Origin of the sequence: Paenibacillus sp. FSL R7-0163, from assembly GCF_037969975.1 — a bacterium.
GTDB lineage: Bacteria > Bacillota > Bacilli > Paenibacillales > Paenibacillaceae > Paenibacillus_AQ > Paenibacillus_AQ odorifer.
On sequence record NZ_CP150224.1, the window covers coordinates 3,229,602 to 3,344,944 of the forward strand.

112 protein-coding genes and 1 riboswitch (2 of these 113 cut by a window edge) are annotated in these 115,343 nt (G+C 43.7%); of the genes, 30 read left to right on the plus strand and 82 right to left on the minus strand.

The genetic code is table 11. The annotated features are described in order from the left end of the window. From NST45_RS14360 to NST45_RS14370, 3 genes are all read right to left on the minus strand, one after another. Positions 1-80: the start of an aminopeptidase gene (locus NST45_RS14360; RefSeq protein WP_036686346.1), read on the minus strand. It extends 1,153 nt beyond the left edge of the window; only the first 80 of its 1,233 coding nucleotides appear in the window; the start codon lies at positions 78-80; the stop codon falls past the left edge of the window. 104 nt (positions 81-184) lie between these two features. Then, positions 185-643: a hypothetical protein gene (locus NST45_RS14365; RefSeq protein WP_339826017.1), complete on the minus strand. Its 459-nt coding sequence runs from the start codon at positions 641-643 to the stop codon at positions 185-187. A gap of 103 nt (positions 644-746) precedes the next feature. Continuing rightward, positions 747-1,094, minus strand: a complete 348-nt coding sequence (locus tag NST45_RS14370; RefSeq protein ID WP_036686343.1) for a hypothetical protein — start codon at positions 1,092-1,094, stop codon at positions 747-749. Between the two features lie 152 nt (positions 1,095-1,246). On the opposite strand from NST45_RS14370, the gene NST45_RS14375 reads away from it, so the two are divergent. Next, positions 1,247-2,383 (plus strand): VanZ family protein, encoded by a 1,137-nt coding sequence (locus NST45_RS14375; protein ID WP_326046609.1) that lies wholly within the window; start codon positions 1,247-1,249, stop codon positions 2,381-2,383. Between the two features lie 87 nt (positions 2,384-2,470). Continuing rightward, complete coding sequence (locus NST45_RS14380) at positions 2,471-3,910, plus strand: serine hydrolase (RefSeq protein ID WP_339826021.1); 1,440 nt, start codon at positions 2,471-2,473, stop codon at positions 3,908-3,910. A 67-nt stretch (positions 3,911-3,977) separates the two neighbouring features. Here the strand turns inward: NST45_RS14380 and NST45_RS14385 are convergent, their stop codons facing one another. After that, positions 3,978-4,742: an exodeoxyribonuclease III gene (locus tag NST45_RS14385; RefSeq protein ID WP_036686601.1), complete on the minus strand. Its 765-nt coding sequence runs from the start codon at positions 4,740-4,742 to the stop codon at positions 3,978-3,980. Between the two features lie 191 nt (positions 4,743-4,933). On the opposite strand from NST45_RS14385, the gene NST45_RS14390 reads away from it, so the two are divergent. After that, positions 4,934-6,079: an MFS transporter gene (locus NST45_RS14390; protein ID WP_076101700.1), complete on the plus strand. Its 1,146-nt coding sequence runs from the start codon at positions 4,934-4,936 to the stop codon at positions 6,077-6,079. A gap of 162 nt (positions 6,080-6,241) precedes the next feature. Next, entirely contained in the window at positions 6,242-6,529 is a 288-nt protein-coding gene (locus tag NST45_RS14395) for a hypothetical protein (protein WP_036686338.1), read from the plus strand. Between the two features lie 60 nt (positions 6,530-6,589). Here the strand turns inward: NST45_RS14395 and NST45_RS14400 are convergent, their stop codons facing one another. Beyond that, positions 6,590-7,450, minus strand: a complete 861-nt coding sequence (locus tag NST45_RS14400; protein ID WP_036686336.1) for a helix-turn-helix transcriptional regulator — start codon at positions 7,448-7,450, stop codon at positions 6,590-6,592. A 127-nt stretch (positions 7,451-7,577) separates the two neighbouring features. Between NST45_RS14400 and fabF the strand changes: the two genes are divergently transcribed. Next, positions 7,578-8,816: a beta-ketoacyl-ACP synthase II gene (gene fabF / locus NST45_RS14405; RefSeq protein WP_076101699.1), complete on the plus strand. Its 1,239-nt coding sequence runs from the start codon at positions 7,578-7,580 to the stop codon at positions 8,814-8,816. Between the two features lie 84 nt (positions 8,817-8,900). On the opposite strand, the gene NST45_RS14410 is transcribed toward fabF, so the two are convergent. The 4 genes from NST45_RS14410 to NST45_RS14425 all read right to left on the minus strand — a co-directional run bounded on the left by NST45_RS14410 (position 8,901) and on the right by NST45_RS14425 (position 13,333). Continuing rightward, on the minus strand, positions 8,901-10,367 hold the full coding sequence (locus tag NST45_RS14410) for a family 43 glycosylhydrolase (protein WP_036686333.1): 1,467 nt from the start codon (positions 10,365-10,367) through the stop codon (positions 8,901-8,903). Between the two features lie 189 nt (positions 10,368-10,556). Further along, positions 10,557-11,624 (minus strand): ABC transporter ATP-binding protein, encoded by a 1,068-nt coding sequence (locus NST45_RS14415; protein WP_036686331.1) that lies wholly within the window; start codon positions 11,622-11,624, stop codon positions 10,557-10,559. 139 nt (positions 11,625-11,763) lie between these two features. After that, a complete protein-coding gene (locus NST45_RS14420) occupies positions 11,764-12,303 on the minus strand; it encodes an HXXEE domain-containing protein (RefSeq protein ID WP_076101698.1) in 540 nt (179 codons plus the stop codon). Between the two features lie 67 nt (positions 12,304-12,370). After that, on the minus strand, positions 12,371-13,333 hold the full coding sequence (locus NST45_RS14425; protein ID WP_052096993.1) for an aminoglycoside phosphotransferase family protein: 963 nt from the start codon (positions 13,331-13,333) through the stop codon (positions 12,371-12,373). A gap of 178 nt (positions 13,334-13,511) precedes the next feature. On the opposite strand from NST45_RS14425, the gene fabV reads away from it, so the two are divergent. Further along, positions 13,512-14,702: an enoyl-ACP reductase FabV gene (fabV, locus tag NST45_RS14430; RefSeq protein WP_076213036.1), complete on the plus strand. Its 1,191-nt coding sequence runs from the start codon at positions 13,512-13,514 to the stop codon at positions 14,700-14,702. A 19-nt stretch (positions 14,703-14,721) separates the two neighbouring features. Here fabV and NST45_RS14435 read toward each other — a convergent pair whose 3' ends face one another. The 6 genes from NST45_RS14435 to NST45_RS14460 form a co-directional block, all read right to left on the minus strand. Next, the gene (locus NST45_RS14435; protein ID WP_076101696.1) at positions 14,722-14,979 is read right to left on the minus strand and encodes a DUF2164 domain-containing protein; all 258 of its coding nucleotides are present in this window, start codon (positions 14,977-14,979) and stop codon (positions 14,722-14,724) included. Positions 14,980-15,051: 72 nt separating this feature from the next. Then, complete coding sequence (locus tag NST45_RS14440) at positions 15,052-16,041, minus strand: aminoglycoside phosphotransferase family protein (RefSeq protein ID WP_249267716.1); 990 nt, start codon at positions 16,039-16,041, stop codon at positions 15,052-15,054. Further along, entirely contained in the window at positions 16,029-16,997 is a 969-nt protein-coding gene (locus NST45_RS14445) for a sugar phosphate isomerase/epimerase (protein ID WP_076101695.1), read from the minus strand. The genes NST45_RS14440 and NST45_RS14445 overlap by 13 nt, the downstream gene beginning before the upstream one ends. A 34-nt stretch (positions 16,998-17,031) precedes the next feature. Beyond that, positions 17,032-18,102, minus strand: a complete 1,071-nt coding sequence (locus NST45_RS14450; RefSeq protein ID WP_038570443.1) for a Gfo/Idh/MocA family oxidoreductase — start codon at positions 18,100-18,102, stop codon at positions 17,032-17,034. Between the two features lie 22 nt (positions 18,103-18,124). Continuing rightward, on the minus strand, positions 18,125-19,222 hold the full coding sequence (locus tag NST45_RS14455) for a Gfo/Idh/MocA family oxidoreductase (protein ID WP_036686323.1): 1,098 nt from the start codon (positions 19,220-19,222) through the stop codon (positions 18,125-18,127). After that, on the minus strand, positions 19,215-19,982 hold the full coding sequence (locus tag NST45_RS14460; RefSeq protein ID WP_036686321.1) for a sugar phosphate isomerase/epimerase: 768 nt from the start codon (positions 19,980-19,982) through the stop codon (positions 19,215-19,217). Before NST45_RS14460 ends, NST45_RS14455 begins: the two co-directional genes overlap by 8 nt. Positions 19,983-20,259: 277 nt before the next feature. Here NST45_RS14460 and NST45_RS14465 point away from each other — a divergent pair, with 277 nt between their 5' ends. Then, a complete protein-coding gene (locus tag NST45_RS14465) occupies positions 20,260-21,078 on the plus strand; it encodes an AraC family transcriptional regulator (protein ID WP_036686319.1) in 819 nt (272 codons plus the stop codon). A 22-nt stretch (positions 21,079-21,100) separates the two neighbouring features. Here the strand turns inward: NST45_RS14465 and NST45_RS14470 are convergent, their stop codons facing one another. After that, positions 21,101-21,832 carry a class I SAM-dependent methyltransferase gene (locus NST45_RS14470; protein WP_339826167.1) on the minus strand — a complete coding sequence of 244 codons (732 nt, stop codon included), beginning with the start codon at positions 21,830-21,832 and terminating at the stop codon, positions 21,101-21,103. Between the two features lie 61 nt (positions 21,833-21,893). Continuing rightward, entirely contained in the window at positions 21,894-22,100 is a 207-nt protein-coding gene (locus NST45_RS14475; protein WP_036686317.1) for a hypothetical protein, read from the minus strand. Between the two features lie 162 nt (positions 22,101-22,262). Here NST45_RS14475 and NST45_RS14480 point away from each other — a divergent pair, with 162 nt between their 5' ends. Continuing rightward, on the plus strand, positions 22,263-22,943 hold the full coding sequence (locus tag NST45_RS14480) for a TIGR00266 family protein (protein WP_036686316.1): 681 nt from the start codon (positions 22,263-22,265) through the stop codon (positions 22,941-22,943). A 69-nt stretch (positions 22,944-23,012) separates the two neighbouring features. Here the strand turns inward: NST45_RS14480 and NST45_RS14485 are convergent, their stop codons facing one another. Further along, the gene (locus NST45_RS14485) at positions 23,013-23,492 is read right to left on the minus strand and encodes a transcriptional repressor (protein WP_036686314.1); all 480 of its coding nucleotides are present in this window, start codon (positions 23,490-23,492) and stop codon (positions 23,013-23,015) included. A gap of 318 nt (positions 23,493-23,810) precedes the next feature. On the opposite strand from NST45_RS14485, the gene NST45_RS14490 reads away from it, so the two are divergent. Continuing rightward, positions 23,811-24,467 (plus strand): S-layer homology domain-containing protein, encoded by a 657-nt coding sequence (locus tag NST45_RS14490; RefSeq protein WP_038570438.1) that lies wholly within the window; start codon positions 23,811-23,813, stop codon positions 24,465-24,467. A 95-nt stretch (positions 24,468-24,562) separates the two neighbouring features. Here the strand turns inward: NST45_RS14490 and NST45_RS14495 are convergent, their stop codons facing one another. Genes NST45_RS14495 through NST45_RS14505 form a run of 3 tightly spaced genes read right to left on the minus strand, consistent with a single transcriptional unit; the run spans position 24,563 to position 26,887 of the window. Then, positions 24,563-25,315, minus strand: coding sequence for an amino acid ABC transporter ATP-binding protein (locus NST45_RS14495; protein ID WP_036686311.1), 753 nt, complete (start codon positions 25,313-25,315; stop codon positions 24,563-24,565). 13 nt (positions 25,316-25,328) lie between these two features. Then, positions 25,329-25,997 carry an amino acid ABC transporter permease gene (locus NST45_RS14500; RefSeq protein ID WP_036686309.1) on the minus strand — a complete coding sequence of 223 codons (669 nt, stop codon included), beginning with the start codon at positions 25,995-25,997 and terminating at the stop codon, positions 25,329-25,331. Positions 25,998-26,050: 53 nt separating this feature from the next. Then, on the minus strand, positions 26,051-26,887 hold the full coding sequence (locus tag NST45_RS14505) for an amino acid ABC transporter substrate-binding protein (RefSeq protein WP_076141501.1): 837 nt from the start codon (positions 26,885-26,887) through the stop codon (positions 26,051-26,053). 222 nt (positions 26,888-27,109) lie between these two features. Continuing rightward, positions 27,110-27,213, plus strand: a riboswitch (TPP riboswitch). Positions 27,214-27,324: 111 nt separating this feature from the next. Between NST45_RS14505 and NST45_RS14510 the strand changes: the two genes are divergently transcribed. From NST45_RS14510 to thiE, 6 genes are read left to right on the plus strand one after another with little or no spacing between them, the layout of a single operon-like run. Further along, on the plus strand, positions 27,325-28,107 hold the full coding sequence (locus NST45_RS14510; protein ID WP_249267717.1) for an ABC transporter ATP-binding protein: 783 nt from the start codon (positions 27,325-27,327) through the stop codon (positions 28,105-28,107). After that, on the plus strand, positions 28,088-28,864 hold the full coding sequence (locus NST45_RS14515; protein WP_081383570.1) for an ABC transporter permease: 777 nt from the start codon (positions 28,088-28,090) through the stop codon (positions 28,862-28,864). Before NST45_RS14510 ends, NST45_RS14515 begins: the two co-directional genes overlap by 20 nt. Further along, positions 28,861-29,898, plus strand: coding sequence for an ABC transporter substrate-binding protein (locus NST45_RS14520; RefSeq protein WP_038570429.1), 1,038 nt, complete (start codon positions 28,861-28,863; stop codon positions 29,896-29,898). The genes NST45_RS14515 and NST45_RS14520 overlap by 4 nt, the downstream gene beginning before the upstream one ends. Positions 29,899-29,939: 41 nt before the next feature. Continuing rightward, entirely contained in the window at positions 29,940-30,734 is a 795-nt protein-coding gene (gene thiM / locus NST45_RS14525; protein WP_038570426.1) for a hydroxyethylthiazole kinase, read from the plus strand. A 23-nt stretch (positions 30,735-30,757) separates the two neighbouring features. Beyond that, complete coding sequence (gene thiD / locus NST45_RS14530; RefSeq protein WP_170914225.1) at positions 30,758-31,588, plus strand: bifunctional hydroxymethylpyrimidine kinase/phosphomethylpyrimidine kinase; 831 nt, start codon at positions 30,758-30,760, stop codon at positions 31,586-31,588. Continuing rightward, entirely contained in the window at positions 31,578-32,234 is a 657-nt protein-coding gene (gene thiE, locus NST45_RS14535) for a thiamine phosphate synthase (protein ID WP_038570424.1), read from the plus strand. Before thiD ends, thiE begins: the two co-directional genes overlap by 11 nt. On the opposite strand, the gene NST45_RS14540 is transcribed toward thiE, so the two are convergent. The 14 genes from NST45_RS14540 to NST45_RS14605 form a co-directional block, all read right to left on the minus strand. Next, on the minus strand, positions 32,215-32,907 hold the full coding sequence (locus NST45_RS14540; protein ID WP_038570422.1) for a pseudouridine synthase: 693 nt from the start codon (positions 32,905-32,907) through the stop codon (positions 32,215-32,217). The two genes, thiE and NST45_RS14540, sit on opposite strands and share 20 nt — an antisense overlap. A 109-nt stretch (positions 32,908-33,016) precedes the next feature. Next, on the minus strand, positions 33,017-33,199 hold the full coding sequence (locus tag NST45_RS14545; protein WP_076141502.1) for a DUF3934 family protein: 183 nt from the start codon (positions 33,197-33,199) through the stop codon (positions 33,017-33,019). Positions 33,200-33,315: 116 nt separating this feature from the next. After that, the gene (locus NST45_RS14550; RefSeq protein ID WP_076141503.1) at positions 33,316-33,705 is read right to left on the minus strand and encodes a hypothetical protein; all 390 of its coding nucleotides are present in this window, start codon (positions 33,703-33,705) and stop codon (positions 33,316-33,318) included. 121 nt (positions 33,706-33,826) lie between these two features. Beyond that, positions 33,827-34,912, minus strand: coding sequence for an aspartate-semialdehyde dehydrogenase (asd, locus tag NST45_RS14555; protein WP_038570412.1), 1,086 nt, complete (start codon positions 34,910-34,912; stop codon positions 33,827-33,829). A 465-nt stretch (positions 34,913-35,377) separates the two neighbouring features. After that, complete coding sequence (locus tag NST45_RS14560) at positions 35,378-35,980, minus strand: response regulator transcription factor (protein WP_036686291.1); 603 nt, start codon at positions 35,978-35,980, stop codon at positions 35,378-35,380. After that, complete coding sequence (locus NST45_RS14565; protein WP_036686290.1) at positions 35,980-37,116, minus strand: sensor histidine kinase; 1,137 nt, start codon at positions 37,114-37,116, stop codon at positions 35,980-35,982. Before NST45_RS14565 ends, NST45_RS14560 begins: the two co-directional genes overlap by 1 nt. Positions 37,117-37,275: 159 nt before the next feature. Continuing rightward, positions 37,276-38,340 (minus strand): fatty acid desaturase, encoded by a 1,065-nt coding sequence (locus NST45_RS14570; RefSeq protein ID WP_036686288.1) that lies wholly within the window; start codon positions 38,338-38,340, stop codon positions 37,276-37,278. Between the two features lie 142 nt (positions 38,341-38,482). Continuing rightward, entirely contained in the window at positions 38,483-39,679 is a 1,197-nt protein-coding gene (locus tag NST45_RS14575; protein ID WP_076213033.1) for a hypothetical protein, read from the minus strand. A gap of 14 nt (positions 39,680-39,693) precedes the next feature. Then, entirely contained in the window at positions 39,694-41,292 is a 1,599-nt protein-coding gene (locus NST45_RS14580; RefSeq protein WP_036686284.1) for a response regulator, read from the minus strand. Between the two features lie 17 nt (positions 41,293-41,309). After that, positions 41,310-42,629, minus strand: a complete 1,320-nt coding sequence (locus NST45_RS14585; RefSeq protein WP_076144067.1) for an extracellular solute-binding protein — start codon at positions 42,627-42,629, stop codon at positions 41,310-41,312. Positions 42,630-42,690: 61 nt separating this feature from the next. Beyond that, complete coding sequence (locus NST45_RS14590) at positions 42,691-44,415, minus strand: sensor histidine kinase (RefSeq protein ID WP_036686283.1); 1,725 nt, start codon at positions 44,413-44,415, stop codon at positions 42,691-42,693. 83 nt (positions 44,416-44,498) lie between these two features. Beyond that, positions 44,499-45,362: a carbohydrate ABC transporter permease gene (locus NST45_RS14595; RefSeq protein WP_038570403.1), complete on the minus strand. Its 864-nt coding sequence runs from the start codon at positions 45,360-45,362 to the stop codon at positions 44,499-44,501. Then, on the minus strand, positions 45,359-46,312 hold the full coding sequence (locus NST45_RS14600) for a sugar ABC transporter permease (protein WP_036686279.1): 954 nt from the start codon (positions 46,310-46,312) through the stop codon (positions 45,359-45,361). The genes NST45_RS14595 and NST45_RS14600 overlap by 4 nt, the downstream gene beginning before the upstream one ends. Before the next feature lie 103 nt (positions 46,313-46,415). Next, on the minus strand, positions 46,416-47,774 hold the full coding sequence (locus tag NST45_RS14605; protein WP_036686277.1) for an extracellular solute-binding protein: 1,359 nt from the start codon (positions 47,772-47,774) through the stop codon (positions 46,416-46,418). A gap of 292 nt (positions 47,775-48,066) precedes the next feature. Between NST45_RS14605 and NST45_RS14610 the strand changes: the two genes are divergently transcribed. Continuing rightward, positions 48,067-48,279 (plus strand): hypothetical protein, encoded by a 213-nt coding sequence (locus NST45_RS14610; RefSeq protein ID WP_036686275.1) that lies wholly within the window; start codon positions 48,067-48,069, stop codon positions 48,277-48,279. A 78-nt stretch (positions 48,280-48,357) separates the two neighbouring features. Here the strand turns inward: NST45_RS14610 and NST45_RS14615 are convergent, their stop codons facing one another. The 4 genes from NST45_RS14615 to NST45_RS14630 all read right to left on the minus strand — a co-directional run bounded on the left by NST45_RS14615 (position 48,358) and on the right by NST45_RS14630 (position 51,941). Continuing rightward, the gene (locus tag NST45_RS14615; RefSeq protein WP_169744764.1) at positions 48,358-48,519 is read right to left on the minus strand and encodes a hypothetical protein; all 162 of its coding nucleotides are present in this window, start codon (positions 48,517-48,519) and stop codon (positions 48,358-48,360) included. A gap of 144 nt (positions 48,520-48,663) precedes the next feature. Continuing rightward, entirely contained in the window at positions 48,664-49,557 is an 894-nt protein-coding gene (locus tag NST45_RS14620) for a polysaccharide deacetylase family protein (RefSeq protein WP_076179015.1), read from the minus strand. A gap of 141 nt (positions 49,558-49,698) precedes the next feature. Further along, positions 49,699-50,292 (minus strand): TIGR00730 family Rossman fold protein, encoded by a 594-nt coding sequence (locus NST45_RS14625; RefSeq protein WP_036686273.1) that lies wholly within the window; start codon positions 50,290-50,292, stop codon positions 49,699-49,701. Between the two features lie 89 nt (positions 50,293-50,381). Then, on the minus strand, positions 50,382-51,941 hold the full coding sequence (locus NST45_RS14630; protein ID WP_076144050.1) for a hypothetical protein: 1,560 nt from the start codon (positions 51,939-51,941) through the stop codon (positions 50,382-50,384). Between the two features lie 194 nt (positions 51,942-52,135). Here NST45_RS14630 and NST45_RS14635 point away from each other — a divergent pair, with 194 nt between their 5' ends. Then, the gene (locus tag NST45_RS14635; RefSeq protein ID WP_076213030.1) at positions 52,136-52,807 is read left to right on the plus strand and encodes a tetratricopeptide repeat protein; all 672 of its coding nucleotides are present in this window, start codon (positions 52,136-52,138) and stop codon (positions 52,805-52,807) included. Between the two features lie 85 nt (positions 52,808-52,892). On the opposite strand, the gene NST45_RS14640 is transcribed toward NST45_RS14635, so the two are convergent. From NST45_RS14640 to rpiA, 5 genes are all read right to left on the minus strand, one after another. Next, a complete protein-coding gene (locus NST45_RS14640) occupies positions 52,893-56,054 on the minus strand; it encodes an MMPL family transporter (protein WP_339826029.1) in 3,162 nt (1,053 codons plus the stop codon). Then, positions 56,051-56,506, minus strand: coding sequence for a MarR family transcriptional regulator (locus NST45_RS14645; RefSeq protein WP_036686266.1), 456 nt, complete (start codon positions 56,504-56,506; stop codon positions 56,051-56,053). Before NST45_RS14645 ends, NST45_RS14640 begins: the two co-directional genes overlap by 4 nt. Before the next feature lie 172 nt (positions 56,507-56,678). Further along, positions 56,679-57,119: a GNAT family N-acetyltransferase gene (locus NST45_RS14650; RefSeq protein WP_038570379.1), complete on the minus strand. Its 441-nt coding sequence runs from the start codon at positions 57,117-57,119 to the stop codon at positions 56,679-56,681. Positions 57,120-57,122: 3 nt separating this feature from the next. Beyond that, the gene (locus tag NST45_RS14655; protein ID WP_051491448.1) at positions 57,123-57,548 is read right to left on the minus strand and encodes a VanZ family protein; all 426 of its coding nucleotides are present in this window, start codon (positions 57,546-57,548) and stop codon (positions 57,123-57,125) included. 47 nt (positions 57,549-57,595) lie between these two features. Continuing rightward, on the minus strand, positions 57,596-58,276 hold the full coding sequence (gene rpiA, locus NST45_RS14660; protein WP_143760539.1) for a ribose-5-phosphate isomerase RpiA: 681 nt from the start codon (positions 58,274-58,276) through the stop codon (positions 57,596-57,598). A gap of 81 nt (positions 58,277-58,357) precedes the next feature. Between rpiA and NST45_RS14665 the strand changes: the two genes are divergently transcribed. Then, on the plus strand, positions 58,358-58,555 hold the full coding sequence (locus NST45_RS14665; RefSeq protein ID WP_036686261.1) for a hypothetical protein: 198 nt from the start codon (positions 58,358-58,360) through the stop codon (positions 58,553-58,555). Positions 58,556-58,709: 154 nt separating this feature from the next. On the opposite strand, the gene NST45_RS14670 is transcribed toward NST45_RS14665, so the two are convergent. Beyond that, complete coding sequence (locus tag NST45_RS14670; protein WP_076101672.1) at positions 58,710-59,165, minus strand: hypothetical protein; 456 nt, start codon at positions 59,163-59,165, stop codon at positions 58,710-58,712. Between the two features lie 231 nt (positions 59,166-59,396). On the opposite strand from NST45_RS14670, the gene fsa reads away from it, so the two are divergent. After that, positions 59,397-60,044 carry a fructose-6-phosphate aldolase gene (gene fsa, locus NST45_RS14675; RefSeq protein WP_036686257.1) on the plus strand — a complete coding sequence of 216 codons (648 nt, stop codon included), beginning with the start codon at positions 59,397-59,399 and terminating at the stop codon, positions 60,042-60,044. Between the two features lie 56 nt (positions 60,045-60,100). On the opposite strand, the gene NST45_RS14680 is transcribed toward fsa, so the two are convergent. From NST45_RS14680 to NST45_RS14690, 3 genes are all read right to left on the minus strand, one after another. Then, complete coding sequence (locus tag NST45_RS14680) at positions 60,101-61,414, minus strand: MFS transporter (protein ID WP_080742475.1); 1,314 nt, start codon at positions 61,412-61,414, stop codon at positions 60,101-60,103. A gap of 132 nt (positions 61,415-61,546) precedes the next feature. Further along, on the minus strand, positions 61,547-63,898 hold the full coding sequence (helD, locus tag NST45_RS14685) for an RNA polymerase recycling motor HelD (RefSeq protein WP_038570373.1): 2,352 nt from the start codon (positions 63,896-63,898) through the stop codon (positions 61,547-61,549). A 220-nt stretch (positions 63,899-64,118) separates the two neighbouring features. Next, positions 64,119-65,162, minus strand: a complete 1,044-nt coding sequence (locus NST45_RS14690; RefSeq protein ID WP_038570371.1) for an aromatic acid exporter family protein — start codon at positions 65,160-65,162, stop codon at positions 64,119-64,121. A gap of 184 nt (positions 65,163-65,346) precedes the next feature. Here NST45_RS14690 and NST45_RS14695 point away from each other — a divergent pair, with 184 nt between their 5' ends. Continuing rightward, on the plus strand, positions 65,347-65,850 hold the full coding sequence (locus NST45_RS14695; RefSeq protein WP_036686251.1) for a hypothetical protein: 504 nt from the start codon (positions 65,347-65,349) through the stop codon (positions 65,848-65,850). Between the two features lie 68 nt (positions 65,851-65,918). Here NST45_RS14695 and NST45_RS14700 read toward each other — a convergent pair whose 3' ends face one another. After that, positions 65,919-66,560 carry a phosphatase PAP2 family protein gene (locus NST45_RS14700; RefSeq protein ID WP_076144055.1) on the minus strand — a complete coding sequence of 214 codons (642 nt, stop codon included), beginning with the start codon at positions 66,558-66,560 and terminating at the stop codon, positions 65,919-65,921. A gap of 110 nt (positions 66,561-66,670) precedes the next feature. Here NST45_RS14700 and hfq point away from each other — a divergent pair, with 110 nt between their 5' ends. Further along, a complete protein-coding gene (gene hfq / locus NST45_RS14705) occupies positions 66,671-66,892 on the plus strand; it encodes an RNA chaperone Hfq (RefSeq protein WP_036686247.1) in 222 nt (73 codons plus the stop codon). Between the two features lie 136 nt (positions 66,893-67,028). On the opposite strand, the gene NST45_RS14710 is transcribed toward hfq, so the two are convergent. Next, entirely contained in the window at positions 67,029-68,135 is a 1,107-nt protein-coding gene (locus tag NST45_RS14710; RefSeq protein WP_038570362.1) for a lactonase family protein, read from the minus strand. Between the two features lie 206 nt (positions 68,136-68,341). On the opposite strand from NST45_RS14710, the gene NST45_RS14715 reads away from it, so the two are divergent. Continuing rightward, a complete protein-coding gene (locus NST45_RS14715; protein ID WP_036686243.1) occupies positions 68,342-68,677 on the plus strand; it encodes a hypothetical protein in 336 nt (111 codons plus the stop codon). A 185-nt stretch (positions 68,678-68,862) separates the two neighbouring features. Next, positions 68,863-70,020, plus strand: coding sequence for a peptidylprolyl isomerase (locus NST45_RS14720; protein ID WP_038570359.1), 1,158 nt, complete (start codon positions 68,863-68,865; stop codon positions 70,018-70,020). Between the two features lie 83 nt (positions 70,021-70,103). Here NST45_RS14720 and NST45_RS14725 read toward each other — a convergent pair whose 3' ends face one another. Then, positions 70,104-70,298 carry a hypothetical protein gene (locus NST45_RS14725; protein ID WP_036686240.1) on the minus strand — a complete coding sequence of 65 codons (195 nt, stop codon included), beginning with the start codon at positions 70,296-70,298 and terminating at the stop codon, positions 70,104-70,106. A 71-nt stretch (positions 70,299-70,369) separates the two neighbouring features. Then, positions 70,370-70,969, minus strand: a complete 600-nt coding sequence (locus tag NST45_RS14730; protein WP_038570356.1) for a nitroreductase family protein — start codon at positions 70,967-70,969, stop codon at positions 70,370-70,372. A gap of 272 nt (positions 70,970-71,241) precedes the next feature. On the opposite strand from NST45_RS14730, the gene NST45_RS14735 reads away from it, so the two are divergent. Beyond that, positions 71,242-72,639: a metallophosphoesterase gene (locus tag NST45_RS14735; protein WP_076144057.1), complete on the plus strand. Its 1,398-nt coding sequence runs from the start codon at positions 71,242-71,244 to the stop codon at positions 72,637-72,639. A gap of 98 nt (positions 72,640-72,737) precedes the next feature. On the opposite strand, the gene NST45_RS14740 is transcribed toward NST45_RS14735, so the two are convergent. Then, the gene (locus NST45_RS14740) at positions 72,738-74,255 is read right to left on the minus strand and encodes a copper amine oxidase N-terminal domain-containing protein (RefSeq protein WP_051491446.1); all 1,518 of its coding nucleotides are present in this window, start codon (positions 74,253-74,255) and stop codon (positions 72,738-72,740) included. A gap of 92 nt (positions 74,256-74,347) precedes the next feature. After that, complete coding sequence (locus NST45_RS14745) at positions 74,348-75,016, minus strand: TraX family protein (protein ID WP_076101665.1); 669 nt, start codon at positions 75,014-75,016, stop codon at positions 74,348-74,350. Between the two features lie 472 nt (positions 75,017-75,488). Between NST45_RS14745 and thrS the strand changes: the two genes are divergently transcribed. Beyond that, complete coding sequence (thrS, locus tag NST45_RS14750; protein ID WP_076213013.1) at positions 75,489-77,402, plus strand: threonine--tRNA ligase; 1,914 nt, start codon at positions 75,489-75,491, stop codon at positions 77,400-77,402. An 80-nt stretch (positions 77,403-77,482) separates the two neighbouring features. Here the strand turns inward: thrS and NST45_RS14755 are convergent, their stop codons facing one another. From NST45_RS14755 to NST45_RS14810, 12 genes are all read right to left on the minus strand, one after another. Next, the gene (locus tag NST45_RS14755; protein ID WP_036686233.1) at positions 77,483-78,472 is read right to left on the minus strand and encodes an aldose 1-epimerase; all 990 of its coding nucleotides are present in this window, start codon (positions 78,470-78,472) and stop codon (positions 77,483-77,485) included. A gap of 84 nt (positions 78,473-78,556) precedes the next feature. Beyond that, the gene (locus tag NST45_RS14760; RefSeq protein ID WP_036686231.1) at positions 78,557-79,273 is read right to left on the minus strand and encodes an MgtC/SapB family protein; all 717 of its coding nucleotides are present in this window, start codon (positions 79,271-79,273) and stop codon (positions 78,557-78,559) included. Between the two features lie 181 nt (positions 79,274-79,454). Further along, the gene (locus NST45_RS14765) at positions 79,455-80,246 is read right to left on the minus strand and encodes an SDR family NAD(P)-dependent oxidoreductase (RefSeq protein WP_036686230.1); all 792 of its coding nucleotides are present in this window, start codon (positions 80,244-80,246) and stop codon (positions 79,455-79,457) included. Positions 80,247-80,358: 112 nt separating this feature from the next. Then, positions 80,359-81,471, minus strand: a complete 1,113-nt coding sequence (locus tag NST45_RS14770; protein WP_038570350.1) for a rhamnogalacturonan acetylesterase — start codon at positions 81,469-81,471, stop codon at positions 80,359-80,361. A gap of 57 nt (positions 81,472-81,528) precedes the next feature. After that, positions 81,529-82,368, minus strand: a complete 840-nt coding sequence (locus tag NST45_RS14775; RefSeq protein WP_038570347.1) for a carbohydrate ABC transporter permease — start codon at positions 82,366-82,368, stop codon at positions 81,529-81,531. A gap of 3 nt (positions 82,369-82,371) precedes the next feature. Continuing rightward, positions 82,372-83,271, minus strand: a complete 900-nt coding sequence (locus NST45_RS14780) for a sugar ABC transporter permease (protein WP_036686586.1) — start codon at positions 83,269-83,271, stop codon at positions 82,372-82,374. Between the two features lie 164 nt (positions 83,272-83,435). After that, the gene (locus tag NST45_RS14785; RefSeq protein WP_036686225.1) at positions 83,436-84,773 is read right to left on the minus strand and encodes an extracellular solute-binding protein; all 1,338 of its coding nucleotides are present in this window, start codon (positions 84,771-84,773) and stop codon (positions 83,436-83,438) included. 121 nt (positions 84,774-84,894) lie between these two features. Further along, positions 84,895-86,463: a response regulator gene (locus NST45_RS14790; RefSeq protein WP_036686223.1), complete on the minus strand. Its 1,569-nt coding sequence runs from the start codon at positions 86,461-86,463 to the stop codon at positions 84,895-84,897. Continuing rightward, positions 86,456-88,222 carry a sensor histidine kinase gene (locus NST45_RS14795; protein WP_036686222.1) on the minus strand — a complete coding sequence of 589 codons (1,767 nt, stop codon included), beginning with the start codon at positions 88,220-88,222 and terminating at the stop codon, positions 86,456-86,458. The genes NST45_RS14790 and NST45_RS14795 overlap by 8 nt, the downstream gene beginning before the upstream one ends. A 223-nt stretch (positions 88,223-88,445) precedes the next feature. After that, positions 88,446-89,240, minus strand: a complete 795-nt coding sequence (locus NST45_RS14800) for an ABC transporter ATP-binding protein (protein ID WP_036686220.1) — start codon at positions 89,238-89,240, stop codon at positions 88,446-88,448. Next, entirely contained in the window at positions 89,233-90,156 is a 924-nt protein-coding gene (locus tag NST45_RS14805) for an ABC transporter permease (protein WP_036686219.1), read from the minus strand. Before NST45_RS14805 ends, NST45_RS14800 begins: the two co-directional genes overlap by 8 nt. A 61-nt stretch (positions 90,157-90,217) precedes the next feature. Next, the gene (locus NST45_RS14810; RefSeq protein WP_036686217.1) at positions 90,218-91,288 is read right to left on the minus strand and encodes an ABC transporter substrate-binding protein; all 1,071 of its coding nucleotides are present in this window, start codon (positions 91,286-91,288) and stop codon (positions 90,218-90,220) included. A 324-nt stretch (positions 91,289-91,612) separates the two neighbouring features. Between NST45_RS14810 and NST45_RS14815 the strand changes: the two genes are divergently transcribed. Then, complete coding sequence (locus tag NST45_RS14815) at positions 91,613-92,548, plus strand: NlpC/P60 family protein (RefSeq protein WP_036686216.1); 936 nt, start codon at positions 91,613-91,615, stop codon at positions 92,546-92,548. Positions 92,549-92,638: 90 nt separating this feature from the next. Here NST45_RS14815 and NST45_RS14820 read toward each other — a convergent pair whose 3' ends face one another. Beyond that, positions 92,639-95,335 (minus strand): calcium-translocating P-type ATPase, SERCA-type, encoded by a 2,697-nt coding sequence (locus NST45_RS14820; protein ID WP_036686585.1) that lies wholly within the window; start codon positions 95,333-95,335, stop codon positions 92,639-92,641. Between the two features lie 125 nt (positions 95,336-95,460). After that, entirely contained in the window at positions 95,461-95,874 is a 414-nt protein-coding gene (locus NST45_RS14825) for a DUF2500 domain-containing protein (protein ID WP_235219531.1), read from the minus strand. Between the two features lie 184 nt (positions 95,875-96,058). Here NST45_RS14825 and NST45_RS14830 point away from each other — a divergent pair, with 184 nt between their 5' ends. The 3 genes from NST45_RS14830 (at position 96,059) to NST45_RS14840 (ending at position 98,117) form a co-directional block, all read left to right on the plus strand. Beyond that, positions 96,059-96,421, plus strand: coding sequence for a hypothetical protein (locus NST45_RS14830; RefSeq protein WP_036686214.1), 363 nt, complete (start codon positions 96,059-96,061; stop codon positions 96,419-96,421). A 113-nt stretch (positions 96,422-96,534) separates the two neighbouring features. After that, complete coding sequence (locus NST45_RS14835; protein WP_143766083.1) at positions 96,535-96,816, plus strand: hypothetical protein; 282 nt, start codon at positions 96,535-96,537, stop codon at positions 96,814-96,816. A 440-nt stretch (positions 96,817-97,256) separates the two neighbouring features. After that, positions 97,257-98,117, plus strand: coding sequence for a YitT family protein (locus tag NST45_RS14840; protein WP_051491444.1), 861 nt, complete (start codon positions 97,257-97,259; stop codon positions 98,115-98,117). 1,072 nt (positions 98,118-99,189) lie between these two features. Here the strand turns inward: NST45_RS14840 and NST45_RS14845 are convergent. The 4 genes from NST45_RS14845 to NST45_RS14860 all read right to left on the minus strand — a co-directional run bounded on the left by NST45_RS14845 (position 99,190) and on the right by NST45_RS14860 (position 104,339). Then, positions 99,190-99,477 carry a stage VI sporulation protein F gene (locus NST45_RS14845; protein ID WP_036686212.1) on the minus strand — a complete coding sequence of 96 codons (288 nt, stop codon included), beginning with the start codon at positions 99,475-99,477 and terminating at the stop codon, positions 99,190-99,192. Between the two features lie 66 nt (positions 99,478-99,543). Next, positions 99,544-101,595 (minus strand): ATP-dependent DNA helicase RecG, encoded by a 2,052-nt coding sequence (gene recG / locus NST45_RS14850; RefSeq protein ID WP_036686210.1) that lies wholly within the window; start codon positions 101,593-101,595, stop codon positions 99,544-99,546. Positions 101,596-101,604: 9 nt separating this feature from the next. After that, entirely contained in the window at positions 101,605-102,468 is an 864-nt protein-coding gene (locus NST45_RS14855) for a DegV family protein (RefSeq protein ID WP_036686209.1), read from the minus strand. An 83-nt stretch (positions 102,469-102,551) separates the two neighbouring features. Next, on the minus strand, positions 102,552-104,339 hold the full coding sequence (locus tag NST45_RS14860; RefSeq protein ID WP_038570325.1) for a DAK2 domain-containing protein: 1,788 nt from the start codon (positions 104,337-104,339) through the stop codon (positions 102,552-102,554). 190 nt (positions 104,340-104,529) lie between these two features. Between NST45_RS14860 and rpmB the strand changes: the two genes are divergently transcribed. Next, positions 104,530-104,718: a 50S ribosomal protein L28 gene (gene rpmB / locus NST45_RS14865; protein ID WP_036686205.1), complete on the plus strand. Its 189-nt coding sequence runs from the start codon at positions 104,530-104,532 to the stop codon at positions 104,716-104,718. A 101-nt stretch (positions 104,719-104,819) separates the two neighbouring features. On the opposite strand, the gene spoVM is transcribed toward rpmB, so the two are convergent. The 10 genes from spoVM to priA form a co-directional block, all read right to left on the minus strand. Next, positions 104,820-104,900 carry a stage V sporulation protein SpoVM gene (spoVM, locus tag NST45_RS14870; RefSeq protein ID WP_020431362.1) on the minus strand — a complete coding sequence of 27 codons (81 nt, stop codon included), beginning with the start codon at positions 104,898-104,900 and terminating at the stop codon, positions 104,820-104,822. Positions 104,901-105,077: 177 nt separating this feature from the next. Then, positions 105,078-105,743 carry a ribulose-phosphate 3-epimerase gene (rpe, locus tag NST45_RS14875; RefSeq protein WP_036686202.1) on the minus strand — a complete coding sequence of 222 codons (666 nt, stop codon included), beginning with the start codon at positions 105,741-105,743 and terminating at the stop codon, positions 105,078-105,080. A gap of 4 nt (positions 105,744-105,747) precedes the next feature. Then, positions 105,748-106,653 carry a ribosome small subunit-dependent GTPase A gene (gene rsgA / locus NST45_RS14880; RefSeq protein WP_036686201.1) on the minus strand — a complete coding sequence of 302 codons (906 nt, stop codon included), beginning with the start codon at positions 106,651-106,653 and terminating at the stop codon, positions 105,748-105,750. 96 nt (positions 106,654-106,749) lie between these two features. After that, positions 106,750-109,011 (minus strand): Stk1 family PASTA domain-containing Ser/Thr kinase, encoded by a 2,262-nt coding sequence (gene pknB / locus NST45_RS14885; RefSeq protein WP_339826042.1) that lies wholly within the window; start codon positions 109,009-109,011, stop codon positions 106,750-106,752. After that, a complete protein-coding gene (locus tag NST45_RS14890; RefSeq protein ID WP_036686197.1) occupies positions 109,011-109,784 on the minus strand; it encodes a Stp1/IreP family PP2C-type Ser/Thr phosphatase in 774 nt (257 codons plus the stop codon). Before NST45_RS14890 ends, pknB begins: the two co-directional genes overlap by 1 nt. Before the next feature lie 6 nt (positions 109,785-109,790). Further along, complete coding sequence (gene rlmN, locus NST45_RS14895) at positions 109,791-110,831, minus strand: 23S rRNA (adenine(2503)-C(2))-methyltransferase RlmN (RefSeq protein ID WP_036686196.1); 1,041 nt, start codon at positions 110,829-110,831, stop codon at positions 109,791-109,793. 151 nt (positions 110,832-110,982) lie between these two features. After that, positions 110,983-112,314 (minus strand): 16S rRNA (cytosine(967)-C(5))-methyltransferase RsmB, encoded by a 1,332-nt coding sequence (rsmB, locus tag NST45_RS14900; RefSeq protein ID WP_256717057.1) that lies wholly within the window; start codon positions 112,312-112,314, stop codon positions 110,983-110,985. 137 nt (positions 112,315-112,451) lie between these two features. Further along, positions 112,452-113,387 carry a methionyl-tRNA formyltransferase gene (gene fmt / locus NST45_RS14905; protein ID WP_076212679.1) on the minus strand — a complete coding sequence of 312 codons (936 nt, stop codon included), beginning with the start codon at positions 113,385-113,387 and terminating at the stop codon, positions 112,452-112,454. Positions 113,388-113,392: 5 nt separating this feature from the next. Then, positions 113,393-113,872, minus strand: a complete 480-nt coding sequence (gene def, locus NST45_RS14910) for a peptide deformylase (RefSeq protein WP_036686193.1) — start codon at positions 113,870-113,872, stop codon at positions 113,393-113,395. An 85-nt stretch (positions 113,873-113,957) separates the two neighbouring features. Continuing rightward, on the minus strand, positions 113,958-115,343 hold the 3' portion of the coding sequence (priA, locus tag NST45_RS14915; RefSeq protein WP_036686191.1) for a primosomal protein N'. Its footprint extends 1,146 nt past the window's final position; the window shows 1,386 of its 2,532 coding nt (coding positions 1,147-2,532); its start codon lies beyond the right edge, outside the window — the gene reads right to left on this strand; its stop codon occupies positions 113,958-113,960.

The window sequence follows — 115,343 nt, forward strand, 5'->3', positions numbered from 1 at the left end:
ACTTGTCCAGGCTGTACATTTACTCCTACTTTTACAACTAGGTTCGCGTATTTCTCCAGCATTACTTCAAAATCTTTCATGAATTCTCTTCCTCCATCTCTAGGGTTGCTATAAGCACTCGGTCAGCTTCACTTCTTATTTTAACGCAAAACGAGGATAGTTGCGATTCGATTTAGATTCTCAGTTACTTCACTTCAGGTATTTCCCCTGTATAGACACCTAGATCATTCTTATGAATCTCTACGTTGGACATTCCGATCTGCTTATCATTATGGTAAGCAATCACTATGATCTTGGTATCCTGAGGCTCATCTATTTGTTTATTATTTCCATCCATTGGACTCCAATAAATTTGATCTCCAGATTTGATTTTCAGCTCAAGACCTTTGTTATGCACCTTGTAGTCAGGGGGGTTCCATAACAATAAATTGCCGGACGTAACCTGTATCTTAATAACATTCGCCCCTTCAGCAGTTATAAGCATAGGTAATCCTGGAGCACTACTATCAGTCACCCTGTATTCCGCTGTTGGGAACAGAACTTCCGGTTTTACCTCAAGTGATTGATTATCATGCCGCAAGATAAACAAGAAAAAAAGTAAAATCGTTAAGCCCATGACGCCTCCGATGATTATTTTTTTCACTATTCAACCTCCCATCCACCCTAATACTGTAACATATTCCCTTAATCTGGACAGTTATCAGCCAAATAAAGCGGCTCCCACAAGGAACCGCTCACTTGAATCACTATTTTTTATCCACCTGCAGCAGTGTTACGGTCTTCAAAGTATAAGTATGCATGATTTTATCCTCTGAAATTACATTCAACTTGGTCAAGCTTGCCACCTTTGCCGGATCTGATTTGGAGAGCAAACGCCACACTTCAGGGTCCGATAAGGTCTCATATAACTTTGCATCATCATATTCTTTGCGGTTTTGCACGACCAGCTTCACTTTATAGCTGCCAATTTCAGTCTCGGTGGTTTCCTGCTCACTACAATAATTTAAAATATCCTGACGAAGCTCGGCCAATTCTTTTTCAATATCTTTTTGCTTTTGCTTGAGCCGATAATACTGCTGAACCTTTTTCTCCATCCACTTCACGCTCCTTCATAGACATATGTATGCCGGAAACGTTCGATAAATTAGTTGAGTTCCCTATCATAAAAACTTATAATGAGCCGGGGATAGCTAATTTCCAAGTAGAGTCAAATTTCTTATAAAAACAATTCCACGGCAGGTGACTTATGTTTCATTCGTACTTTTTTCCAATTTCGTATGCGTTCATGATGTTTCCAATAGCAGCGCTGTTCTTCACACTTCCTTTTCTTATCGTACAATACCGCAGACATGGCTATATACATAAGCTTAGAGCTTTAATCCTATATCTGCTGCTGCTCTATCTGATGAACGCTTATTTTCTAGTCTTGCTTCCTTTTCCATCCTCCCGGCACAATGCTGCACCTTCTGGGAGTATCGTCCAATTCATTCCCCTTCAATTTATTCAGGATATTGTGGATGGATCGACGATCATCCCTGATCAAATCTCTACCTACTGGTCATTACTGCGTGAGCCTGCATTTTTACAGGTCATTTTTAACGTTGCATTGACCGTACCGTTTGGAATGTTTCTGGGCTATTATTTTCGTACACGCTGGGTCGTGTGCATTCTACTATCCTTTGCCTTTTCCCTGTCCTTTGAGATCACGCAGATTACAGGGATTTACGGTTTCTTCGATCATCCTTACCGTCTTTTTGATGTCGATGATCTCATTACCAACACAATCGGAGGAATCTTTGGATTTCGAATTTCCATTTGGATCTCCGGGCTATTGCCACGTATAGAACAACTGGATACAAACATTGACCGCTCTGCCAAAAGAGTCTCCTATACCCGCAGAGGAATAGCTTTTCTAATCGATAGTATGGTGTGGAGCATCGGGTTTGGGGTACTCTTCGGATTCGATATAAAAGCTGCCTTCTGGATTGTAACTGGTATTTACTTCATGCTTGTTCCGGCTCTCACGGGCGGACGGACCTTAGGGAAATGGATGGTGCGGATTCGGGTGAAGAGCAGCGGGAATCATGCTTTTTTCTGGGCTCTGATGCTCAGATATGGCCTGCTATATTGGTTGCTGCTTGGGATTCACTCTCTTTTGCTTGATTCCGCCCTTCTAGGGCATCTTTCCTCCGTATGGAATATGCTTATTCATCTGTTTGTTCTATTGATAGACTTGGCTTTCTTTATTCATTTAGTCATTAGTATATTCAAAAAAGAAACTCAGCTAATATATGAGAAACTAAGTCAAACTTCTCATGTTATTTCTTGGCCAGAGAAACGGCTCCAATCTGATGTATCCAGCAACAGCCCTGTAGAAAGCTAAACTAGTTATTTTTTAAAGGGTATTTTAACATTGGAAATTATTATAGAATTAGGAGGTGAGCATTCTCAAAATTTAGGAGATGAGCGTATGGAAACTACAAGCAGCTTGCGGTTATCTAGAAGTCTTCCAGAAGAACAGGGCATTTCATCAACCGCAATATCCAGCTTTATTAGTGCAGTAGAGGAACAAAATTTAGGCCTGCACAGCTTTATGCTACTTCGACATGGTTATGTGGTCTCTGAAGGCTGGTGGGCCCCTTACAGGTCCGATCTTCCGCATATGTTATTTTCACTTAGCAAAAGTTTCACCTCAACCGCAATCGGGTTTGCTGTTACAGAGAAACTCGTCACCCTCGATGATTCTGTCCTATCCTTTTTCCCTGAAGATGCTCCTGATCCAATCACAGACAATCTAACCAATATGACAATCAGACATCTATTGATGATGGGTACCGGGCATGTCGTGGATACTATGGACACACTTCGCAAAAGTGCAGACGGGAATTGGGTGAAAGCTTTCTTCTCCGTCCCGGTCGAGAAACAACCAGGTACACATTTCCTATATAATACCGGTGCTACTTACATGCTGGCCGCGATCCTTCAACGGGTTACTAGCCAAACACTGCTAGAATATTTAGAACCACGCCTCTTCGTTCCTCTGGGCATTCACGGCGCAACGTGGGAGTCTTGTCCACGCGGAATTAACACAGGGGGATTTGGCTTAAACATTACAACCGAGGATATCGCTAAATTCGGCCAGCTATACTTACAAAAAGGAATCTGGAATAATCAACGGGTTCTGCCTGAAAAGTGGATTAATGAGGCTACTTCCAAACATATTTCCAATGGCGAAGGCGATCATGACTGGGCAATGGGATATGGGTATCAGTTCTGGCAATGCCAGCACGGTGCCTACCGGGCAGATGGCGCCTTCGGTCAACTCTGTGTCGTGCTTCCGGAGCAAGATGCCGTAATTATTACTACTGCTGCATCAGACAGTATACAAGGAATGTTGAATGCTGTGTGGGAACATCTGCTTCCCGCGATGGAGCAAGCACCCTTGCCATTAGAGCCAGCTGCTTCTGCCCACTTGGTTGAACAATTAAAGTATTTATCTATCCAACCGCCACAACTGCAGCCATCTTCATCACAAGAAGAACGAATAAACAGCTTAACCTATAAGCTCGATGACAACCAATTTGCCTTGGACACCTTCTCTATCTCTTTCAATAACAACGAAGCTGCAGTTACTTTACAATTTAAGACTGGAGAGGATTCTGTGATCTGTCTTGGTCGAGGGGAATGGCTCGAAAGCTTCGCACAGATCATTGATGCTTCCTTGAACCGAATCATGTCCAGCTTTACTTGGGTTGCTGATGATCAGCTGCAGCTCACTTTATTGTTTATTGAAATGCCTTTTTGCATAACTCTTGAAATAATCTTACTAGAGAATCAGCTAATTCTTAAACAAAAGTTTAATGTGAATATGGGACCGACTGAATTCCCTGAGATCATTGGCAGACTATAATTCTTAATGAATAAAAAAGGCCGCTTCGTCCTTTAAAGAGACTTAGCGGCCTTTTAAATATTCGATCCTAGTCAGTGAAATCAGCAAGCTTGAGGATGACCGGGCAATGATCGCTCCCCATAATGTGGCAATCAATTTGGGCATCCAGCAGATTAGGTGCAAGTCTAGAAGAAGCTAGGAAATAATCAATCCGCCAGCCTACATTCCGTTCTCTCACCTTCGGCATATAAGACCACCATGAATAAACGCCTTCAAGCTCTGGATGAAAATATCTAAAGGTATCTATGAAGCCGGACTCCAGCAGCGTACTCATTTTTCCTCTTTCTTCATCGGTAAAGCCAGAGTTTCCGCGGTTAGCTTTAGCATTTTTGATATCAATATCCTGATGGGCTACGTTCATATCGCCGCATACAACGACTGGTTTTAGCTTGTCCAGTTCCAGAAGGTAATTGCGGAAGCGGTCCTCCCATTCCATTCTGTAATCCAATCTAGCCAGATCTCGTTTGGCATTTGGTGTATACACATTCACTAGATAAAAATGTTCGAACTCCAGCGTAATAATCCGGCCTTCCGCTTCTTCATCCTCTTCCATTCCGTATCTCGCAGAGATCGGCTTGATTTTGGTGAATATAGCTGTGCCTGAATACCCTTTTTTCACTGCATAATTCCAATATTGATTGTATTCTTCACCCTGTTCCAGAACAATCTGCCCTTCTTGCAGCTTTGTCTCCTGAACACAGAAAATATCTGCTTCTACTTCCTTAAAATATTCATCAAACCCTTTTTTCACACAGGCCCGAAGGCCATTCACATTCCATGATACCAACTTTATCATTAACGTTTCTCCTTGCATTTTGCTTTGATAGTAACCAGTTTATCATATAACGACCAGAAATTTATAGAGGATTAGGGTCATCTTGAGCAATTCCGCGAATAGATTTATATCCTAATCATTTACTATCCATGATACAATAGCAAAATTGACTCTATACAAATTTTCTAACACGTGAGGTAAAAAAACTTATGAATGCACCAAATCTTTTACGAGGGTTTAACTTTTTGTATTTTGCTCTGCTGGCCATGTTTATTCCCTTTCTGCCAGTCTATCTAAGTGAACAAGGTCTAAGCCCATCGCAAATCGGCTTCATTATTGGAACTGGTGGTTTTGTTACCATCATTGCTCAACCTTTATGGGGGATGATTAGTGATAAAACAAAAACCATCCGCAAAGTGCTGTTAGCTCTGCTGTTATGCTCAGCGGTGACCGGATACTTTTTGTTCGATTCCAGCAGTTATGCTGTTCTCATTCTTTTTGCTATGCTGCTGTATTTCTTCTTGATGCCCATTGATCCGCTGACAGAAAGCTTGAATTTCCGAGTCTCTGAGGTGGCTGGAATTAGCTATGGTTCTATCCGTACATATGGTGCGCTTGGTTATGGTGTAATGGCTTTGATTACTGGCTATGTGCTTGGTTTTTTCGGCTCTCATGGTATAGCTCTTCTGTTTGTTGCCATTTGCCTTATAAGCTTTATAGTAAGCTGGAACATGCCAGATGCCCCCGTCACAGGTAAACCGGTCACGCTGAATAGTCTCAAGCACTTTTTTGGCAACAAAAAGACATTGATGTTTCTGGTGCTCATATTTATTAGCTCTGTACCCGCACGAATGAACGATACATTTATTGGAGTTTATATTCGTGAGCTTGGTGGCAGTCCTCAATTGGTAGGCCAATCGTTTTTCCTCGCGGCAATAAGTGAAATCATTGTCTTTGCATTAAGCTTCTGGTGGTTGCGTAAAGGAAAAGAACTGATCATCATATCGATTTCCGGAGGCTTCTATTTCCTTCGTTTCTTTATTTCAGCTTGGATCACTGATCCACACTTATTAGCCTATTTGCAGATTCTGCAAATTCTTACCTTCCCTGTGTTCTACTCGGCTGCTATTCAATACCTGTACAGTATTGTACCCGAGGAATGGCGTGCTACAGGCCAGACCGTACTTGCACTGTTGTTCTTCGGTGTATCAGGTATCCTGGCTTCTTATGCTGGCGGGGCATTATATGATGCCTTTGGGGGTAAAGCTCTTTACTTAACGATCTCCGCGATGTCGTTTGTCGGCATGCTGTTCGGATTGATACTGTATCTGATTTATCGAAAAAAAACGGAATAAGTGTACCAAAATAAACCGGGGTTGTCCCAGCCACTTTCTAAATGGCTATAGGACATCCCCGGTTTTTTCTATCAAAAAGTGCTAATTCACCATGGCATTCGCTCTAGCATTAATAGATTTTCAACATAGAATATCCTATCAAACGAAAAGGAGGTCGTTACTATGGCCATCGTATTACCGATTCAATATTTCAATTTAGCCCCTGTCATTGGTAAATCTTATTATGAAAACCTTGCAGGTGGTATTAACGCTGCTGTTACTGTGAACAATAACTCCAACTTCCCAGTAGATTTAGTAATCACTCGTGTGAATGCTCCAGTTATCACATACACGATTCCAGCGTTCAATAGCCTTACGCTTGCAGTTCATGCCCTTTTGGTAGCTGCACTCTTAAGCACTCCTGCTGGCACCACATTCGGAACTATTGAAATTTCAACATCAGATTTCTAATAGTGTAGTATTAAGCATCTCTAGCTGAAAGTTCAGCTAGGGATGCTTCTCTATGTGAATCTAGCTTAATCCTTCTATTGTATGCTGCTCCATAAGCTGCTTTAGCTTGGTTTCAGTATTCGAATCTCCCGCAGGAGTATAGATGCTGCATCGTAAATCGGCACTGCCATGAACCTGCAAAGAGGTAAGATGAAATAACATTTTCCCCGCCTTGGCATGTCTGAATTCTAGTAACACATCCGGGGCCGAACTAACCCGACTTTGCTCCCACATCTCATTAAAAGCCGGATGCAATTCTTTCAATTCCTCTATAAATTCATCATACCAATGATCCTCTACATACTGTCCGTAATACGCTCTGAAGATAGAAAGATAACCGCTGACGAACTGTTCCCAATTCACCGCTAAGCGTCTGAACTCCTTACGAACAAATAACAATCGGATCATATTCCGCTCTTCGATGGGCAGCTTTGAGAAATCAAGAAAAACATGCGCGGCAGCATCATTCCAACCGACGATCCCGCAACGTCTATCAGAAATTATCGTAGGACAATATTTGAGTTCCTGTAAAATTTTCTGCAGCGAAGGACTAATTACAGAAGATTCATCTTGCGGATAGGGTGTGGTGCCGGTTCCAGTTTCTAAAGCCAGTGCAAAAAGATACTTCCGCTCGTCTTTAGTCAGCCTAAGTGCAGTGGCAATACAGTCCAAAACAGATGACGAGACTTTTATATCTCTGCCTTGTTCAAGCCACGTATACCAGGTGCTGCTTACCCCTGCAAGCTGTGCAACCTCTTCCCTGCGGAGTCCTGGCGTCCTTCTGCGTGTGCCTTCCGGCAAGCCTACAGAGCTTGGTGAAATGGCCGCACGACGTGCTTTCAAAAAATCGGATAATGCTTGTAATCTTGTTTGATTAGCCATAAGCTACCTCCACTTTGGGATTCCTGTTCCTTTAGTATAGTACAAATTATACTAGGATAAACGATAACTTGTAATAGGATAAGTAAAATGAAAAAATACTAGTATACACTAGCTGAGGAGGTTCATTATGGAACGCGTAGTGATTACAGGCATGGGCTTAATCTCACCACTTGGGAATACAATCGGGCAATTTTGGGATCGGCTAATTTCTGGTGAGTCGGGTATATCCCCGATCACTTCATTTGATACAACAGGTTTTAAGACGAGGATTGCTGGCGAAGTACGTGATTTCGATGCAGAGGGCAGATTTGGCCGTAAAGAGGCACGCCGAATGGACAGATTCAGTCAGTTTGCCCTCGCAGCTACTGAAGAGGCTTGGAAACAATCTGGTCTCCAGCTTGATAAGATTGACAAGGAGAGACTTGGCGTTTATGTAGGATCTGGCGTTGGAGGAATTCAGACCTTGATGGATCAAGGTACGGTCCTGAAGGATCGTGGTCCTGATCGAGTTAGCCCTACCTTAATTCCCATGATGATCTCCAATATGGCTGCGGCAATGATCAGCATTAAATTTGGAGCTCTCGGCCCGACCATGTCTCCAGTAACAGCTTGTTCTATTGGCAATACTGCGATTGGCGAGGCTTTCCGTTTAATTCGTTATGGCGGTGCGGACATCGTTATAGCCGGGGGTTCTGAAGCTGCTATTACTGGCATCTCGCTGGCCAGCTTTGGGAATGCCACCTCTTTATCTACACGAAATGAGGAGCCTACGAAAGCGAGTCGTCCTTTCGATGGAGAACGGGATGGCTTTGTAATCGGTGAAGGCGGCGGCATAGTCATTCTAGAGTCACTCTCCCATGCTCAGCGTAGAAACGCCAAGATTCACGGCGAAGTGATCGGGTATGGTGCTAGCTCTGATGCTTATCATATGGTTGCCACTCATCCAGAAGGAATTGGTGCCTATCAAGCTATGAAGTTAGCGCTAAATGAAGCTAATCTCCAACCCCACAATGTAGATGTAATCAGCGCGCACGCGACAAGTACAGTAGTAGGAGACCACTCTGAAACACTAGCGATTAAAAAATTATTTGGCGAGCATGCGTACCACATCCCCGTAACCGCTAATAAGTCCATGACTGGACATGCTTTGGGGGCCGCTGGCGGCTTAGAAGCCATTGCGTTAGTTAAGAGTATCCAAGAAGGAATCATTCCTCCTACCATCAATCAGGACACGCCTGATTCCATCTGTGATTTGGATTACGTACCTAACAATGCACGAAAAGCTAATCTCGAAATAGGCATCTCCAATTCATTTGGCTTCGGCGGCCATAATGCTGTTATTGTGATCCGAAAGTTCGTAGACTAATCTTACATTATAAAAGGGGTTTCAACTTAGCCATTACACATGACTAGTTGAAACCCCTTCTGCTGTTAATCCTTTTAAACTATCTTATTCCGAAGGTGATACATGACTTCCCCAGATAGAGATCCCTTCATTAGAAACCGCGGTGAACGTCATAACATTACTGGCTGTAGCTTCATTCCACTCTTTCAGGAACACACCCTTATAATTAGAACCACCTATCGTTAACTCTGCAGTATGATCGTCGATAAGCTTCCACTTGCCCTTAACCGCGCCTTTGATTTTACCACTCTTCGTCAATTGAATTAGCTCTGATTGCACGATATCAGCCGTAATCTCTTTATTATGATTTACATATTTGTATTCGCCTGCGATTTGCTCTTTCGTATATTTATCAATGGTCTCGCCGCCATAACGGTGTGGTGCGACCACCGGCCAGCCATCAGCGTTCATGAACATTTGATGTACTCTAACCTCATGCTTTTCACCACGATTCGGGAACCGTGTATGGAAGATCAAATAATACTTGCCAGTCTCTTCATCGTAAAATGCGGAGTTATGTCCTGGTGATACATATCCTTCCCCACTTACTGGGAGCTCATCGTCATTATTCAGGAATTCGAAATTCCCCATGAGTTTAACTCCGTAAGGAGCATAAGCAGGATCATCAAACAATACGCCAGCTGTGCCCTGTGAATGGATCATATCCTGGCCCTCAGAATCTTCAAAAGGTCCATCAGGTGTCTTCGAGCGAGCTACACGGATGTTATATCCACCATCTGCAGCCAGACCTCCGTAGGATAAGAACAGATAGTAGTAATCCGTCTCAGGACTGTACAGCATATAGGGAGCTTCTATCCGCGCATGATTTGCGCCTAGAAGCTTTTTGCCATAACCTTGGTCTGGCAGTGGGAATCCTGTGCTTGTATCCAGTTCCATAATAAAAATACCACCAGAATAAGAACCATACACCATCCACAATCTGCCTTCTTTATCAAAGAACACATCCGGATCTACAACATTCGGCTTTTGTGTGGCATCATAAGTTTCTCCGTCATCCCCTGCGCCCACCATACCGGACTTCAGAAAGATCCCTTTGTTCTTATAAGGTCCTTCAATATGGTCTGACACGGCTATACCGAGTGCTGATAATGGGGAATCGCCTTTACAAGCGTTGTAATACATATAATATTTGCCATCCGCCAATTGAATGACATCCGGAGCCCATAAGGTGTCCGTCTTTCCCCAGGTTAAGGCCTCTTTTAATTCCTCTTTGACATTCGGGATGAGTACGTTTCCATCAACAACTCCAGAGGACAATTGAGTCCAGGACATCAGGTCGTCGGATTTAGCAGAAGCCAAATGAGAGCCAAACACATAGTACTTATTATCAGCCAAAATAATGGATGGATCATGTACAGAAACATTTTTAAAGACAGGCTGAACAGGCTCAGGTCCGCTGTTTGTGTTGCCAGAGTTAGCCGTGTCGTTGTTGCATGCGGTTACAGCTAATAATGAAACACTAAGTAAAGTAGTAATAATTATCTTCTTCATCGTTATACCCCCTATGTATGCCTTTTCATTTTGAGATGAAAACGATAAATAGTCAACCCTTTTATTTAATTAAGTTCGTATTAATTCATACTTATTTAAATAATAGTGAACATTTTAGAAAATAAAAAAAACGCTAAGCCAACTAAATGGCCTAACGTTTCCTCTTATTATTTAGTTAAAACAAGTTGCTTACTTAGCGCCTTCTTGCACTAAAACAGGCTCTGGATAAGCGTTCTTAAGCACACGTTGTCTATTCTTAACAACTGTTGGTGGTTCCACCTTAGGAGCCATCGGATGCATTAGCCAAGATTTCACCATATGGGTATCCGAAACCTTATACATTGGAGGCTCTTTCTCCATATCGATTTGCATAGCATAGGTGCTGCGAAGTGCGAAGGCATCACCCTTAGGCGGTTTGATCAAATCTGGAGGTGTACCAGGAATCGCGGTAAGCAAAGAACCTTTGCTCTCAAGACTTGGCATGGATGCAAGTAATCCCCAAGTGTAAGGATGTCTTGGATCGTAGAAGATCTCTTCTGCAGTTCCCATTTCAACAATTTGTCCGGCATACATTACCGCTACACGATCCGCCATTCTTGCTACAACACCAAGATCATGGGTGATAAAAATAATCGCCGTATCAATCTTCTTCTGTAATTCCTTCATCAGGTCAAGAATCTGTGCCTGAATGGTTACGTCGAGCGCTGTAGTTGGCTCATCCGCAATCAGAAGCTTTGGGTTTGCTGCAAGTGCCATTGCGATAACGACACGTTGACGCATACCGCCACTGAACTCATGTGGATATTGATTGAAGCGGCGCTCTGGTGAAGGAATACCTACTAGCGTAAGCAGCTCAATCCCACGTTTATTTGCAGCTTCTTTGGAGATTTTCTCATGTTTGTGCAGTACTTCAGTTATTTGTCTGCCGACCTTCATCATCGGGTTCAAGGAAGTCATCGGATCCTGAAAAATCATACCGATCTCTTTACCACGAATCTTCTGCATTTGCTTTTCAGTCTTACCGATCAAATCTTGTCCATCAAATAAAATTTGTCCACGTTTATATTCTCCTGGCGGCGTTGGAACTAGCTTCATTACCGCTTGTGAAGTTACACTTTTACCGGAACCGGATTCCCCAACAATCGCTAGAGTTTCACCTTTATCTACATGGAAGCTAACACCACGGATCGCTTGTACTTCTCCACCGTGTGTTTTGAATGATATCGCTAGATCTTTTACCTCTAAAAGGCGCTCCATCTTGTCACCCTCTCATTTCCTCGTCAATTATGATAATGATTCTCACCAAGTTGTAAGCAATAAGTATTATTTTATCTAGTTCTAAGGGTTCTAGTCAAGATTTTTCTGAAAAAGATATGGCCAGCAGCAGCCTTATGTACTAGTTCTGATTAATGCGAGCTCTATTCTTCACTAACAACCACAATATTGGCGGAAGCAGCAAAAGAACTAACAGTAGAGACCATCCGATATCTCCAAGGGATACCAAGTTGTCATTCAATAGTCGATAATACGCATAAAGAGAATAGGGAAGAACTACTAGTACTGCTGTAACTACCCCTGGTGCATATACCTTTAAATATATCGTCTGTCCTAGATGAGTAAATACATGTAAGAAAAATACCGCAAGCACTGCCAGGTACAATAAATAATTAGAAAAGAAAACTGCAATACAAGTTACCGTCACTATAAAAATATACACGAATAATACGTCCATTGCAAAATTACGTGTAGTCATTTGTAACATCGAATGATATGTCTTGCGCATAAACGAAGGAATTGCAGCCTCTAACTTGGTTCTATACTTTGCACCCCATGCTTCAATCGTTAATATTTCTTCAAAATCATGAAACATAAATAGGATCGGCAACAGCCACAGCAAACTTACGATATCTATATGTACACTTAGCCACTCAAGCATGTGAATCCTCTCCCTTCTCCTACTCAGCCTCCTTACCTTCTTATGTTGTGATCTTGCTGAAAATGTCCTAACCCATGAAACGGTCCCAACCTTCCAGCAGATTATCATGTGCCCACTGGAAATGGCCTTGGCTATCGTATTTACGCGAATAACACTCAATGAAATAAATTAAATCGATATATAAGTCGTAGAGCTTTTTGCGTGCACATTCATTAGGGCTATCAAAGCTGTCCCCATAACCTCTACAGAAATACTCAGAATTCTCAATATAGCGAAAATAATATTCCATAAGGTGATCGCCCCATAACGCCCGTTCCCAATCGATTAAAGCAACAATGCTTCCCTCTCGTACAAACACATTCCCATCCCATAGATCCCAGTGAACTAAACGTGGCTCAGTCACCACATCCATCACATGTATACGGCTGTTGATCTCCGCCTCAATCGTTTCTAAAGGAATGGGCATCTTTGCATCTAATCGCCGAGCATCATCAAGGAGGTTGCCAATTAAATTTTGAAAGGTTTCCCGCCAAGAAGTCCCCTTTATCTTCGAGGATACATTAAATAATCCAAAATGATCCCCTTGAATTTCATTAATAATCCGGCTATAACGACCTAATTCTTCCTCAATACAACTTCTTTGCTGCGGACTAAGCTCTTCCTTAATTTCATTATAGGGCTGGCCGATTATTTTCTCCATGAAAAAAAAGTCACTCGATATTAAATTTCTGCTGTTATCATAAGCGTATACCTCAGGCACAGGTACCGTTCCTTTAGACTTCATTAGCTGCATTGCCGCAACCTCTGTAGCCATGATATCGTGCTCGTAACTTAGCGTGTCTGTCTCATCAGATGGCGATATCTTAAGAATCGTAGCCCTGCCATCTGACAATAGGAGGTCATAAGCTGCGTTGAAATAACCTCCCGTCAATTCCGTACTTTGAATGATTTTCACATGGCTTCCAAAAGCAGCACCCACCAGGATGTCCTGCTGCTCAACCGTCAATTTTGTTTTAGTCTGACTTTCCAAGACTTCACCACCATACAGAGTTAAGTAAATGCAAAAATCCAACCTTTTAAAAGCCCAGGATTTATTGTATTAGATACAAGAAATATAAACAATCCTTCTCCATTGGAATGAAAATTGTTAAAATTAGAAATAACACGTATCATTAGCTGCTTTTCATGAAAGAGAGGAAACTATTATTATGATCATAAAACCTAGAACACGTGGCTTTATATGTACAACCGCACATCCGCAAGGCTGCGCTCGTCAAGTCGAGCGGCAAATTGAGTATATTAAGGCACAACCCGAGATCAAAGGACCACAGAAGGTGCTAGTCATTGGCGCATCCACAGGCTACGGCCTCGCCTCACGGATTACAGCCGCCTTTGGGGCTGGATCCAGCACAGTAGGCGTATATCGGCCGAGCAGCAGCAATGGAACCCGTACAGCCTCTGCTGGGTGGTACAATTCTGCAGCCTTCGAACAACTTGCGGAGTCTGCTGGCCTGCAATCCTACAGCGTTACCGGAGATGCATACTCCAAAGAGACCAAAGAAAAAACTATCCAGCTGATCCGCAGCGAATTAGGACAAGTCGATTTGGTCATCTACAGTGTTGCTTCTGGGCGCCGTACAGATCCGGAGACAGGTGAAGTATATAACTCTGTTCTCAAACCTATTGGCGACACCTTTACCAACAAAACTGTAAATTTTCACACCGGTGAGGTAAGTCAAATCTCCATTGAACCCGCGACCGATAAGGAAGTTCATGATACCGTACGGGTGATGGGCGGTGATGATTGGCAGCTATGGATAGAAGCACTCCAGCAAGCCGGAGTATTAGCAGATCACGCAACCACTATTGCTTATTCGTATATCGGATCAGAGCTTACTCAAGCGGTATATCGCCAGGGAACCATTGGACTTGCTAAAGACCATCTTGAAGCTACGGCGAGAACACTTAACGAAGCGTTATCTGTTACTCACGGTAGAGCTTATGTAGCGGTCACAAAAGGTCTTGTCACACAGTCCAGCTCGGCGATTCCTGTAGTGCCCCTCTATATTTCCGCCCTTTACAAAGTCATGAAAGAGCACAGTCTTCATGAAGGTTGTATTGAGCAGACCTATCGGTTGTTTGCTGAACATCTCTATGCAGCGAAAGGAACTCCTGTGGATGAAGAAGGTCGTATCCGTATAGATGATTGGGAATTGTCTCCGGCAGTCCAGCAAGAAGTTATCGAAATCTGGGACCAGCTTACTTCAGACAATATCTACGACCTAACGGATCTGCATAGCTATAAACAGGAATTCTTCCAGCTATTTGGCTTCGAGACTGAAGGTGTAGATTACGAAGCTGATACTGATCCAGACGTAACTGTTATAAATCTGCGTTAAAATTTATCGTGTTTTTGGATTATCTTCTGCCTGAGGATAAGGGTTGTTCGAGAGCATACATTTCCTCTTCCAGAGATATCATCTTTTGCTCAATCATTTTTCGTGCATCTGCCAACGCTTGATTGTAAATATAAGGCGAAAGTTCTTTGAGCATAAAATCGAGAAGGTTCTCGCTGGCTAATTGACCAATTTCGTTAGACAGCTCTGTATCAAAATATTCTTGAATACTGGCTGTAATCTGAAGCTTATGTTCTCTCGGTATTTTTAACGGCTGCATGGTAATCCTCCAATCTAATTAGATACAGGAAAATGACGTGCTTTCGCACGTCATTTTTTACACCTATAACCTTCATTCACTGCTGCCTTTGAAACGGTTCCAACCCTCAGTCAAGTTATCGTGCGTCCAACGGACATAACCTTCGTCTGCATATTTGCGTGAATAACATTCAATAGCAAGAATAAGATCAAGATAAAGATCATAAAGCTTCTTCCGCTGAATCTCGTTTGGACTGTCGTAGGTTGTTCCGTACCCCTTATAGAAACTGGCAGAATTCTCAAAATGCCTAAAATAATACTCCATCAGCACATCGCCCCACAGGGCTCTCTCCCAGTCAATCAGCGATACGATGACTCCATCCTTCACAAATACATTCCCATTCCATAAATCCCAATGCACCAGTCGTGGCTCGGTTACAGCATCTAATGCAGGGAGATACTTGGAAACCTCCTGCATAATCTCTTCATAGGACGCAGGGAGCTGTGCATTCAGCCTCTTGGCATCAGCAAGTACACTTTCCATCAGGCATGAAAAGGTCTCTCTCCACGAGGCTCTTGGCTCCTCTGAATCCGTTCCAAAAATGCCAAAACGTTCTCCGCGTATCTCATTGATTATGCAATTGTAACGCCCCAGCTCAGTTTCGATAGCCTCTCTCTCCGGAAGTGAAAGACTCTCCTTCACATCACTGTAGGGCTGGCCCTCCACCTTCTCCATAAAGAAATACGGAATAGGAATGAGCAGCAGACTTTCATCATAATGGTAGACGGCAGGCACGGGCACGACACCCTTATCTGCAACCATTCGGAGAGCTTCCACTTCAGTTCGCATAATGTTCTTCTCGTAACTTAACGTATCTGTCTCTACAGCAGGGGCAACCTTTAGAATGACAGATTTCCCAGTGCTAAGTTCCAAATCATAGGCTGTATTAAAAAAGCCTCCGGTAAGTTCTGAACTAAGGTTAACTGCAGTTTCTGAACCGAAAACCGCTTTCACCAAAATATCCAGCTGTTCATCATTTAATTTAACTTTCGTGAAGCTCTCCATTTCGTTTAAACCCACCACATTTCTGTCAGTGGCTCCTCAATCAATACTTGTTGAAGGTTACTTACAGCTTTGGAGAAACCTTCTTCAATAGACATCAGCCCATCTTCATGCTCGATACTAACCACATAGTCATACCCAACCAAACGAAGTGCACTAATAATGTCAGCCCAAGTCTTAAGATCATGTCCAAAACCGACAGAACGGAACTGCCAAGCACGGTCAAGCATCTTGGTATACGACTGCATATCAGTTAATCCGTGCATGTTGACATTCACAGGATCAATAACGGTATCCTTCGCATGGAAGTGATGGATTGCACCTTGGCGTCCCAAAATATGAATCGCTTGCACAGGATCAATTCCTTGCCACCACATGTGACTCGGATCAAGGTTCGCACCGATCACTTCACCTGCTGCTTCTCTCAGCCGCAGCAAAGTACCTGGTGTGTGTACAGAGAATCCGCCATGCAGCTCAAGACCTACCTTTACATCGTGCTGAGCGGCAAAGGCACCCCATTCTTTCCAATAAGGAATAACCTTGTTCTCCCATTGCCAGTCCAGAATTTCTTGATAATCATTTGGCCATGGAGCTACAGGCCAGTTCGGATATTTAGCACCCTCATGATCTCCAGGACATCCAGAGAAGGTATTCACAACCGGAACCCCTAGCTTCTGCGCCAATTTGACCGAGTTTACGAAATCCTCATGATCCTTTTGAGCAAGTTCTTTTTGCGGGTGCAATGGGTTACCGTGGCAGCTCAAAGCACTGATTGTAAGTCCGCGAGATTCCACAGCATGTTTGAATTCTTGTAAGGCTGTTTCATTCTCCAGCAGCATTTTAGGGTCGCAGTGGCTGTTGCCAGGATTGCCTCCCGTACCGATTTCTACCGCCTTTAGCCCTTTGGATACTACATAATCAAGAGCATCCTCCAGCTTACGACCTCCAAACAAGACCATAAATACTCCAAGTTTCATTGTAGGCCACCTCCTCTTGGAAATAGTTTACTTATTATTTACCGTAGATATCAAAATTCTTCACCACTTGATTACTCTCAGCAGCTTCAAAAATAACTTCAATCAAATTCTGTACCCGCATAACCTCAGCGTTCTTAACGATAGGTTCTGCAGTACCCTCAATGACAGCAGCGAAATTATCATAAAAGCTAGAGCTTAACTCCGACGGCTGAGGTAATTCCTCAGTGATCGTTGCCCCCTCCGATGGAGGTGCCATAGTTTTAGTTAGTCCTACACCTGCACGAATCGGCTTCGGTTCGATTTTTTCACCTGCGTTATTTCTTGTAACCAATCTTCCGGTTAATGACCAGTCTTCAATAATTCCAGTGCCTTCGATACCCTTCACATACCATCTTGGCAATGTAATAAAGTTAGTCGTCCCAACCTCTACGATCGCTTTAATTCCATTCTCAAATTGCAGAATAGCTTCAAAGCCGTCATCGACATCGTTTCCTAAAATAAAGCTTAGACTACTGCTCACACTGGTGATTTTGCTATCAATCATGAATAATAGCTGGTCCAATAAGTGAACGCCCCAATCCAGCAGCATCCCTCCGCCTTGTGCCTTAACATGACGCCAGTCTCCAGGAATTCCGTTCGCTCCATGCACGCGGGATTCGATCTGGAATAGGGATCCAATCGTCTCCTCATCGTACATTTTTTTGATGGTTAAAAAATCTTCATCCCAACGTCTGTTCTGATGCACCATAAACACACGTCCAGCTTCATCAGCGGCTGCCAGTATTTCTTGAAATTCAACCTTCGATAGAGTAACTGGCTTCTCACAAATGACATGTTTGCCAGCTTGTAATGCACGAATCGCAATTTCTTTGTGCACATCGTTCGGTGTGGCAATTAGAATAATTTCGACCGAAGAATCTGCCAATACTTCTTCATAACTTTGGTACGCCTTGTAGCCAGCGTCGTTGGAATTGGTACGACGTGCTTCAAGCACATCGTACGTTCCAACTACGATTAAGGTAGAGGTCTCTTTTATCAATCCTGCGTGATAACTTCCCATTCCTCCAAAACCAACAATGACTACAGAATGTCTGTTTGAACTCATGAACTTCACACCTGCTTCTCGTTTAGTTATCTGATGTTCCGTCAAAATACACAGCACGACCTGTACGGGAAGATTCGTAAATAGCCTCCAAAATTTGGGTAACGACAAGGGCTTGTTCAGGTTTAACTACTGGTTCTTTATCTTCCCTAACTGCCTCAAGCCACAAGCGAGCTTCACGATCGGATTCACTCTCTTGTCCTCCGTTAAAGAAAGCTACTCCCCCTGCGGACAAGTCAATTTTAGTCTCGTATAGACGGCCACCACGGTCACCATTTAAGCGTAACCCGTCCTTCATATCTGCGCCACCCTCTGTACCTGCGAGGAGCGTCTTCGCTTCTCCAAATTCCGATACATTAAGAGCCCAGCTTGATTCCAGTACAATTGTAGCACCATTTTCCATGGTAATAAATCCAAATGCTGAATCTTCTACTTTAAATTGTTCAGGGTCCCATGGACCAAAGGCATTTCCGCCGTTTTTACGGTTACCTAGCTTATGAAAAGTCGAGCCCATAACACTACGCGGTTTATAATTGTCCATCATCCATAATGTTAGATCAAGCGCATGCGTACCGATATCGATCAGTGGACCCCCACCTTGCTTTTCTTCATCCAGGAATACGCCCCATGTAGGAACCGCACGACGACGTACTGCGATCGCTTTTGCATAATAGATTTCACCAAGCTCACCGTTTTCGCAAACGTCTTTAAGGTATTCACTATCCGCACGATAACGGTTTTGATAAGCTACAGACAATTTCATGCCTGTACGTTTAGCAGCCTCTAACATTTCCTGTGCTTGAGCTGTAGTCTTCGCCATAGGCTTCTCACACATTACATGATTGCCAGCTTCCAATGCTGCGATTGTGATCACGGAGTGACTGTCATTCGGTGTACATACATGCACGATATCGAATCCTCCGGCTTTCAAAAGCTCTTGATAATCTGTATATACAGCCGCGCCTTCAGCACCATAGGTTTTTGCTGCTTCCTGTGCACGTTCTTCGACGATATCACAGAAGGCTACCATTTCAGCATCTGCTTGACGTGACAAACTTGGCATATGTTTTCCATTAGCAATTCCACCGCAACCGACAATAGCAATTCTCAACTTTTTAGACATGAACATTTCCCCCTTGATTAGCGTATGCTTTTACCCATTTCAAACTATCTTCTACACTTTCTAATGGTGAACGGCTGCAATAATCCTGCTCCACTACCGCCCACTCTACCTTTGCCTGTACAGCCGCATCAAGAATTGCTGTAAGGTTTACTTCTCCTTCGCCTAGAACAACCGTTTCTGGTGAACCATCCTCATGTTTCTTCAAATCTTTCAGATGGATGATCGGCAACCGGCCAGCGTATTTGTTGATATATTCTACGGCATCATAACCTGCGTGATGTACCCAGCATGTATCCATTTCAACTTGCAGCAAATCAGCTGGCACTTCTTCAAACAAACCGTCAAACGCTGTACGGTCACCATATCGATCAGTTAGCTCAAAGTCATGATTATGGTACAAAAGAACCGCTCCACGCGCCTTGCACTTTTCTCCAATGATCTTCAGATTCGCAGCAACTTCTTCATAGTTACGTTGTTCTTCTGACAGATACGGCACAATCAGATTATGATTTCCAATCTCTAGGTTGTACGCAATCTCTGCCTCTGTATCATTTAACAACGCGTCATAGGGACGGTGTGCGCCCAGCGCAACTAATCCTAGTTCATCAAGCAGTTGTTTGACTTCTGCTGCGCTACGGCCGAAGTAATGGAAAAACTCCACGCCTTTATAACCAAGGGCTGCCACTTTACGCAGTGTCCCTTCAAAATCCTGTTCCAGTTCTTCTCTGAGCGTATACAATTGCAGGCCTATCTTCAGCATTTTCGAATCACTCCAATTGGATTTAAAGTTAGCTTTCTGTAGTGATAATCACTTGAACAATAATGCTGTAACAGAATTGACTAATCTGATTCTCATCAGTTTCCTTAAACTGTCATTCTTGTAAGCACAGCTCATACCGACTGTTTCTAGCGTTGATGGTCGATTTCTTTCTTTATTGCTTAGCTACATAGTAATATGAAAGCGTATATATTAAAATGAAGAATATGATTAAAACATGAACAATCTGCTTATCATTTCAATACACCTAGGAGGACCTATGACTCATTCTGCTACCTGTCACGTATTATCAGCCGGATTTTCTTTTCATCGCAAGCCTTTTCATATGTCTCAAAGTCAAGGGAACCAGAACTTTCTTATACGTCTGCAAACGGAAGGAAGAAGCCGTGCATTGATCGATGGTGTGATGTCACCTGTGGAAAGCGGGGATATTATGTTATTCGCTCCAAATGATCCTTACTATTTGATCATAGATAAAGAAGAGTACCCTGTAGGCAAGCCACGAATTGAAAGCGGAGATTATCATATTTTTTGTGGGGGAACATGGATTGATGAATGGTGGCAACGTTCACAAAGACCCACTCGCCTAAGTGTGCCGCTTAGTGAGAATTTTCTTGGCTTGTTTCGCCAGTTAATTCTGGAGCACCGTCGACTTTCCGACTTCTCTCCAGAAATATCTGCCTGCTATCTGCAAATTCTATGTATGGAAATCGACCGGCTAATTACAGACCAGCCAGCAATTACTCCAAAAGGTTATTTGGCATACCGAATGAAGCAATATGTTGAGGAGCACGCAACCGTACCCTTTCTATTGGAGGATGTAGCAGGTTTTGTGGGTATATCCGTCTCGCGAGCCGTTCATTTATTTAAAGAAGCCTTTGGGACCAGTATTATTAAATATGTAAACGATGTCCGACTGGAAATGGCCAGAGAACGGATAACCTTCAGTCCCATGCCGCTGGAGCAAGTAGCAGAAACTTGTGGTTTTGCGAACTATACCTATTTTCACCGCGTCTTCCGAAGCCGTTTTGGTATGTCACCAAGAGAATATCGTGTGCACAGCAGAGAACAGGTGTAAATGAAGAAACATGAGAATGAAATTATTCTTTTACAGCCGAAATGATCAGGAACATCGGTCTACGCTCCTCATCCTTCATCCATGGATCATTACTCATTTCTTCTAAAGGCTTTGGTTCTTTAACCGCTTTAATAGTAAAGCCAGCTTCAATCAGGTCATTAAAGTAGGTGGAAATCGTGCGATGGTATTTAATCACATTTTCTGTTAAGAATTTAGTTTCACGAAGTCCTTCTGATTGATAATGATCTACGGGCCAATGCAGGCGGTTACCTTGTTCATCGGTATACCAGTCTTGCTCTTCCCGTGAAGTAAAGATTGGATGCTCCACTGAAAAAATAAAACTCCCACCAGGCTTAAGAAACGCATGGACTTTGCGGCAGATGGCTGTAAAAGATTCAATATAGTGGAAAGCCAATGAACTGAGGACCACATCAAATTGCTCGCTCGTAAAATCAATGTCCTCAATCGGCAGCTGGATATAAGTTATAGCAGGATCGTTCGTTTTTTCACGCGCCTGTTGCAGCATTTTTTCAGAGATATCCACACCTATAACTGAACTCGCCTGCTGCTCACGGGCATACAGGCAATGCCAGCCGAAGCCGCAGCCCAGATCAAGCACACTTTTATTATGTAAGTCTGGAAGAAGCGCCTTTAATACATGCCATTCACCTGCTGCTTCTAGTCCTCCAATAGAACGAGGGATTTGCTGGTAGGCTGAGAAGAAATTCGAATCGTCATATTTATTTTGTTTCATCATGGATACATCTCCTATATATTATTTCTTCAATTACTATACGCTGAGCAATGTTCTCTTATCAAATAGCCAATAAAAAAGGAGCATCATCTTGGAAGATCTGCCCCTTATATCTATTCTTATTCAATTGTTCCTGCTTGCTTGGTGTTAACCGTACATGCTGTGAAATGGCTCCATAATCACTATTCGATCTACGACTTTGTGCTGCGCACCAGGCTCCGGAGCGCTCTGCCTTACGCAAGGCTTTTTGTGTCTTGGTTCGTGCCATGTGACACCACTCTCCTATTCATGGGTGAATGATTATTGATCTAACATCTATAAGACAACTTCATTTTAACATATTCCAGACTATGAGCGAAGCAAGAATTCCGTTACACTTAGAGCAAAGCTAGTATTCTATCTTATCTAAATAGATGCGGAGGTTTAAAGGATGAATTACCAGGTTTTGTATGAAGGTGCTTTTGCTATGTTAAAGGTCCAACTAAATCCCGGTGAAAGCGTAAAGGCTGAAATGGGCGCAATGGTCGCGATGTCACCTAACGTAGAATTAAAAGGAACCGTGGATGGTGGTTTAATGCGCGGTCTCGGGAGAATGCTGAGCGGTGAGAAATTCTTCTTTCAAGAACTTAGAGCGACCCGTGGTCAAAGTGAGGTATTGCTGTCACCTGGCTCACTCGGCGATATTCAGGCGATAGAATTAGACGGATCGTATAAACTGTTAGTTCAAAAAGACGGATTTCTCGCCGGAACTGAAGGCATTCAAGTAAATACCAAAATGCAGAATTTAACCAGAGGGCTCTTCTCCGGTGAAGGCTTCTTCATTGTAGAAATCAGTGGCAGAGGAACGGTGTTCCTGTCTTCCTTCGGTGCTATCCATGCGATTAATTTAGGACCTGGTGAAGAAATGATTATCGATAACGGACACCTCGTAGCATGGCCAGATTATATGGACTATAAGGTAGAAAAGGCAGCCTCTGGCTGGCTAAACAGCATAACCAGTGGTGAAGCACTTGTGTGCCGCTTTCGTGGAGAAGGTGTAATTCTCGTTCAGAGCCGTAACCCTGGCAGCTTCGGAACGTGGATCAAATCCTTTGTACCTACTCGAAGCTAGACTTCCTAAAACGCAGTAATCAAAAAAGACACAGGCTTGGAGCCTGTGTCTTTAGGTTAGAAAGCGATCTTACGAGACTGCTTTATCTGCTTCTGCTTTTGCTTTTTTGCAGCCTGTACGTTTACATGTTCCATAAGTACCCTTGAAATCAAGGCGGTGATCCGTGACGTTAAAGCCATATTCACGTTCCACTCTTCTCTCCAGCTCCACAAGCCAGTCGTCCTTAATTTCCTCCAACCGACCGCATACGCTGCATATCAAATGATGATGCATATGCGAATGATCGTTCCCGCGCAAATCGTAACGGGCAACTCCGTCTCCGAAGTTCATCTTCTCTACAATGTGTAGCTCACATAAAAGCTCAAGTGTACGGTATACCGTTGCCAGGCCCAGATGTGGATAGCTGTTCTTAACAAGCATATATACTTCTTCTACGCTTAGATGATCCTTCTCATTGTCGAGCAGAACGTTCACTATAGCTTCACGCTGAGGCGTTAATTTATATTTTTGCGCCGCAAACAATTGACTGATATTTGATATTTGATCCATTTGGTCTCCTACCTTCCCGGAACGATTTAACATCCGTACCCTCTGAGACGCTCCTATTTATGCAGTTTGGACAAACCATAAATAGTAATCGTTACGATATAATCATAACAAAATTAACCACGAATGAAAAGAGCCTGACATCATTATATCATTTCATGCCACTTATCCAAAGTACTACACCCCAATCTGGCCCATATTTCTATTAAAATCTACTTTTTCGTGAAATAATACAGATTAGACCGCAACCTTTCCATAATTTACAACGTTAAAGGAGTGACAAAGGCTAAGGAGCCTATCCATACAACGAGGTGAAAAGACATGAACATGAAAAAAAGCACACTAGCAGCGATCACAACCGTAGCCATTTTCTCCTTTTCTTTGGGTGGTCAGATGTTTGCAGCTGGGAACACCTTTAAGGATATTGATAACATAAACGGCAAAGAAAAAATCATTTCTTTAAAAAATCAAGGGTTAATTAAAGGTGTCAGCGAATCTCAATTTCTCCCTGGCTCTAAGGTAACTACAGCCCAAGGGATTCAGTTTATCTCCGGCGGTCTCCAGCTTAGCCTCGCGGCCATTGATTTTAACAAAGCTCCTGTTGCCAGCGGCTTGTTCACAAAAGTAAAAGACAAAGCCTGGTACGCTGAAGCCTTTATCAATGCTTATTACAATGAAGTTAAGCTTCCTAAAGACATTGATCCTAACCTCATTATGACCAAAGAGCAATTCACTAACTATCTAGTGCAAGCGATCGAAGGCGTTGGCAATCTGCCGATGATCAATATCGTTCCAGTAGATATCGCTGATGAAGCTTCTCTGACTCCTGCGTATCAAGGCAGTATTCAGCGCTCCCTGAAATACAAGATCAATAGCCTGGATGCTAACGGAAAGTTTAATCCAAAAAGCGAACTCACCCGCGCCGAAGCAGCGATTATGCTCTACAACGCTTTGGAATTTCTGAAAACTGGAGTATAAGCCAAATTTCAGATACTCTTCTCATTTGAATAATCTACACATGAAAAAGCAGCTCCGGATGATTCCCGAGCCGCTTTTTCGTGTATATTGTCTTTCTACTCTTCTTCACCATTCAGTCTGTTCAGAAATTGCAGAGCCCGGGGATTCTTCGGATGCTCCAGCACTTCTTGCGGAGTCCCTTGCTCTAAGATATGACCACCATCCATCAAAATGATCCGGTCCGCTACATCGGCGGCAAATTTCATCTCGTGGGTCACAATCACCATAGTCATACCTTCTGCCGCTAATTGTTTGATAACCTTAAGCACTTCCCCTACCAGCTCAGGATCGAGCGCCGAAGTGGGCTCATCAAACAATAACACTTCTGGATCTACTGCCATAGCCCGGGCGATGGCCACTCTCTGCTGCTGTCCACCTGACAGCTGATGTGGATAGTTATCAGCTTTATCTGCCAAACCCACCTTAGCCAGCAGCTGAAGCCCCCGCTTGCGCGCTTCTTCCTTGGATCGTTTCAGGACAGTTACCTGTCCCTCCATCACATTGCCAAGCGCAGTCATATGCGGAAATAAATTATACGATTGAAAGACCATCCCTGTTTTCTGACGAAGGGCCAATACGGAATTCTGAGGAATTTTCTTATGATCTGTAAAATTGATGGTGATATCACTGAGCGACAGGCTGCCTTGATCCGGGATTTCCAACAGATTAAAACAGCGCAGCAGTGTAGTCTTCCCGGAGCCAGATGGCCCAATAATGACAAGTACCTTTCCATGCTCCATTTTCAGATCAATACCCTTTAACACTTGGAGTGCGCCGAAGGATTTATGCAAATTAATGATTTCAATCACAAGTATCTCTCCTTTAGGTCGCAGAGTAACGATCGAGTCGTTTCTCCAAGTAATTTTGCAGCGCCGACAGCACAGAACAGAACACTAAATAAAACAATCCTGCTTCGGAGTATACCAGCAGAGGCTCATAAGTGGTAGAGGCTACCTGCTGTGCGGTTCTAAACATCTCCGTATAGGTGATGATCGCTGCAAGCGAAGTATCTTTAACCAAGCTAATAAAGGAATTGGATAACGGCGGTACAGAAACGCGCGCAGCTTGTGGCAGAATTACGCGGCGCAGAGCCTGCCCACGAGTCATCCCGACTGAGAAGGCAGCTTCCCATTGGCCTTTATGTATCGACAGGATAGCAGCGCGTACGATTTCCGATGAATAAGCCCCTACGCTAAGAGTAAATCCAATGGTGGCGGCAATGAAGGGGTCGAGTACAATACCAACAGCCGGCAAACCATAAAATATAATAAATAGCTGCACTAACAATGGGGTTCCTCGAATAACCCACACATAAAAACGGGCGATTAGCTTCGGAATTACCCACGGTGAAAGACGTGCCAGCGCGGTTAGGATCGCCAAAATCAATCCAAGCACAAAGGAAAGTAGCGCCAACGGAATGGTAAAAGCCACCCCGGCTTTTAGCAGGGGTAGCAGTGTGTCTAAGAAAATTTGTATTTTGCGGTCATCCATTATTCAGACATCCTTTTTAGCTTCCAGGCTTAATTAGCCTTGCTAGCCTTGTATTATTTTGAAACGTCAGCTCCAAAGTATTTCTCGGAAATTTTCAAGTACGTTCCATCACTCTTCATCTCTGTAATCGCATCACTGACCGCTTTCACCAGCTCATCATTGCCTTTCAGGAATACTGCGGCACTTTGTGATCCTTCAGGAATCTCATCAACCACTTTAATTTTTGCATCTGGTTTTTGTTTTTTTAGATCCAGATAAGACAAGCCATCATTCACAGTTGCATCAATACGTCCCGAAGTCAGCAGATCCATCGCTTGATTGAAACCGTCCGTAGCTACGATTTCAGCATCGTTCTCACGAGCGATGTCGGATAAGTTACTTGTCAGGGATTGTCCGGCTTTTTTACCCTTAAGATCGGCAAAGGTCTTAATATCCTCATTGTCTTCGCTCACGATCAATACTGCTTTGGATACGATATAGGGTTCAGAGAAATCATATTTCACTTTGCGATCTTCGTTAATGGAAACTTCATTAAAGATTACATCAAACCGTTTCGCATCCATTCCAGCGAAAATACCATCCCACTGAGTTTCAAAAAATTCAGCTTTAACACCTAAACGTTTTGCTACTTCTTCAGCAATTTCCACGTCAAAACCAGTCAATTTCCCCGCAGTGTCATGATAAGTAAAAGGCGCATAAGTCCCTTCTGTACCTATCCGCAATTTGCCGCTGGCTTTCACAGCCTCCAAACTGTTTTGCGCTGAAGATGCTGCTCCACCATTCGTTCCAGCTGTAGGTTCAGCAGCCGTATTGGTATTCGAATTATTGCCGCAAGCCGCTATAAGGACCACGGTTAACGCCAATATAATAGTTAAACTCCATTTTTTCATTATTAAATCCCCTCTCTCTACCCGGATTTTTTCCGGTAAATTGAATAGTACACTGCCATCACATGATCGTCAATACTTTTTTCCGATTATATACATCGGAATTATAATATTAACTAGATTCCTACCTATATCTTACCCAATCTTGGATTAATCCTTCACTTCTTTCTCTCTTTACTTCTCAGAAAGATATGGTATATTTATTAACAAATTAATATGGACCTGTTATTTCACTAGGGGAGTCGGCCGACTGAGACGGAGCTTCAAGCTCCGGACCCTTGGAACCTGATCTGGATCATACCAGCGGAGGGAAGTGGAGCAGAATTTTCATCAAGCATGTTAAGTGTTATTATGCAGAATGAACTTTTTGACCCATTCATTTCCTCTGGAAATGGATGGGTTTTTATTTGTTTAGGCGCTCCACAAAAATTTTAGGAGGTTTGATCATCACGACCATTTTATCTATTCAAGGCCTAACCTACTCTTTTCCGGAATCTGAGCAACCCCCTGTATTCGCAGATCTATCCATGGATATCAGGCAAGGGGAATTCGTCTCCGTAGTAGGTGCTAGCGGATGCGGGAAAAGTACATTTTTCAAAACGATTGCCGGTTTACTCGAACCTACTCACGGAAAAATAAAACTCTCTACGCACCCGTCAACCGCTAGTCGTTTAGGTCAGATCGCTTATATGCCTCAGCAGGATTTATTGCTGCCTTGGAGGACAGTGCTCGACAACTGCCTTTTGCCTTGGGAGATCAAGCCCAGATTCAATAAACAAGAAACGATCACTCAGATTCGGGAAATGTTGACCCGCTTCGGCTTAGCAGATGTAGAGAAGGCTTATCCCCATGAACTTTCGGGTGGAATGAAACAGCGAGTCGCATTTCTGCGCACCTTAGTGGCTGGAGGCGGAAGTGGTCTTATGCTGCTGGATGAGCCCTTTGGCGCTCTCGATGCCATGACCAAACGCGAGATACACCGTTGGCTGTTGGAGTTATGGGGTGAATTGAATCAGACGATTATGCTCATCACTCATGATCTGGAGGAAGCACTATTGCTCAGTGACCGGATTTATTTATTATCTGGCGGTGCGCACAGCGAATTACAGGAGATCGTTGTGGATTTACCAAGGCCAAGACATTATAAGATGAACTACGAACCCCGGTTTATAGCACTGCGTGCAGAGCTGGAGCGGAGATTACATGCGACCTATACCTTTTAAAAAACATCTAGACAACTATGGTCCCTTCCTTCTTCTGGTACTGCTCATTCTTGTAATCTGGGAGTCAGCTGTTCGCCTTCACATGATTCCAGCCTTTATTCTCCCTGCACCTTCCTCTATTGGAATCGCATTGATCGAGCACAGGCAATTATTATTTGGACAGCATTTATTGGCGACGTTACAGGAGATACTGGTGGGTTTTGTCCTTTCTGTTATTTGTGGTGTATTGCTGGGCACTGGAATGTTCCTGTATCGCCCCATAGAAAAGGCCATCTATCCCTTTCTTATCATTAGCCAGACGATCCCATTAATTGCGCTATCCCCCATTTTTATTATGTGGTTCGGATATTCGCTGTGGAGCAAAGTGGCTGTGGTGTTTTTGACGGCTTTTTTTCCAGTCGTAGTGAGTACATATGATGGACTTCGTACAAGTGGCCAGACTTACAAGGACTTATTATTAACATTTGGTGCAAACCGCTGGCAGCTGCTTGTCAAAACCCAAATTCCACTGGCGTTGCCTGCTTTTTTCTCTGGCTTAAAGCTGTCCATTGTATACTGCGTCATCGGAGCTACTATCGGGGAATGGCTCGGCGGCAGTAAAGGACTCGGTTACTTCAGCCGCAGAATGGCCGGAAATATGCAGAGCGATGAAATGTTCGCGGCTGTATTTCTGCTGTCCGCGCTTGGTGTGGTGCTTTTTCTGGCGATAGCTTTACTCGAACAATTATTTTTAAAGAAAAGAGGATCAAACCAATGAATCATTTAAAATCCCCACAACGAGGACTTATTTCTGTATTTCTAGTATGCACACTTTTGCTCTTAAGCAGCTGCGGGAAGGCAGACAAGATAAATAACAACTCCCAAACCGATCCCTCCAATACCGAAAATAAGCAGTCACACAAGCTGACGATTATGCTTGATTGGTATCCCAATGCCGTTCATTCCTTTCTATACGCTGCGCAACAGCAAGGTTTTTTCCAAGAGGAAGGTTTGGATGTCGAGATCAAAATGCCTGCAGACAGCAATGATTCCCTAAAGCTTGTTGCAGCGAATCAAATTGATCTAGCGCTCAGTTATCAGCCTCAGGTACTTATGGCACGCGGCGAGAAAATCCCTGTACGTTCGATTGCAGCAATCGTGCGGCATCCACTGAATCATCTGATGGTTCCTCAGGCTGGCAGTATTCATAGTCCAAAAGAGCTCGCGGGAAAACAAATCGGCTATTCCTCCATTCCGCTCTATGAAGCGATGATTCGGACAATGATCCAGAGTGATGGAGGCGATCCTTCATCCGCCAAGCTGATTGACGTAGGTTTTGACCTCATCCCTGCGATCTCTACTGGACAAGTAGACGCAATAATGGGCGGGTTCATCAACCATGAACAACTAATCCTTGAAAAAGAGGGACATCCGGTCACTTCGCTTAATCCAACGGATTACGGAGTGCCTGACTATTATGAGCTTGTGCTGGTGGCCAGCGAACAAGGATTGCAAAATTCTGAAGCCTACTTTAAAAAATTTCTAAATGCCATTACAAAAGGACAGGAATTTGTGGAGCAGAATCCTGAACAAGCCCTGGATTTACTGGTTGCACATGAAGATGCAACTTCACCGCTCGACAAGGAGATTGAGAAAAAAAGTCTTGAGATTCTGCTGCCGCTGATGAATGCTGGCGATCAATCTTTTGGATATCAAGACCCGACATCTTGGGAAAAGGTTCAGCAGTGGTTATCCACCAACAATCTTCTACCAGAGGATATTAAAGCACAGGAAGCTTTTATCAATCTGTAATGTTTAGTTAGTTGTTCATACAAGCTTGAGGAGGAATTATGATGAGTTATTTAGCCAAAGTACGGGAATCCAACCCGTTGATCCACAACATCACTAATATTGTGGTAGCCAATTTCTCAGCCAACGGTCTGTTGGCGCTTGGCGCCTCTCCCTTTATGGCGGATGCCCACGAAGAAGTGATCGACATCGCCGCTATGTCGTCTGCTGTAGTTCTAAATATCGGCACACTCAATGATTACGCCATTCAATCTATGTTGCTTGCTGGTAAATCCGCTAATAAACACAGGGTTCCCCTAGTGCTTGACCCGGTAGGTGCAGGCGCAACTTCTTATCGGACCGCTGTCACTCAAAAGCTAGTGAATGAGATGCAAATCACCGCACTGCGGGGGAATGTGGCTGAAGTCGCTAATGTCATTGGAGAGAGTTGGTCCATTAAAGGGGTGGATGCTGGCGAAGGTGAAGGCGATGTAGTCCTTTTGGCTGAAGCTGCTGCGAGGAAGTTAAGCTGTGTGGTCATCATAACTGGAAAAGACGATGTGATCACGAATGGAAAAAACACCTATATTGCTAGCAACGGTCACCCTATTCTCACGAAGGTTACAGGAACTGGCTGCTTGCTCAGCGCTGTTGTGGGGGCATTTCTCGCGGTAAGTGGCGGTGACTCGTTGGAGGCCGCAGTGGAAGCCCTCTCCTTCTATGGAGTAGCAGCTGAAATCGCCGCTGAACTAACAACTGGTCAAGGGCCGGGAAGCTTTCAGGTTGAGTTTCTAAATCAACTGACATGGGTCACACCAGAAGTCTTCCTAGAAAGATCCAGCATCAAACAGCTCAGTTAATGACCCTCAAAGGAGTGAATTCGATGATTATATCCAAAGCTCTAACCATTGCCGGCTCCGATAGCGGCGGTGGTGCTGGCATTCAGGCCGATCTAAAAACCTTTCAGGAGCTTTCTGTCTACGGCATGTCCGTCCTCACAGCTGTGACAGCGCAGAATACGCTTGGTGTCCAAGGGGTTTATCCAGTGACTCTGGACGCCATAATTCAGCAGCTTGATTCTATAGGACTTGACCTGCAACCAGATGCCGTAAAGACCGGGATGTTATTTAACAGTGACATCATCCGCATTGTGGCAGATAAAATTAAGTATTACGGCTGGTCTAATCTTGTAATTGATCCTGTGATGGTCGCTAAAGGAGGGTCCACACTGCTGCTGCAGGAGGCGGTTCAATCCTTAATCAGCCATCTGCTGCCCTTAGCATTGGTGACGACACCCAATATTCCCGAAGCCGAAATGATCACAAAGATGACGATCTCCACCATCGAAGAACGCAAAAAAGCAGCCAAAATCATTCATGGCATGGGCTCCAAATATGTAGTGCTAAAAGGGGGACATGATACCTCGACCACAGCCGTAACCGATCTTCTATATGATGGCGACGAATATACCTTATTGGAGAGTAGCCGGATTCAGACCAGACATACGCATGGTACAGGCTGCACCTATTCAGCAGCAGTCACCGCCGAGCTAGCCAAAGGCAAATCCGTAGCAGAGGCCATTCAAACTGCCAAAGCATTTATACAAGCGGCGATCGAGGACGAGCTGAGCATAGGGGCTGGGCATGGACCAACCAATCATTTTGCTTATCAGAACAGACTGCGAGGGATAAACAGTGCAACGAATGAACAGTGAACATCTGCGAGATCTATTAAAAGTCTATTTCATTATGGGCAGCGTAAATTGCCGTAAAGCTCCAGTTAAGGTGCTGCAGGAAGCGGTTGCTGGGGGCATAACCATGTTTCAATTCCGTGAAAAGGGTACCGGTTCCTTAAGCGATAAGGCTCGACTTAATCTTGGGAGACGACTTCAAAAGATTTGTCATGCCAATGGCGTGCCCTTTATCGTGAATGACGACATTGATTTAGCGATCGCGCTTGATGCGGACGGAATTCATGTAGGACAGGAGGATACACCTGCATTGGCAATCCGCCAGCTACTTGGAGAGAATAAAATCATTGGTGTATCCGCTCACTCTTTCGTTGAAGCTCAGCAAGCGATTGCCGATGGAGCCGACTATCTGGGCGTGGGTCCCATTTATCCTACGTCATCCAAGGAGGATGCCAAAGCTGTTCAAGGCACTGCGATTATTGAAGAACTAAGAAATAAAGGCATTACCATCCCTTTGGTTGGCATTGGGGGAATCACGCTGCAAAATGTTGCACCTGTATTAGCAGCCGGTGCGGATGGGATCTCTGTTATCTCAGCGATTACCGGAGCTGTAGACATTACCCCAACTGCCAGAGGCTTTGTTGACAAAGTTAGTTTAAGCGGGACATAAGCTCATTCAGCTCTTCACTGCTTAAATGCCGCCATTGTCCTAGCTCCAAGCCGTCTAATGTAATATTCATAATTCTTATGCGCTCCAGCTTTAGTACTCTATATCCTAACTCCTTGCTCATTCTGCGTATTTGCAGATTAAGACCTTGAGTTAGGATAATTCTAAACTGACATTCTGTGATCCGATAGACCTCACAAGGTTTCGTTGTGATTCCAAGAATGTTCACGCCGCTAGACATCGCTTGTAAGAATTCTGATGTAACCGGTTTGTCTACATTAACTACATATTCTTTTTCATGCCCATTCTCGGAACGCATCATTTTATTTACGATCTCTCCATCGTTGGTTAACAAAATGAGGCCTTCCGAGTTTTTATCTAATCTGCCGATCGCAAAGATCCGTGAAGGATACCCTACAAAATCAATAATGTTCCCAACTACATGTGGGGCTGCTGTACAGGTAATGCCTATCGGCTTATTCAAAGCGAGATACACTGGCTCCCCTTTACTGCTTGTTATCGGCTCCCCATCGATCCATACGATATCCTCTGGCTCTATAAGAATGTTCGCATCACAGACGATACCATTCACAGCGATTCGACCTGCAGCAATTAATCGTTTGGTTTCCCTTCTGGAACAAAAGCCTGTTTCGCTTATATATTTATCGATTCTCACTGCTGATCCTACTTTCTCTCTATATACTTACATCTGGTCATAAAAAAACACCTGATTTTAACGATCAAAATCAGATGTTAACCTTCAGGAATAACCCAGTTTATTGGAGCTATTTGGTGCTTCCGCTTTTTTTCACGTTACTGCCCTTGCTTCCACTTGCACCTTTAGCACCTGGAGCCGTCGTTGGGTCACCTTTAGCAGGTTTAACTGGTTTTGCTGTTTTGTTCCAGCGTGTCCAGCCTTTACTCCCCGTACCTCTGCCTGTGCCGCCACCTTTACTTTTTGCACCCATTATATCACTCCGTCAGTCATTCAGAATTCGTATAGTTTATACACTTTACCTATCTTACCACACTCTCAACCTTTCTGTTTAAGTAATAACAAAAGCTTCATCTAACTAGCCACCGTTTAGAATTTAGCATCTTTATTCATTTCATGAATATCAAAGCTATCCTCATGTATTTCGATGGCGATGACGGTGTCCTTTTTTTCAAAAAATTGCACATGCCCTAACCGCTTGTCCTCCAGCTCTATCCATCCATCATCGCTTAATTTATTAAAATAGCTGTCAGGCCGATAAAGACCTTGTTCTCCCCCTATATTATCCAACTCGTACTTTGCTCCAATTTTTATATTAGGGTTATTTGAATTTGTTATCACTTCGATTTCTTTGGCATTCTTCGGAATTGGAATTTCAGCATTTATAGATGACACTCCATACTCTTGAGCTGACGATGTACAACCGCTTGTAAACAGGATTAATGGTAACCAAATAAAAGCTAATAAATATTTATTCAAAGGTATCCTCTCCTTTCATAACTTATTTTACCAAATGTAAAATTAAAATAAAAACACCCCACCAAAGACTAAGCTTTGATGAGGTGTCTATTCACATCAGCTTTGCAGCTCATGCATGGACTTATTTCGGTTGAATATAACCTTCTGCTTTCAGAAGCTCAGCGATCAACACAGCACCGCCAGCTGCTCCGCGCAGCGTGTTATGGGAGAGACCTACGAATTTGTAATCATAGAGGGCATCTTCGCGAAGTCTGCCCGTCGATACGCCCATTCCGTTCTCAATATCACGATCCAGCTTGGTCTGTGGACGATTGTCCTCTTCAAAATAGGTAATGAACTGTTTAGGTGCGCTAGGCAGTTCAAGCTCCTGAGGACGTCCTTTAAAGCTCTTCCAGAGATTCAGAATCTCTTCTTTGGACGGTTTTTTCTCAAAAGAAACAAATACAGCAGCCATATGTCCATCCGCTACAGGCACACGGATACACTGCGAAGTAATCGTTGGCGCTTCACTCTTTACGATACCCTCTTCTTCAACGCTTCCCCAGATCCGCAAAGGCTCTTGCTCACTCTTCTCTTCTTCGCCACCGATGTAAGGAATCACGTTATCCAGCATTTCTGGCCAGTCCGCAAAAGTCTTTCCTGCACCAGAAATAGCTTGGTAGGTAGTGACCACCACTTTAGATGGATTGAAGTCTTTGAGCGCATGAAGTGCAGGCACATAACTTTGAATGGAGCAGTTAGGTTTAACTGCAATGAACCCTGTCTCTGTTCCCAGACGTTTTCTTTGCTGTGCAATAACCTCAAGATGCTCCGGATTAATCTCAGGAATGACCATAGGCACGTCAGGCGTCCAGCGATGCGCTGAGTTATTGGAGATTACTGGCGTTCCGGTGCGAGCATAAGCCTCTTCGAGCGCTTTAATCTCATCTTTTTTCATGTCAACAGCACAAAAGATCAAATCTACATCCGCAGCTACTTCCTCTACCTTAGAAGCGTCTTGGACCATAATATTCTTTACGTTCTCAGGCATTGGAGTAGATAACTTCCATCTGCCCTTGGCCGATTCTTCATACGTTTTTCCAGCAGATCTAGCACTGGCAGCAATCGCAGTTACTTCAAACCAAGGATGATTCTCTAGAAGGGCAATAAAACGTTGTCCTACCATACCTGTGCCGCCAACTATGCCGGCTCTTAGCTTTCTTGACATCAGAAAATACACTTCCTTTTGATTAACTGTCCTATTGTGAATAATAGGCCGATAATTAATGATATACGGCGCGGGAACATTTGGCGAGTGTTAACATCAAAATAACATTAAAAATTTTATTTTTAGCAGATTATATTGAATTTCATTAGTGCGAATAAAAGAAATAGCTGCACTCAGTACAATTATAAGTATATTTTCTGCTTAGACAACTCTTTAACTGCATTCTCTACAACTATTTCCCCGAAAAATAATGGAAATGCCCTCTAAGCGAACTTTTAGATGTAAGAAATGCAACTAAATCGCATCTGCCGAGCATTTTATAGCATATAGTTGTAGGAAATACATCTATTTGCGATTGGTGAGTATAAACAGCAATTGGCGATTAGCAATCAGCGATTAGCGATCAGCGATTAGCTATTCACGTTTACAAGCTGCTTCTGCCAACTAATCGTTTCTTACCCACGCTCATTTAAACCAACCTTTTTCCTTAAATCGAGTGATTGCCTCGATGCGGTTACCTACATCCAGCTTATCTAGTATAACAGAGATGTAATTCCGGACTGTACCCGTGGTAATGTACAATTGGCTGGCGATCTCTTTTGTATTTTTGCCGTCGGCAATGAGTCCAAGTACTTCCTTCTCCCGCTGAGTCAGAGGATTCACTTCACCGCTGTAGGCTTCATCCATTAGCTCCGGTGCATACATGCGTCGGCCTGCCATCACATTACGTATCGAAAGTGCCAGTTCTTCGCTAGGACTGTCTTTCAGCAAATAAGCATGAACTCCCGCCTTGAGCGCACGTTCGAAATATCCCGCACGGGCAAAGGTGGTTAATATCATCGTTTTGCAGCCGCTATTCTTCAGCGCTTCCGCAGCGTCGAGACCACTCATCGCTGGCATTTCAATATCCATAATACAGATATCCGGCTTATGCTGCTGAACCATCGCTACAGCTTCTTCCCCGTTGCTTGCCCGGCCCACTACCTTCATATCCTCTTCTAAATCCAACAAAGATGCCAGCGCTCCAAGGAGCATCCGCTGATCCTCAGCGATTACAATCTTAATCATTATAAGGTTACCTCCTGTTCCGGATGCTTAAATGCATTAGGGACCTTAATCACGATCGTAGTTCCCCCATCTTGCACGATATCCATACAGCCATTCACAAATTCAAGACGTTCCCGCATGCCTTGCAGCCCATGTCCTTTAAAATAAAGATCATTGCCCGGGATGCCGGTTCCATCATCTTTCACTTTAATGATCAGATCTGTACGCGTAGGTTCGATGATAATTGAGCAGGACTGTGCATTACTATGCTTCACAACATTTGTGACAGCTTCCTTAATACACATGCTGAGCACATTCTCCGTAATCAATGAAGTGTTAGAAAGTTTAGGATTGCCTTGCAAAACATAATCGATCTCCGCAGCCGCAAGAAACTGCTGAATATGAACGAGCTCGTCTTCAAGGCGAATGCCACGCATTCGCGTAATCATCTCCCGGACCTCTTTCAGTGCACTTCTCGCCGTCTGGCGTACATCATTGATCTCGGCTTTTGCTTGCGTCGGATTACTGTCGATAAGCTTTCCTGCCAAATCACTTTTCAGACCAATTAACGAAAGCTTCTGACCTAATGTATCGTGTAGATCACGTGAAATCCGCTGGCGTTCCTCGAGCTTAACCAATTCAGAGATTCGCTTATTAGCATCCTCCAATTGGTCTTGCAGCTTCCCTTGATTATTGCGGTTATAGGTACTGATTGGCAGCAGGATCACTGCAATCATACTGACAAGCACAAACGGAAGCTGGCTGATAAATACGGGATTACGCGACAGCAGCTCATAATTGATCGTAATAATCGTAGTCAGCAAATGAATGGAGTATAGGGTGAAAAACCCTACTCGATTCTGGATATTCCCAATAAAAAAGGCTAAAAAAAGCGCAAAATACATATATCCAAACAACAACGTCATCGTTATAGAGACAAGTATCTGCACGCTCGTCCAAAAATAAACTAACCAACCCTTGGAGACAAAAGAAAGCACATAACAAACAAAAAACACAGCGATCATCAAGATTCCCGAAACTACCTGGTAGGGAGAGGAGGACCGAAAGATGAAATAAAACGGTAGAATATAAAATACGACCCATACATAAGGGCTAAGACCTGTACTTTTATGAAAAATATGATGCCACTTCTGCATGTTCGCTCTCCTTTTTGCCATATGCCACTCACCCTATTCTAGCATAAATCCGGTAAAATCCGGTGAACCACAACGATAAAGAGAAAAAAGATTAGAGCGCGAATGAGTTCTCCGGCTCTAACCTTCCATTTTGCTGCTATTTGATTACAATGTGGACCATTATTCTCCCTGGAGTCTGGGCTTATGAACTTGCAGGACCTCGCCTGCTGTTTTAGGTTTATTTAATATGGACTTCATCTCTTTGAAACTGATGAAACGTTTATTTTCCTCATCCCAAAGACGGAAGTGAAGAGCCTTCAAGCTGGTACCAATCGTAATCGTTGTTGCTTTTTGTAGCGGTGGAGTCGCGTTATGCGCTTTTTCCAAATTATAGTTTGGCACCTTTGGACTTAAATGATGCACATGGTGGAAGCCGATGTTGCCCGTAATCCATTGCAGCACCTTCGGCAGCTTATAATATGAGCTGCCTTCAACCGCGGCCATCACATAACTCCATTCGGATTCATTCTCGAAATAAGAGTCTTCAAACTGATGTTGGACGTAGAACAACCATATGCCGAGAAACCCTGATACAAATGCTACAGGCAGCTGCACCATAAGAAATGCCTGCCAGCCAATAGCCCATATCAGCAAGCCATAAAGGGCTGCGATTGAAATATTCGTCAAATAGGTATTCATCCGCTCTTTGCGTCTAGCACCTTTAACATTAAAACGATACTGAATCATAAAAACAGCAATCGGTCCAAGACCAAACATCACGATGGGATTGCGGTAAATCCGGTAATATAGACGTTTCCAGAAGGAAGCTGCTGCGTATTCATCGACCGTCATAATCCAAATATCGCCGATCCCTCTTTTATCGAGATTACTGGAGCTGGCGTGGTGAATGGAATGACTATGTTTCCACTGCCGATAAGGAACCAGTGTCAGTACACCTGTGATCGTTCCGATAATATCATTCGCTTTACGATTCTTAAAAAACGATCCATGTGTGCAATCATGAAAAATAATAAAAGTTCGAATTACAAATCCTGCTGCAGGAATAGCTAACAGAAGGGTGAGCCAATAGGAAACGGATAAAGAGAAATAAGCTCCGCCCCATAACAGCACAAGTGGTCCTAAAGTATTGATGAGCTGTCTTATACTTGCGTTGCGGTCATTTTTCTCGTAAGGGGCTACACTCTTTTTAAGGCTGGAGAGCTGTGATGTCTGTTTTGTAGTCATCTATATCGTTTCCTCCTTGATGTGTCCGGCTAAGGATCTTTTCATCTACTCTAAGTATAGGCGATGAAGTATCATCCTATAAGTCATAAACATCAAGTAGAGAGTATGACAAATGTCATACTCTCATTCTAATCAATTTCCGTCAGCATTGCAGCCAACATCCATCTTCCTTCACTTCATATTGACCTTTGATCTCACCAATTCCATTAAGGATTAACGAATCTTTATTAAAAGTTGGAGGTTCATCTAATACTAAGTGCAGTTTATTAATATTTCGAAGGTCAGCTTTATAGTAGCTAATCACTGGCTTTTCCAGAAAATACTCCGCATCATTGATTTGGATTCGTAAATTATTCTTATGAATACATTTCTCATCTCCACCAATAATACCCATAGGATTAAAACCCGTAGATTTTATATCTCCTTCAATATACAGGTGGTACCCTTCAAGGCTGATAAAATCAATGAATTCCTTCTCCCTGATTGTTTTGACCGATTGCATAATTTCTTCCGTTTCTTTGCTGATGGATATCTCCTCGAAGGGAATGATGACTTGATCCACAAATTGCTTAAAAAACGCATATAAACTTAACTCCGACTTCATAAACTCTTCTTTCCAATCGGTGCGAAGCTCATCCAGCAGCAAACATATAAACAGTCCAGAACCATAGCAGCTTCTTCTAATATTTGCCGATGATTCAAGTTCATCTATTAAATACGAACTGAACTTCTGCAATACCTCCTCATTAGGAAGTGTGGATTTCTCGGCATAGGCATTTAATTCAACATACCAAGCGGGTCCTTCCAGCGTTTCAATAAGATATTCATTTAGCACGTACTCCCCGAGCAGCTGTTCTCTTTGTTGACGTAAGGCAATAAATCTGTACATTGCTTGATTACGCTCTTCAATAGTAGCTGCCATTACACTAAGATATAAATGATGTCTTTCTTGAATCCGCAATTCCATATTTTCGAGGGATAAAGGGTAGGTAATCATCAATAATTCATCTGCATAACGTTCATCTCCCATCAGGAATTGATAACCGTGAAATAATTCGTGTACACAAATGGCGTACAAGTCTTCGAATTCTTCATGTAATTCCAGATTAACGATGGCTGTAGGGTGATCCTCATATAAAATGATTGTATCTCCTGAGAATTCATTACTCCAAGGAAGCAAATGTGGATGATATCCTACCGTTTTAAATTTGGGATGATTGTACAGATACACGTTATCCTTATTATAAAATGCAAAAGAAACAGCCTCGAATCCTTTCCAATATTTCTGCAGCTTGTGGTTCGTTAAACACTTAACAATCATCTCCAAATGAAATTCCATCCCTTACCTCCTTGTTAATGGATCTGCTTAGTATGCTCTTCTCGGTATTCTGTTGGCGTTTGACCACTAGCCTTTTTAAAAACCTGTGTAAAATAACGCGGGTCCTGATAACCGACGAGAGGAGCTATCTGATACACTTTTACGTTGCTGCTCTGCAAAATATACTTCGCCCTCTCCATCCGGCAGTGTGTAACATACTCCAAAAAGGTATAGCCCGTTATTTGTTTATATAAAGTACAGAAATGACTGATACTGAGATCAGCCAGCTCCGCTACTTCCTCAATACTCAAATCTTTATGGTAATTACTCTCAATATAACGTTTCGCTTTCTCGATGGCGCTACGCGTATCCTCGCGATTCACAGGCTTGTTCCCTTGCTCCAATCGCACACCAAATTCTTCTTTCAGAGCAGAGATCACTTCATTTAAAGTGCCAAGATTGTGCATCTTGCTAAGCAATCCATGTAAAGACCAATCTGAATTTATATTCAAATACTCATAATTTCTGTACAACACAACGATCATTTCAACAAGAAGACGTTCAGCCATATCCTTAGGAACAGCTTGTGACTCAATAAATAAAGCAAGCTCATCAAATAAAGACCACATCCGGTCTCTATTTAAGGTACGTATACTTTCAATCAACGCGGTTTCCAGCTCTTTTGGGTATTTCACCTCTTTACTGCTAGGGAACGATATCTCTTCATCAATAAAGACCCCGGCAAGACCCGAATAGAACCGTTGATATAAGGCCTTCGCAGCCAGAGGGTAAACCGTACTTAATTGATCAATGCCTTGTGTGGTGCGGCTGATGCCTACGGAACAAGACTGCTTGGAGTATCTCTTGATCCCCGCTATCAAATGTTCACCAAGTTCTCTCCTGCTGGCGCTTAAAGATCCAGGGAACAGTAGTATCCACTCTCCATTATGAAACGGGAAAACCGTCAGCACTCCATGTTCCAGTGACCATTCTTCCACAATATTGCGGATTGCAAACAGCCATAGCCGTTTTTCTTCTACACTCCATTGATTGCTCAGTGTGGAGTAATCATCTAACTGGACAACAGCCATGAAATATCCGCTCTCCAGTTCACTGTTCTCCAGCCATTTCAGATGCTCAAGCGGCCTTGCATTTCCCAAAGTGATTTCTGCAAACAGACGTTCACGTGCAAGCAGTGACAGCATCTGCACAGAATGAATCAGCTGATCATTTTGCTTCTGTTCATCCAGCTTGGTTCTCGCGCGGTTTAACATTTCAACCAGTTCATCATGATCGATCGGCTTCAATAAATAATCAAAAGCGCCTTGACGTAATGCTTCTCTTGCATATTCGAACTCTCCGTACCCGCTTATAAAAATAAACACCAGCTTCGGATTTTTAGACAATACTTCCTTCATCAACGTAATCCCGTCAATTACGGGCATGCGAATATCACTAATCACGATATGTGGTGAAGTGTCTTCTATTAAGCGAAGAGCTAATTCTCCATTTCGTGCCTCTCCCACAATCTCCATCTGAAGATCATTCCATGGAATGGCTGCTTTTAAGCTACGAAGAATAATCGGCTCATCATCCACGATTATTACTTTATATTTCTCTTGTAACTCATCCATTCCCTGCACCTCCAGGATCATTGTACACTTGAGCTTTGGATCAAATTCCAATATTGAATGGAGGATGCCTGCACTTGCTTTAACGCTTGCTCAGCAGACATTTCTCCATTAATCATCTGTTCTATAACACTCAGGAACGTTTTTTTCACTTCTGGTGACAATACATTATCATAAGGGACAAAGCTCTTGCGGTTAACTTCCATCATATTCATGACTTGCGCGAATACGGGTCCTGTCTTCTCAGGATCAAAGGCGATGCGCATGGACGGAATTCTCAACCCTTCATATACAATCCGTGTCTGAACCTCCTGGGTGTAAAAAGCTTTCATGAGATCGAGCGCAGCCTCCCGCTTCGCTCCGCTTAGTTCGGAGGAAAGGCCGATGCCAAATGTATAACCGCCGGCTATCGAAGGTTGTTCCCCCTTCTTCAATGTGGGAAAAGGAATAACACCTACTTCATTTTGAAAATCCGTAGGAGCAGCTGCGCCGGCAAATAAATTGATATCCCAGTTTCCGTTTAGATACATCGCAGCCTTGCCGCTCGTAAATAGTCCCACCGCATTTTCTGTGGATAACACATTCGATTTCGTGCTGAAGGCACCTTCTTTAATCCATTGCTCCAAGTGCTGAAAAGCCTTTAAATAGGCCTCATTCTGAAAGCTGGCTTGATCTTCACCAGTAATTAGCTTCTCGATCAAGTCGGCGCCGGCATAACGATCCATTAAATAATGTGCAAAAATCCCTGCGGGCCAACGATCCTCGTTGCCAAGTGCAAATGGAATATACCCAGCCGACTTCAGCTTTAGTATGGCTGCATCAAGCTCTTGCAGCGTTTCTGGCGGCTTCAAACCCAGCTTTTCGAATATGGTTTTATTAAAATATAAGGGTTCAGCATTCCCTTCAATAGGCAAGCCATAAATATGGTTGTCAAAGGTCCAGAGATCCAGATCCTTGAATTGATTGGTCAGCGCATTCTCCCTGACGAAATCAGTCAGATCAATCAGGCGCTTAGAGCGCACATATGGCTCAATTTCCGCTCCACCGAACAAAACAAACATATCTGGCGGGGTGCCAGTAACCATCTCGTTCTTCAGCTTTTGATCACGGTGCAACGTCTGATCTAAACCTTCAAAGTTAACTTTCACATTTGGATGTTCTGATTGATATTTGTCCACGATATCTTCATAAATAGTCAACAGTGGCCGATCATGCTCTTTAATCCAGAAATGACGGAAAGTTAATGTGATTTTTTCTGGTGAATCATCTTCAATGGGTTCTTGCTTTCCTAAAGTTATAAATAAAACAGCACCCGAAATCAGCACTAGATATAACCACATCCAGCCCCATTTCAATAACCATTTTTTGATAACAATCTCCCCCTTCTTTCCGCACGGTCGATTACGGCAGTATTTTTGGTATTCGGATTCGGATGGTTGAACCAAAGCCGGGGGAAGAACACACTAGTATGCCGTATGGACTGCCGAATCGAATATTCAAGCGTTCATGCACATTTTTAAGCCCCACGCCGCTATCACTGTATTTCTTCTGAGCACTTCCCTCGTTATCCCAAAGACTCATCATCTTGGCAAGGTCAAAGCCGGGGCCGTTATCTTTTACGATAATGATCATATCCGTGCCCATTTCATAGGCCGTAATCTCAATGATCCCTGGGTCCTCCATCTGCTCAATCGCATGATACAGCGCATTCTCTACAATCGGCTGAACGATCAGCTTTTGTGTCATGAACGTCTTAAGACCATCCGAAAGATCTATGATATACGAGAATTTATCTTCGAAACGAAACTTCTGGATATCCAAATAATGACGGACATGCTCGAACTCCATATGCAGCGGAATCAGCTCCTGATTCTGACTGATGCTGATTCGCAGCAGCTTGCCGAGTGAGATGACCATTTTGCTAATATCTTTATTGCCTTGCAGCACTGCCATCGAATTAATCGATTCAAGTGAATTATAAATAAAATGAGGGTTAATCTGCGCCATTAGCGCTTGCATTTCTGCTTCCTTCTTACGTCCCTGCTCAGTCTCCACCTGCACAAGCAGCTCATTGATCTGCGTGCTCATCCGATTAAAGCCATCAATCAGCAAATCACTTTCATCATCAGCACGATAGGGTGTAGTGATCGGCGTAAATATCCCCTGCTTCACCCGCTTCATCCCGTTAACCGCACTATTAATACTATGAACGAGCCTCCGTACGAAATAGCGGTCGAACAAAATGGCGGACAACAGCGAAACAGTACTTAAAATAATCGCAATATTTCGGATGGATACAGATTCTGACGAGATTAGATTCATAGGTGTAATGGCTACTAAATACCAGGCTGCATTATGAGAAGGTAGGAAGGTTATAAGTGATTTTTCCCCCTGATAGTTGTCGATGTAATAGTCATGTTCTTTAGCATAATCATTTTGTAAAAAGGGGAAATCTGTGCGTTGTCCAATATGTTCACCGGATTTATTAAAAACAATATTTCCTAGCTTGTTGACCAGCAAAATATCTCCCTTCTTGAGGGTTGCTGCTTCCCAGAAAATCTGATCCAATAAATCAGGTTTTACATTAACAACCAGATATCCGATATCTTCGAGAGAATATGAATCTTTGATTACTCTTGCTTGTACAAGTACCGGATTGCCGGAGATCTCCGAGCCATTTTCTCCCGGTCCTGACCACACGGGCCGCCCTTCGGCGCCCTCCATCGCGTCAAACCAGCTTTGTCTCTTCAAGTCCTCAAAGGACATCGATGCATTGTATTGATAAATTAAACGATCTTTACTATAAAAACTAAATGAAGTAATCATCGGATGATCAATAAGATAACTGCTAAGCTCCTGCTTTCGATCATAAGTGATTACAAAGTTCTTCTGCTTCAGTGATTGCTGAACAACCGGCTGCGTAATTTTTGAATTCGTGATCGAGGTGATTTCACTAAGCGCGAATTTAAGCTTTCGATCCGTTTCAAGCAGTGAAATCCAGTAGAAGTTGCTTGATTTTTTCTCCATTGCATTAGAAAAATTAACGTAAGTGACGATCCCCATCAGAATAACCGGAATAAAGACGAGAAGAATAATAGCGAACAAGATTTTACGGCGGAGTTTCATGATATTCCCCTTCCCCCTGCTGTCTCTGTCCTCTAGTATTCTTCACAAAACCGCCTATTCCCTGTAAAGATCAAAAAGTAAGATCAGCTCTTAATAGCTCCAGAAGTAAGTCCAGCAATCACCCAGCGGCTAAATAACAGGAATACAATCAGCAGTGGCAAGGTTGCCGTAAATGTTGCTGACATGATCATTCCGTAGTCTAGACCATCGCGATTGGAGAACAGCTGCTGGAGCGCAATTTGAATTGTGAAATGCTCTTGATTCTTCAGTACCACTAAAGGCCAGAAGAAGTCATTCCAAACGGTCATAAAATTCAGTATACCTAGTGTAGCCATAGCTGGAGTAATGACCGGGATAGCGATGTTCCAGAAGATCCGGAAATGTCCGCCGCCATCGATCCGACCTGCTTCAATCAATTCCGTATGTACAGCAGTAGTGATATACTGCCGCATCCAGAAGATCCCGAAGGCATTAACCATCGCTGGGACAATAAGTGCCTTGAAAGAGTCAATCCAGTGGAGCTTGGCCATAATTACGTAAGTAGGTAATACACCAAGCTGCTGAGGCACAAATAATGTAGCAATTACAAAGTAGAACAGAAAATTTTTAAACGGAAATTCATATTTGGCAAAGGCATAACCTGCCAGTGTACAGAAAAACACGACTGATATTGTAACCATAGATGAGACAAATAAAGAGTTGCCCAAGGCTTGAAAGAAGTCTGTTTTGTCCAGTACCCGCTGGAAATTCTCAAAAAATTGGTCTCCAACCGTAAGTAAAGGTGGCACATGGAATACTGCGCCTCTGTCATTAGTGCCAACTACAAACATCCAGTAAAAAGGAAAGATGGACACGAGCGCACCAACAATCAGCAATAGATAAAATCCTAACTTGCCGATGATCCCTAGATCATCCGGATCTTTTTTAAATACACGCAGCGTACTCACGCTTTACCCCCTCCCGTATCTCCACCCATGCGATTTGAGACCAGCATATTGAGGACAGAGAAAATAATCGTGACCAGGAACAGCAAGACTGCCGTAGCTGCTGCCGTACCAAAAAATCCGTTACGGAATGCTTCGCTATACAAATAAGTAACCATAGTGATTCCTTCCTGACGTGTAGATCCAGTTCCCGCTTGGCCCAAAAATACATAAGGCTCAGTGAACAGCTGCAAGGCACCTATAGTAGAAAGCAAGGTAACAAATACAATGAATGGCTTCAATAGCGGTAACGTTATAAAGGTTAGCTGTTGTCTTCTGTTCGCACCATCAATACGAGCCGCTTCATATAGATCCGTAGGGATGCTTTGCAATCCTGATAGAAAAATAATGGCATTATACCCCGTCCAGCGCCACATTACCATCGTAGAAATCGCGATTTTAACGCCCCACCAACCAGAGTTGAAGGCCATACTATCTAATCCCAAGCCGTTTAGAATCCAGTTGATCATTCCGTTGTTGCCAAACAGTGTACTGAACACGAGCGTAACCGCAACGATAGACGTAATATTAGGCATAAAAAATAAAACCCGGAAAGTCTTCTTAAAGCGAGTCATCGCTGAATTCAGCAAAACAGCAATCAATAGAGCTAGTAATATCTGTGGAACAGTACCCATAAGGCCCATAATTAAAGTGTTGCTAAAAGAAATCCAGAAAGTCGGATCACTTGTGACCAGATCATAGTTTTTCCACCCTACAAATTTCATAGGATTCAGGGCATCCCATTTAAAGAACGAGAGATAGATCGTGAAAAAGATCGGATATAGTCCAAATATCGAGAACAGAATAAAAAAGGGCGAAATAAATGTGTACGCAGTGATGCGGCTCCTTCTTTGTTCAGTTAAAAAGCGGCGCTTGCTCTCGGCATGCGGACTTGAAATAACAGGTTGTGCCATGTCACACCTCCAGGTAATCTAACGTGTAAATCCGAATTCACAGAGAATGTTTCACTCTATGAATCCGGACCTTCTAGAAATTAAATTTCATAAGCTTGAAATCTTAGCTGCGTTCAGCCAATGTTTTCGCTTGTTTTACTGCTTCGTTCCATTCTTTGGTCGGATCTGCTTTTTTCTCCAACACATTTTTCAAGGCGTTTTTGAAGAAAGTATCGGTTTGGTCATGAAGCGGACCGTAGTATACAGGTTTTACCCGGTTTGCTGCTTTACCGAATTCTACAGCGGTTTGTTGTCCACCGAAGAAATCATCTTTGAAATCTACGAATGCAGGATCTTCATACAGTGCAGGAATGGAAGGCATAAGTCCTTTAGTTTTGAACGATTCCAGTTGGTTTTCCTTGTTATCCATCCATGCGATAAAGTCATAAGCTTCTTTCGAGTGTTTGCCTTCTTTTGGCAGCGTCAGGAACGAGCCACCCCAGTTACCAGCACCTTCAGGGAGCTGAGCAATTTTCCATTTCCCAGAGGAGTCTGGAGCATTACTCTTAACATTTCCTGCCATCCAAGCTGGTCCCATAACTACTGCAAATGAACCGTCGTTCATACCTTGACCCCATTCAGGAGACCAGAGCATAACATTGCTGATCCAGCCTTCTTGAATACCTTTAACCGTGAAATCATAAGCTTTTTTGACTTGCGGATTGGTATCTCCAATAAAGCTGCCATCAGCTTTGCTGAAATAGATTTCATCAGCAGATTGGTCACGCAAAGCATTAAAGGTAAGATCCGTAAGGTCTACAAATGGTTTGCCTGTTTTTTCTTTGAAAGCTTTGGCAACAGCTGCGAACTTATCCCAAGTATCAATAGCAGCGCCGAATCCTTCGGAATCACTTGGCAGTCCAGCCTCTTCAGCCAAATCTGTGCGGTAATATACGACCGTTGGGCCGATATCTGTTGGAAGACCCAGCTGGAAGCTGCCATCTACGGAAGATGCTTGTTTCCATTTCCAATCCAGATAGTTGGCTTGAATATCTTTGGCACCCAGATCATTCAGGTTATAGAACTTGTCCTGAGCGTTGATGAAACGTTCCATGAAACCGATTTCAAGTTGGAAAATATCAGGTGCACCCGATCCGGCCGACAAAGCAGTGGTCAAATTATTATGGTGAGCGGTTTGGTCACCGGTATTTTGCACTTTGATCGTAATGTTTGGATGTTCCTTAGTGTACTCCTTCGCTAAATCCTCGTAGTTCACGTTGCCCAGCGTCCAGAAAGAAAGTTCGATTTTCTCAGCCGGTTCTGTTCCCTCATCTTTAGTGGGTTCACTAGTGCTTGCTGCGTTGTTACCTGTATTTTTGTTCGATGTGTTGTTGTTCTCGGCGTTGTTGCCTCCGCATGCTGCCAGTGAACCTACGAGCATGATAGCGACTAACGATAGCGCCAAGTGTTTTACTTTATTCATTCCCCTGTACCCCTTTCAAAGGTTTCTCTTACAAGAATTAGTGTACAGGGTTTAAATTCTTTTTTTGAGGAGGTAAACTTCCGATTTATGGTGGAAATAATTACGAAACGCAGAAAAGCTCAAACAAATATTTCGTACAGGCCTATACCTGCTAAGGAGGGAGTATAGAATTTTGTCCAATTATGTTCCTCACAGGATACATGTACTTCATCTTAAATTGGATTTCTTGTGCTTCCGCAGGTATACTATTTTTATTTCTTACTTCATTACATGATCAAAGGAGTTATTCCCCATGCCAATTAATCGCCCGCTGCTAACCGACAGCGATTTCCAAGAAGCCGTTGACCGCAAATTACCTGTTCGTGTATTTCAGGACGATCATTTAGTAAATTCAGGAGCTACCGTTGTCCGCTTCACTGATTTTGATGTTGTTATTCAATCTAGAGTTAGTGATCTGACTTACTACTCTCGCAAGAGCTGCGAATTTTTTGAGGTCAGACCCTAAAGAAAGCCGGAATGCAATGATCTCTAAGATCATCGCGTTCCGGCTTTCTTTAACAAACATAGGTTATAGCTTTCATACTTAATTTTTGTTGTAGGTGCTGTACACTTTCATTTTCTCATTCAGAACTTCCTGGAAACTCATTCTCTTCTTGTCTGCTTTCCCTTGCTTGGGATTGACCACGGGTTGAGGTCTAAAAAACTGATGATTGTAAGCCATAAGATTATGTACGATCACATTCATTGGATTTCAACCTCCTTCCGTGATGTTCCTGAATTTTGCATTTCTGCTTAATTACTTACGGCTTATTTACCCAGCTTCGCCAAAATTTAAACAGTTTTATCAGATTCATATTAAAAAATGAAAAAGTGCACTCTTTACAATATGCTAAATACATCTTTGTAAATCACGTATGTCTTTCCACGAAATAAGTTTAATCTCCTCATTGATAATCAATTGCTTAATTTCAATATCATTTAGAAGACGATATTCCAATTCTCTTTCTGTATAACATTTCGTCATTGCTATTAATTGATCTGTTATTTTAGATGGATGTATAGTTAACTGTGTTATTCCAGGTTTTAAATTCTTTAACAATTCAGTTAATCTCATTTTCATTTTGCTATATTCCGCAGCAGGGTAAAAACAGTAAGGAAGAGAAATTATATCATCGATTAAGAAAATCCCCCTTTCTTTTGCTGAAAAAATTCTTTTTTGAAACAATCTCAACTGATCATTATTAAAAAAGGGTTGTTCTAATATCCTAATAGGTAAATTAAAGGGTAAGCGGTACTTTTCACACAAATCAAATATTATTTCTAAAAAATCTCGCCCAGTGTATAACCCCATAATACTCCCCCCATGACTATCCAGATGAGTTGGATCAATGTCTTGTACGATTGCACTTTGGATTTGCGATTCTAACTCTATTCTAATCTCGTCATCAGCAGCGTTTCTTTCCAGAAGAGTGGCATCTTGATGAAAATACCCTTCATCAGTAATTAAGCTACTCAAGATTTTTTCTTTGAATACTGGTTGATACGGATATTTCTCGCCGCTCGTTAGCGTTAGATGAATTCCAATATTCTTTATTCCTTTCCAATTAATTATCTTCATAGCGTCACTTGATTCTGTGCAAGGCATCATAATAGATGTAGATGTTATAGCTTTTCCTTCAAATAAGTTAACAATAGCTTCATTAGTTCCTTTAGTTATTCCGAAATCGTCGGCATTAATTATTAACAGACGGTCGTCAGCCGCAAAGCCTAATTTTCGAATCATAAACCTTCCCCCTATTACTGAATGATTTAACAAAAAGAAAATAAAAAATAAGGACGTAGACACCGTGAAGTGTTTGCGTCCTTATTGTGAATAGTGTGTTAAACCAATTATTCGCACCTTAGAGCAGTGGAAACCTTGAATCTAGCGCTGAGACGGGAACCTTGCTTTCCCCTTCGTTTCATTACTATGATCAATCCGACCGCGCATCAGTTCAAGCAAATATTCGGGATCTGAGTTCGTATGCAGCATTTGGAGTGCAGTTTTTGGTGCAAAACCTTCAGCCACACTATGTGAAATCAAGGCTTGCAGTGGATTAAAATAACCTCGAACATTCAGCAGCCCTATAGGCTTCTGATGAATACCAATCTGCATCCAGCACAGAATTTCAAACAGCTCATCAAAGGTTCCAAGACCTCCCGGCAAAGCAATAAAAGCATCCGCCATACCGCTCATTACCGCCTTACGTTCATGCATACTGGAGACCTCAATCAAATTCGTCAATCCGGAGTGTCTGATTTCATCTTGAAAAAGATCCACTGGCATAATTCCTACAGCTTCGCCGCCATTCGCAAGTACCCCGTCCGCAACCTGTCCCATAAGGCCATTCCGCGAACCTCCATAGACCAACCTACAGCCTTGTGCCGCTATATGATAACCTAATTCCCTAGCCATTTCCGTATATTCAGAGTTAAGACCTGGATTCGATCCGGCAAACACACATATTGTAAAAGCCATTCCTATCACTCCAGACTGGTTATTATGGTGCAATTGAGATTAATTCACTTATTGTACCTCAGAATATTAATATAAGTGTTAAATGAAAATCATCTTTTTGTCTGTAATGTTAATTGGTACAGCGTACTATTCCAATCCGCAGAAAGACCTAGAGCTTTAGCCAAAGCTGCTGCTGGAACTAGCGAAGTATAGCTTACTTTAATGGATTCTGCTGACGGTAATGAAATTTTCTTTCCAGCTTTCGTCAACGTCAGTTCCCCCTCCAAAGAGAGGGTATATCCCAGACTTTCTGTTACATCCCTAATCGGTACTTTTACACTACCATCCTTAAAAATAGCGGACTGTACGGAGTCAATTTTTTGACCATCTACAATTACAGTAACAGGCTTTAAAATAGGAGATATAGCAAAAGGACGTGAATCAACAGCACTAATTCCGAGTTGACCAAACATATTCGTTCCCCAAGCCACAGCTGTACCATCCTTCAGGACTGCATACTTACTATTCTCACCCTTGGCAAAAGAAACAGGATCACTTAGTCCTTTTATTAACTTAGGCTGCGTAAAAACCAAACGGTTGTCGGTTGTAGGTTGGGTACTCCAAGTCCACACGGTGCCATCTTTTTTAACAGCTACAAAGTTGCCTAAATCCAGCGTAAGTTTCGAGATCGATTTTACGGCTGTAATCTTTTGCAGACCTTGTAGTGAGGTACCAGCTTTCCATACCCAGTATTCTCCTTTTTTATTGGCAACAAGGTTGAACCCGTTTTTCGTCTGGACAGATACAATATCCGTAAGACCTGGCATCTTGCTCATCGTGACTTCGTTATAATTATTGCTGTCAATTGTTCCCCAGACGCTCCCGCTCTCGGTTAAAGCCAGTATACTGCGATCGCTCATGGAAACAGACTTCACATGGTATAAATCCTTAACTGGGGTCGGTTTCTTCATCACGTTCGTGTTCTCTGTTTGCGGGATAGCACTCCAAATCCACAGGGTACCGTTAGTTCGAATGGCGGCATGATAAATACTGCTTCCGATCCACTTCACTTCGCTTAAACCCTGTACCTTAGTGGCAGCAGGCAGCTCTGTATAGCCCACATCTGAAGCTTCTGGAGGATTCCACTGGAGAAGGCTTCCATCGTTTCTCAAAGCTAATGCACTATGCAATCCTGACGTTATACTAACCACATCTGTCATTCCAGAGATCCCTTGAGGAAGCAGAACCTTGTGTTGTTTAGCACTTGCCCCATTGCCAGCTTCTGCAACACTCTTATCCCGATAATCTCCCCAAGCCTTAACCGTGCCGTCTTCGTTCAGCGCTACATAGTACGCTTCGCCGATCGCCAGCTGTTTCGTATGTTCAAGCCCAGCTATTTTATGGGGAGTAATCGTCCAACCCTCAGGCCCGGCGGCACCATTAGCAAATTGACCAAAAACATTACTCCCCCATGACCAAACAGTTCCATCAGTTCTCACTGCGAAGGAGCTTCCACCCCAGAAACCTGGCGAAGCAACAATCTCCTTAATCCCACTCAACTTCGCAGGTGATGGAGCTGCACTTATAACTTGAGGGACAGACAATGCAGTCACCAGAGTTGAACAAACCAACAAACTAAGCAGCCTTAGCTTCCTTGCAAATAAGTGCATCTTGATTTTCCCTTCTTATGATATTATTGTAATTATTATTTCTATTACACTAAGACGCTATAAAGCTGACAAAAGTTGTACTTTATCTTAAATCCCGGGATTCAGATTGGTTTGAATTATGATATAATTACGCTGCCTTAGATCTGCTCTTATTCAACCGCAATACCGGAACCAAATGATCATGGAGGGAAATCATGCTTAAATTTATAGGTATTATGATGCTTTTCAGATTAGTGGGCAACCCTTTTCTGGCTTTATTCATCCTGCTTGTTATCTTGTATTTCTTAGATCGGAGATACGTAGGGATCTTCCCTAGTATTACAAAGCCCTTCAAACGAGTGCGGCAAATCTCCAAGCTGCGCACAACGGTATCTTTGAATCCAAATGATGTTTCTGCTAAATTTGATTTAGCCCGGAATCTGTCAGAACGTAAAAAGTATAAGGAAGCCAAAGATATTCTGCTACAGATCGAAGACCGTTACGAACAGTCTGCCGAATATTGGGTAGAGCTGGGTCATGTGAATCTTAAGCTGGGCGCTTTGGAAGAAGGCGAAGATCAGATGCTTCGTGGTCTAGAAATCAACCGAAAGGCCCAATATGGTCAGCCATATCTTCGGTTAGCGGAAACCTTTCGCCATACAGATCACGATAAAGCGTTGCATTACGTTACTCAATTTCAAGAGATTCAGTCTTCCTCTAGTGAAGCCTATTATTTAGCCGGCTCCATGTACAAAGCACTGGGCAGAACCGAGGATGCTAAACGTGCTTTCGACGAATCCACCGCCATCTACCGTTCGCTACCCAAATATAAAAAACGGCAAGAACGCGGCTGGGTGTTACGCAGTTTTTTTGCCAAGATGAAATAACCTTTGCACTTATATTTCAACCAAAAAACCTCTAGCCGCCTATTTATTTAGGCGAACACTAGAGGTTTTTTGCTGTGTAGAGTGATTACATGTTTACATCTTGTTTAGTGGGTTCTCCACTTTGTTTGACCGCAAATGGCCACCAGTTCCCACGGCCGAAGATCCGTACCATAACAGGGACAAAAAATGGCAAGAAGATTAGCGCATACAAGGCCAACCCTACGAGCACCACTGTTGCAATCTGCATCATCGACAATACGCCTGAAGGATACATCGATGCGAAGGTGCCGCCCAAAATAACTACCGCTGAAAGAATGACTGTTCCCATATTGCGCATGGCATGCAGGATCGCTTCTCGAACATCCCATGTTTTATATTCGTTAAAGCGGGCCATTAAGAAAATACTATAATCTACACCAAGTGCAATCAGCATAACAAAGCTGAAGAATGGCGTTGTCCAGGTAATCCCTTCAAAGTGCAGAAGGTGAACGAATATAGCCTCTGTAACACCCAATGCCGAAAAATAAGTAATCAAAAGAGAAATAATAAGGTAAATCGGCATTACGATTGAACGAAGCAGCAACACCAAGATGATGAAGATCCCACCCAGCATTAAGATTACTGTACGTGTGTAGTCTTCGTTGGAAATATTACGCAAATCGTTCTGACTGCTTGTAACCCCGCTGATTGCAGACTCCGCATTTTCCAGCTTCGTTCCTTTCACTGCACGATCTACTGCTGCTTGAATATCATCAACACTGTCGATAGCTTCTGAACTATATGGATTCTCAGTGAATACCACATCCAGCGTCATCACCTTACGGTCATCAGACAAGTAGGTATCGAATACCTGCTCTATGCCTTCAGCTTCAAGAGCCTCAGCCGGTACAAAGAATCCACTCAGCTCATCATCCTTAGCCGCTTGAATCTGATTCAAATAATCTTGTGCGGAACCCAGCCCACTGGTAATTTGTTTCAAGCCGTTTGCACTGTCGCTTAATCCAGTAGTTAAGGCTCCTATCTGCCCTGTTAATTGACCAAAACCATCCGCAAGCTGCTGCTGTCCACCTTGCAATTGATCTAGGCCACTAGTAATGGATGGAATTTTATCTACGATCTGTCCTTGGCCTGTTGCGGCCTGCTCCAGCCCAGATTGCAGCTGACCGATGCCCGCAACGAGCTTAGCTAAACCTTGTGCGAGTGCGCTTTGCCCTGCCGAAGCTTTGGCATAACCAGCATTCGCCTCGTTTAAGCCTGCTGCTGCTCCTTTAAGCTGCTCTGAGATCTGCCCGAGACCCGCCGCCAGCTGCGCTGCCCCAGTACCACTCTGCGTTACGGTGCCTTTAATCGTCAGGTAATTAACATCCTGCAGAATTTCCGGATAACTGCTCTCAAGACCCGTAAAAGAACCATCCAGTCCCTTCAATGCTTCTGCCACACCTTGCAGCTGCTGCGGAAGCTGCCCAAGCCCTTGATCTAACGCAGTTAAACCGCTGCCGATTTTTTTATAGCCCTCCAGCAGCTTCGTATTGGCATCCGCAAGCTGCTTAGCACTAGCAGCTGCCTGTTGAAGTCCTGCTTTGATCTCTCCTGCACCTGCTGAGCCGGTTTTTATTCCGTTCTCAATACGTGCCAGCCCATCACCTAACGCGACGATACCATCTTTCAGCTCTGCTGTGCCTTCCGTCAGCTTAGCGCTGCCTTGAGCAGCCTCTGTAAGCTTAGGTGCATTTTCACTCAGCTGTTTACTTGCTTCAGACAATCCCGTTTGAATCTTGGTCAGTCCCTCACTGGTCTGATCCAGACCTTCAGATAAAGTCCCCACCTGATTCGGGATTAAAAAATCACTGATCAGCTCTCCCGTTGGACGAGACATGCTGCGCACCGATTTTACGCTGTCCACTTTTTCCAGCTCGCGGCTGATTTTTTCTGCAAGTCCAAGATATTCTGAAGTATCCATCCGGTCATCATTTTTGATTACGATCTTGCCAGGCATGGATTCACCCGGCCCGAAACTATCCGAAATGATGTTAAATCCTTTTACCGAGGCATATTCTGAGCCAATTTCCTCCAAGCTGTTGAAGGACAGCTTTCCGCTATAGGTAACAAGGAACGGAGCTACGATTACTGCAACAATTAGCAGCGCGGCCCATGGTCTTTTTAAGGAAAAAGAACCTGCTGCTCCCCAAATACGGCTCTCACTGTGCTCCAGCTTGCCGCGTGAAGGCCAGAAGAGCTTTTTGCCAAGTACCGCCATAAAGAATGGAACAATGGTTACAAGCGCCAGCAGCATAACCGCAATCCCCACGGCAACGGCTACCGCCGAGCGATACAGAATGAATTTGGATAATCCAATCGCTACAAAACCTACGAATACCGCAAGTCCGGAATAGAACACCGTCCCACCAGCCTTACGATAGGTTGCAATAATAGCACTTTTGGTATCTTCTGCTGTCATCATTTCTTCTTTAAAACGACTGATCAATAGGATACAATAATCCGTACCAATCCCGAACATGACCGCAACCATAAAGATTTGAGTAAACGTAGATAATGGAAAATCATAACGGTCTACCAAAAAAGCCACAACAGACTGAGAAACAATATAGCTGAGTCCTACGGTCAGTAGCGGAACAAACGGTGCCACGAACGAACGGAACACCACGAACAGGATAAGTAAAATAAATACTACCGTAATATATTCCGATTTCTTAAGCCCGGCTTCCGAGCTAGCAATCATATCCTCAGTAATCAAACCCTCACTGGTTAAATAATGATCCGCCTTAACATCTGAGAGTAATTCATCCACTTTATCAGGAAGTGCGGTGACAGACTCTCCTCCGCCCTTTATAGACAACGCCACCATTATCGTCTTGCCATCCTTGGCAATCAACGTATCCTTAAGTTCACTTTGTGAAAAAGGATCGGTGATGGAACCAATCTGCAGCGTCTCCTTATTCGCAGCCAACTTCTCAACACCCTGCTGGATACTGGCTGTTTCATCGGCTCCGATTCCCTCAGGATTATTGAATACAAGAGCTACCTGATGCAGTGTCTCTCCGCCCTTGTCATTCGCCGCTTCCTTTAAGATCTCTGCCGCTCTAGAAGAGGAATAGCCATCAGGTACAGTAACCTGCCCCTTCTCACGTACAAGATCAGAGAACGAAGGGGCCGTCATGACCAAAACTACGGCCACAGCGAGCCAGATTGCGATAACCGCCCATCTTGCTTTTAGAATCGTCTTCATGGATTCTTCCCTCCATCATCATTCTGAATTAAATTCGCCAGCTTCTCGAACATCATGACGAACATTTCAATATCCTTCTCTTCAAAATGAAACAAATACGGGGAAATCACTTCATGTACCTGCGTCTCCGCTGCTTCAAAAACTCTTTTCCCGTGCTCAGACATCGATAAATACACCTGGCGGCGATCATTCTCGTCACGAGTTCGCTCGATAATACCCGCATGCACCAATCTGTTGATGATTGCTGTAATGGAGCTTTTACCCACGCAAAAAGATTCAGCAAGATATGTAGACGTACATTGTTCCTGAGCATTAATCAACCGAAGAATTTGATACTGATCATTCGTTGTCTCCGCAGCAATACTATCTTTAATTCTTGCTGCTACTTGTCTGGTCACAATCAAATAAGCATCCATGTAGCGATTGATCCAATGTTGCACTTCGTTATCCAAAGCTTCCTACCTCCAAAATATAGTTCAACTGTCGAACAGTTTCATTGTCAAACTATAATGCCTGCCTTTATAAAAGTCAATTGGCTTTTTTTCGGGCATTTAAAGGCGAAATGCACAAAAAAACAGGCCGAGATTTCTCTCGACCTGCCATTTTATGACCTCCAAAGACTTTTTAGTCCTCATCCTCGGTCTCTTCAACTTCGTATACACATCTTAACATTTCAATTCCGGCTTCATTCTCTCCTAAGCTGTACACCATGAACCCTAGACTGCGATAAAAATCTGCGGCGATTTCATCCTCAGTCTCAGCTACCAGATAACGCGGCTGACGAGTAGCGAGCAGCTCCAGAATCATCCCCCGTGCATAACCTTTCCCTCTATTCTCTGGCAAGACGGCAATATGCCGAATGTCCAAAGAACCGTCTTCGGTTTCTTCGAAGCCTACAAGACCAAGCAGGAGTTCTTCTTCTTCCCAGCCATATAACTTCAGCCCGGCTTGTTCGTTGTACTCAGACGAAGTCTGCTCCAAAGCGTTGGGGTCATCAATGACCGCATACGTCAACAGCTCGTTCACCTCAGGCGAACCAATAAGGGATTTAAGATCTACCAACATTGTTCACATTCCTCCTTCTCTGTTGCTTCTGTACCCGATTCGAAACATACCGTAACCTGTCCATATCCCTAACATGTTTAACAATAAATCATCAATATCAAAGCTTCCCACATGCAGCAGCATTTGCAGAGACTCCAAAAGCAGGATGCAAGGAACAGCATATAAAGAGATTCTTATCCAAGAAATTGGCCGTGTCTTTGCAAGTGGAATTAGTATACCAAATGGAATAAACACAACAACATTTCCAAGCAGATTCACAAACCGGCTGATCAGCGATAACCCGTTATTCATGTCGAAATAAAGTGACACCGTACGTAATGGGATCAAATTGTACTGAAGCGGGCCACCTGTATGAATCTCACGCCCAAAACCGATGAACATCCAATAGATAACAGTAGCACTATACAGAGTCAGCCCTATCCGTGTCAATGCTCTCAGCTTCCGTAAACTGCTAGATTCTCTAGATCTACGAACGATCAATTGCCCGGTTTAACTTCTATAATTTCAATGCTTCCATCTTTTTTACCCACAATAGCCATAGCTGCAATTTCGATAAATAGGCCGTGTTCTACAACTCCCGGAATACTTTGGATGGCCAGTGCCAGCTTCGGTGCGGACTCAATCGCTTCGAACCGGCAGTCTGCGATGTAATTGCCGTTATCTGTCTTGTACAGCTCTTCTCCACTACGACGCAATTCAGGATTGCAACCCAGCTTGGCAAGTTCAGCCACAGTCCATTCCCATGCAAAAGGAACAATTTCTACAGGCAGCGGGAATTTGCCGAGTGTATTTACCACTTTACTCTCATCGGCGATAACGATCATACGAGTACTGTTACTCGCAACAATCTTCTCCCGAAGCAGCGCGCCGCCGCCGCCTTTAATAAGCTGTAGACTACTATCCAGCTCGTCCGCTCCGTCAATGGTCAGGTCCAGACTATCAATATCTCCAAAAGCTACGATTGGAATCCCAAGTTCACGCGCCTGTTCTTCGGAAGCACGGGAGGTTGCTACAGCGGTAATCTTTAGACCTTCACTGACGCGCTCACCAAGCTTGTTGATCGCCCAATAGGCAGTAGATCCAGTGCCAAGGCCGATCTTCATGCCATCTTTTACAAATTCCACTGCTTTTTCCGCGGCTAATTGTTTAACATTGATACTCATTTTATTACCCCCATGTTATCCGTTATAATGATCTATGATGATGTTGAAATCACCTATTGTTCAGGAGGATTCCGGATGAGAACCGAAAACCAAATTCAATCTAAAATCAACGAATTGACACTGCAGCGCAGATCTCTGGAATCAAGATTAGCTTCATTAACAGAAGACAGTCCACAGCAAGATAACCTACAAACTCAGCTCACTAGAGTAGAAGATATGATCATGATGCTGGAATGGGTGCTTAATGCACCCGTAGGGAGATATCATGCCTAAGTGCTGACTGGCATCCATTATTTTACCAATCAATGTGCCGCGGTAGCTGTGTTTAACATAAAACGCGATTGCTTCCGGCTGTTTGATTCTTTTTTATATCCAAATTTGTATTATGCTTTGCGCAGAGCAAAAAATCAATATCTTTCACCCTACTCTATGTATATTGTAAATTCACTGCATCCTCTAGATTGAGAACCATCTCTTTTTCTGTGTGATTAGCCGTCCTGTGTAAGTAGGCTTTATGCTCAGAATACGCATTCAAAGGCATTGGCCTACTAATCTTGTCAAGCATATTACGCTCGACATCGGCCAGTAAGTAATCACCTTTACCCGCAGCAACTCTGCACAGAATAATCATAGCTACAGGCTTGTTCACAACAACCGCTCCATTCGACCGCGCAAATACAGTGTATTGAAATAACGGAATGGCCTCAGGTTCTTCAACACCAGCTGCACTAGATTGGTCAAAGATAGAATACATAAGGGAAGGATCACTTGATGCAGTACCGAGTTTCTTCTGATTAGACACCAACTTGCTGTTCTGGTAGGCAAGGAATCCCGCTGCTGCCAGCACAAGCACAAGTAAAATAAGCAATATCGCATACATCATCCCATCCCCACCCCCCACTCCAAAATAACAATTCCGGTTATATATTATCATGGAGGGAGGCCTAAGCCAATCTTATATTATCTGAAATTCAGCGCATACAGGTAATACTGGTTCTATAAAGTTATTTTGAAATATTCAAAATAACAGTTGAAACTTTGATTTGCATGTCTCATAATGTAAATATGAATGTTGCTTGTCAATCCATATGGAAATCAAGGGAGGAAATTTAAAATGAAGTTTTTCTTGGATACCGGAAACATTGAAGAAATCAAACGTATTACTCGCCTGGGACTAGTGGATGGCGTAACGACTAACCCTTCGCTGATCGCTAAAGAAGGAAGATTGTTCAAGGATGTTATCAAAGAAATCGTTGCAATCGTTCCAGGACCTGTAAGCGCAGAAGTAATCGGACTTACAGCAGAAGAAATGCTCAAAGAAGCATACGAAATTGCTGAATGGGCTCCAAACGTTGTAATTAAACTCCCTATGACTGAAGATGGCTTGGAAGCTTGTTATGAGCTTACTAAAAAAGGCATCAAAACTAACGTTACACTAGTATTCTCCGCGGCTCAAGGTTTGATGGCTGCTAAAGCAGGCGCAACTTATATCTCTCCTTTCGTAGGTCGTCTGGATGATATCGGTGTTGATGGAATGAAGCTGATCAAGGATCTGAAGACTATCCTGACTAACTACAACTTGAAATCCGAGATCATTGCAGCAAGTATCCGCAACATTGCACATGTTGAGCAAGCAGCTATTGCTGGTGCTCACATCGCTACAATCCCAGGCTCACTTCTGCCAACCCTCTGGAAGCACCCGCTGACAGATAACGGTATTGAACGTTTCTTGAAGGATTGGGAATCCGTTCCACAAGCCTAAGAATATCTTTTATTCTTTTATCAAGAGGGCTATCCCACAAGCTGCGGCAACGCAGCTTAGGGATAGCCCTTTTTTCCATCCAGAGACATTGCAGAGGTTTGGCGAACACGTTTCGGCCAGATCGGAGGAATTATCTTCTCTGTATCTTTAACGCCTGGTTCTCCCTTTTCCCCCTTACTCGGAGTTACCGCAAATAAGGTCAGCAATCCACCAATTGCCCCTACTGTAGCCATCAACGCGAACAATACCCAATGCCCACTGCTTAACAGCAGCGATACCACCGGCGGTCCCAACGCTACCCCTATAAACCTCATACTACTATAAAGAGCGGTTATCGTGCCGCTGTTCTCCTTCTCAATCCCCTCCGTGATTAAAGCGTCCATACAAGGAAGTACAATCCCGATTCCAACACAGCCTAAACCCATAAATCCTACTAAAAAATAAATGCCTTTGTTGAATCCCGCACAAATCATGGCCGCAGTCAGTAACACCATTCCTCCAAAGCCCAGCCATTTCATTAGCGTTTTATTCTGACCAATGATCTTTCCTGTGCCATAGGAGGACAGACATAAGAGGGCAAGCGGTATCGCCAGCACAAACCCCTTCGTCGCCCCGTGCATTTTATATTTAGTTTCCAGCATTTCTGATAAATAGAATTGAACACCAAAGGTCACAAACATACAAATGCCGCCTATGGCAAAAATAGCATACAGCCAACGCCCTTTTTTACGTAAAACACTCACAATTCCAGCTAAAAACGCTCGGATTTCCTGTTTCTCAGGTTCATCCTTCGCTTCGGGCTTTCGGACGAGAAATAAAACTAAAAAAAATGAAATTAGACATAGAATGGGAATTGCAATAAAAGGAGCAAACCAGAGCCATATCCCAAGATAGGCACCAAGAATTGGACTGAGAACTTTACCAAACGTATTGGAGGTCTCAATGATTCCCAGACTTTTGCTCACATCCTCTTCTTCCTTGAACAAATCGCCTACAAAGGGTATTACAATTGGAAAAGCACCCGCTGCACCAATTCCTTGCAACAGACGCCCCGCTAAGATCACCCAATAAGCGCTAACCCCCTTCATAAACCAAGCAGCTACCACGCAGACGGCACCACCAATTGCGGCAATGATTAAACTAGGAAGAATAACCTTCTTTCGCCCAAAACGGTCTGACAGATAACCTGCAATAGGGATCATTACAATTGCCATCAATCCATACACGGTAATCAGCATACTGACTTGAAAAGCACTAATGCCTAGTTCTTTGGAGATCTGCGGCAGAATAGGCAGCAGCATGGAGTTACCGAGGGTCATTATTAGTGGGATTGATGCTAAGGCAAGCAGATCCCATTTTCTTTCCTTCATGAACTGACCACCTTTGTCATTGTGTACAACATTCTTTATTGTGGTTTGTTCGCTCTTCTTTATTCATGAAAACAAAAAAACCGTCCCTCCGCTGCTGCGAAAAGGACGATCTTAAAATGAAGAGATCTATGGTTACAGCGATCCGGCGCTTAAAGATGCCACATTAGCGGACGGAATAAAATGACTAGGTTCACCCAGGCTAAAAATATGCAGTAAGTGCATAGCCCGAGTGCAAGCCGTATAAAACAATTTGCGTTCACTTTCTCTGCCATATTGTTCAGCCGAGCCATCAAAGATGACGACCGCATCAAACTCCACACCTTTTGCTAAATAAGCAGGCAGAACCAGTGTCCCCTTCTGAAAATTCGGCGTTTCCTTTGTAACAAGTCTTACCGGCAGGCTACGATTCAGTTCAGCATGAACCCTTGCGCTTTCCTCCGCTGTTTTGCAGATGACAGCTACATAATGATATCCCTCAGAATGCAGCTTCCGGATATCCTGTTCTACAGCATTCAGGAGCTCCTTCTCGCTGGATACCACACTTAGCTGGGGTTCTTCTCCCCGCCGATTAAACGGTACGATCCGTTCTCCTCCAGGGATCATTGACCGCGTAAACTCCACGATCTCATAAGTTGAACGGTAGCTTTGGGTTAACGAGATCACTTCTGTGTTTTCTTCACCATATATACTTACGAGACTAGACAAATCCCCCAGTACCTCACCTTGTGCATAAATGGCCTGGTTCAGGTCGCCTAATACGGTCATTTTTGCTCTTGGAAATAAACGGCGCATGAACTCTAATTGGAATGGAGAGTAGTCTTGTACTTCATCTACAATCACATGGCGGATCAGTGTGTTGGTCCGGAAGCCTTGGCTTAACTCCTTCAGATAAAGGAATGGCGTAGCGTCTTCATAAGCAAGCTCGTTCACTCCAATAGATTCCAATGTCTGCTCACAGATATCATCCCACACCTCTGGTAAAGGATAATCACCATTGAGGCGCTCCATAAGTTCGCGATCTGTAAATAACGTGCTGTACAAGCCCTTAACGTCCACAAATCGACCCCGTTTAGTCCAACCACGCAGTGGTTTGAGCCGCTGGCTGACTACATAACGAGATAACACTTCTTTTTCGGTATCAAAATCGTCAAAGCTATCCTGCGAAGCTTTCTTCTTCCGGCGCAACATCTGATACGCACGGTGATAATCGCTGGAATCCAGCAGCTCGATCTGATCTTCAACCCACTGTGCATTTCTTTCCTCATGGGTAAAATCTGCGATCTTCTTAAGCAGCCAGCGGATCATCAAATCCACACGATTCGCAAGCTTTATGGCAGGATCGTACGCGTAGAATTGGCGTTCCATTTCTTCTTTACTGACCACTGCTTTCCCTTGAAACATTAAAGGTTTAAAAAGCATGCCCTCCTGTTCCAGCAACGTAGCATATCGCCGAATCACATCTAGGAAAGGTACAGACGATTTATAGGCAATGCCTTCTCTGCGTATAGCCACCTCAGGACCATCAGGAGCATTTAGTAGACTTTCGGTCTGACTAAAGACATCTTCGAGCTGGAATTCATGGCCAAGACGATGTTCCAAATACATTTGAAACGTTGTTTGCTGCATATTTTCTTCGCCTAGCTCCGGGAGCACTGTAGATACATAGCTGTTAAACAGCGGATTCGGTGAGAACAGCAGCATTTGATCTGCTGATAATACTTCACGGTATTTATATAGAAGATAAGCTACCCGCTGCAATGCAGCAGACGTTTTCCCGCTTCCCGCTGCTCCTTGCACAACTAGCATCCTGCTTTTGTCGTTGCGGATAATTGCATTTTGCTCTTTCTGAATTGTAGCAACAATACTTTTCATCCGATCGTCAGCGCTATGACTTAGCACCTGCTGCAGCAGCTCATCCCCGATCGTAACCCCAGTGTCAAACATAACTTCAATTACACCGTCAGCAATAACAAACTGGCGTTTAAGGTTCATCGTTCCGGAGACTAATCCTCCAGGTGTTTCATAAGCAGCGGGACCAGGGGCTCCGTCATAATACAGACTGGAAATAGGCGCGCGCCAGTCATAAATCAAAAAGGTACCATCATCCTCCATCAATGATCCAATTCCTAGATAAATCTTTTCCAGCCCGCCAGTTGGTTCCTCGGTGAAATCAATTCGGCCAAAGTAAGGAGAGACAACCAGCTTTTTATATTTTTTCAGCGCTTTGCTTGATTGCAAATGATGACGTTCCCGTTCATTTAGGATTTGGGACTGTTGGCGAAGACTTGTTGAGGTTTCTCCCAAATCATCCGGGCTACTGAAGTTTACGGTTACCTCTTCCCAGAAGTCTTTCCGCATATCCACTACATCACTGCGATGAAGTCCAAGCTCCTCTGATAAATGGCGAATATGGGCTGACAGAAGTTTGGTTACTCCGTCAACCCGTTGCTGTTCCTCTTTCCACTGACTTTCATTGTTATCCACTACATTTCATCCCCTTTTGGAAGGTTGACATTCCATTTGAATCGTGATATGATAAATTTGCATATTTATGTTTTTAAATGCATGTTTATTCGATATCTTCTCATTTTAGCAATTACAAGTTGAGATTTCAAGTATTCTCTTAAATAGATGATCCGGTCCCTAAGGAACCGGATTTTTTTACTGTTACAAAGCTTATATGTTGCTCTTCACAAGGTTATGTTTAGGCTTCGTGCACAGATTCTTTCTCCTCTGCTATACGATTCATCTGATCGGCCACTTTATCTAAGCGCTCCAATTGATATCCGTAATCATAAATCGCCGCTGCCACAACATATAAACGCAGCTGACCTATTTTCTCTGCATTATACCCCAAAATCGCGGTATTCAGAAAATCATCATTGTCTTCTCCCAAGGGTTCGGAATCATTGGCATTGGGCTTTAATTTGTCTTCAAACTTAAGTAAGATGTGCTGATGATATTTGATTAAATGTTCCAAATGATTATCAAATAGAGCATCTGTATGTTCGGTCCGATCCGCCTGGAAATAATGCCGATCTACAGCCTCGAGAACATCGTAACCTTTTTGCAAAGAAGCTAACAGGTTCTTATACACAACCATTTGTCTAGTCTGGCTATACTTGGCCCGTTTTAACTGCTTCTGCTCCTCCTCAAACAATGCATACTTATCCGCCAACGATTTTATGGATGAATGTAAGGCATTTTTTTCATCACGAAATACACTTTCCTTCATCTCATGAGAAACCGCTGTTCTCAGCAATAAAGAGAGGCTTGAAAAAACATTCTCAATTTGCTTAATGTATTGCTTACGAGGTTTTGGAGGAACGACAATAATATTGATTAGAAATGCAGAAACAATACCTGTCAAAGTTAATAAAAAGCGATTAAGTGCGAATTGCCATTCACCCGAAGCCTCCATCACTGTTATTACAGTAACTAACGTAAGACTTATCGTATCCGCCCGGTTGATTTTCATACTGATCATAATGACTAGAATACAGACCAAACCGACTGCTATTGGGCTATTGGATAACAGCATCCCTCCGAGTAAAGCCAGAACGGCTCCCATTGTACTAGTCGTGAGCTGGTCAAGAAAATAACGCCAAGAACGATAAATAGAGGGCTGCATAGCGAAAATCGCTGCAATCCCTGCACCCACGGCAGAAGGAAATTGAAGCATTACAGCTAAATACAGGGCTAGCGTAACGGCCAAACCTGTTTTAAATATGCGAGCTCCTAAAGCCAAACCTATCCCTCCTAAAAATTAGCCCACGCTACAATATGAACATCAGCGAACCCGCGTACTTCTAATTACCCCAGCCTGGAGATGATGAATTTTAAGAACATTTAAGCTCTCACTCATGTTTCTTTCAGCTTTAAGGGAATACTAATCCGAGTAGTGCCTATCACATAACATACGAGGTGAGTGAATGAATAACCATATCAAAAGATTAATGACTTTCACAACCGTTATTTTTCTCAGCCTGTCTCCAGCTCTTGCGCCAATTGGAAGTGCTTCTGCTGAGAAAGTAACCCCCACAGCCACCGCACCTGGTGCCCACCCTTCAGAGAAAGGTCACGGTCACCATCCAGGAAAAGACGGAAAGGTTAGGGCTGGTGGACATTTCATTATTTTTGAAACGGCTAAACTGCTGGAAATGGATCGTACAGAGCTAATCAATAGCCTGAAAGCAGGCAAAACGCTCCCGCAGCTTGCTCTTGAGAAAAAAGGCTGGACGGAAGATCAATATATTCAGAAGCTCTGCGAATCGGCAAACCAACGGCTGGATCAAGCCATCACCGAAGGACGTCTGACAAAAGACGAAGCCCAAAAGCTTAAAGCAGGACTTCCTGCGATGCTGAAGCAAAGAATAAGCAAAATGGGACAATTCCAGGATCGCAAAACATCTGAACAACATGTGACGACCCCTTAACCAATCTTCTTCCACATAAAGACGGATATCTTCATGCGCTATGAAAGATATCCGTTTTTGTATCTATCCTAATTCGTACGCGAGCTCTTGTAGATTTGAAATAAACAAATGGACAACATCAGCCAAGCGCCACTAGCCATATATCCCCCAATAACGTCACTCGGATAATGAACACCCAAATAGATACGACTCCAGCCAATCCCCACGGTCATGAATACAGCGAACATTATTAATAAGACCCGTTCATGCCTCCGCCGCAGATGACGCCACAGTATAAAGGCAATAACGCCGTACAAAGAGAAGGCTGCCATTGAGTGCCCGCTCGGAAAACTATAACCAATCTCTTCGACAATACGATGTAAATTCGGACGTTCTCTGTGAAAACATAACTTCATTATTGTATTCAAGAGCTGCGAGCCTAATCCAACCCATAGGAACAAGATTAATTCAAACCGGTGTTTCAGCAAAAAATAGAGCAGTGCCATGGTAACGATAGATATGCCAATAGCGATCTTAGAGGAACCAATTAGAGATAAACCTTTGGCGAATGAGGTCAACCCCGGTGATTCCGCTGATTGTACCCAATCAATAATATAGTTATCAAAGGTTGATACCTTATTCATACTTACAAGGACAGCTATAACGGCGAAACAAGCAGCAAACCCTAAAAAAAAGCGAAAAGCTTTAGACCAGTTCTGATAATAAAGCATAAATACCTCCATGTCTATTCAGGTGACTGTTGATCTCATTTCCAGTGAGGGACTAACCCATGTTATAATTATTGAGAGAAAAAATTCACAGAAGATGGAGTGCTGCCAAAGTGGAGAGTTTAAAATTGCAAGAACGATTGTTGAACCAGTTCATTTCCACAAAGGTCCCTGTGACGATTTTTACGACGAATGGTGTGAAAATGCAAGGGCTCGTAACCTCGTACGATGCTTTCACAATCACTTTACAAGGTCAAGGTGATGGCAGGCAAAATGTGCTATTCAAATCTGCAGTATCCACTATTGTACCTCTTAAGCCCGTTTCGCTCAAATAGTCTTCTCCCTCATTCACCTCATCAACCAGATAATCACAGGCTTTTATTTTCAAAAAAAGGGAACACCGGACTTTATATCCGGTGTTCACTTTAGCATTTCCCAAGATCACTTATTCACTCTTCAAGCGGAGTAACTTTATGCAGGAACAATTACGGGCTTCACACATACCGGTTTGGATACTTCAGCTGTATTTCCAGTAAATTCGAGTCGGCCACTAGCCGCTTCTATTGAAAATACAACCAGGTTATTCGCATCACGATTCGCTACTATAAGATAAGCTCCATCTGGTGTCAATGCGAAGTGACGTGGATGTCCTCCACGAGTAGATACATATTCAAGATGTGTAAGCTTAGCAGAAGCATTATCCACCGCATATACGGCAATATTATCAGCCCCACGGTTTGAAGCGTACAGATATTTCCCATCCTTGGAAATAGCGATTTCAGCGCATGTATTCTCTTCGTCAAAATCATCAGGCAGTGTCGGCACTGTATCTACAGTGTGCAGAGTGCCTGCGGCACTGTCATATGTAAACGATGTAATGGTGGAATCCACCTCGTTAATTACATAAGCAGACTTTCCGTCTGGATGGAAAGTGAAGTGGCGTGGTCCCGCTCCTGGATGCAACGCCGTATCACCATGTACCTCTAGTTTGTTGGTTTCTCTATTGATTCTATAGGCCCGAATTAAATCAAGCCCAAGATCAGATACAAACACATACTGCCCGTCCGGACTGAAAATAGCGGAATGGGGATGAGGGCGGTCCTGCCGTTCAGGATGTTGGCCATGACCTGAATGTACGGCCACATCAACTAATTGATCTGCAGCTTTATCTTCATTTAATTTGATCAAGCCAACACTTCCACCATGATAACTACATACAACCACGTATTCATCATTCAAATCTCTATTGATATGGCAGGTGGTTGTTTGACGGTTGCCAGAGGCAGGCATGGAGGGAATGCGTTTCAGTTCACTCAATTTCCCGTCCTTTAGATCAATAGCAAAGGAAATAACCTCGCCTTCTTTTCCACCCTCACCATTCGGTTTTTCTCCTATAGCGTATAGACGTTTCTCTGCGGCATCTACATTAACAAAGGTAGGATTAGTTAAGCCCTGCACCGAATCCAGCAGCTTTAGCGTACCACCTGCAGCTCCATCGAATTCAAACACCTGCACTCCGCTTTCTGCGGCACTTGCATAAGAACCTGTAAACAGCAATAACTTATTCTGCTCATTCATCTCTATATTCCTCCTCAAAGTATTGCTACTTCACACTCATTAGATGTGATCATCTATATAATCTACAATTTTTAAACGTTAATTACAAACGATAAAGTTAGAAATGTACGAAACAATTCAAAAATGGGTCTTTCCAACGATTAACTGTTGTGATATAATGAAAGCGCTAACATTAGTCTTTTATTCCGTATAAAGGGGGAACATGAATGAGTAGCATCCTGCTGGAAGCCAGAAATGTGTACGAGGACTTCGAGGTGGAGACAGACATTCTGTTCTTTAAGGTCGGGGACCATGATTTGGTCATTTTTCACGGCAGAAACTATAACATAAAAAAGAGAATGACTGCCGAGCAATTAAATCGATTGTTGTCCAATTCAAGTTATTATCATGTGTACGGTGGCTGTTATGTCAACCTGAACAAGATCAGCTCTATCGCAGATGACTGCATTTATTTCGGTGAAATGGGCCTGTATGCTAAAAACGTACGTGTCCCAAGACGAAAACAAGAAAGCATTCGTCATCTTCTGAAAGGACTGAAGTAGACATCTTATTCCCATTAGCCGGAAGGGCATGTTACTGATGCCATTTCCGGCTTTTTGCTTTTTATTAATAGAAACTTAAAAAGATCCTGCCTTTTTTTATACTTTCTTAAGGTTTAGGATTAGGATTTCTGTTAAAGTTGTAAATAGACAAGCAACACCTATATTGAAGGGAGTCATTACTAATAATGGACAAAAAAGATCTGAATGGAAATGAGAACTTAGAAAACAACGGAACCACGGAAGAAGATTTGAACACTTCCGAGATTATCAATGAAGAGGTTGAAGTAGCGCAAGCAGCTGCTGAGGAACCTGTGAATACAACAAAAGCAGACAGTATTCCAGTAATGAACAAAGTCGGTGCGAACAACGCTACGCCTCCTACACCTCCGACTGCTCCTAGAAGCAATAAAGCTTGGATGATTGCCTCTATCGTATTAGCTGCAGCACTAATCATTGTTCTGGTCGTCCAAAAAGACGACAGCAAAAAAGCTGTTGCAACAGTAAACGGAACAAAAATTACAAAAGAACAACTTTATGATAAATTGATCGAAGCAGGCGGAGAAAGCACGCTGCAATCTATGATTACTACTGAGCTTGTTGATCAAGAGGCTAAAAAAGCCAACGTAACTGTTACAGATGAAGACATCAACACTGAACTTGAAGATCTTAAAGCACAATTCGGCGGAGAGGCTGCCTTTAATGCTGCTTTGTCCCAAAGCTCAATGACTGTAGACGACTTGAAAAAGCAAATGCCGCTGCAAGTAAAGCTGCGTAAAATCCTTGAGCCACAAGTCACTGTAACGGATGATGAAATCAAAGAATACTATGACACAAATAAAGCTACTTTCAGTGAAGAAGAACAAGTTCGCGCTTCCCACATTCTCGTTGAGACTAAAGAAGAAGCAGATGCAATTCTGAAACAATTGAAAGAAGGCGCAGATTTCGCTACTCTTGCCAAGGAAAAATCCTCTGATACGGGTTCCAAGGATAATGGCGGAGATCTAGACTTCTTCAAACGTGGCGATATGGTAGCTGAATTCTCTGATGTAGCCTTTAAGCTAAAAGTTGGTGAAACCAGTGATGCTGTGAAATCCGATTATGGTTATCACATCATTAAAGTAACCGACCATAAAGATGCTAAAGACTATACACTGGAAGAAAAGAAAGATGAAATTCGTAAAACTCTAGTTTCGCAAAAGGTTTCCACTCTGTCCTCCACTTGGTTGTCAGAAACAACTGAAAAAGCAAAAATTACGAACACACTTACTGACGCTAAAGAAGATGCAGCTGCAACAGCTGAGCCAACTGCAAGCGCAGCAGCAGGAAATGAATCTACTAAATAATTGTGCCAGTCAAAAAGCAGGACAAGCGTTAATAAACGCTGTCCTGCTTTTTTTATTTCTATGCTCAGGCCTTTGATTAAGCCTTAATGGCCTTTTTTACGGATTTGTTTATCGTGGTTCTCCCCCCACTCTTTCGCCTGCGCTGTGGCAATTGAAATCGCCCGCCCCTCCTCATAACCATCTTCGAGGAGCGCATTCGCAATATCGATTGCCTTATTGCGAACAGGTGCTGTGAAGTTCTTTAATGATTCTGGATAATCCTCTTTGTTCCATGGCATACAAAAAACCTCCTTAACCAGTCTATATACATACTTAGCCTGGCTAAGGAGGTTTCAAACGCTTATCTCACTTATTTAAAGACTTTAACACGATCTTCAACCGGTTGGAATTGTTTCTCACCAGCAGGAGTAACGGTTTTACCAAATGGCAATTGAGCAATCAATTTCCATTCTTGCGGGATGCCCCATGCTTCTTTTACTTCATCATCAATCAGTGGATTATAATGCTGCAAGGATGCACCTACACCTGCTTCAGAAAGTGCTGTCCATACTACAAATTGCAGAATACCAGAGGATTGGTTAGCCCAAATTGGGAAGTTCTCAGCATATAGAGCGAAGTTCTCTTGCAGGCTCTTCACTACCGTTTGATCTTCGAAGAATAGTACGGAACCGTAACCTGCTTTGAAAGACGCTAATTTTTGCGCTGTTCCTTCAAATTGTTCGGCAGGAACGATTTTACGCAATGTTTCTGTAGTGATATCCCATAGCTTATCATGTTGTTCACCAAGAAGAACAACGGCTCTTGAGCTTTGAGAGTTAAATGAAGTTGGGCTATGTAGCACCGCTTGTTCAACGATTTCTACAATTTGTGCATCCGAAATCGTAGTTTCTTTACTGATGGCATATATGGAACGTCTTCCTTTTACTGCTTCAAAGAAATTGTTAGACATAAAATAACTACCTCCATTAATTTTAGTAACTTACTTTTGTATATCTTAGCACCTTTTTTCTGAAAACACAACAGTTATTCACAACTTATTTTGTCGGATATATTCGTTGCCAACTCTTATTGTCGCATTTATGGGCTTAATTATGCACCTGATCTATTAATCATTAATCAATTCATGCGGGCTAGAAACTGCCCTCTTCCTTTTCCGATATACACTACGAGCTAAAATGCGCTACAATAGTGCAGCAAATGTATAGAAGGAAGGTTATAATCATGAATTTTCTGAGCAAGAAAGCCCTTGTTCGACATAAAAAATCAGTCTTTACCTCTTTGTTGCTGCTCCTTTTCCTGAGCTTGGCTCTAACTAGCTGTAAAGACACAAATTCGTCTAATTTGACCTTTACAGAACTAGATCCGACTGATCTTCACCCCCTCACTTTCTGGGTGGCAACGGATACTCACTTCTTAGATAAGAAGCTTCAGGATGGCGGTACAGCTTTTCAGAAATATGTAACTGGCGGTGATGGAAAAATGCTGCCTTACAGTGATGAAATCCTTGAAACCTTGGTTTATGATACTGAGCAGCAGAAGCCTGATTTTCTCATCCTCAGTGGAGATTTAACAAATAACGGAGAACGCAGCAGCCATCAGGAGCTAACCCAAAAACTAAAGCGAATTGAAGCGCAGGGAACCTCTGTTTATGTCATTCCAGGCAACCATGATTTATTTAATCCTTGGGCCAGATCCTTCAGCGGGGATAAGCAGCTCGTTACGGATTCTATTACAGACAAAGACTTTACCAAGATGTATGAGAATTTCGGCTACAAAGAGGCTGTATCACGTGATAAAGAATCGCTAAGTTACATCGTTAAAGCAGCTCCAAATTTATGGCTCCTTATGATTGACAGCAGCCAATATCATAACAATCAGAAATACGGTTTCCCCCAAACGGACGGACGCCTGACCGCCTCTACCCTATCATGGATAGATAATTCTGTTAAACTAGCTGCCAAGGAGCATGCTTCTGTCCTCACGGTTATGCACCACAACCTACTAAGCCACACCTCTATGTCTGTTTCAGGCTTTAAACTTAACAACAGTCAGGAAACAATAAAGTTACTTCGTGAAAATGAACTTAATTTAGTCTTGTCAGGCCATATCCATATGCAGGACATCCAGGTAGACCCGGCAACTTCTTCGGAAGTAATGCCAATTTATGATATCGCAACAAGTGCAATGGCTGTTTATCCACATCAATATGGAGCGATGACCTTCGATCCTCTGAGCAGAACCGTCAATTATGAAGCAATGCCCTTAAATGTAGAAGGATGGGCTAAAGCTAATGGCATTACAGATCAGAATCTTTTAAACTTTAAGACCTATGCTGAGGATATTTTTGCTACAAACTCTTATAACAAAGCTATGGATGGTCTAAAGGAGAGTTCCTTTACGCAGTCTGAAAAGGCATCGATGGCAGAGGTAATGGCCAAGCTAAATGTAAGATACTTCGCGGGGACAGCCGGCAGCTCCTCAGAAGATATTAAAGCGATGCCAGGTTACAAGCTTTGGGAAGGCCTACAAGAAGGTTTCTTAGGTGGATACATCCAAAGTATGACAGAGGATAAAGAGCTTAGTAATATAGCTTTAGAGGTGGTATTAACGAAGCAATAACTGGTTTATGTATTTCATATAAAAAACCCAGCCTCCACTCGCATTTATGCGTCAGATGGAAGCTGGGTTTATTGTGTTAATTGATCGTTAAGATGCAACTAGTTCCGTACAATAGTAATCCAACCATCTTCATCTACCGACACAGTAGCATGAAGCGCTTCAGCAAGCAGACGCAAGGATACATATGCATCGCCATACTCGTCAACAAATACAGGTTGGGCAAGCTTTACAGCCGTGCCGTTAATCAAGGCTTCGGAAGAACCGATTTTGAACACCAGTTTATCTCCGTACACACCATCAGTAACGTTAATTGCACGATTGACAGTATCCCATTCTACAGTAGCATCTAAATCTTCTGCCAAATAACGCAGTGGGATATAAGTAGTGTTCTTGTCTACAATCGGGTAATAATATTCGTCATCAGGTTCGATAACAATGGTTCTCTTCGTAATGCCCAGATCATCCTTCAATATACGATATACATCAGAATCTGGGGCAAAGTTTCTCAAAGTCTCTCCAGGTGTAAGCCCGGAAGAAATATCAAGTGCACCTTCAGTGCTGATTGGATCAGCAGTTACAGCACCGCCAATGTTCCAAACCTGACTGGAAGCTTTAAGCGAGAGACTCTTCAGTGGGAAATCCTCGGTACCCGGAAGCGCCACTTTCAGATCAACATTCTGTTTACGCACATGCAGAGCACTATCAACGAAAATATCAACAGATAACTTCGTATCCTTACTCAACACAGTCTTAATCTCAGGAGTTGATTTGTAAAGACTGTCCACTTGATTGTCATATACTAGCAGCAATGCATCAACAGCCAATTTGGCAGCATCATGCAATACAGTTACGACAGCTTCTTTATCATCCAGTGGAATATCTCCGAATCCAAGATTGAAAATATCGCCAGAACCGTCTTCATCCATAGCTTTGATCACAGGGTACAGATAGTCGTAAAGACCACCTACCAATTCAGTAAAACCTTCTGTGTCTTTGGAGACAGACTTCAGGAAGCCTTTTAACAGTGCAGGAAGCTCATCACCCGTCACTTCTGCATGCAGCTTCGTCATGTTCAACTGCTCGCCATACACAGCATCACTAACCGGTGTAATGTTGATTACGCCAGGATTAGGAAGATTCTTAACAACGAATTTCGTCAACAGCTTACTGACATCTTCAGCTTTTGCCGTATCCAAGCCTACTTCACCTAAGATTTCATCGTATCCTTGTACAGGGAAGTAGAACGGTTGTTTTGCTCCTTCAACTGTAAAAGCAAGTGTTTGTTTGTCCATAAACAAGGTGAATGGAATATCCAATTGTTTATAACCAACAGTTCCTTGGGCCGATAAACTCCCATTATCTTGTAACTTAGCTTTACTAATATTCAAGGAAAAAGAATTAATAAGATCAACCATTTCCTTATCTTCCGCGCTAATTCCCTCTATGGGCTCAGCATTCATGGAAAAAGTCATACTGGATTCTGATGATTTAACATCAACATCCCCAATCAACGCCTTATTAACATCGAACCCCCCTACCGACTGACAGCCGGCAAGAACTAGCATCAGTGCGACAAAAGGCAAAAACCACTTCATTTTTGCTTTAACTCTACTCATAGCATGTCTCCTTCATATTATTTTGTGAAATCAATCCATTATCTCAGCTAAGGTAAGTTTTGTAAATCAAAGTTCCTTTTATTGTAAAATGTTTAAATATTCAACAAACTTCGCCATTCGATCTGAGCCCATTCCTTGTAAATTACAGCCTTAACTATTGCCAACATCAGTAAATGTGCAGGATAAAATGACCACCACACCCAGCGCGGAACCCGATGCCGCTCCAAGCGATTCCAAATCAAAGGCGTAAAAGCAATCAGCAAGGTAGGTAAAATACTTAGCATCTGTACAACCCAATAATTATAAAACATATAGAATAGATTCAGTGCCAAATGGGCTCCAACAAGCCAGTACGATTTCGTATAACGAAAAATCAATACTAAGAGCAAACCGTACGCGTTATAATCTATAGGGTAATAATCCATTAACACTATAGCAGCAATTACCACAGGTATACCTAGCCATAGTGAAGGCAGTTTGTCCAAAATAACCAGTACGATTGCCGACAGCAATAACGTAAACACCACGTTCCAGCCACCAGAATTTAGCGCTAAATTATAGGGAATCTGAGCAACAATCGCTATCAAGAGCAACCGTAATAAATATTTAGGTCTGGATGAAGTATGGATATGTCCCTGCACAAGCCCATAACAATAAATCGGAAAAGCTATTCTCCCTACATATCTCCAAGCAAGATTCTCCGGGAAAAAGATATAGCCAATATGGTCGATTAGCATCGTCAGCATGGCAATAATCTGCATTACAATCCTCCTTAAGCATATTGAAATATAAATTCGCCAAGCCCTTCCTCATTTCCTTTACCAATAAGCAAATGAAGAACGCGGAGAAACGATCATCCGCTTTCTGTGCACCTCCCCCCTTGACTTTATCGAATACTATTGAGTAATATTAACTAGCAACAGAATATGGCAATGATCAAAGACATGATTTCCTACACGAACTGTCCAGAGAGAGAAGTCCAGGCTGCAAGCTTCTCCAGTTACCGGTTGTGAAGTTACCCCTTTGTAGCCGTGACGCTGAATCCGTAGAACTTTGTTTTTCGGTAGTATGCGGCACCGATTTATCCCCGATATCGGATACCAATGAGGTCCTGTCCATGTGACAGGTCGAATTAGGGTGGAACCACGAGCTGAACGCACTCGTCCCTTTCTGGGAGAGATGCGTTTTTTTGCGTTCACAACTAACAATATTTGAGAAACGGAGGCTAAAATCATGAAGATCAAGGTAACACTGCAAGATGGAACAATTAGAGAGGTACTGCAAGGAACAACGATTAAAGAAGCAGCAGGTGCCATAAGTACCAGTCTGAAAAAAAATGCTGTAGCTGGAAAAATTGATGGAAAATCTGTTGATCTAAACCAAGCGATCGAACATGATTGCCGGCTCGATATTGTTACGTTGGATAGCAAAGACGGTCTTGAGGTTTATAGACACAGTACTGCACATATCATGGCGCAGGCCATAAAACGTATATATGGAGATAAAGCTGTCCAGCTAGGCATAGGTCCTGTTATCGAAGACGGCTTCTATTATGACATTGATATTGACAAACCTCTATCCACTGATGATCTTGCTGCAATCGAACAAGAAATGGCGAAAATCATCCAAGAGAATCACCAGATTGTCCGCCGTGTGGTGAGCCGCGCAGAGGCCATTAAACTTTTTGAAGAGTTGAATGAGCCTTTAAAGCTGGAGCTTATTCATGATCTGCCGGCAGACACAGTATTAACTATTTATGATCAAGGTGAATTCTCCGATCTTTGCCGTGGACCACATCTTCCCTCAACTGGCTTGGTCAAAGCCTTTAAGCTGTTGAATGTAGCGGGTGCCTACTGGCGTGGAGATTCCAATAACAAAATGCTGCAACGTATTTATGGAACTGCCTTTCCTAAAAAAGCGCAGTTAGAGGAACATTTACTGTTTCTTGAAGAAGCTAAAAAACGTGACCACCGTAAGCTCGGCAAAGAACTTGAGTTGTTCATGTTCTCTGAAGAAGCGCCAGGCATGCCCTTCTATCTTCCCAAGGGAATGACAATCCGTACAGAGCTTGAGAACTTTGCCCGGGAATTACAAAGACAGAGAGATTACGATGAAGTTCGTACACCGCTGATGATGAACAATCGGCTTTGGGAGCAGTCGGGGCACTGGGATCACTACAAGGACAATATGTATTTCACAAATGTAGATGAAACAAAATTTGCCCTTAAGCCGATGAACTGCCCTGGGCATATGCTAATTTTCAAAAACAATCTGCATTCCTACCGGGAACTGCCTATCCGTATCTCGGAATTCGGTCAAGTGCATCGCCATGAATATTCTGGAGCACTTAACGGGATGATGAGAGTCCGCACTTTCTGCCAGGATGATGCTCACCTCTTCGTTTTGCCAGAGCAAATCGAGGATGAAATAAGACGGGTAATCTCACTGATTGACCATATTTATCAAGTGTTCGGCTTTGAGTATAAGATTGAATTATCTACTCGGCCGGCAGATTATATGGGATCTGAAGAATTATGGGATCAGGCTGAACAATCTTTACAAAATGTATTAGACAATCTCGGGATCGAATATCGAGTGAATGAAGGGGATGGCGCGTTCTATGGACCTAAGATTGATTTCCATATCTTAGATGCGCTAAAACGAAGCTGGCAATGTGGAACAATCCAACTAGATTGGCAAATGCCAGAGAAATTCGATCTTACTTACATCGGGGAAGATAATCTTAAACATCGCCCGGTCGTAATCCATCGCGCTGTGTATGGATCGATCGATCGTTTTATGGGGATTATTACTGAGCATTTCGCTGGAGCTTTCCCACTGTGGCTCGCACCTGTTCATGCGAAGTTATTGCCAGTCTCTGAGAACTATGTTGACTATGCACTGCAAGTGAAGCATCAAATGGAGAAGGCTGGCATTCGTGTCGAAGTAGATATTCGAAATGAGAAGTTAGGCTACAAAATTCGTGAAGCTCAGCTTGAAAAAGCACCTTACATGCTCGTACTGGGGGAGAACGAAAAAAATTCCGACACTGTCTCTGTAAGAAAACGTGGTGAAGGTGATCTTGGTTCGAAGAGTATCCAAGACATCATTAAACAGATTAATGAAGAGATTATTAGTAAGAGATAAATTTAAGGGGCTGTCTAATCGTAGAAAAACTACGTTTGAGACAGCCCCTTCTTTATAACCTATTCATATTCACATGAACTCTATTTTACGTACAGGCGGCTGCTTTCTTCCCAATATTCGCCTGGTTTCAGGCTGAACAAGCCGATATCATCAGCAGGAAGGTCTACCATTGGCGCATTCACCAAGTTAATTTGTGGCTCAGGGCAGAAGAACTGTTCTGTAGCACCGTTATTCCAGATCATCCATTGTTTGTACGAAGTCCCTACATCGTACACCAAGGTTACTCCAGCTTTGCTATCGGTAAGCTCCATCCGGTTGCGTCCGTTCTGAGGTACAGCCGTGTAGTGATTGTCCATCGATGCAAAATATGGATTCACACCTTCTTCACGAAGCTGAACTTCTCCTGGCTCCAACGCCTGGAATTTGCCTGTTGGCAGCATGCGGTCGTTAAGCTCCCAGCGCTCGCCAATAGTAGCTTTTACGCGGTAATCTTGTGCCGAGCTTCCTGGTGCGAATGGTGCGTTAATGGCAGTGTGGAATGCCAGCAAGCAAGGCATCACGTCATCTCCATCATTGTGTACCAGCACCTGTTGAGATAATCCTCCTTCGCCGAGGGTATAACGCAATTTGATCGTATACTTATGTGGCAAATATTGATAAGAAGGATGATTCTCATCCACCTTGATGAATACGGTTACGAAGCTTTCAGTCTTACCGCTGCCAAATTCTTCGACTTCCCAAGCTGCAGTATGTAAAAATCCGTGTAAATGGTTGCCCGTTGCAACTTCATTTACGGGGAATTGATAAGTTTGACCATTCCATGGAAATTTACCATCCTCATAACGATTTGGAGGAAATAATACAGGAATTCCGTGAATCCCCGGACTTGCCTTGAAGGCTTCCATTTCTTCAGCTCCAGGCTCATGCAGGAAGCGATATCCGTTTTCGGTATCACGAAAACAGATCAGGTTGCCGCCAATGCCTGGCAGAATAGCTGCCTCATAACGACCGGCTTTCAACCAGATAGCTGCTTCTCCTTCATATTGTCCTTCATACGCTGTGATTGACATAATATATTGTTCTCCCTTCCAGTGTCTGATAATTGTCTCCACTTGATAGATTACCACATCTAGTCATGAGGTGACATGCTCTTTTTACAATTGCTCCACTTCTACGCTCATTACATGTTCAATTTTCTTCACATCGTAATAAATTTCTGTTGCGTAATCTCGATCCGGGGCTGAGATCACCATATCGATCATTTGTCTGCCATCTTCCAAATCTTTAATTTTCATTCTTCGAATCGCTCGGGATGGACCTCTAGTACTACGCTGCGAGCTGACCTGAGGCCGCTCGATTTTTTGGATCACTTCTGTAAGCACAAAATTAGCTTCCATAATGATCCTCACTGAAACTTCATGTTTATTCAGTACTTCTGGTCCTAGCGAGCGGATTAAATGAGGAACTAAATTCACAGCAAACATCAGCAGAATAACCGCATATGCTGCTTCAATATAGAATCCCGCACCCACAGCTATACCAATTCCAGAAGCTGTCCAGATGAGTGCTGCCGAAGTAAGGCCCGAAATGGCATCTCCGCCTCTACGCAGAATAACACCCGCACCCAAAAAACCAATCCCGCTGACAATCTGAGCCGCAAGCCGCATCGGGTCCATGTTTGGATGCTCTGGCCCTGCGAACTTATCAAAGGCATGGATAGACACCACTGTGACAAGACAGCTCGCAATGCTTATGACCATACTGGTCCGTATCCCCAGCGGTTTCTGCTTGATCTGTCGGTCAATCCCGATGAACAGCCCGAACAGCATGGCCACTAGTAACTTCATTAATGATTCCAATTGAAAATCCATATCGCAATCTCCTTTCTCCAGAGATACTCCATTATAACGGAAATTGGAGATAATGATTAGCTTTATTTTACAACAAAAAACGGTATAACCATCCTCAGCGCTTATGCTCTTTCGACCCGTGTGGTCCGGCATAGCGACGAGGATGGAATCCGTTATGAGAGGTCAAGATTATGTTGGAAAATTAACCATGCAGAAGCGACTCTGCACCGTCACAATAAATTTCCGTCCCCGTAATATGATCTGAATCTTCCGACGCCAGAAACAGAGCCAGCTTCGCTACTTGATCAGGTCGCCCCGGACCTTCTTCCAGCGGTTGATCTCCCTCAGGAAATTCTACTGGGATTTTCACTTCTTTCAGATCCTCTGATGGAAAAGTGTTGTCATCTATATTGGTCTTTATAGCCCCAGGACAGATCGCATTTACGCGGATTTGAAATTGAGCCAGTTCCAGTGCCGCCATTTTCATAAAAGCAACCTGTCCTGCCTTAGTCGTGCTGTAAGCAGAAAAACCAACATTGGAAAACACACGATTTCCGTTAATGGAGCTGTTGATCAGGATGCTGCCTCCGCTTTCTTTTAGATGCGGTATCGCATATTTTACAGTCGCGAAGGTTCCACGCAGGTTAATATGAATGGTCTGATCCCAAGATTCAATATCCATCGTTTCAATAGGCGTCATCGCCCCATTAATCCCTGCGTTGGCAAAAACAACATCAAGACGACCCCATTTCGCGGCCGCCTTGTTTATCGCCGCTTCCACTTGTGGTGGTTCAGCAACATCACATTCGATAACTAGGGCTTCTCCGCCCTCTTTCTCCACTTGCTGTCTAACTTTTTCAGCGTTCTCCACAGTTCTGTCCAATAATACAACTTTGGCTCCGTTACGTGCGAACTCAAGCACGGTTGCCCGGCCAATTCCTGAGCCGCCTCCGGTTACAACTGCAACCTTACCTACAAGCTTTTTATCTGCCATATCGTGATATCCTCCTTCTTATCATGCAAGTCTTCCAGTTAAGTTCTTTCCTTAACCTTAACCTTGCATACAGAAGTTGAACCGACAGATATTTACTTTTCCTTTAGGATTATTATTCTCCCTGACGAAGATGAATGATGAGATCGTTTAATCCGGCTTCCCGGATCCCTTCCACTATAAGTTCAGCTAGAAGACGAGCCCCTAAAATCTGAAAATGTGTATTATCCTGCACGCCACCTGGATGCGCAATAAATTCTCCTGGATAGCTCCACATGAATAAATCTTTTGAGCCCTCTGAGCCATAAGCTTCAAAGAGCTTGCGGCTCTTCTCGGCTAAATCAATCAGTGAAACCTGCTCGGTATCTGCGAGTTCCCGTATGGCGATTAAATAATCTCCATGCGTGTCTACAATTGCTTCTTCACTATCAAATCTTCGCCGATGTACAGAGCTCACAAGAACCGGATAGGCCCCCGCTTCTCGGGCGACTGTAATCAACCGGAGCAAATGTTCCTTATATGTAGTAAAGGGCTCGGTATGTCTTAAATCATCAGTTTTGGAATCATTATGTCCAAACTGGATGAACAGATAATCTCTGGGTCTGATATCTGCGGCAATGCCCTCCAAATGCCCTTCCTCAATAAAACTCTTGGAACTGCGTCCAGAAAGTGCTCGGTTATCAACAACTATTCCCGCTTTGAAGCAGCGTGGCAGCAGTTGACCCCACCCCGCATAGGGATAACCTTCTTCCCCTTGATCGGTCACCGTGGAATCTCCCGCCAGAAACAAGACTAGCGCTTCATTGTCCATCTGAATGTCCAAGGCGTTAATACGCGGTGCCGCACCCGAGAACGATAGCTTTAGCTGCCCATCCTTAATTCTAATTGCAAAGGATTCGCGTAAATATTGGCCCGCAGGCACATTTAGAGTGTCCAATACGAACTTGCCTTCTCCAGCTTTGATAAATGTGCTGGTCTCTGCCAGAGCATCACCCAACAGCAGCGTAACACGGTAGATCCCATTCGGGAGATCCAGAAGAAAAACTGCTTTCTGTGGGATGCAGCAATCACTTCGCAGTATATCTGTTCCCCCTCTGAAACGACCAAAGACGGTGGAATCAGAAGTGAAACCATACCCTATTTCCTTAGAATAAGATGTGTCCGGCCGAATTTTGGTGTAGCCAGGCTCAGCTTCCTTAATCCCAAAATCAAAACGATAGCTATCCAAATTCAGCCGCACCTTTCTTAATTAGAGATTCAAAACATTTATATTCATTTGCTGAAATCAACCTTTCAAACCACTGGTGCTGATTCCTTCTACAATCTGCTTTTGGAAGATAAAGAAGATAATCATGACTGGTGCCAAACTTAGAACAGACATGGCGAACATTGGACCCCAGTTGGATACGGACTCACTGTCCAGGAACATTTTCAGCCCCATCGAAACTGTATATTTAGAAGGTGAGTTCAAGTACAATACCGGTCCAAGCAAGTCTTCCCAACGCCAATAGAAGGAAAAGATTGCCGCAGTAGCCATAGAAGGACGGATAAGCGGAAGTATAATTCTGAAATAAAGTCCAAATTTCCCACAACCATCGATGGTAGCCGCTTCATCAAGTTCAACAGGAATGGTCCGAATAAACTGCAGCATTAGGAAAATGAAAAACGGGACACCGAAGAACTGTGGAACAACGATCGGTTTGATACTGTCGAGCCATTCCAATTTGGCATAGATAATGTATTGAGGGACGAGCACCACATCGGAAGGAAGCATCAGGGTCATCATCATGATTCCGAACCATAAGCCATGGCCTACAAATTTATTGCGGGCAAAACCAAAGGCAACCAGTGAAGATGAAATGACTGCGCCCAGTGTTGCGACAATGACAATTACGAAAGAGTTCTTGATGAAGACACCAAAGGAGTAACCTGCAATACCTTCCCAGCCTTTAGCATAGTTCCCCCATTCCCATGGATCAGGTATAAGGTGCTGCGCTGTAACAAACACAAGCCGGCTCTCTTTAAAAGAACTCATGATCATCCACAGAATCGGATACAGCATAACGATAGCGAGGCCACCTATAAGGATGTGATAAAGCGGCCATTTCAGTTTAATTTTCGCCATGGATTATTTTCCTCCTTCCGACTCGTAGAAGACCCACGATTTGGATGTCTTGAACAAGATTCCGGTCATGATGCCGACAAGCAACAACATCACCCAAGCCATAGCCGAAGCATAACCCATATTATTAAACATAAAAGCCTGACGGAATAAATAGAGAGAATACAACATAGTGCCGTCCATAGGTCCGCCTTCACCTTTAGAGATAATATAAGCTGGAACAAAGGTCATAAATGCGCTGATCGTCTGCATAACTAGATTAAACAGAATCACTGAACTTAAGAGTGGCATAGTAATCTTGAAGAACTTTCTGAAGAATCCGGCTCCATCCACACTAGCTGCCTCATACATTTCACCAGGAATATTTTTGAGACCTGCCAGAAAGATCAACATGGATGAGCCAAACTGCCACACAGATAGAGTTATCAACATGATAAGCGCAGCGTTCGGATTGCCAAACCAACTTACCGGTCCAATTCCGAAAAAGCCAAGCATGCCGTTAATAATTCCAGTATCACTAAAAATATTACGCCACATGATGGAGACCGCCACACTGCCACCTATAATAGAAGGTAAATAATAAGTTGTCCGATAAGCTCCTACCATACGCGATTTCGTATTTAAAATCATAGCCACAAATAATGCGAAGGTTAGACGTAAAGGCACACCGATAAATACGTAAAGCAGGGTTACCTTTAGTGAATGCAAATATTTCGGGTCATTGGAGAACATTTTGATGTAATTATCAAATCCAATCCACTTAGGTGGAGCGAATAAATTGTATTTAGTAAAAGAGAGATACAGCGAAATGATCATTGGGATCAGTGTGAAGCAAAGGAAGCCAATGACGAACGGACTGATGAAGGCATATCCTGTAAGGTTGCTTCGTAACCGCCGGCCGGTCAACTTATTTTTCTTAACAGCCAATGGATTCGAAGGTAGGGGATTCGTTAAGGCCAAGGGTCTCCAACTCCTTTTTATGTGAATAATATGGGAAACGGGATGCCGCCTAGCGAAATGGCATGCCGTTTCCCATGTGAGACGCAGTATAGTTATCTGTTACCCTACGTTTAACGGCTGGAGAGAATAGAGTTCGCTTCTTTTCGGAACTGTGCCGCTGCTGCTGCTGGGTCGATTTTTCCGAAGTTCATTTGTTCAGCGAGGTCTGTAAGCAGTGCTACAACCTCTGGGGATCCTACCGGTGGACTCATAGGTGAAGTAGTAGGCTCCATGTCAGCAACAAACTTAAATACTTGCTTACCGGAATCAGTTAATTGTGTAGCTACAGATTCTTTGATTTTGCTTGAAATTGGTACTCCGCGTTCGCCTTTGATCAGGTTGTTAGCTTCCACATCATTAATCCAGAAATCAACGAACTTCGCTGCTTCTTCCTTCACTTTAGAGTTAGAAGTAATTGACCAGTACATACTTGGCTGCATGTAAAGCCCTTTATCCATATCTGGACCAGGCATTTGTGCCAGCTCCATAGGACGATTTACAGCGATTTGCAAAGCAACGTATTGGTTCGACCATTGCCATACACCGATACCTGTCCCTTTAACAATATCCGACTCTTCAATAACCCCTTTATTTTGGCTCAGTTTGTCTTGTGATGGGACCGCTCCATCTTTAATCAGACCAGACAACATTCCGAAAAAGTCAGTGAACAACGCATCGTCCTCATAACCAAGAGCGGAACCATCATTGTTATAGAGTGCCAGCCCTTTTGTACGCAGATAATAGTTGAAGAATACGTCTGCTGCCATGGAACCATCCATGTACAGTCCAGCCGACTTAGCTTTTGCGGCGATTTCCTTGTATTGATCCCAAGTCCAGTTCTCTGGGATAGAATCAACACCTGCCTTTTTCAGCAATTCTGGATCATATTGAAAACCAAGTACGTTAACCCCTAACGGAATTCCGTATTGCTTCTCACCGATCACTCCAGTACTCAGCACGTTCTCATTCACATCGCCGACTTGAATCTGAGAGTTCAAATAAGGTTTCAAGTCTTCGAGCTGTCCGTTAGATCCATATTGATTGATATAAGAAATATCCATTTGAACGATATCAGGAAGCCTATTTGCAGCGGCTTGCGGAGCAAGCTTTTTCCAGTAATCATCAAAGGATGCATATTCAGGCTCAATGGTTACATTCGGGTATTTGGCTTCATACATATCGATAACTTGTTGTGTATAAGAATGTCTTGTATCTCCACCCCACCATGCGATTCGCAAGGTTACTGGTTCTGCTGAGGTCGTAGCCGCAGGTTTCGTTTCCGAAGGAGTATTTGTAGCGGAATCCGTAGCGGCAGCATTGTTATTGTTGTTACCTCCACCGCAACCAGCTAACATCGACGACAGCAATAATGGTACGGCTAGTAAAGCGAATCTCTTTTTCAATTTCATGTCCCCTTTTCCTATGATAGTGTAAAGGCTCTGATCCCTTTAGGTAGCGCTTTCATTGGTTAAATTTTCTCAAATATTCCGTGATTATTGAATACAAAAAACCGTCTTGTTTGTTCAATAATCAGTTCGCTTGAGGGGGTTTCATGAAATCTGTAGGGGTCTGGCCGGTTACTTTTTTAAATACCTGGCTGAAATATTGTGCATTTCCACCGAAGCCGAACATTTCAGCCAGCTCAAATACTCTCACATCCCCACTTCTCAAAATATGCTCCGATGCTTTAGCAATCCGGTAATTGGTTACATAATTCGAGAATTTCTCCCCGGTAATTTTTTTGAATATTTTGCCGAGATAGTCGGGATTCATATATAACATTTCAGCAGCGACTGAGCTAAGCGACAGCTCTGCATTCTTGTAATCCTCTGCGATAATTTTGAACATTTTGTCTACAATAAGTGATTGCCGGGAACTAAAATGTCGGTCATACATCGCTGTTAAGCGAACCGCTGCCTCTTTGACGTATGCTTTTAAACCTCCCAAGGTTCTAATTTCGGCAAGCTCCGCCAAGCCCGATGTGAAGCTATTTCTTTCATCAGGGACTGCTAAACGAATCATAGCGGAATATAACTGTAAAACATAAGAACGCGTCACGTTAATATCTAACCGCTCATCTGCGAGCAAGTTGAATAATCGTTCCAATTCCAGCTCAACCGTATTTTGATCGCCTGCTTTTATAAGTAGACAAATATGCTCTTCATCTAGCTCGATATCATTTCTTCCACTTAGCTCATCACTTGGGATATCACTCCCGGTAATCAAACCGCCCGCCTCCAAATAAAAACGATGGTTCAGGCACTGCAAGGTCTGACGATACAATCTCCGGGAATGAATCATAAGGTCAGCATCACTAATCGCGATTGTCACATCCATTTTATAAAACTTGCAGAATACCTCTCTTACTTCAGCGATACGTTTAAGCAGGGAGCTATTCTGCACCGTATTCCCTTCATCTTCCAGTAATATTAATAAATGACCACCTATCGTCGCACTCAGGAGTGTTTCCTGAAGTACGTCCTGGGCAATATTTTGCAGAGCGAACAATTGCTCATATTCGTAAGAACCTTCTAGTCGGAACAGGAGCAAGCGCACCGTTTTGTCATTAAGTTCAATGCCGAATAGTTCCTGATAATACTCTAGATCCTGACTTCCATAAGTTTTATTAGAGATCCATTCCTTCAAAAATTGTTCTTTCACATGGGGCAATACCTTCTGAAGACGTTGTTTCATACGATTTACGAATTCGCCTCTGCTCTTCTGCTCATCGAGTTCCGCTACCAGCTCAATCAGTGCTTCATGGATCTGATTCTCATTGCACGGCTTTAAAAGATAATGTTTGACCCCGTTCTGCATAGCAATACAAGCATAATCAAAATCCTTATAACCAGTCAGCATAACGAATTTCACGTCTGGAAATCGTTCACTGCATTTTTGCACCAGTCCCAGGCCATCTAGACCAGGCATAGAAATATCCGTGATCACAATTTCAGGGTTAAGCTCCTCAATTTTCACCAAAGCTTCAATCCCGTTCCGTGCCGTGCCTACAAGCTCTGTTCCCGCTCGTCCCCAGTCCACAACCTGCGATATCCCTTCCAGAATCAAGCGTTCATCATCCACCAGCAGCAGTTTATACATTCTCTAGCACTCCTTTTAAGTAAGGTATACGCACATGTATAGTTGTTCCTTGACCCGGCTCACTTTCTATGACTGTGCCCCATTCAGGGCCGAAGACGATTTGAATACGCTCCGCGATGTTAGCTAAGCCGATGCCTTCTCCACGTGTCTTAACTCTCCCCATCTGTAAATCTTTGATAAATTCAGCGCTCATCCCCGGTCCATTATCACTGACTTTGATATCGAGGCCCTGATCTTCTTCACTAACTGTTATAGAAATGGTGCACGGCTCAATATTAGGCTCTAGCGCATAGCGAATAGCATTTTCGATTAAAGGCTGCAAGGTCAGCTTCGGAATTAATGCATCATGCAGATTTTCAGGTACATCCATCCGGAAATCAAGCCTCTCATCAAACCGTGTTTTCTGGATAATGACATAATTTCGCACGATAGTGATCTCTTTTTCAAGTGTAATTAGCGGATCCTTGAGACCAATAGAGCTGCGGAACAAGTAACCGAGCGCTTCTACCATTTCTGAGATTTTGGCTTGTTTGTTCATTTTGGCTAACCAATTGATCGATTCCAGTGTATTGTACAAAAAATGCGGATTAATCTGTGCCTGTAATGCTTTCAGCTCGGTCTCTCTAATAATCAGCTGCTTCGCATAGTTCTCATCAATAAGCTCTCTGATCCTGCGGATCATCATTTTAAAAGTCCGGTTTAGCTGACTAACCTCGTCCTGCGCAGTCTGTGAAACCACACCTAATGACTGTTCCTCCAGATTGTCCAGATCGCCCTTCTCGATTTGCTTCATTTTTTTGGTCAGCTTAGAGATCGGACGTACAATACTACGAGCAAGCCTGTAGCCTAAAAGGAGACCAATTAATAAGATTAGTGCGAATATGATGACGACCAGTTTTTTGACAAAAGTAATATGTTTGAACATCTCATTAAATGGAGTTGCATTGATGTAGATCCAATCTATATAAGATGATTTCGTCTTGGTTATAAAATAAGTACCTTCTTGATATTTGGCCGTGCGATATAGCTCCGGACGTTCTGTCTCTTCTTTAAGCTCTTCTGGCAAAAGAATCGGTACTTCAGGATAGATCGCCTGTCCCGTCGTGGCATCAACAGCTATTAATTGGTCGGTATCGCTCGTACTATCCGCAATGATTAGATCGATCCGAATACGGATCACGAGTGTTCCCAGATCATCCAGCGTAAACGTTGACCCTGTATAAGATTTAATCTGCCGAACCGCCAAAAGTGAATTTCTGTTTCCTTGCGGATACCACACTATACTTCCGCTAGCTTCCGCAGCTAACGGCTTTAACTGATCCTGCAGATCCTGTGATACCCCTTCACGATTGCCCGCAGTCATTACTCCGCCACTCGTATCCATCAGCATCATGGAATAAACGTATTTCTCTGCCCCTGCAAAAGCAACCAGCCTGTTTATGATCTTGTTATGTAGAACTTGTCTTTCATAAGGCTGTGGATCATTCTGCAATTGGCGCAGGCATTCTTGGATTTGCTCATCAGACACCACTGTAAAAGAAAGCTGATCCAATTCTCTTAGGGCATTCTCGATGCTAATGGAGGACATCCCCAATACCTCAGAGGCCTTTTCATAAATTTGCTTGTCATAGATACGATACACATATTGCAAAACGGTCAACGAGAATAAAAAGGAAAGTAGAAGCAAAAAGGAAATAATCAGTATCATTTTGTTGAAAATGCCCGAACTTCTGTAAGCGCTAACATTTTTCCAAATCATCTGTTTTCTCCGCTCCCTAAATATGATAATTTTCATTTATTATCACTATAATTCCATTATAAACCATAATGTTCCATTTGGGTAAATTTACGTGAACTGAAAGCTAAGGATAGTATAATGGCTCGGCGAAAAAAATCCTATGTAAAAAAGGGCTCGAAATGAAATCCAGAATCAGAGTTCACTTCAAGCCCTTATATTGAGCTACCTTCACACCTACAACAGACTAACCAAGCATCATTCGGTCATCTGCCAATTTATGTCCGCTGATTGTCTCGAATTCTCCGAGCAGCCGTTCTACGGTAAGATCTTTTTTACGAACCTCGTCGATATCCAAAATAATACGGCCCTTATCCATCATGATCAGACGATTGCCAAGACGAATGGCTTGCTCCATGTTATGGGTAACCATTAGGGTGGTTAACTTCATCTCACGGACAATGGACTCTGTCAGTTTAGTAATCAGCTCCGCACGAGAAGGGTCAAGGGCTGCTGTATGTTCATCTAAAAGTAAAATTTGCGGTTGAGTAAAGGTCGCCATTAGCAGACTTAGCGCTTGTCTCTCTCCACCTGACAACAACCCTACTTTTGCCCGCAGGCGATCCTCCAGCCCAATCCCCAGACGGCTTAGCTCGTCGCGAAATAAAGCTCTTTTTGCTTTATTTACTCCAAAGGTTAACCCTCTGCTTTTGCCTCTTTTATAAGCCATAGCTAAATTTTCTTCAATCGTCATATGTGGAGCCGTACCCGCCATTGGGTCCTGAAAGACCCGGCCGATCCAGCGACTCCGTTGAAATTCCGCCAAATGGCTGATTGAATTTCCTTCAATGCTGGCTGTACCCAGATCCGGCTTCATGACACCGGAAATAATGTTCATCAACGTAGATTTACCAGCTCCATTACTTCCAATGATGGTGACAAAATCACCGGGAAGAAGCTCCAAGTCAATGCCGAGCAGCGCTATTTTCTCATCTGGTGTTCCGGGATTGAACAGCTTAGATACGTTCTCCAGTTTAAGCATCGATGGTGCCTCCTCTCTTGCTGCTTAGCGCTTGCTCAGCTAATTCAACGGAACGCCTCCGCGCCATATTCTTCTGCTTCAGGAAACGCTGAATCGACGGGAATACAAGAGCGAAAATAACGATAATTGCTGTGATCAGCTTAAGATCCGAAGCTTTAAGCCACGGTACCCGCAAGGCAAGTGCAACTACGATCCGGTAAACTATGGATCCGAGCACAACAGCCAGTGTGGCCCGAAATACATTTTTGGCACCAAATATGGCTTCACCGATGATCACCGAAGCTAACCCGATTACAATCATCCCAATACCCATGGAGGAATCCGCAAAAGTAGAATACTGAGTAATTAACGCTCCCGAGAGCGCCACCATTCCATTGGATAAACTGACACCAAGAATAGTGGTATTATCCGTGTTTACACCCAGACTACGGATCATTCTTGCATTATCTCCGGTAGCCCGCAGCGCAAGTCCAAGATCCGTACGCAGGAATAAATCCATTACTATTTTCACAAAAATAACTACAAACGGCAGTACGAGCAGAGGATCAATGGAAGTGAACAAGGTAGTGTCGCCCATTAAAGACCAGTTGGGTTTGCCACCAAATATCCGCAGATTAATGGAATAAAGTGCAATCATCATCAAAATACCGGATAACAGTCCATTAATCTTGCCTTTCGTATGTAATAGGCCCGTGCACATTCCTGCCAGCATTCCACCAGCAATAGCGGCCAAGGTAGCAAGCCATGGTGCATAACCGTTAGTAATCATAACAGCGGCAATGGCGCCACCAGTGGTAAAGCTCCCATCTACAGTCAAATCAGGGAAATCAAGAATACGAAAGGTAATGTATACACCTAAAGCCATAAATGCGTAAAGCAAACCCATTTCAACGGCCCCGAGCATCGAATTTAACATAGATGACTTCCTCCTTCGAGCGGAAAGGGGCGTTCTCACGAAATCGCCCCTATATAATGGCTTATTGAATAATATTGTTAGCTTGATCGGCAACTTCTGCCTTCATTGCATCAGTCACTTCTATGCCTTGTGCTGCTGCAGATTTCAGGTTAAGAATGAGATCAAGTTTTTCTTGCATGGTTACTTTCATATCAGCTGGCTTTTTACCATTTTTCAAGATATCCACGGCCATTTGACCCACTTGATAACCATGATCGAAATATTTAAAACCAACGGTGGCAAAAGCGCCCTTTTCAACCGTATCACGGTCACTGGAGAAGAACGGGATTTTCTTGTCATTAGCCGTTTGAATAATGGTATCCACTGCACTTACGACTGTGTTATCCAAAGTAATGTAGAATGCATCTACACGACCCACAAGTGATTCCGCAGCTTGTTTGACTTCAGAGGTATTCGTGATGGCAGCCTTCACTAGCTCGATTCCATGCTTATCCAATTCTTTTTTAGCAATCTCAGCCATAATTACTGCATTGGGTTCACCTTCATTAATAACGATGCCCAGCTTTTTCACGTTAGGAAATTGGGTAGCTATAAATTGCATTAATCTGTTAATCGCTTCGGGATTGGTGTCCGATACACCTGATACATTTCCACCTGGATGCTCCAGATCCGTGACAATCTTTGCGTCGAGTGGGTCAGTTACTGCTGCGAACAAAATCGGTGTATCCTTACTTACTTTGCTGAGTGCTTGAACAATTGATTGAGCGGAAGGCGTTGCAATTGCCAATACCAAATCATTTGAGTCAGCGGCAATCTTTTGAGCAATGGACAAGTTATTCGCTTGGTCAGCCTGAGCATTTTCAAGGTCAACCTTCAGGTTCTCGCCTTCAACGATTCCCGCATCCTTCAAAGCAGCGAGAATTCCTTCGCGTGTAGCATCGAGTGAGGGGTGTTCCACATATTGTGAGATCGCAATTTTGTACGTTTTTGAATCTGCTGCTCCTGCATTCGTAGGGGAATTACCGGAATTCGCTGCATTTCCTGAGTTTTCAGCGGTGTTATTGTTGCCACAACCAGCTGCTACGAGCATGAAGCATAAGCTTAATCCCGCCAAAATGTTTCTCTTTTTCATCAAAGTACCCCATTTCATTAGTTTATTAACGCATACATCAAGGTGAGCGACTCAGCATTATCACTTTTATCGATAAAAGCATTAAAGCATAAGCTTACACGTACCTCACATTAATGATAGAAATCTATTAAACCTATATTATATGGAGGTTGTTTATCCGTCAATCACTTATCATATTTCCATAGATTTCAAATTCTGAAGAATATATGACATCAAAAGAGGTAATGCTTGGTTGTCTCTTACAGCGATTGCCTTCGTTTCTTTTACATAAAAAAAATCGCCCTGCACAAACTTAATTTACAGTTTGAAGATGGAGCGTGTTAAATGGCTAATAATCACAAAAGACTACTAACCACCGCTACTGTATTGCTTGCTGTCGCTTTAACGAGTTCATCCTGCGGTTATTCTTCTCAATCGCAAAAACCTAAGGTTAACGCGCTAACTCCTGATGGTAAAAATGCCTCCAGTTATTATGAACAATCTGCAATTACTGACGCTCAGGGAAAGTACTGGATTCCACTCAAGCCTGCGGTTACTTCGCTCGGATATCGGATGAAGGATGATGGTTCTAGTGATGGATACACTAAAATCGGTTATAGCGATGTTATGTATATGCTGCGCCCTGGCTCTCCACAGGTATTCTCACTTGGGGAAAAAATCACACTGCCACAAGCCCCTAGACGGCAAGAAGGGCAAATCTATATCACCCCTTTAGCCTTGTCCAAATTTTTGCAAACAGAAGTAGGCTGGAATCCCCAGTCGGGTGAGATAAACATTGCTACACCGTCCGAACGTAAGACTATCGAAAAATTATCGACGGTCGAATCCACGAGTGAATCTAAATCTTTACGCATTCAAAGTATTTCTGAAGCGGATAAACAGGAGTTAATCTCTTTTGCCAAAAATTTCTTGGGTGTTCCCTACGACTTTGGCGCTGGATCTTATGAAGAAACCAAAAAATTTGATTGCTCTTCTTTTACAAGGCATGTATTCAAAAAATTCGGAGTCAGCTTACCTCGTTTAGCTAAAGATCAGGACAATTTAGGTACCCGTGTAAGTCGAAGCGAACTGGATGTAGGAGATCTTATCTTCTTTACCGTTCCCGGTCGATTTGAAAGTGATGCTATACCTGGTCATGTCGGTATTTACATTGGAGACGGAAAGTTTATCCACACCTGGGGTGAACCCGGAGTTCAGATCAGTGACCTCGACTCAGGTTATTGGAGTAATGTAATCCTCCATATGCAACGTGTTTTATAAGCTTCCCATGCTTTAAAAGAAATCATTCAAAAAGCCTGAATCCCTATTGATGGGGTTCAGGCTTTTTGACTATAACTTTTATCCAGTTTCTTAATCCCAGCTCTTGCCCCTTCCGCTCATCCGGACAAACAGCTTTACAAGTTCAACTATAACAATAATCGCTACGGCCGCTGCACATACTATTCCCCACTGTAATCCACTTAAATGTGAAACACCAAACCAGTCGTTTAAGCCCGGGATGATGATCACAAGCACAAGCATTAGTATAGAGATCAGCGAAGCCCATAACATATAGCGATTGCTGAACCAACCGATCTGGAATAGCGATTTTTTATTGGATCTGACGTTAAAAGCATGAGCGATTTGCAGTAATCCTAATGTACCAAAGGCCATTGTAACCGCAATACCTTCATTGTAATGCGTATGCGCCCATTGATACACGATCAACGTAAGCGCCGCTTCTATAATCCCTTGATATATAATCCCGATCCCCACGCCGCCCGCAAAGATGCTACTGCTTGCTTTACGCGGCTTCTTCGCCATTACATCCTCGCCGGCTTTCTCAAGTCCGAGGGCAAGTGCAGGTAAGGTATCCGTAACGAGATTAATCCACAGAATATGGATCGGCTCTAGAATACGCCAGCCAATCATAGTGGCAATAAATAATGTCAGCACTTCCCCAAGATTAGCGGAGAGAAGGAACTGGATAGCCTTGCGGATATTGCTGTAAACCTTCCGTCCTTCTTCTACGGCAACAACTATAGTCGTAAAGTTATCGTCGGCAAGCACCATATCTGATACACCCTTGGCAACATCCGTTCCGGTTATTCCCATGCCCACGCCGATATCGGATGATTTAAGTGCAGGAGCATCATTTACACCATCTCCGGTCATCGCCACAATTTTTCCTTTTTGTCGCCAAGCCTTAACGATACGAACCTTGTGTTCAGGAGAGACGCGTGCATAAACCGAATAATCGGTAACCTTCTCCGCAAATTCCTCTTCGCTGAATTTATCCAGCTCACTACCCGTTAATACACCTGATTCATCTTCAATAATCCCTAATCTTTTGGCAATAGCCGCTGCTGTATCACGATGATCGCCTGTAATCATTACAGGTCTAATTCCCGCTTTACGGCAGATAGCTACCGCATCCCGTACTTCCTCACGCGGCGGGTCAATCATACCGACCAAACCAATAAATATTAACTCTTTCTCCGTGGTATCTGGTGAGAGATCGGTCGGCAGCTGCTCCTCATCTCGGAAAGCAAATGCCAAGACTCGAAGTGCATCATTCGCAAGTAATTTATTACTTTCCATGATATTCCGCTTATGTTCGTCTTGTAGAGTTACAATTTCTCCATCCACATAGATATGGCTGCATTTGGACAAAAGTACATCTGGTGCACCCTTTGTCAGCACACGATAACGTCCAGCTTCGACCTCATGAACCGTTGTCATCAGCTTGCGATCGGAGTCAAAAGGCAGCTCATTTTTACGTGGGTATTTCTTTTCCAGCTCCCTTTTGTCAGTGCCTATACTAAGCGCATAATCGACTAACGCAGTCTCCGTCGGATCGCCGATGATTGCTTTTCCGCTCTTGGTTTGTGGGTCCTTAGCTCCAGCTTTTGCTTCAGGTTCACTAGGAGTCTTTCCTTCGTCAATACTGGAGTCATTACAAAGCGTCATAGCTTGAAGCAATAACTCGCCACCAGGAATCCCTTCAAGCCCTGCACTGGAATCAGTGGTCTTTCCGTTGACATGCACTTTTTCGACAGTCATTTTATTTAATGTTAAAGTACCTGTCTTATCGGAGCATATAATCTCTGTACTTCCAAGTGTCTCCACGGCGGGAAGCTTGCGAATAATCGCTTTTCGTCCCGCCATTCGCTGCACACCAAGCGCGAGAATGATCGTAACAATTGCTGGCAGCCCTTCCGGGATAGCCGCTACCGCGAGTGAGATCGAGGTAAGTAGCATATCCAGCAGCTCTCTTCCTTCGAAGATCCCAACGGCAAAGATAATCACGCAGACGCCAAGAATAATAAAGGTAAAATATTTACCTAGCTCATCCAGCTTTTTTTGCAGCGGTGTTACATCTGTATCTTCTTCCGAGATATAACCGGCAATTCTACCGACCTCCGTCTGCATTCCTGTAGCTGTAACTACACCAATTGCTCGGCCATAAGTTACACTGCTGCTCATATAAGCCATATTGGTGCGGTCGCCGATTACAATGTCGCTACCCTCAAGCACACCGGCCCGCTTTTCAGAGGGCAATGATTCTCCGGTAAGCGCGGCTTCCTCCGTCTTCAACGAAGCGGCTTCCAAAAGTCTTATATCCGCCGGAACTACATTTCCAGCTTCCAGCAATACGATATCCCCGGGCACAAGATCTTCACTTTTTATCTCAGTAACCTGGCCGGAACGTCTTACTCTGGCGTGTGGAGAGGACATACTTTTTAGCGCATCGAGTGCTTGCTCAGCCTTATTTTCCTGAATAACTCCAAGCACCGCGTTCAAAATGACTACAAGCAAAATAATGATCGTATCCGTCCATTCCCCCAAGACTCCTGACAATACAGCTGCTACTAGCAAAATAAAGATCATTACATTTTTAAATTGTTCGATAAACTTTCCTAATAGCGATTTGGTCTTCGCTTCTTGAAGTACGTTCTTCCCATATCGCTCCACAAGTTTAGTCGCTTCATCGGAAGATAAACCCTCTTTCCGAGTTTCCAGCCTATTCAGCACTTCTTCCTCGCTCAGTGTATGGAAGGGTTCCAGCCCTTGCGATTGTGGATTATTTGAATTCAAACCATAGCCTCCTTCCAGAATTGAGATCTGGTAAAACCTCTCATATGAGTTTTACCCAAAACAGGCATGGTGATTCTTGAATGGTATGTACTTTTTTAGAAATTTAGATGTTCTTTCTTCAAATCGCGATTGAAGCTTTTAAACCTAGTCCCTTGATACAGGAGTTCACCTCGGTCACCTTCTACAATCAGGCCAAAATCCTGATCTCTTACCTGCAACTCTAAACGAGAGCCATCGGCAAACTCAAAGGTAACATAATAACTAGTATTTGCTCTCGATTCACCGGATCCACCCCATACCTCGGTTCGTTTGGTGACCGCTGTGCAGTTTGCTTTTATCAAGGGACTTGCGTTATTGGACATCCAGATTCTCACTGATTTAACAATTATAAAAACGAAAAAGCCAAGAAAAAGCAAAGCAAATAATTTAAAAAACAGTGGCATCTCATGAATGAAACTTCCGAAAAAGCTGCGCTCATCAAAACCGTTAAAATCCTGCCATTCGCTCAAATTTATCCCTCCTGACTGAAACAAGATAATAAAAGTTATCTATGCTGCGAAATACGTCATTTTTCCCGTTCGGTTTCATGTTTTCATCATCTATATATGAATTTTTTTCACAAAACAATTTGGATTCAAAGGAAAAGGTATGGTATGCTTTTTATACTACATACAGTTGGGAGGTGTTATTTCGGTGCAATATATAGCGCGTTTATCACTACATTGGTTTCTTCGTATAGTCCTAATTCTGGGAATGATGTTCTCTTTTCCACCTGCCTGGTCTGGAGGATTATTCACTACGGAGCAAGAATCAACGACATCCGAAATTGAACGCTACGAGCGAAAGTTTACACCTCCCGTAAGGATTGCACCTCAAATAACCCCTCAGGTAGGAGCCATCAAAATAACTGAACAGTGGGGAACGAAGTCACTTGCGGTCGTTGCAATACTCCCTGTACTTTCTTTACTGTTCCGTCCAGTGATTTATAAATTCCTGCTTCGACTACGGCTGTACCTGTTAAAATTCACGTCTCATTTTCTAATATCACTACCTTAGCGAAGTTCACCTCTGCCCTAAATGAATGTCGGCTGAAGGGAATTTAGAACTTCAATTGATAAAAATCTTATGTATCATGAATTATAGAGATGCGGATTTACCGGTAGGTATACATGCTCGCATTGCTCATCATCCACCGGAATAAAGCAAGTATCTTGGCTCAACCGTGTTCTGGATATCCGTTCAGGTGCGCTTTTACATTAGTAATATTCGCAGCACTATTCCTGATTGCTGGATTCACCGACACCATTCATCTAGCAGACAGAAGTTATTGGCGCACTACTAGTGGACTTGTCCTCGCTGAAACCGAACATGTGAAACCGATTGAACAGCTTGTGATCCCATTTCGTGATTTCTTCAGTGTCATCTTCTGCTTCAGCTTCGGACTGACATAGATCCACTCACCTTAGGCAGTGAGGCGCTCTGGTACTCCCTTGCAGCAGTTATCGTTACGCTAAATGGCAACTTTGTTGCAGGCTTGCTGGCCGGACGTAGCGTTGGTCACAGCCTTCATGCTTCATCCAACATTGGTTGCCCATAGCCCCGCGGGATGAATTTTCAATAATTATGGGCCAATTTGGGTAAAGCATTGCGGAGTGCTGGCTATTCTTCACTATTTGTAGCCATTCGCAGCCACTTGCAACCATTTGCAGCCATTTACGTGCTGATCCTTGTTCTCCTTGGACATTGTCTGACGAAGGAATCTAAATAGATTTATAAATAATGGATAAAGTATTCAACTTTGAGAAACGACATGATGCACGAATATCCAAAAAATCTGCCATAGCCACTGAAAATGAGTAAGGTCGTTTCCCCTGTTGAAGGAGGAAAAACTATGCAGAACAAAATAAATCAACGTCAACAGCTACAAAGAAGCTCTACCTTCCGAGTTCTTACCGTCATTGCCGGCGCATTGCTTGCTGCTGTAGGATTGGAATTATTTTTAATGCCACATGGCCTTGTTGTCGGCGGGATTACAGGCTTATCCGCATTATTCGCTCATACTACTGAAATGCAGCTTGGATTGTTTCTATTTCTATTCAATCTGCCCTTTATATTTATGTCGCGAAAACAAGTAAATCTCCGCTTTGCTCTTTACACTGTTTTGGGATTAACCTGCCTAACCATCGCGTCTCTTGCGCTGCATCGTTTTCCTGCTGTGATTAGCGATCCTTTACCTGCCGCAATGGCAGGAGGCATCTGTCTTGGAGTAGGTATTGGAATATCTGTGAGATTCGGCGGTGTAAATAAACAAGCCAGTGACCAGGGGTATTCTCTGCTGAGCGGCGGACCTCCAAAATCAACGGAAGTCGTCATTATGATCCTGAACTGTGCAATTCTGCTTTTTGCAGGTACATTGTTCGGTTGGGAGCAAGCAATGTATTCTATTATTGCCTACCTGCTGGCTTTCGAAGGTGTTCGTATCTCACTACGGGGATTATCCCACTCCCGCACTGCTTGGATTACCAGCAGCCGATGTTTGGACATTCAGCAAGCAATCGCAACCTCTCTAAACCGAGAAGCTGCGATTGCCGAAGGTTCAGGGCAAGATGGAGAGGTTAGCACGTTGTTTTGTCTGACAAACAGAATGGAAGAAGATCATCTTCGGGCAATCGTTCTACAGTGTGATTCAGAGAGCCAAATCGTGTTTAGATCAGCCACTAAAGATCATAGACAAACACGCTTACACGAATAAAAAAAGGGAGCGCCCTTAAGCCATGAAAATGGCTGAAGCGCTCCCTTCTTTTTGAATTTAGCCTTTGATCGCAACCAATTTTTCTGAGCGAGGCCTCAAACTTCTTGTTCGAGACCCCAAACTTCTTGCGAGAACTCAAATTTCGCATTATTCGAAGACGTTTACGCGCATGAGACAGCTATCGGACACAGCGGACCTTAAATGCGGAATTATCCCGAAGTTTGGATGACATCGGACCGCATAGCCCCTATTGGCACAAAAAACGCCAACTACGAGCCTATTTCTTATGAATAGCTGCACTGGGGTCCGAAACCTTGCTCCAAAGGCGATATATTTGCGAATAACGTCATTGGAGTCCGAATACCTCAGCGGATGATCATATTTCGGCGGTATCGGACAGTGGATGAATGTGATTCGGTGACATCGGACACAGCGGACCTTATATGCAGAATTTCCCGGAATTCTGAATGCATTCGGACCGCATAGCCCCTATTGGCACAAAAAACGCCAACTACGAGCCTATTTCTTATGAATAGCTGCACTGGGGTCCGAAACCTTGCTCCAAAGGCGATATATTTGCGAATAACGTCATTGGAGTCCGAAAGCTTCAGCGGATGTACATGATTCGGTGGGATCGGACGATGGGTAAATGTGATTCGGCGGTATCGGACAGTGGATGAACATGATTCCGTGGTATCGGACGATGGAGCGATGTAATTCGGGGGCATCGACGATGGATGGATGTGATTCGCCGGGATCGGACGACAGATGACCATGATTCGGTAGCGTCCGAAGATGGTTGAATGTGATTCAGCGGTATCGGATAAGCGGAGCTATGATTCAGTGACATCAGACGGCGGTTGACTATGATTAGGCGTTACCGGACGACGGACGACTATGATTCGGTGGCATCGGTTTATCCGGATTAGAGACATATTGCAGCATGCCGTAACTACGGCCAAAAACGCAAAGCAGCGATCCTCCAGTAATAGGAGGATCGCTGCTTGCAGACTGTCACATACGATGAAAAAAACACCCATGGACAACCCCTACTTTTCATTTAATCCGCTACTTAACGGAACATTCCCCACAAGCGGATTAAATGAAAGGTGTTGTTCGGATCGATTTTCTGCGCGATGATAAACTTTACAATTTGTTCTTCCTGTGTCGAGGTCAGTTTCTCGTTCAATACACCTGACGCTTTCCGTACCAATCTGCGAACAACCGCAGGATCCTGCAGCTCCTGTTTCGAGATGCCCTCAATCATACTTTTGATACGATCCTTCACAGTCGAGTTTTTCATCTTCAGCTTGATGCGATCCACCAACTGAGGGCTAATTCCGAATTGTTGATAACCCAAGTGTAGCACCTCCCGTCATATCCAATCTTTCACAGTATATGAGCCTTCGGTGCTACATGTGCCTAGTTAGTCAATTAATTCTCCTTGGAAGATCTGTTCACTCTGTAAATAATGCCGAAGAGATGCATATTCAGGTGATGTCCAAAAAGCTTCATCCTTAAGCAGCTCTGCGACATCATCCCGCGCCTGCTCCAGAATTTCAAAGTCAGCCGTCATATCTGCCAGCCGAAACTCCGGTAATCCACTCTGCTTTGTCCCAAAAAAATCCCCCGGTCCACGCAGCTCCAAATCCCTTCGGGAAATCTCAAATCCGTCATCCGTATCGGTCATGGCAGTCATTCGCTCACGTCCGATTTCAGATTTTGGATCAGCTACCAACACACAAAAAGAGGCATGCTGCCCTCTTCCTACCCGTCCACGTAACTGATGCAGCTGTGACAGACCAAAACGATCCGCATCCATAATGATCATCAATGTAGCATTAGGAACGTCTACACCAACCTCCACCACCGTAGTGGACACAAGCAGCTGCAGCTCATTGTTATAAAACGCCCGCATCACTTCATCTTTTTCAGCGGGAGTCATTTTCCCATGCAAAAGCCCAACTTTATAGCTAGGGAAAGCTTGGCTCATCTGAATATGCAAATCAATAGCATTCTGCACATCCAGCTTCTCTGACTCTTCAATGAGCGGACAGATCAAATAAGCCTGACGACCCAGATCAATTTCACGCTTAATCAGATTCAGCACACGATCCATGAGATCATGTTTTACCCAATAACTAGTTATAGGAACTCGGCCTTTCGGCCTTTCAGATAAAGTAGATACATCCATATCGCCAAAAACAGAGATCGCAAGTGTACGTGGAATAGGCGTCGCAGTCATCGTCAGTACATCCGGATTATATCCTTTTCGCCGCAATACACCACGCTGATTCACACCAAAACGATGCTGCTCATCAGTTACCACAAGACCCAGATCACGGAAAAATACATCCTCCTGAATCAAAGCATGTGTTCCTACCACGATATCAAGCATCCCCATTTGCAACGAGGCCAATAACTCTTTACGTTTTCGGCCAGTCACACTGCCCGTCAGGAGTCCTACAGTAATCCCAAACGGCTCAAACATCCTGGTAAGTGAACGCATATGCTGTTCTGCTAAAATCTCTGTGGGCACCATTAGTGCGCCCTGAAAACCAGATCTTACCGTAGCAAAAAGCGCCACAGCCGCAAGCACTGTTTTACCCGAGCCAACATCTCCTTGCAGCAGACGATTCATGCAATATGGTGAACGCAGATCATGTAAAATCTCCAGCTCTACACGTTTCTGTGCATCTGTAAGCTCAAAGGGCAGACTGCGCACGAACTGGCGTACCGTCGCGTTATCCACTGTGTGGACTACCCCATCCATCCGCCCGCGGTTCAGAACCCTGAACGCTTGCATCTTCAACTGGAACAGGAATAGTTCCTCATATACCATCCTACGGCGCCCCTGCTGCCCCTCACGAGTGTCCTCAGGCCTATGGATAGTGGCAATGGCCCGTTTACGCGGCATGAAGTCATATTCCCTCATAATAGAATGCGGTAAAATCTCTGGAATCAGATCCCCATACTGCTGAAGTCCCTGATTAATAACCTTCCTGATCCAGGACTGAGTGATCTTACCACCTACCGAATAGACTGGCTGCAGTGTTCCCGTCTTCCCTTCACCACGATCCGGAAATTCATAATCAGTCACTGTAATCTGATTGCGCTTCTGATCCCATTTTCCGGTCAGCACAATTTCCCGTCCCACAGTGAGTTGCTCTCTTACGTAATGGCGGTTAAACCAGGTTGCTGTGAACATCCATGGCTCTGCAACCATCTTACAGCTAAGACGTGACTTGCCGCCAAAACGCTGCAGTACAGGGATACCGATTACTTTTGCCTCAACGGTCACTTTATCCCCGTGTTTAGTCTCACTCAGCGAGCGGGGCCGATAATCCTCGTAGCGGAACGGATAATACTCTAATAAATCCTTTACTGTAAAGACGCCAAAGGCGTGAAGCTCGCTTTGCTTTTGAGCACTCACGCCAGTTATGTTTTTTACTTCAATTTGATTTAATGCCAGTGTCATATTTATCCCTCATTTTGCAGGCCAAATGAACACAGCTAATGTACCGTTACCGACATGGCTGCCCACGACAGGGCCGACGTTCGTCAGCACTTTTTCTTCCAAGGTGAAGTGTCCCGCAAGCTCATTCAAGAATTCTTCGCCGGAAGCCGGTTCAGCCGTATGACCCACGGCCACATTGATTTTGTTTACACCCTGCAGATCCCGCTTGAACAGTTCAATCATACGGGCGACAGCCTTCTTACGGCCTCTAACTTTCTCCACCGCATAAATAATTCCTTCTGCATCAATGGACAGGATCGGCTTAATATTCAGAAGTGTCCCCAGAATAGCGGAGGCTTTCCCAATTCTCCCGCCTTTTTGTAAATATTCAAGTGTATCTACTAAGAAGTAAAGCTTACGCGATTGACGTAGGCTTTCTACAGCCTCAAGTATCTCTTCAGGTCCTTTGCCTTCAGCAGACATTCTGGCAGCTTCCACTACCATAAATCCAAAACCATAAGAAGCGGAGAGAGAATCTACAACAGTGATTCCTTCTCCCTCTTCCTCCAGCATCGATTTAGCCAGCAATGCAGATTGATAAGTCCCGCTCAGTCCAGAAGAAATATGAAAGGAAAGGATAGAACAGCCCGGGTTACGCTCCAGAATACTGCGGTACACATTCATATATTCAACCGGTGAGGGTTGAGAAGTAGTCGGCAGCTGTGAGGTACGGGGAAGACGCTCATAGAACTGCTCCGGAGTCATATCCAGATTGTCCCTAAAAGCCTCTTCGCCGAACATTAAGGTCAACGGTACTACCTCAATTCCGTACGTTTCCGCCATTGCTGGCGGGATATCTGAAGTGCTGTCGGTGACGATAATGGTACGATTCATGGATTTTCTCCCCCAAGCTATAATTTTGCCAACTACGCAATAACAAATTTCTACTCCATTGTTAAAGAACCATTAATTCCTACCTATGGCTCTACAGAGAACAAATAATAATACAGGGGTTGGCCACCCTCATGAATCTCAACTTCCACATTGGGATAAGTCTCTTCCAACCACTCACTCAAAGAATCAGTAGCCTCGGATTCTGTTTCTGCGCCAATAAGGATCGTGACGATTTCGTCGCCATTCTCCAGCATATTGGATAACAGCGCCTGACTTGCAGCCAAAAGATCATCTGCAGCAGCAACAATTTTGGAATTAGAAATCCCAATAAATTGGCCCGATTTAATCTCCAGCTCATCAAAGCTTGTATCACGCACAGCGTTCGTTACTTGTCCGGACTTCACATGAGAGATTGCTTCCAGCATATTCTCAGAATTAGTCTCCACTGCATCTTCCTCTTGGAATGCAAAAGCTGCTGCTATTCCCTGCGGAATACTTTTACTTGGAATCACCGTAATCTCACGTTCGCCCTCTAGAAGATCTTTAGCTTGTTGAGCGGCAAGAACAATGTTCGAGTTATTTGGCAAAATATAAACATGCTTCGCAGATATGGAAGAAATCGCGTTCACGAAATCCTCAGTGCTAGGATTCATTGTCTGACCGCCAGCTAGGACTACGTCCACTCCAAGGCTTTTGAAAATGTCAGCAATACCTGCGCCAGATGATACCGCGATGAAGCCGTAAGGCGCCAAATCATCGGCCGGTGGTTCAGCAGGAGACATTTGCACTGCGCTCTTCTCATTCGGCATATCAGCGAATACATCAGGCATTGGTGCAATATCCATGCCCGCAGTCAGCAGGTCACGATGCTGCTCTCGCATATTAAGAATGTGAATCTGCGTGATCTCCCCATAAAGAAGAGCCAAGTTCATCACTTCACCTGGAGCCTTAGAGTGCACATGCACTTTAATCGTCTCATCATCCGAAATAACAATAATGGAGTCGCCATTAACTGACAACGCTTTCCTAAAAGCTTCCTCATCAAAATTGGTTCTCACGTTAACGCCTAACTGGCGATTAATGAAAAACTCCATATCATATAGAAATTCTATATCTTCAGTAGATAGCTGTGACTGCGCAGAAGACTGTACAGAAAACAGTTCACTTTCAGGTTTCGTTAATACGGGTTTAGGCGCTGGTGCAACGGGTGTGTGGGTTTGTCCTTGCACAGATTCAGACAGACCGGTAGTACTTCCATTCGTCAGATGCTGGTGAAACCCTTCATAAATGTAGACCAAACCTTGGCCGCCAGAATCTACAACACCGACTTGCTTCAATACAGGCAATTGCTCAGGCGTATAAGCTAAGGCTTCTTTTGCTTTGGCTAATACCTCTGTCATCAGCTCCACAACGTCAGTAGTACGGCGGGCATAATAAACAGCATGTCTTGCAGCCTCTTTAGCTACAGTAAGAATAGTTCCCTCTACGGGCTTTACAACTGCTTTATACGCAGCGTCCACTCCGGTTTGCAGCGCAGCAGCGAACTGCTGTGTATTAAGCTCATCATGTTGAGCCGCATACCTGCTAAACCCTCTGAATAACTGGGACAAAATGACGCCGGAATTCCCACGAGCTCCCATTAATAAGCCCTTGGAGAGTACACCTGCACATTGTCCCACAGAAGTGGTGTTATTTTTCTTTAATTCATTCGCACCTGCGGTCATCGTCAAATTCATGTTTGTGCCGGTATCTCCATCTGGGACCGGAAAAACATTTAGGGAATTGACGTGTTCTGCATGCTGTTGCAGCTTATCCGCTCCAGCCAATACCATAGCGGTAAAATCTGTTCCGTTTATAGAACGCTTACTCAATTGAGAATTCCCCTTCCTAACTTCATGCCTAATCATTCTATGATTAACAGGACATAATGCACTAATTTACATTGTACTATAAGTATTAAAAGAAATAAATGTTTTTGAATCGGTTGACGTAGCAAAATTTGCTGTGATATTATAGATAAGTATTGTTTATGCAGGTGTTAGGAATAAGGAGGTGTAATCTATGTCCCGCAAATGTGCAGTAACAGGCAAGAAACCGAGCAGCGGCAACCACGTGTCTCACGCTAATAACCGCAACCGTCGTTCTTGGGGAGTTAACGTTCAGAAGGTCCGTATCCTCGTGAACGGTAAACCAAAACGCGTGTACGTCAGCACCCGTGCTTTGAAAGCCGGTAAAGTTGAACGCGTTTAGTCTTTAGCAATTTTAAGACCGAACGATAACTTATATGAAGCAAAAAGCACCCTTTACATTTGTAAGGTGCTTTTTTTCATGTTTTCTTTTCTGTTAGCGGCTTAACTCTTCTGAAATGTGTTCAATATTGCTTTAACAAAACCTCCCAAAAACCTTGGCAGCTTAAACGTGTAAAATTTCATGATTTACCCTCCCATCAATTCATGCCGTACGCAGGAGACTTTCCTCTTGTCAATAACGGAAACGAACTGCAGTCCTCCCTGCCAAAACAAAAAAGGCTACATGAGATTTCTGCTCATGTAACCATATTTATGCACCGAGGACTTGGCCTATACCTCTAGTCTCAATAGCCTATTTTTTTAACGCAGTGCAGATTCGGCTGCTTCTCGAATTCCGCGGATCGCCGCAGCACGATCACTCCGGCCAAAAACTGCATTCCCCGCTACCAAAACATCGGCTCCAGCTGCCACAACTAAGGGTGCTGTCTCTTCCGAGACTCCACCATCTACTTCGATCAATAAATCTGGATTCACTTCATTCGCCCATTCTCGAATTTGAATGATTTTGCGCAAAGTGTTAGGAATGAATGCTTGACCACCAAAGCCTGGATTAACGGTCATCACCAGAATCATATCCACATCCTCCAGCACCTCACGCACCGCTGAAGCCGGAGTACCCGGATTAATTGCTACACTTGCCTTCAGCCCCAGCTCCTTGATCTGATGAACCACACGATGCAAATGTACGCATGCCTCAGCGTGAACGGTGATCACACTTGCACCTGCTGCAGCAAAATCAGGGATATAACGTTCTGGCGACTCAATCATCAAGTGAACATCAAGTGGCAGCTTGGTATGTAACGATACAGCTTTTACAATAGGTGGACCCAATGTGATATTCGGCACAAAATGACCGTCCATTACATCCACATGTATCCAATCTCCACCACTGGCTTCCGCCTCTGCTACTTCTGGACCTAAACGCGCGAAATCCGCCGACAATAAAGATGGTGCTATTCGTATCATGATGTTAGTACCTCCGCTTTTTATCTTTCATTTCATTAAAAAACAGTTTGTAATGATCATAGCGACTATCCGCAATTTTCCCTGCTTTCCAAGCCTCTATTACACGGCAGCCTGGTTCATGCTGATGACTGCAGCCCCGGAACTTACAATCGGATGCATATTGAGCAAATTCACGAAAACAAGTGGAAAGCTCTTCTACACCAAGCTCTAAGAAATCAAGCTGACTAAAACCTGGGGTATCTGCAACAAAACCTCCACCACCAATATCCATCAGCTCCACATGACGGGTCGTATGGCGACCACGTCCCAATCGTAAACTGATCTCTCCAGTCTCCAGTTTAAGCCCTGGAACAATACGATTCAATAAGGTGGACTTACCAACCCCCGATTGACCCGCAAAAACGCTAATACCACCAGTAAGCCGTTGTCTTAGCTCATCGCTTCCGGCACCAGTAAGTGAACTTGTGACCATCACTTCATATCCGATATCCTCATAAAGTTCTTTAACATAACGAGTAGCTTCACCATCATCATCCGCCAAATCCTGTTTAGTCAGAACAATTAGGGGTTCCAGACCCGAATGCTCAATATGAACTAGAAACTTGTCCAACAGATTCAGGTTCATATCGGGCTCTCGAACGGAGAATAAAAGGACTGCGAGCTTAACATTCGCTACAGGTGGACGAATCAGTTCAGATTCTCTAGGTAGAAGTTCATCCACCATTCCTTCTCCATGCTCAGTAAGTATATAAATAACCCGATCTCCAACTAGCGGAGCGATCCCTTTTTTCTTGAGAATTCCTCGGCCTCTGCATTGAACAGAATGCTCTTCAGTCGCAATTAATCCTTCGCGGAGCGGTTTCACATAATAATAACCGCTTAACGCCTTAACAATTATACCTTCAGGCATACATAGTGAGCCTTCCTCTCCTGATTTTGCGAAAATGACCCAAGTCTGATATCCCCGGGTCATTTCGCTACGCCAACCGTTCAGGTTAAACCCTGTTTAGTTGTTGTTTTTATCTTTAGATTTATCCTTGCCTTTATTATTGTTCTTATTATTGTTGTGCTTATTATTGCCATTATTAGTCGATTCACTATTTATAGAACTATTGTTTACGAACCCTGTCTGATTCACCGCCCCGTTATTCCCTCCGTCATTCTCTGAACCTGAACCTGGCAAGATCTCCGGTTCAATCGTAGGTTCAATTGTAGGCGTAGGTTCAGCAGAAGGTGTTGGAGTTGGCTGTGGTGTTGCTATAACTGGTGGTTCAGGCTCCTGAACGGTTCCGTTCTTAGCATCGATATAAGGAATGACATAAGTATCCAAAAGTACACCGTCACGGGTAACAATAACTGAACCATCTTTATTAGGAGCCAATACTAGATTCACAGATAACACTTGGCTCTTTCCAATGGTACGTGTTCCCCAATCCTGCTTCTCTCCATTATTGCGCGCATCCACGAATTCGATACGAATCTTGCTCTTTTTCCCATCCTGAGCAGGAGCGACTGGCACATTAAAGGTATAATTCAGGGCTTCAGGTGGATAACCTGTACTTAAGTAAATCGTAATCGCTGTTCCAGGTGGAACAGAAGTACCTGTCCCCTTATCAAATGCCCAAGTCTTTGTTACTTTACCTTCTTCAATGCTGAAGCTGGATTCTTGTTTAACTTCTCCAAGAACAAGCTTGGCACCTTCCAGCAGCGCCTTTGCCTCACTCTCCGTCTTACCGATGAGATCTGGCAACAGTACACTTTCTTCTCCTTTACTAACGTAAAGGGTGATTTGAACCGTCTCAGGATCGAATTCTGTATTTAATGCAGGGTCAGATTTTACAATGAGACCTTCATCTGTATTTTCGTCATAGAGAGGTTTATTATCAATCCGGTCCTGGGCTACACCCAGCGCCATCAATGCTTTAACCGCATCATCAAAGCTCTTGTTAACTACATCTGGCATCTTGGGTAGTGGCTTAGCCGTATTCACAGTGAGTATTAGGGACGCTCCTTTTTTCACTTTGGCATCCTTTTCCCTACTTTGCTTAATGACCACATTCTCTTCAAAATTCGGACTGTAGTCATACAGAATAGGATCAGCAACCTCAAGCCCCAAATCCTCAAGCTCAGTTTGTGCTTGTTCTATCTGTTTACCTACTACATAAGGAACGGAAACCTCAGGAACAACTAGCTGTGATTTAACGTACCATACGAGACTGGCCATAGCCAACAGCAACAGCAAGGTTAGCCCAATCCATAATGTGGGTTTTGCCCATTGTTTTTTACCTTTGCTTGAAGGCACCGGTTCATCATCTTCATCACGAACCATCCGTTCCTCACGATGATTACGATTACCATTGCTTCTTTGAATCGGTTTTATCGCCGGGATAACCCGCGTACGATCCTCATCTTCTTCATCGTTGAACAGAATCTTCGCCTCACTGCGGCGCTCCGGCAATAAGCATGTTTCCAAATCCTGCAACATTTCTTTGGCAGAGTCGTACCGCTCTTCCGGATTTTTACGCATTGATCTCAGAATTACATTCTCAACGCTTTGCGGAATGAGTGGATTCAGAAGTTTTGGTTCTTCAAACTCTTCTTGCAGATGTTTTAAAGCTACACTAATCGGACTCTCTCCCAAGAAGGGCAGGCTTCCGGTAAGCATTTGATAAAGTACAATACCTAATGAATACAAGTCAGACTTTTCTCCTGTAGAGACACCTTTGGCATGCTCTGGCGAGAAATAATGTACTGAACCAACCACAGAACCGGTCTGTGTAATGGTTGTTGACGTAACTGCGCGGGCAATCCCAAAGTCGGTTACTTTCACCCGGCCGTTGCGTCCGATCAGGATATTATGTGGTTTTATATCACGATGAATAATTTGATTCTGATGCGCATGATCTAGGGCATCACAGATTTGTGAAGCGATCCGTACGGATTCATCAACCTGTAATGGCGCTCGTTCTTTTATAATTTCATTAAGATTCTGACCCTCAATATACTCCATGACAATGTAATGAATTTCGTCTTCTTGTCCTACATCGTATATGCTGACGACATTCGGATGAGACAAAGATGCGGCAGATTGCGCCTCACGCCTAAAACGGCGAATAAATTCCTCGTCATGCACAAACTGATTGCGCAATACTTTGATGGCGACATTTCGGTTTAAAAGAATGTCATGTGCTCTATAGACGAGCGCCATTCCACCTCCGCCGATCCGTTCGATGACTTGGTAACGGCCGCCCAATTCGTGACCGATCATCAATCCCACTCCTTTGTTTCGGGCACAGCGGCCTCTCCATGATGTTCTAACAAAGCGACGCTAATATTATCGCCACCGCCGGCGAGCAGTGCCAGCTGAAGTAAACGGTCCGCTCTTTCCTCTAACGATATCTCATGTATACCTGCTACTTTGCCTAAATGCTCATTTGTGACAAAGTTGCTTAAACCATCGCTGCATAGAAGCAAAATTTCCCCAGGTAGCAGAGCTATAGGCGCCATATCAACTTCAACCTCAGCATCTGTTCCAAGTGCCCTCGTCAGCACATTACGACGCGGATGATTATCCAATTCCTCCACACTGATCTGACCGTTCTTGAACAGCTCATTGACTAGCGTATGATCCTCGGTTAGTTGAACTGCCGCACTGTCTTTTATTAAATAGGCTCTGCTGTCTCCGATATGGCCAATATATCCGTTTGATCCATTCAAAAGAACAGCAACGACAGTAGTACCCATATTATGATACTTATCGTCACCGGAAGCCTCCCTGAACACAGTGCTGTTAGCTTCCAAAATAGCAGCTGACAACGCATCACGCAGAGCTTCGTCTTGAAGGCCAGACTCTAACCCGTCTAGGTTATTCCTCATTGTCTCCAAAGCGAGCCTGCTTGCGGTTTCACCAGCCTGATGTCCACCCATCCCATCGGCAATAATACCGAGTGTATAACCGTGGCGCGTCGCGCCGATCCAGACCGAATCCTCATTGACAGCGCGCACTCGGCCAATATCGCTGGCATGAACTGTTCTGATCAAATATCCTCACCCCAACTCCATATGTTTGGCACGCAGCTGTCCGCATGCGGCCGCGATATCATGGCCTTGCTCACGGCGAATAGTAACATTCACCCCGTTATCAGCCAAAATACGTTGAAACTCAAAGATATCATTGCGTGAAGTACGTACATATTTTCGCTCAGGCACATGGTTTACCGGAATCAAATTGACGTGGCACAGCATGCTCTTAAGCACCCCAGCCAATTCCTCAGCATGCTCCGGTTGGTCATTTACCCCGCCGATCAAGGCATATTCAAAGCTGACACGTCGTCCCGTCTTAGCTTGATAATAACGCAATGATTCAATTACATCATCAAACGGAAAACGGCGGTTAACAGGCATTAGCTTTGAACGCAAGGCGTCGTTAGGCGCATGAATCGAAATCGCCAGATTAATCTGGGTATCTTCTTCTGCAAATTTATAAATGCTCGGTACAATACCGCTGGTGGAAACAGTAATATGCCGTTGTCCGATATTTAAGCCCTTCTCATGAATCATAAGACGCAGGAATCTCATTGTTGCATCATAGTTCTCAAACGGTTCACCAGTACCCATGATAACAATGCTGCTGACACGTTCGCCGCGCGCATCCAGGATTTGTTGGGAACGTACAACCTGAGCTACAATTTCTCCCGCTGTCAAATCCCGTTTTAATCCACCGAGTGTGGAAGCACAGAAAGTACAGCCGATTCGGCATCCTACTTGGGTTGTTACGCAAACGCTATTGCCATAATTATGTTTCATGATAACTGTTTCGATAGCATGATCGTCATGCAATCCAAACAGGAATTTTACAGTTCCATCTTTAGATTCCATTTTAGTAATTTCAGTTAGTGCTGCAATAGAGAATTGTTCATTCAGCTTCTGGCGAAGCCCTTTGGACAAATTGCTCATTGCTTCGAAGTCATTCACACGTTTTACATACAGCCAATCAAAAATTTGTCCACCACGAAAAGCAGGCTCACCATTGTCTTTCGCCCACTGTTGTAACTCTTCTAAAGAAAAATCATATATTAAAGGTTTCATTATTATCTACACCTGTTCTTTCATAAGGATATGCGTATTATTTCTCATTCTTCCTATTTTAACACAAATTTCAGAGACGGTAAAAGAAAACGCCCGCCGTACGGTAGCCCGGCGGGCGGAGGATACTACAATTGTCAGAAAATTTGCTATATTACAAGACTCTCTGGAGCTTGGAAATATAGAACCCGTCGCTCCCATAATGATGGGGCAGCAGTTGAATTCCATCACCCTCAGCCAGCGCGGTACCCTCCAGCCTGTCCCACAACGGTGAAGCAAAGGTCACTGCGGTGAAATCAGGATTCTGCTTCAAAAAGTCAGCTACTACTTCACTATTTTCCGCTTGTTCAGTCGTACAGGTACTATATACCAGAATGCCACCCGGTTTCAACAGTTTAGAGACCGACTGCAGCAACTCCCGCTGCAATGATGCTACACTAGCCACATCTTCCGGCTGCTTACGCCATTTGAGGTCTGGCTTACGGCGAATTACGCCGAGTCCAGAGCAAGGTGCGTCGAGAAGAATTCTATCAAAGGATTGATGCTCTAACGTTTGCTCCAGCTCCAGCGCGTCTGCACTACCTGTAGATACACAATCAAGACCTAAACGTTCTGCTTGATCTGAGATCAATTTCGCTTTATGCAAATGCAGATCATTAGCGTAAATCGATCCTTCATCTTTCATGAGCTCGCCCATATGTGCTGTTTTGCCCCCAGGAGCAGCGCAGCAGTCAAGCACCCTCATGCCAGGCTCCGGAGCTACCGCTTCAGCTACTAGCATAGAACTCTCATCCTGAACGGAGAGATATCCATCACGATACCAGGAGGTGAGCGCCAGGTTTCCGCCGCCTTTCACAACAATGCCATAAGGACTAACCTCAGATGCTGAAGCTTGCAGACCTTGTTCAATCATCTGGTTCAGCAGAGCTTCACGACTGATCATCGTTGTATTCACACGTACGCTGACCGCAGGCGGCTCATTATTAGATGCACAAATCGCTTCCGCCGTGTCGACACCGTACTCGGTAATCCAACGTTCCACTAACCACAACGGATGTGAATATAATATCGATATCCGCTGCGCTTGACTTAGCCCCTCAGGCAGAACTGGCAGATCACCAGCACGCAATACACTGCGCAGCACGCCGTTAACCATCCCTGAGATTCCCTGGTGGCCTTTTTTCTTCGCTATATTAACAGCCTCATTTACAGCTGCATGGGACGGTATACGATCGAGATACATAATTTGATATAAACTAAACCGCAGTAAATTACGGACCCATGGCTGTAGTTTGGCTATCCCTTTACTAACAAATCCTTCAAGCACATAATCCAGGGTGTTCATCCGCGAAATAGAGCCATAGACAAGTTCTGTGACCAGTCCGGCATCTTCTCTGCTAAGCGTTGCCTTCTGTAGACTGCTGTTGAGCAGCAAATTGCTATATGCACCTTGCTGCTCAACTTTAACCATTATATCAAGCGCGATTTCCCGGGCAGAAGCAGGGGTAACCTTACCCTTGTTGCCAGCTCTGCCGTTGTTGCCAACTGCTTTAGAGTTATTCCCCTGTCTCTTACCAGCGCTAGGATTTACTGCTGATCGGCCAACACCATTTCCACCGCCGCTCAACCTAACACCGTCCCTGGCTTCATAACAGCACCACGGCTAAAATCGGCCGCACTCATTGCTTTTTTGCCAGCAGGTTGAACCGTTGTCAGCAGCAGACTTCCGTCACCTGTTTTCACTTCGACACCTCGTTCAGTTACAGAAAGCACCGTTCCTGGAGCACTATCGCTTGCTTTCTGCGCTTCAGGCAGCTTAGAAGCCCAAGCTTTAAAGGTCTCACCATTCCAGAGCGTAAATGCGCCGGAAAAAGGAACTAATCCACGAATTCGATTATAGTTGTCACGTGAGCTAGCGTTCCAATCCAAGCGTTCATCCTCGCGATTAAGGTTAGGGGCATAAGTTGCCTCACTATCGTCTTGCTGAACAGCTTGAACTTTTCCGCTTACTAAACGTGGCATTTCAGACTTTAACAGATCTCGTCCAGCCAGGCTCAGCTTCTCAAAAAGAGTTCCAGAGGTATCCTCATCCTCAATAGCCACTTCGACACGAGAGATCATGTCACCGGTATCCAGCCCCTCAGCCATATACATCAAAGTAACGCCGGTCACTTTCTCCCCATTGATGATACTGCGCTGAATCGGAGCACCTCCCCGATATTTAGGAAGCAACGAACCGTGTACATTCACACAACCATTCCGCGGTAAGTCCAACACAGCTTTAGGCAAAATTTGACCATAAGCAGCCGTGACGATCAAATCCGGCTCATATGCTGCCAGCTCGGCGACTGCCTCAGGACGACGCATGCGTTCTGGCTGAAGCACAGGTAATCCGAGAGCTAATGCGGCTTCCTTAACTGGTGAAGGAGCCAAGATCTTTTTTCTCCCCTGCGGACGATCTGGTTGGGTGATGACAGCTACAACTTCATAGCCTTCATCTACCAGCATTTGCAAGCTTGGCACCGCAAAAGCTGGAGTTCCCATGAATACAATCTTCATATTCCTCACTCCTCAGTCTCGTTAGCAGTCATCTCGTATACTTTTTCAGCGATATCTGTAAATAGAACTCCATTCAAATGGTCAATCTCATGCTGAAAAGCCCGGGCAAGTAAACCACTGCCGGTTATCGTAATCTCTTTTCCCTCACGGTTAAGGCCACGTACAGTTACAGTCTCCGCACGGCGAACATCACCATTCAAGCCAGGAATACTAAGACATCCTTCTGGTCCTAGCTGTTCACCTTCCATGCTGATGATTTCAGGGTTAATCATTTTGATCAATCCATGCTCTTCATCCGCATCCACCACAATTAGACGTTTCAAAATTCCGACTTGGGGTGCCGCCAGCCCTACTCCTTCAGCGTCATACATCGTATGTGCCATATCATCCAGCAATTTTTTAACATTAGGAGTAACTACAGCTACTTCTTTAGCTTTTTTGTGCAATACTTCATCCGGTTCTTTAACGATCAAACGTATAGCCATTACAAAACACCTTCCCGTTCTGAACATTTCTATATTTAAAGTCAATTGATAAAGCTCTTTTTTTACATTGTAACATGATACGGATTTACATCAACATCTGCGGATCCACATCAATGCTGATCTGAAGACCGGTATCCCGCACAGAATCCTCTAACTCTTCAGCCACTTGGCGGACAAGTCCAATCACATCGATGGCGCCGCGCCATTTTATCATACACTGGAATCTATATCTACCCTTTAATCGAGGGATAGGTGATGCCACAGGACCCAACAGATCTAACACATCGCTGGTTAGCTTATCGAGACTTCCATACCACCTTAGCTGTCTGGCCTTTCCCTGAAGATTCAGAGCATAATTCTCTGCCATCCGCAGTAGAAGCGGCAGCTGTTCATGAGACAATGTGACCAGAATGAGTCTGCAATATGGCGGATAATGGAGGCCTCTGCGATGCTTCAGCTCTTCACGTACAAAAGAGAGATAGTCATGTCCGCTGGCATGAATAATAGAATAATGCTCTGGCGTATAGGACTGAACGACCACTTCGCCTGGAAGCTGGTGCCGGCCTGCTCTGCCTGCAACTTGTGTAAGCAATTGGAATGTCTTCTCTGCTGCGCGAAAATCGGGCAGGTTCAAAGCTGAATCTGCTGTGATTACACCAACAAGAGTGACATCTGGAAAATCCAGTCCCTTTGCTACCATCTGAGTGCCCAGGAGAACATCCGCTTTTTTGTCTCGGAATTGGTTCAGCAGCTTCTCATGTGAGCCCTTTTCTGTTGTTGTGTCCACATCCATACGAATCACTCGTATGCCTGGGAACAGCTTACCAAGCTCTTCCTCCACCCGCTGTGTACCCGTTCCGAAAAACCGGATATGCTCACTCCCACACTCCGGACAAAGCTTAGGTGCTGGTTCAGCATGTCCGCAATAATGACAACGCAAATTGTCACTACGGCTATGATACGTTAGTGAGATATCACATTCTGGACAACCGGCTACGTAACCACAGCTACGACACATGACAAAGGTTGAGAAACCTCTACGGTTAAGCAGCAGCACCGTCTGTTCTCCGCGTTCCAGCCTCTCTTCCAGTGCTGAATGAAGCTTTCGGCTGAACATCGAACGGTTGCCTTCTTTAAGCTCTTCCCGCATGTCTACTACGTTCACCTTTGGAAGTTCATTTCCAAGCGCACGGGTAGGCATCTCTAGCAGTACCGGTGAAAAGTGAATATCACTCTGCGATCTTGCAGCATGATAGCTTTCCAGCGAAGGCGTAGCAGAACCTAGAATCACAGCTGCCCCACACTGTTCCGCTCTACGTATAGCAGCATCACGGGCATGATATTTCGGATTCTCCTCCTGTTTATAAGAGGTCTCATGTTCTTCATCCATAATAATCAACCCTAGGTTGGAGAAAGGAGCAAACACGGCCGATCTTGCGCCTACAGCGACTGTGGCCTTTCCTTCACGGAT

What these genes read in the sequence shown, in the direction of transcription:
- rpmB (WP_036686205.1), top strand. Translation starts at nt 104,530, where the DNA reads ATGTCCCGCAAATGTGCAGTAACAGGCAAGAAACCGAGCAGCGGCAAC.
- NST45_RS14590 (WP_036686283.1), bottom strand. Translation starts at nt 44,415, where the DNA reads ATGAAACTCCGCCGTAAAATCTTGTTCGCTATTATTCTTCTCGTCTTT.
- NST45_RS14605 (WP_036686277.1), bottom strand. Translation starts at nt 47,774, where the DNA reads ATGAATAAAGTAAAACACTTGGCGCTATCGTTAGTCGCTATCATGCTC.
- NST45_RS14735 (WP_076144057.1), top strand. Translation starts at nt 71,242, where the DNA reads ATGAATTTTCTGAGCAAGAAAGCCCTTGTTCGACATAAAAAATCAGTC.
- NST45_RS14520 (WP_038570429.1), top strand. Translation starts at nt 28,861, where the DNA reads ATGAATCATTTAAAATCCCCACAACGAGGACTTATTTCTGTATTTCTA.
- NST45_RS14420 (WP_076101698.1), bottom strand. Translation starts at nt 12,303, where the DNA reads ATGCTTGAGTGGCTAAGTGTACATATAGATATCGTAAGTTTGCTGTGG.
- NST45_RS14795 (WP_036686222.1), bottom strand. Translation starts at nt 88,222, where the DNA reads ATGATTTGGAAAAATGTTAGCGCTTACAGAAGTTCGGGCATTTTCAAC.
- NST45_RS14680 (WP_080742475.1), bottom strand. Translation starts at nt 61,414, where the DNA reads ATGAAGGAAAGAAAATGGGATCTGCTTGCCTTAGCATCAATCCCACTA.
- asd (WP_038570412.1), bottom strand. Translation starts at nt 34,912, where the DNA reads ATGTCAAGAAAGCTAAGAGCCGGCATAGTTGGCGGCACAGGTATGGTA.
- NST45_RS14435 (WP_076101696.1), bottom strand. Translation starts at nt 14,979, where the DNA reads ATGCAGCCGTTAAAAATACCGAGAGAACATAAGCTTCAGATTACAGCC.
- thiD (WP_170914225.1), top strand. Translation starts at nt 30,758, where the DNA reads ATGATTATATCCAAAGCTCTAACCATTGCCGGCTCCGATAGCGGCGGT.
- NST45_RS14725 (WP_036686240.1), bottom strand. Translation starts at nt 70,298, where the DNA reads ATGCCATGGAACAAAGAGGATTATCCAGAATCATTAAAGAACTTCACA.
- NST45_RS14785 (WP_036686225.1), bottom strand. Translation starts at nt 84,773, where the DNA reads ATGAAATTGAAAAAGAGATTCGCTTTACTAGCCGTACCATTATTGCTG.
- NST45_RS14380 (WP_339826021.1), top strand. Translation starts at nt 2,471, where the DNA reads ATGGAAACTACAAGCAGCTTGCGGTTATCTAGAAGTCTTCCAGAAGAA.
- NST45_RS14475 (WP_036686317.1), bottom strand. Translation starts at nt 22,100, where the DNA reads ATGGCACGAACCAAGACACAAAAAGCCTTGCGTAAGGCAGAGCGCTCC.
- NST45_RS14805 (WP_036686219.1), bottom strand. Translation starts at nt 90,156, where the DNA reads ATGTTAAATTCGATGCTCGGGGCCGTTGAAATGGGTTTGCTTTACGCA.
- NST45_RS14580 (WP_036686284.1), bottom strand. Translation starts at nt 41,292, where the DNA reads ATGGATGAGTTACAAGAGAAATATAAAGTAATAATCGTGGATGATGAG.
- NST45_RS14570 (WP_036686288.1), bottom strand. Translation starts at nt 38,340, where the DNA reads ATGACTACAAAACAGACATCACAGCTCTCCAGCCTTAAAAAGAGTGTA.
- NST45_RS14745 (WP_076101665.1), bottom strand. Translation starts at nt 75,016, where the DNA reads ATGCAGATTATTGCCATGCTGACGATGCTAATCGACCATATTGGCTAT.
- NST45_RS14840 (WP_051491444.1), top strand. Translation starts at nt 97,257, where the DNA reads ATGCAGAACAAAATAAATCAACGTCAACAGCTACAAAGAAGCTCTACC.
- NST45_RS14700 (WP_076144055.1), bottom strand. Translation starts at nt 66,560, where the DNA reads ATGCTTTATTATCAGAACTGGTCTAAAGCTTTTCGCTTTTTTTTAGGG.
- NST45_RS14545 (WP_076141502.1), bottom strand. Translation starts at nt 33,199, where the DNA reads ATGGGTGCAAAAAGTAAAGGTGGCGGCACAGGCAGAGGTACGGGGAGT.
- NST45_RS14650 (WP_038570379.1), bottom strand. Translation starts at nt 57,119, where the DNA reads ATGTTGGTAGATCTTAAATCCCTTATTGGTTCGCCTGAGGTGAACGAG.
- NST45_RS14790 (WP_036686223.1), bottom strand. Translation starts at nt 86,463, where the DNA reads ATGTATAAACTGCTGCTGGTGGATGATGAACGCTTGATTCTGGAAGGG.
- NST45_RS14720 (WP_038570359.1), top strand. Translation starts at nt 68,863, where the DNA reads ATGGACAAAAAAGATCTGAATGGAAATGAGAACTTAGAAAACAACGGA.
- NST45_RS14455 (WP_036686323.1), bottom strand. Translation starts at nt 19,222, where the DNA reads ATGTCTAAAAAGTTGAGAATTGCTATTGTCGGTTGCGGTGGAATTGCT.
- NST45_RS14765 (WP_036686230.1), bottom strand. Translation starts at nt 80,246, where the DNA reads ATGGCAGATAAAAAGCTTGTAGGTAAGGTTGCAGTTGTAACCGGAGGC.
- NST45_RS14835 (WP_143766083.1), top strand. Translation starts at nt 96,535, where the DNA reads ATGCTCGCATTGCTCATCATCCACCGGAATAAAGCAAGTATCTTGGCT.
- NST45_RS14710 (WP_038570362.1), bottom strand. Translation starts at nt 68,135, where the DNA reads ATGAATGAGCAGAATAAGTTATTGCTGTTTACAGGTTCTTATGCAAGT.
- NST45_RS14775 (WP_038570347.1), bottom strand. Translation starts at nt 82,368, where the DNA reads ATGGCGAAAATTAAACTGAAATGGCCGCTTTATCACATCCTTATAGGT.
- fsa (WP_036686257.1), top strand. Translation starts at nt 59,397, where the DNA reads ATGAAGTTTTTCTTGGATACCGGAAACATTGAAGAAATCAAACGTATT.
- NST45_RS14505 (WP_076141501.1), bottom strand. Translation starts at nt 26,887, where the DNA reads ATGAAAAAATGGAGTTTAACTATTATATTGGCGTTAACCGTGGTCCTT.
- NST45_RS14400 (WP_036686336.1), bottom strand. Translation starts at nt 7,450, where the DNA reads ATGGCTAATCAAACAAGATTACAAGCATTATCCGATTTTTTGAAAGCA.
- NST45_RS14515 (WP_081383570.1), top strand. Translation starts at nt 28,088, where the DNA reads ATGCGACCTATACCTTTTAAAAAACATCTAGACAACTATGGTCCCTTC.
- NST45_RS14630 (WP_076144050.1), bottom strand. Translation starts at nt 51,941, where the DNA reads ATGCACTTATTTGCAAGGAAGCTAAGGCTGCTTAGTTTGTTGGTTTGT.
- NST45_RS14370 (WP_036686343.1), bottom strand. Translation starts at nt 1,094, where the DNA reads ATGGAGAAAAAGGTTCAGCAGTATTATCGGCTCAAGCAAAAGCAAAAA.
- NST45_RS14610 (WP_036686275.1), top strand. Translation starts at nt 48,067, where the DNA reads ATGCCAATTAATCGCCCGCTGCTAACCGACAGCGATTTCCAAGAAGCC.
- NST45_RS14625 (WP_036686273.1), bottom strand. Translation starts at nt 50,292, where the DNA reads ATGGCTTTTACAATATGTGTGTTTGCCGGATCGAATCCAGGTCTTAAC.
- NST45_RS14665 (WP_036686261.1), top strand. Translation starts at nt 58,358, where the DNA reads ATGAGAACCGAAAACCAAATTCAATCTAAAATCAACGAATTGACACTG.
- NST45_RS14640 (WP_339826029.1), bottom strand. Translation starts at nt 56,054, where the DNA reads ATGAAGACGATTCTAAAAGCAAGATGGGCGGTTATCGCAATCTGGCTC.
- recG (WP_036686210.1), bottom strand. Translation starts at nt 101,595, where the DNA reads ATGACACTGGCATTAAATCAAATTGAAGTAAAAAACATAACTGGCGTG.
- NST45_RS14755 (WP_036686233.1), bottom strand. Translation starts at nt 78,472, where the DNA reads ATGTCAATCACAGCGTATGAAGGACAATATGAAGGAGAAGCAGCTATC.
- NST45_RS14615 (WP_169744764.1), bottom strand. Translation starts at nt 48,519, where the DNA reads ATGAATGTGATCGTACATAATCTTATGGCTTACAATCATCAGTTTTTT.
- NST45_RS14565 (WP_036686290.1), bottom strand. Translation starts at nt 37,116, where the DNA reads ATGCAGAAGTGGCATCATATTTTTCATAAAAGTACAGGTCTTAGCCCT.
- NST45_RS14620 (WP_076179015.1), bottom strand. Translation starts at nt 49,557, where the DNA reads ATGATTCGAAAATTAGGCTTTGCGGCTGACGACCGTCTGTTAATAATT.
- NST45_RS14500 (WP_036686309.1), bottom strand. Translation starts at nt 25,997, where the DNA reads ATGGATGACCGCAAAATACAAATTTTCTTAGACACACTGCTACCCCTG.
- NST45_RS14635 (WP_076213030.1), top strand. Translation starts at nt 52,136, where the DNA reads ATGCTTAAATTTATAGGTATTATGATGCTTTTCAGATTAGTGGGCAAC.
- thrS (WP_076213013.1), top strand. Translation starts at nt 75,489, where the DNA reads ATGAAGATCAAGGTAACACTGCAAGATGGAACAATTAGAGAGGTACTG.
- rpe (WP_036686202.1), bottom strand. Translation starts at nt 105,743, where the DNA reads ATGATACGAATAGCACCATCTTTATTGTCGGCGGATTTCGCGCGTTTA.
- NST45_RS14695 (WP_036686251.1), top strand. Translation starts at nt 65,347, where the DNA reads ATGAATAACCATATCAAAAGATTAATGACTTTCACAACCGTTATTTTT.
- def (WP_036686193.1), bottom strand. Translation starts at nt 113,872, where the DNA reads ATGGCTATACGTTTGATCGTTAAAGAACCGGATGAAGTATTGCACAAA.
- thiM (WP_038570426.1), top strand. Translation starts at nt 29,940, where the DNA reads ATGAGTTATTTAGCCAAAGTACGGGAATCCAACCCGTTGATCCACAAC.
- rlmN (WP_036686196.1), bottom strand. Translation starts at nt 110,831, where the DNA reads ATGAAACCTTTAATATATGATTTTTCTTTAGAAGAGTTACAACAGTGG.
- NST45_RS14815 (WP_036686216.1), top strand. Translation starts at nt 91,613, where the DNA reads ATGGCTAATAATCACAAAAGACTACTAACCACCGCTACTGTATTGCTT.
- NST45_RS14575 (WP_076213033.1), bottom strand. Translation starts at nt 39,679, where the DNA reads ATGGAATTTCATTTGGAGATGATTGTTAAGTGTTTAACGAACCACAAG.
- NST45_RS14480 (WP_036686316.1), top strand. Translation starts at nt 22,263, where the DNA reads ATGAATTACCAGGTTTTGTATGAAGGTGCTTTTGCTATGTTAAAGGTC.
- NST45_RS14855 (WP_036686209.1), bottom strand. Translation starts at nt 102,468, where the DNA reads ATGAATCGTACCATTATCGTCACCGACAGCACTTCAGATATCCCGCCA.
- NST45_RS14450 (WP_038570443.1), bottom strand. Translation starts at nt 18,102, where the DNA reads ATGAGTTCAAACAGACATTCTGTAGTCATTGTTGGTTTTGGAGGAATG.
- NST45_RS14810 (WP_036686217.1), bottom strand. Translation starts at nt 91,288, where the DNA reads ATGAAAAAGAGAAACATTTTGGCGGGATTAAGCTTATGCTTCATGCTC.
- NST45_RS14415 (WP_036686331.1), bottom strand. Translation starts at nt 11,624, where the DNA reads ATGGAGCGCCTTTTAGAGGTAAAAGATCTAGCGATATCATTCAAAACA.
- NST45_RS14585 (WP_076144067.1), bottom strand. Translation starts at nt 42,629, where the DNA reads ATGTGGTTATATCTAGTGCTGATTTCGGGTGCTGTTTTATTTATAACT.
- spoVM (WP_020431362.1), bottom strand. Translation starts at nt 104,900, where the DNA reads ATGAAATTTTACACGTTTAAGCTGCCAAGGTTTTTGGGAGGTTTTGTT.
- NST45_RS14800 (WP_036686220.1), bottom strand. Translation starts at nt 89,240, where the DNA reads ATGCTTAAACTGGAGAACGTATCTAAGCTGTTCAATCCCGGAACACCA.
- NST45_RS14460 (WP_036686321.1), bottom strand. Translation starts at nt 19,982, where the DNA reads ATGCTGAAGATAGGCCTGCAATTGTATACGCTCAGAGAAGAACTGGAA.
- NST45_RS14730 (WP_038570356.1), bottom strand. Translation starts at nt 70,969, where the DNA reads ATGTCTAACAATTTCTTTGAAGCAGTAAAAGGAAGACGTTCCATATAT.
- NST45_RS14470 (WP_339826167.1), bottom strand. Translation starts at nt 21,832, where the DNA reads ATGAAACAAAATAAATATGACGATTCGAATTTCTTCTCAGCCTACCAG.
- thiE (WP_038570424.1), top strand. Translation starts at nt 31,578, where the DNA reads ATGAACAGTGAACATCTGCGAGATCTATTAAAAGTCTATTTCATTATG.
- fmt (WP_076212679.1), bottom strand. Translation starts at nt 113,387, where the DNA reads ATGAAGATTGTATTCATGGGAACTCCAGCTTTTGCGGTGCCAAGCTTG.
- NST45_RS14670 (WP_076101672.1), bottom strand. Translation starts at nt 59,165, where the DNA reads ATGATGTATGCGATATTGCTTATTTTACTTGTGCTTGTGCTGGCAGCA.
- NST45_RS14465 (WP_036686319.1), top strand. Translation starts at nt 20,260, where the DNA reads ATGACTCATTCTGCTACCTGTCACGTATTATCAGCCGGATTTTCTTTT.
- NST45_RS14445 (WP_076101695.1), bottom strand. Translation starts at nt 16,997, where the DNA reads ATGAAACTTGGAGTATTTATGGTCTTGTTTGGAGGTCGTAAGCTGGAG.
- NST45_RS14740 (WP_051491446.1), bottom strand. Translation starts at nt 74,255, where the DNA reads ATGAGTAGAGTTAAAGCAAAAATGAAGTGGTTTTTGCCTTTTGTCGCA.
- NST45_RS14600 (WP_036686279.1), bottom strand. Translation starts at nt 46,312, where the DNA reads ATGGCACAACCTGTTATTTCAAGTCCGCATGCCGAGAGCAAGCGCCGC.
- NST45_RS14395 (WP_036686338.1), top strand. Translation starts at nt 6,242, where the DNA reads ATGGCCATCGTATTACCGATTCAATATTTCAATTTAGCCCCTGTCATT.
- pknB (WP_339826042.1), bottom strand. Translation starts at nt 109,011, where the DNA reads ATGATCGGTCACGAATTGGGCGGCCGTTACCAAGTCATCGAACGGATC.
- fabV (WP_076213036.1), top strand. Translation starts at nt 13,512, where the DNA reads ATGATCATAAAACCTAGAACACGTGGCTTTATATGTACAACCGCACAT.
- NST45_RS14560 (WP_036686291.1), bottom strand. Translation starts at nt 35,980, where the DNA reads ATGATTAAGATTGTAATCGCTGAGGATCAGCGGATGCTCCTTGGAGCG.
- NST45_RS14375 (WP_326046609.1), top strand. Translation starts at nt 1,247, where the DNA reads ATGTTTCATTCGTACTTTTTTCCAATTTCGTATGCGTTCATGATGTTT.
- NST45_RS14715 (WP_036686243.1), top strand. Translation starts at nt 68,342, where the DNA reads ATGAGTAGCATCCTGCTGGAAGCCAGAAATGTGTACGAGGACTTCGAG.
- fabF (WP_076101699.1), top strand. Translation starts at nt 7,578, where the DNA reads ATGGAACGCGTAGTGATTACAGGCATGGGCTTAATCTCACCACTTGGG.
- NST45_RS14410 (WP_036686333.1), bottom strand. Translation starts at nt 10,367, where the DNA reads ATGAAGAAGATAATTATTACTACTTTACTTAGTGTTTCATTATTAGCT.
- NST45_RS14760 (WP_036686231.1), bottom strand. Translation starts at nt 79,273, where the DNA reads ATGGATTTTCAATTGGAATCATTAATGAAGTTACTAGTGGCCATGCTG.
- NST45_RS14490 (WP_038570438.1), top strand. Translation starts at nt 23,811, where the DNA reads ATGAACATGAAAAAAAGCACACTAGCAGCGATCACAACCGTAGCCATT.
- rsgA (WP_036686201.1), bottom strand. Translation starts at nt 106,653, where the DNA reads ATGCCTGAAGGTATAATTGTTAAGGCGTTAAGCGGTTATTATTATGTG.
- NST45_RS14390 (WP_076101700.1), top strand. Translation starts at nt 4,934, where the DNA reads ATGAATGCACCAAATCTTTTACGAGGGTTTAACTTTTTGTATTTTGCT.
- NST45_RS14485 (WP_036686314.1), bottom strand. Translation starts at nt 23,492, where the DNA reads ATGGATCAAATATCAAATATCAGTCAATTGTTTGCGGCGCAAAAATAT.